Source organism: Pseudomonas protegens CHA0, from assembly GCF_000397205.1.
GTDB classification, from domain to species: Bacteria; Pseudomonadota; Gammaproteobacteria; order Pseudomonadales; family Pseudomonadaceae; genus Aquipseudomonas; species Aquipseudomonas protegens.
This window is the reverse complement of sequence record NC_021237.1, coordinates 1,993,237-2,106,359: the sequence shown is the minus strand read 5'-3', so window position 1 is coordinate 2,106,359 and position 113,123 is coordinate 1,993,237. Positions and strand designations below refer to the sequence as shown.

The window sequence follows — 113,123 nt, the reverse complement described above, 5'->3', positions numbered from 1 at the left end:
TGCAACGCATCAGCCAGGACCACGTCTGGGAGCAACCGGGCATGCAGCATGTGCTCAAGCGTGCCCTGGGCCTGGACCAACATCTGGTGCTGGACTTCCTCGACGGCGAACTGCGCCAGGGCGAAAGCTTCCTGATGCTCAGCGATGGAGTCTGGGCCACCCTGGGCGACAGCGCCATCGCTGCCATTCTGCGTGACCAGACGGACCCGGACAGCGCTGTACAGACCCTGGTCCGCGCCGCCCACCTGGCAGGCAGCCAGGACAACGCCAGCGCGCTGCTGGTGCGAGTCGATGAGCTCGGCGAAAGCAGCCTCGGTGACGCCCTGCTGCAGCTGCAGCAATTGCCCCTGCCGCCGCCGCTGAAACCCGGCCAGCGCTTCGAGGGCTGGCAAGTCGAGGCATTGCTCAGCCACAGCCAGCAGGCCTTGCTGTATCGGGTACACGACGAACAGCAACAAACCTGGCTGCTGAAGACCTTGCCCCCGGCCCTGCACAACGACCAGACGGCCTGCCAGGGACTGCTATGCGAAGAATGGCTGCTGCGCCGCGTTGCCGGGCGTCACTTTCCCCAGGTACACCGCGCAACTTCACGCCAGCACCTGTACTACCTGATGCGCGAATACCCGGGCCGCACCCTGGCACAACTGCTTCGCCAGAACGGCCCCTTGCCCCTGGCCCAGTGGCAGCCCCTGGCCGAGCATCTGCTACGGGCAATCGGTCTGCTGCACCGGCGGCAGATCCTGCACCGGGATATCAAACCGGACAACCTGCTGCTGGGGGACGATGGCGAACTGCGGGTACTGGATTTCGGCCTGGCGTACTGCCCCGGCCTCTCGGCGGACCCGGCACACCTGCTACCCGGCACCCCGAGCTTTATCGCCCCGGAAGCCTTCGACGGTGAACCTCCCGGCCCGCAACAGGACCTCTATGCGGTAGGCGTCAGCCTGTACTACCTGCTGACCGGGCACTACCCCCACGGCGAGATCGAAGCCTTCCAGCGCCCGCGTTTCGGCGCAGCGACGAACCCCGGCCGCTACCGCCCGGACCTGCCGGAATGGTTGGCACAAAACCTGGAGCGCGGGGTGAATGCCGATCCGGCACAGCGCTACGAAACTGCCGAAGAATGGCTGCTGGCGCTGGAACAGGGCGAACGCCGCAGCTTGAGCACCAGATCGCGGCCATTACTGGAACGCGAACCGCTGAAAGTCTGGCGCGGCATCGCCCTGCTCGCCTTGCTGCTCAACCTGATCTTGTTGCTGTCACTGCTGCATCACTGAGGCCATCGGGTGGGTGGCCTTGCCCCTCAAACTCCCGACAAACCTCAGGCCCCTGCGTCCCTAGGAGCCGTTGATCCAAACGCGACCCGATCTGCCACAAAGAGCCGAAACAGGGCATAGCGTCTCAATTCAGTGCAACAGCCGAGATCAGCACGCACAGAACCTTCATCAAAGCTCAATAAAACCAGCACCTCGGCCACTTGGCACAGGCGCTGCATTGCGTCAGGCAACAGACATAAAGCCCGGCCTTCAACGACGAAGGCAGGCTTCCCGAGAGAACGGGATCGGACAAAGGCGTCCTCGTCAGGCCACTGACGGGACGCCTTTTTTGTTTGCGCGCATTTTGTCGAGCCAGGCGTCACTGACCCTGCCTGAGCTCCGGAGAAGCCCATGAAAAGACTCAAACTGGTGATGATCGGCAACGGCATGGCCGGGGTCCGCACCCTGGAAGAACTGCTCAAGCTGAGCGATGAGCTGTACGACATCACGGTCTTCGGCGCCGAACCCCACACCAACTACAACCGCATCCTGCTGTCGCCGGTGCTGGCCGGTGAACAGACGTTCGAGGACATCGTCCTCAACGACCTGGACTGGTACCTGGACCACCACATCAAGCTGCTGCTCAACCGCAAGGTGGTAGAGATCGACCGGATCAGGCGCCGGGTGATCGCCGAGGACGGCAGCGAAGCCGAGTATGACCGTCTGCTGATCGCCACCGGCTCCACGCCCTTTATCCTGCCGATTCCCGGCAAGGACCTGCAGGGGGTGATCGGCTATCGCGACATTGCCGACACCCAGGCGATGATCGACACGGCCAAGACTCACACGCATGCGGTGGTGATCGGCGGCGGCCTGCTGGGGCTGGAGGCCGCCAACGGCCTCAAGCTGCGCGGCATGGATGTGACCGTGGTGCATATCGGCGAATGGCTGCTGGAACGACAACTGGACCAGACCAGCGGCCAGTTGCTGCAAAGCGCCCTGGAAAGCCGCGGCCTGAAGTTCCGCCTGTGCGAACAGACCCAGGCCCTGATCGATGCCGGCAATGGTCGGGTCGGGTCGGTGCAGTTCAAGAATGGCGAGATCATCCCCGCCGATCTGGTGGTGATGGCCGCCGGCATCCGCCCCAACACCGAGCTGGCGGAACGGGCCGGCCTGCCCTGCAACCGCGGGATACTGGTCAACGACACCCTGCAAACCTTTGACCCGCGCATCTACGCCATCGGCGAGTGCGCCAACCACCGCGGTATCGCCTACGGCCTGGTGGCGCCGTTGTTCGAACAGGCCAAGGTCTGCGCCAACCACCTGGCCCAACTGGGCTTCGCCCGCTACCAGGGCTCGGTGACGTCCACCAAGTTGAAGGTCACTGGCATCGATCTGTTTTCCGCCGGGGATTTCATGGGTGGCGACGGTACCGAAACCATCACCCTCGCCGACCCCATTGGCGGGGTCTACAAGAAGCTGGTGATCAAGGACGACGTGCTGGTCGGCGCCTGCCTGTATGGCGACACCGCGGATGGCGGCTGGTACTTCCGGCAGATCCGCGAGCAGCAGGCCATCGGCGAGATCCGCGACCACCTGATGTTCGGTGAGAACGCGTTGGGCGACGTCGGCCATCAGGGCCAGGACAAGGCCATGAGCATGGCCGACACTGCCGAGGTCTGTGGCTGCAATGGGGTGTGCAAGGGCACCATCGTCAAGGCCATTCAGGAACAGGGGCTGTTCAGCGTCGACGAGGTCAAGAAGCACACCAAGGCCGCCAGCTCCTGCGGCTCCTGTGCCGGGCTGGTGGAACAGATCCTGATCAATACCGTGGGCGGCGCGGCGGACGTCAAGCCGAAAAGCGAAAAAGCCATCTGCGCCTGCAGCGACCTGAACCACGGGCAGATCCGCCAGGCGATCCGCGACCAGCACCTGCTGACCATCGCCGGCACCATGAGCTACCTCAACTGGCGCACCCCTAACGGCTGTGCCACTTGCCGTCCGGCGCTGAACTACTACCTGATCTCCACCTGGCCGGGGGAAGCCCGGGACGATCCGCAATCGCGGCTGATCAACGAACGGGCCCACGCCAACATCCAGAAAGACGGGACCTACTCGGTGGTGCCGCGGATGTGGGGCGGCGTGACCAATCCGTCCGAGCTGCGACGCATCGCCGATGTCGCCGACAAGTACCAGGTGCCCATGGTCAAGGTCACCGGCGGCCAGCGCATCGACCTGCTGGGCATCCGCAAGGAAGACTTGCCCGGAGTCTGGAAAGACCTGGACATGCCGTCCGGCCACGCCTACGGCAAATCCATCCGCACCGTGAAGACCTGCGTCGGCAGCGAGTTCTGCCGCTTCGGCACGCAGAACTCCACCCAGCTGGGAATCGAGCTGGAACACGACCTGTTCAACATGTGGTCGCCGCACAAGGTCAAGCTGGCGGTCTCCGGTTGCCCGCGCAACTGCTCGGAAGCCGGGATCAAGGACGTGGGCATCATCGGCGTCGATTCGGGCTGGGAGATGTACATCGGCGGCAACGGCGGGATCAAGACCGAGGTGGCGGAGTTTTTCGTCAAGCTCAAGACCGCCGAAGAAGTGCGCGAATACAACGGCGCCTTCCTCCAGCTGTACCGCGAAGAAGCCTTCTACCTCGAACGCACCGTGCACTACCTGCAACGGGTCGGCATGGAACACGTGAAAAAGGCCGTGCTGGAAGACCCGCAGCGGCGCAAGGCGTTGAACGAGCGCCTGCAGTTTTCCCTGTCCTTCGAGCAGGACCCATGGCAACAGCGCCTGGCCGAGCCGCAGCTGAAAAAAGAGTTCGAGTCGATCCCCGTAAAACAACTGGAGGTGCCGGCATGAACTGGCTGGATATCTGCGCCCTGGAAGAGATCAATACCCTGGGCTCGCGCATCATCAAGGGCCCCAAGGGCGATATCGCGATTTTTCGTACCAGCGATGATCAAGTCTTCGCTCTCGACGATCGCTGCCCGCACAAAGGCGGCCCCCTGTCCCAGGGGTTGATCTACGGCAAGCGCGTGGCCTGCCCGCTGCACAACTGGCAGATCGACCTGGAATCGGGCCAGGCCCAGGCCCCAGACCACGGCTGCGCCCACCAGCATCTGGCCCGAGTGGAAAGCGGCCGGGTGCTGCTGGCCCTGCAGGATGCCGGGTAATGGAGCGCCAGAGCACGGCCTCGACCTGCTGCTACTGCGGGGTCGGCTGCGGGGTACTGATCGAGCATGACGGCCGGCATATTCTCGGGGTCAGTGGCGACCCGACGCACCCGGCCAACTTCGGCAAACTGTGCAGCAAGGGCGCCAGCCTGCACCTGACCGGCGACCACGCGGCCCGCGCGCTGTACCCGGAACTGCGCCTGGGCAAGGCCCTGGCCCGCAACCGCTGCGACTGGGACAGCGCCCTGGAACATGCCGCCGGGGTGTTCGCCCAGGCCATCGCCGGGCACGGCCCGGACAGCGTGGCGTTCTATATTTCCGGGCAACTGCTGACCGAGGACTACTACGCCTTCAACAAACTGGCCCGGGCCCTGGTGGGCACCAACAACATCGACAGCAATTCCCGGCTGTGCATGTCTTCGGCGGTGGTGGGCTACAAGCGCAGCCTGGGGGCCGACGCGCCGCCGTGCAGCTATGAGGATCTGGAGCAAAGCGACTGCGTGATGATCGTCGGTAGCAACATGGCCTACGCCCATCCGGTGTTGTTTCGTCGCCTGGAACAGGCCAAAAGCCAACGCCCACAGATGAAAGTCATAGTGATCGACCCGCGTCGTACCGACACTTGCGACCTGGCTGACCTGCACCTGGCGATCTTGCCCGGCACAGATGTCGCTTTATTTCACGGCATCCTTCACCTGCTGCTGTGGGAGGACTGGATCGACCGGGATTTCATCCAGCAACACACCGAGGGCCTGGTGCAGCTCAAGGCGCTGGTCCGCGACTACACCCCGCCGATGGTGGCCCAGCTGTGCGGCATCAGCCTCGAGCAATTGCAGGAATGCGCCCAGTGGGTGGGCAGTGCGCCAAGTTTTCTGTCCCTGTGGTGCATGGGCCTGAACCAATCCAGCGCCGGCAGCGCGAAAAACAGTGCATTGATCAACCTGCACCTGGCCACCGGGCAAATCGGCCGCCCCGGTGCAGGCCCCTTCTCGCTCACCGGTCAGCCCAATGCCATGGGTGGGCGCGAAACCGGCAGCTTGAGCAACCTGCTGCCTGGACACCGCGAGGCTGCCGACCCGGAACACCGCGCCGAAGTCGCCGCCTACTGGGGCGTGGAGCAACTTCCCGCCAGCCCTGGCTTGAGCGCAATGGAGCTGTTTGAACAGATGCGCAGCGGCCGCATCAAGGCCTTGTGGATCGCCTGCACCAACCCGGCGCAATCCCTGCCGGACCAGAACCGAGTGCACGAGGCGCTGCTGAACTGCCCTTTCGTGGTTCTGCAGGAAGCCTTTGCCACCACCGAAACCGCGGCATTCGCCGACCTGTTGCTGCCAGCCGCCAGTTGGGGCGAAAAACAAGGCTCGGTGACCAACTCCGAGCGCCGGGTTTCCCATGTCCGCCAGGCCGTTGCCGCCCCCGGCGAGGCCCGAGCGGATTGGGCGATCACCGTGGATTTTGCTCAACGCCTGGAGCGATTCCTGCGCCCCGGCCTGCCGAGCCTGTTTGCCTTCGATAGCGCCGCCCGGGTGTTCGATGAGTACAAGGGCCTGACCCGCGGCCGCGACCTGGATCTGAGCGGCCTCAGCCACGAGTTGCTCGACCGCCTCGGCCCACAACAATGGCCCTTCCCTGAAGGCGCGACCCAGGGTACTGAGCGCCTGTATGTACACGGGATCTTTCCCACCGCCAATGGCCGTGCGCGTTTTGTCAGCGACCCTTATGTAGCAGCCAAGGAGCAGCGGGACGCACGCTTCCCCCTGACCCTGATCACCGGCCGCCTGCGCGACCAATGGCACGGCATGAGCCGTACGGGCACTGCGGCGCAGTTGTTCGGCCATGTCAGCGAAGCCTTGCTGAGCCTGCATCCGGACGAACTGCGGCGCCAACGCCTGCGAGATGGAGAACTGGTGAACCTGAAGAGCCGGCGCGGCAGCGTAATCGTGGCAGTGACCGGCGATGACAGCGTGCGCCCCGGGCAAGCCTTCCTGCCCATGCACTTCGGCGATCGCTTCCTCAAGGGCGGGGTCAATGCCGTCACCCAGCCCGCCTTCGACCCCTTGTCCAAACAGCCGGAACTCAAGCACAGCGGCGTGCGCCTGGAACCGGTGCAACTGCCTTGGCAACTGTTCGTGCTGATTGAAGGTGATGTGCAGGCGCATTTCCGGGCCCTACGCCCTCTTTGCCAGGCTCTGGCCTATGTCAGCCTCAGCCTGACCGGTCGCGAGCGCCCGGCACTGGTGATTCGCGCCGCCCATGCGCAAGCACCACAAGCGGCACTGCTTCAGGCCATCGACCGGCAATTGCAGCTCGACACAGGCCCGGTACTGGCCTACGACGACCTCCGCCGGGCCATCGGCAAGCGAGTGCGGATCGAACAGGGGCGAATTATCGCCATCCGCTTGTCCGGGGAAACCCTGGCACAGCATTGGCTGCACGAGCTGTGGCAGCAAGGCCGCGCCGATGAACAACTAAGGCGCTGGCTGCTGGCGCCGATGAGTGCACCGCCAGACGCCAGCGGCCTGGGAGGACAACAGGAGCGCATCTTGTGCAATTGCAGGAACGTCAGCCACAGCGCGGTCTGCGCCGGAATCGCGCAAGGCCTGGATATGGAACAACTGAAACAGCAACTGGGTTGCGGCAGCCAATGTGGCTCCTGCGTGCCGGAGATCAAGCGCCTGCTCGCGGCTTGCGTGCAACCTGTCGTCGCCCTGGAGTGAGGAAACCCTATGAATGCAAAAGTCTGGTTGGTAGGCGCTGGCCCCGGAGACCCGGAGCTGCTGACCCTCAAGGCCGTACGCGCCCTCGGTGAGGCCGATGTGGTGCTGATCGATGACCTGGTGAACCCTGCCGTGCTGGAGCATTGCCCCGGGGCGCGTGTGATTCCGGTGGGCAAGCGCGGCGGTTGTCGCTCGACGCCCCAAGCCTTTATCTACCGCTTGATGCTGCGCTACGCCCGACAGGGCCGCTGCGTAGTGCGCCTCAAAGGCGGCGACCCGTGCATTTTCGGGCGTGGCGGCGAGGAGGCGCAGTGGCTCAAGGCACGGGGCATCGAAGTGGAGCTGGTAAACGGCATAACCGCCGGCCTGGCAGGTGCCACACGCTGTGATATTCCCCTGACCCTACGCGGCGTTGCTCGAGGCGTGACTCTGGTAACTGCTCATACGCAGGACGACAGCCAACTGAACTGGCAGGCGCTGGCACACAGCGGAACGACCCTGGTGATCTACATGGGCGTGGCGAAGCTGGCGGAGATTGCCGAGCAGTTGCTCGGTGGTGCACTGGCGGCGGATACGCCGGTGGCGATGATTGAAAACGCCTCGCTGCCGCAGCAGCGCGAATGCCGCAGCGTACTGGCGAACATGGAACGCGACGCCCAGGTTTTCGCCCTCAAGAGCCCGGCAATCCTGGTTATCGGGGCAGTCGCGGCAACCGCGTCGGTCACGGCCCCTACCTCTGAAACCCAGGTGCAACTGGCCTGACTCTCGCGCCAGGAAGGCAAATCGCAGGCAAAGAAAAACCCGGCCTAGGCCGGGTTTTTCCAAGCTACAAGGCTAATTACTTAGCTTGAGCTTCTACCGAGGCTTCTACGCGACGGTTAACTGCGCGACCAGCTTCAGTTGCGTTGTCGGCAACTGGGCGGGACTCACCGTAACCAACGGATTGAACGCGGTTAGCGCCAACGCCGTACTGGTTAACCAGAACTTGTTTAACGGCGTTTGCACGACGCTCAGACAGCTTCTGGTTGTAAGCGTCAGGACCGACGGAGTCAGTGTGACCTTCAACAACGGTGGTGGTCTGTGGGTACTGCTTCATGAAGTCAGCGAGGTTCTTGATGTCAGCGTAGCTGTTAGGCTTGACGACCGACTTGTCGAAGTCGAACTTCACGTCCAGCTCAACACGAACCACTTCAGCAACTGGAGCTTCTGGAGCTGGCTCTGGAGCTGGAGCTGGTGCTACTGGAGCTGGAGCGACTTTGCCGCCGCTGCCACCGAAGTTCACACCCAGACCGATGGTAGGAGCGTAGTCCCACTTGCCGTTGTCCAGCTTGTAGTCAGCTTCAACGCCAGCACGGGCGAACAGGTTGTCGGTGATGTACCACTTAACACCAGCGCCTGCAGTCAGGAAAGTCGACTGGTCGCGACCGCTGTGGCCGTCGGCCTCAACGTTGGTCATGCTCTTGTGAGCAACACCGCCGGAAACGTATGGACGCAGAGCGTCACCCACGGTACCAAAGTGGTACTGAGCGTTCAGGCCGAAGTTGTCGCCTTTGATTTTCTGGTTACCAGTACCGTCGTTGGAACGGGTGTGGTTGGTCTTGTCGTAGGTGGCGTTCAACGACAGATCGTCGGTCAGGAAGTAGCCGATCGATGCGCCTGGGTTGAAGCCGTCTTCAACGTGATTAACGCTGTCGTTGTACTGTTTTTTGTAAAACAGTTCACCCTCGACCGCGCCTTGGCCTTGCGCCAGAACGCCGAACGAAGTCACGGCAACAATAGAACCAATGGCAATGCCCAAGGTGTTTTTCAGTTTCATCCGTTAAATCCCCATCTGGTGATTGTAAAGCAGTCCCACATACCGGGGGACAACTCGGCGGTAAGTCTATCAGAACTCACCTAGACGTAAGAGATATTTGCGCCGAACTAAGTTTCAGCAATACCTGCAAATTTCTCACGCAATTTATCAAGAGCACGTTTGTAACGCATCTTTGTAGCACTCAACCCCATATGCATGATGTCCGCGATCTCTTGAAATTCCAGCTCTGCGACAAATCGTAGCACCAGAATTTCCCGATCAATCGGGTTCACATGCACCAACCAGCGATCAAGTCCACCCTTTTCCTCAGGTTTCGGCGCCTTCTCTTCAGACGCCTCCTCGAGGGGGTCAAGACTTAAAGCGTCCATCAACCGACGCTTGCGCCGCTCCTTGCGATACTGCGTGATGCATTCGTTGTACGTGATGCTATATAGCCATGTCTTGAACTTCGATTTACCCTCAAAGTTCTTAAGGCCATACAGCACCTTCAACATCACTTCCTGACAGACATCATCCGCATCCCGATCGTTCCCCAGATAACGTGCGCAAACATTAAATAGGGTCCTCTGATAGCGCCGCATCAACTCTTCATAGGCGCGTGTTACGTGAAACAGCTCCGTATGTGAGCGCGCAACCAACTCCTCATCAGAGAGCTCACGGGGGTCATAGCGCGTGGATAGCGATTGGGTTTTATTCAAAACGAGTCGTGCCGACAGTCAGGTCAATGTCCGCCGCAGCCCGATGACGGGCATTTTGCGGCGGCATACATTAGCAGGGTTTGCCGGGTTAGCGGCTACTTACATGCTGCTCCAGCAGGATCCGATTGGAGAGAGAGACTAGCTCACCCTCATCGGTCAGCAATGTAGTTTTAACCGTGCCAATCTCTTCGATCTGGCCTTCGACCTCACCAACACGTACTTGTTGCCCAACCTGATACAACTCACGCACATAGATTCCCGCAAGAATCTGCCCGGCAATTTCCCGGCTTCCTAACCCCATGGCCAGTGCAACAGCCAGACCAACGGTAATCAATACAATGACGATCACATGGTTGAGCAGGTCGGTTTTGACCTCCAACTGACTGATCGCCACGGAAATACTGATGATGATCACCAGCCCCTGGGCAATTCGCCCCAGGCCGCTGGCGTAATCCAGGCCTACGCCTTCTGCGGCGCCGCGCACCAGGCCATTGGCCAGTTGCGCCAGCAAAACCCCCACCAGCAGCACCAGCGCAGCACCGAAAACCTTCGGCAAATACAGCGCAAGCATATCGAGCGTAGCCGAAACTCGCTCAAGGCCAAGGGATTCAGCAGCAGAAACCAGAAAAATCAGCAAAACGAACCAATAGACGATCTTGCCGATCAGGGTCGAGATGGGTACCTGTAAACCCGCACGAGACAGCAACTTGGTCAGACCGGTGCCGCCCATGAGGCGATCCAGGCCCAGCTTGGCCAGCAACTTCGAAAGCAGGGTATCGAGCAGCTTGGCTACCACGAAGCCCAGCAACAGCACCACCAACGCGCCGAACAGGTTCGGAATGAAGTTCGCCACCTTGGTCCACAAGGCGGTCATCGCCGTGACGAGGCTCTGCGTCCAGAGATCCAGTTCCATATTCAATCAGCCTTATCAGCAGTGCGAGCAGAAGATTTACGACGAGAAACCGGCGCAATATGAGCCGATCCGTTATTCAAGGCGATCATCAGCGCCGGCAGCCAGCGGCCCAGAAGGCTGAACAGATCCCCCGCCCCCACCTGACGGTTGGCGGTTTTCAGTACGCGGCCCAGGCAGGCATCGTCATCGCGGCTCGATGGCGAGGCTTTGAGCATGTCACGCAAAGACTGTTCAAACGGATCGTGCATACGCACCTCTGGTGATGTCTGAAAAAGACGCGATCAGATTTATTCGGGTCACATGAAGCATCATCACACCCAGCGCAAACGACGAAACAACCACCATTGCCCCACGGCCACCGCCACCAATAAAAGGCAGGCGATGATGAAACCATAAGGGCTGGCCGAGAACGGAATGCCGCCCACGTTGATCCCCAAAAGGCCGGTGAGAAAACTCATCGGCAGGAAGATCCCGGTAATGATCCCGAAGCGGTACATGGTGCGATTCATGCGCACGCTCAAACGCCGGTCTTCGGCCTCCAGCACAAGCCCCACGCGCTCTCGGGTCAATTCCAGCTCTTCCAGGTAACGGGTCAGACTGTTGTGCAGCTCGTTCCAGTAATCACCATCATCCACGGCGAACCAGGGCAGTTTTATCCGGCTCAACTGGGCGAAGATATCCCGCTGCGGAGCCAGGAAGCGCTTGAGCCCGGCAGCCCGCCGACGGATCTGCAAAATGCTGCCGTGCTCGGGGGTATACCGTTCGTCGGCATCCAGTTTTTCTTCCTCGCCATCGACCACTTCCGAGAGGTCGCTGACCAGATTCTGCACCTTGTGGGTCAGATACTCGGCCATATAAAGGAGGAGTTCGGCAGACGTCTTCGGCCCTCGGCCCTCGGCAAGCTGCACCAGCAACTCATCGGTGGCGCGCAACTGACGCAAGCGCAAGGAAATCACCCGCTGGGCAGAGGCAAAGATCCGCACCGAGACCATGTCTTCCGGCTCGGCCCCCGGGTTCAGGTTGATACCCCGCAGAAACAGCAGCAACTCCGAGTCCGGGAGCGCCAGCAGGCGTGGGCGGGTGTTTTCCTCCAGCAGCAGGTCACAGCTGAACTCACTCAGGCCGCTGGAGCGACGCAACCAGGTCTGGGTCTGCGGATGACTGCGATCCCAATGCAGCCACAGGCTTTCATGGGCCTGCAGTTGCAGGTCGTCGAGCTCAGTCCGGGCAATCGAACGCGCACCGCCTTCACCATCCAGCACCAGGGCATGTACCAGCCCCCATTGCGCGTTTTCTTCCTCGAACATCCGCATCCCTTGTCAGGTCGATTGTTTATTCAGGCATTTTCAGCGGGCTTGGCGAAACGATCACGCCATTGTTGTCGGCGTAGACATACTCGCCAGGGCGGAAAGTCACACCGGCAAAGGTAACCGCCACATTGAGGTCGCCGATGCCGCGCTTGTCAGTCTTCATCGGGTGGCTGGCCAGGGCCTGGACGCCAAGATCGGTCTGGGCGATGACATCCACATCACGGATGCAACCGTAGATCACCAATCCTTCCCAACCGTTTTTTGCGGCTTTCTCGGCCAGCATGTCGCCCAGCAGGGCGCGGCGCAGTGAGCCGCCACCATCCACCACCAACACCTTGCCCTGCCCCTTGAGTTCCACTTGTTCCTTGACCAGCGAGTTGTCCTCGAAGCACTTGATGGTGACGATTTCACCACCAAAGGAATCGCGACCACCGAAATTGCTGAACATCGGCTCTACCACCTGCACCAGGTCCGGGTAGGCGTCGCACAGGTCGGGAGTGAGGTAATGGTTCATCGAGAAACTCCTGTAACAGAAAGAACACGATCGAAGGTGTCGGTGCTGCCTTATATAGATACGCGCCCAGACCGCAGATGTTTAACCTGCAAGGCCTGATGAGCGAACCCGCCTGCCCCGTATTTTCGCAGCCAGGCCAGCGGAACGGAAAGCCGACTCAATAACTGAATGTGACCAGAACAGCGCAATGCGTCATATCTTAGCCGCAAGCGCTATCGAGCGAAATGCCCTTGTCAGAGCCTTCGCCTCAAACCGCAGCCACGGGTTCGGCAACAGAAACCAGCAATGGAGCCTGCTGATCCTTGAGCCAGCACGCGACCAGCGGCCAGACCTCAGTCTGCGCCGGTTTGCTCACCAGCATCTCGACGTGACCGAAATTACCGCTGAATCCCTGCTCGCGTCCCAGGCAGACAAATTGTTTCTGCTCGCTGCCCAACTGCTCGAACAACTTGCGACAGGCCCAGGTCGGATCCTGATGATCCCCTGCGGCACTGACTGCCAGTGCCGGCACCGTAACCTGCGCCAGGCCCGCCCACCAATCCTTATCGGCATCGCCGAAACGACCAAACAATCCATGCCAACGCATGCTCTCCAGAGCCAGCCCGATGGGCTCGTCCTCGGGGCCACGTTTGAGCCGCGAGCCGGACAACTGAGCAAAGCGCTTGATCACCAGGCGCCCACCCCACTCCACCATCGGGATCTTCAAGGGCCAGTAGGTACGGCTGATCTGGGTACCGAAAAACGCCGCCGAAGCCACGCCCGCATCACCCAGGTACTGCCCGCCCAAGGCCGCCGCCAGGGTAGTGCCGCCCAGGGAATGACCGATCCAATGGGGAACCTGCGCACTTTGCTCACGGACGAAGGCGGCAATTGCCGGCAAATCGTACCGAGCGTAGTCGGCGACACGGTTCTTGCGGTAGTCGGCATTGCGGCGCGACAAACCGTGACCGCGCATTTCAGGAATCCACACATCGAAGCCTGCGCGGGCCAGATAGGCCCCCAGCCCGATGCCCTTGGGCGAATACCAGAAACGTCGATTGGAAAAGCTGCCATGCAGCAGGACCACGGGGATCCCCCGGGCTTCAGGCTCATCGGCCAGCCCCAGGCGGGTGACGGCCAACTCCACGGAAGGGTCGGGACTGTTGCCGGGCTTCAAGCGATAGACATCTTCGCTGAGGTCGCCTCGACGCTCGGCACTGATCAAGGCGACCGGAAATAGGTTGCTGCTGCTTTGCATATTCTTCTTGCACAAAAAAGGGCGGCATCCAGAAGAAGCACGCCCTGCTTGAATCTTCAAGAGCCAGCCAGCCTTGCGACCGACCGGCTCTGCACTCACCGATTACGCCGCGCCCTGACCTTCAGCCAGGAAGAACCAGGTTTCCAGTACCGAGTCCGGGTTCAGCGAAACGCTTTCAATGCCCTGCTCCATCAGCCACTTGGCCAGGTCCGGGTGGTCCGAAGGCCCCTGGCCGCAGATGCCGATGTACTTGCCAGCCTTGTTGCAGGCGGCAATGGCATTGGCCAGCAGCTTCTTGACCGCAGGATTACGCTCGTCGAACAGGTGGGCGATGATCCCCGAGTCACGGTCCAGGCCCAGGGTCAGTTGGGTCAGGTCGTTGGAGCCGATGGAGAAACCATCGAAGTACTCCAGGAACTCGTCAGCCAGAATGGCGTTGGACGGCAGTTCGCACATCATGATCACGCGCAGGCCGTTCTCGCCGCGCTTGAGGCCGTTTTCAGCCAGCAGATCAACTACTTGGCTGGCCTCGCCCAAGGTGCGCACGAACGGCACCATGATTTCGACGTTGGTCAGGCCCATCTCGTTGCGCACGCGCTTCAGGGCGCGGCATTCGAGCTCGAAGCAGTCACGGAAGGATTCGCTGATGTAACGCGAAGCACCGCGGAAGCCCAGCATCGGGTTCTCTTCTTCCGGCTCGTAGAGCTTGCCACCGATCAGGTTGGCGTATTCGTTGGACTTGAAGTCCGACAGGCGCACGATGACCTTCTTCGGTGTGAACGCCGCAGCCAGGGTGCTGATGCCTTCAACCAGCTTGTCGACGTAGAAGTCCACAGGATCGTGGTAGCCGGCAATACGCTTGTCGACGCTGTCCTTGATCTCTTGTGGCAGCCCGGCGTAGTTCAGCAGTGCCTTGGGGTGCACGCCGATCATGCGGTTGATGATGAACTCCAGGCGGGCCAGGCCCACGCCGGCGTTCGGCAGCTGGGCGAAGTCGAAGGCACGGTCCGGGTTGCCGACGTTCATCATGATCTTGAACGGCAGCTCCGGCATGGCATCCACCGAGTTCTGCTTGATGTCGAAGCCCAGTTCGCCTTCGAAGATGAAACCGGTGTCGCCTTCAGCGCAGGAAACGGTCACGCCCTGGCCATCTTTCAGCAGCTCGGTGGCGTTGCCGCAACCCACTACTGCCGGAATGCCCAGCTCGCGAGCGATGATTGCTGCGTGGCAGGTCCGGCCGCCGCGGTTGGTGACGATGGCGCTGGCGCGCTTCATCACCGGTTCCCAGTCCGGGTCGGTCATGTCGGAGACCAGCACGTCGCCGGCCTGGACCTTGTCCATCTCGGACACGTCCTTGATGATCCGCACCTTGCCGGCGCCAATGCGCTGGCCGATGGCACGGCCTTCCACCAGCACGGTGCCGGTTTCCTTGAGCAGGTAGCGCTCCATGACATTGGCCTGGGTACGGCTCTTCACGGTTTCCGGACGAGCCTGGACGATGTACAGCTTGCCGTCGTCGCCGTCCTTGGCCCATTCGATGTCCATCGGGCACTGATAGTGCTTCTCGATGATCATCGCCTGCTTGGCCAGCTCGCTGACTTCAGCATCGGTCAGGCAGAAACGCGCGCGATCGGCGGCGTCCACGTCCACGGTTTTCACCGAGCGACCAGCCTTGGCTTCGTCGCCGTAGATCATCTTGATCGCCTTGCTGCCCAGGTTGCGGCGCAGGATAGCCGGACGACCGGCTTCAAGGGTGTTCTTGTGGACGTAGAATTCGTCCGGGTTGACCGCGCCCTGGACCACGGTTTCACCCAGGCCATAGGCGCCGGTGATGAATACCACGTCACGGAAGCCCGATTCGGTGTCGAGGGTGAACATCACGCCGGCGGTGCCGGTTTCCGAACGCACCATGCGCTGCACACCGGCAGACAGGGCCACCAGCTTGTGGTCGAACCCCTGGTGCACGCGGTAGGAAATGGCGCGGTCGTTGAAGAGCGAGGCGAACACTTCCTTGGCAGCGCGAATCACATTGTCCACGCCACGGATATTGAGGAAGGTTTCCTGCTGGCCGGCAAAGGAGGCGTCCGGCAAGTCTTCGGCAGTGGCCGAGGAACGCACGGCCACGGCGATGTCGGGATTGCCCGCCGACAGTGCGGCGAAGGCGGTACGGATCTCGGTGTTGAGGCGCTCGGGGAACTCGGCCTCCATGATCCACTGACGGATCTGCGCGCCAGTCTTGGCCAGGGCGTTGACGTCATCGACATCCAGCGCATCGAGCGCCGCATGAATCTGGTCGTTCAGACCACTCAACTCAAGAAAATCACGATAAGCCTGAGCTGTCGTGGCGAAGCCACCAGGGACCGATACGCCCGCACCTGCGAGGTTGCTGATCATCTCGCCCAGGGATGCGTTCTTGCCCCCCACATGCTCAACATCGTGTTTGCCGAGCTTATCGAGGGAAACTACGTACTCTACCAAGGTGATCTCTCCACTAACTGTGTTGGAAAAGCTCAGAAGCCGGCTGCTCCAGGGAGCGTTTGCCCGCTATATGGCCTGGACCTGGAAAATAAGTGAGAATGCGGGCCATTCCCGGCCGACAAATCGCGCCTATCATATCCAAGAATCGTCACTAGCTTAAGGCCCAAGCCGCAAATGAAACGATCTGCTTTCTTTATCTCCGACGGTACCGGCATCACAGCGGAAACCCTCGGCCAGAGCCTGTTGGCGCAGTTCGAAAACGTTACCTTCAGCAAATTCACGCGGCCGTATATCGACAGCATGGAAAAAGCGCGGGCCATGGTACAACAAATCAATATAGCCGCCGAAAAAGACGGCCATCGCCCGATTATCTTCGACACCATCGTCAATCAGGACATTCGTGAGATCCTCGCGACCTCCAATGGTTTCATGATCGACATCTTCTCGACCTTCCTCGCGCCCCTGGAACAGGAGCTGAGCGAACATTCCTCCTACTCCGTCGGCAAATCCCACTCCATTGGCCACAACTCCAACTACATGGAGCGGATCGAGGCGGTGAACTTCGCCCTGGACAACGACGACGGCGCCCGCACCCACTACTACGACAAGGCCGACCTGATCCTGGTGGGCGTGTCGCGTTGCGGCAAGACCCCGACCTGCCTGTACATGGCCATGCAATTCGGCATCCGCGCGGCCAACTACCCGCTGACCGAGGAAGACATGGAGCGCCTGCAGCTGCCCAATGCCCTGCGCGCCCACAAGCACAAGCTGTTCGGCCTGACCATCGACCCCGACCGCCTCACCGCGATCCGCAACGAGCGCAAGCCCAACAGTCGCTATTCCAGCTACGCCCAGTGCGAATTCGAAGTGCGCGAAGTGGAAAACCTGTTCCGCCGCGAAAACATCCCCCACATCAATTCCACCCATTTCTCGGTGGAAGAGATCTCGGCCAAGATCCTCGTGGAAAAAGGCGTGGAACGGCGCTTCAAGTAACTTCTGCGCGACCGACGGCGAGGCCCGCACTGCCCCTCGCCTACCGCCCTACCAGCGGGACAGCCCGCTCTCCTGCTTCAAGGCCGCGGCCAACGCGGCAAAGCCGTCCTGCAGCCGACGATCATCCGCGGAGGTATTGCAGACACTGGCCCGGACGAATTGCGGCACCGCCGCCTGGCCCACGGCAAAGGCTTCGGCAGTGGCCACCAGGTATCCCTGATGCTTGAGATCCGCCTCGATTTCAGAGGCACGCCACGGCTCCGGAACCCTGATCCAGAAATGCGGGCAACCCTCCGGACTGCGCCACTCCAGCCCCTGCAACACCTCCGTGACCAGCTCCTTGCGCCGGGCGATTTCGGCCATCTGCTGCTGACGCAGGCGCTCGGCAACTCCCGTGTCGATCCAGCCCGCTACCAGCTCCAGCGGCAAAGGCGTGGCCATCCAGCAGGTGGCGCGTACCGCTGCGGCCAAACGTCCCACCAGGGGCGACGGCGCATGCAGGAAACCGACCCGCAGCCCTGACGCCACGGCCTTGCTCAGACTGCTGATCAGCACCGTGCGCTCCGCTGCGAAATGGGCCAGGGGCGCCGGGCGCCGCTCCATCAGCACGGCGTGGGTTTCATCCTCCAGAATCAACAGGTTATGCCGGCGACAGAGCTCCGCCACGGCCTCGCGCCGCGCAGCGGACTGCACCGCAGCCGTGGGGTTTTGCAGGGTCGGGGTGCAATACAGCGCTGAAATGCGGTGCTGCCGGCACGCTTCGTCCAGGGCCTCCGGCAACAGCCCCTGTGCGTCCATCGGCAACCCCAGGAGCTTGATGCCCAACATTCGCGCCGTGCTGATCAGGCCCGGATAGGTCAGGTGTTCAGTGGCCAGCGTATCGCCGGGCTTGAGCAGTGCCAGCAAGGCGACATGCAAGCCGTGCTGGGCGCCGTTGACGCAAATCACCTGCTCGGGATCCGCCTGCAGGCCATCCTGGGTCAGCCAGCGCGCACCCGCGGCGCGATACCGCGCCAGACCGGCCTCGGCGCTGTAACGGGCGATTTGCTGCAGTCCCAAAGGATCTTCTGCCAATGCCCGCAAGCCCTGAGCGATGAAATGGCTTTCCTGGCCGGGAATATGGGTGTTGCGGCTCATGTCGAACAGCGCCTCCGGCTCCTCGGCGACGTTGCGAAAGCCGCTGTCGCGCTGGCGCTGCAAACCGTCCTGGCGCACATAAGTACCATCGCCGACCCGTGCCACCACCTGTCCCAGGCGTTCCAGCTCGGCGTACGCGCGGCTGATGGTGCCAATGGTCACGCCCAGCTTGTCCGCCAGCAGGCGATGGGGCGGCAGTTTGCTACCGGGGGCAAGCGTACCGTCGGCAATGGCCTTTTCCAGGGTCTCGGCCAGTCGCTTGTACTTGGCGCCCACCCCTTCCTGCAATGCGGAACGCATCATTGACACTGTGTCAATACTTACTTTGACAGCCATCATTTTCACCAATAGCGTTGCTCAAGGGCTCAATTACCGCAAATGACTCGCCCAATATAGAGGTCAATTGCTCATCACGAAAGGAATGCCTGCGTGAATACCAGCACCGTCATATCCGACACCCGGGCCCTGCCCCGCCCCTGGCTTGCCACCCTGGTGACCTGCACCCTGTTCCTGATTGTCTGCCTGAGTTGGGGCACCACCTGGCTGGGCATCAAGATTGCGGTGCAAAGCGTGCCGCCACTGACCGCCGCAGGCCTGCGCTTTCTGATTGCCTTTCCGCTGTTCGCCTGTTTTGCCTGGCTGCGCCGCGAGCCGCTGATGTTTCCCAAGGGCAGCCGGGGCTTCCTGGTATTCGTCACCCTGTGCTACTTCAGCCTGCCCTACACCCTGCTCAACTACGGCGAGGTGCACGTTTCCTCCGGCCTGACCGCGCTGCTGTTCAGTTGCATGCCGGTGTTCATCCTGATTTTTTCCGCCCTGCTGCTGCGGGAGAAGATTCACCTGGCGCAACTGCTCGGCATCGCCATCGGCTTTGCCAGCCTGTTCCAGATCATTCGCGGCCAGGGCCTGCTCAGCGACCACAATGAACTCTCGGGAGTACTGGCAATTCTCGGCGCGGCACTGCTGCATGCATTGTGTTACGTGGTCACCAAGAAACACGGCAGCGCCATCAGCGTCATCACCTACAACACCTTGCCGATCGGCATCGCCGGTCTACTGCTGTGCCTGGCGGGGTTGGGGATCGAGCACCCGGACTTTTCCGCCATCAGCCCGCGTTCCTGGGGCGCCCTGCTGTATCTGGGGCTGGCGGCTTCGGTGGGTGGGTTCATTGTCTATTTTTTCCTGCTGAAACGACTGAACCCGGTGATCCTGTCCTTCGTGTTCATCATTTTTCCGGTGTTCGCGGTGATCATCGGCGCCTGGTACGAAGGCCAGAGCCTGTCCCGGGACCTGCTGCTGTATTCCTCGACCTTGCTCGGCGGTTTCGCCATCACCAAACTGCCCCTGGACAAATGGCTGTCCGGAAAGCCCGCCCGACGCTAAAGAGATTTTGTAGGAGCGAGCTTGCTCGCGAAGGCTTTTAGGACACCGCGTCCGCCCAGCGAGCCCACGTCATCATTGACGTTCATCGCGAGCAAGCTCGCCCCTACAAGGGTGGGTTTCAGATCACCAGCAGGTCGACGAACCGGTGCACCGGCGTCGCCTCAAGCCGCGCCTGATCCTTGCACAGCTGGAAAATCTGCGTCGAACGCTGGGCCGTGAAACGCGTGGCCAGGTTGGCCTTGAACTTGTCTTCCAGCAGCGGGATGCCTTCGGCGCGGCGGCGCCGGTGGCCAATGGGGTATTCCACCGCGACCTGCTCGGTGCTGGAGCCGTCCTTGAAGAACACCTGGATCGCATTGGCAATGGAGCGTTTGTCGGCTTCCAGGTATTCACGGGTGTAGCGAGGCTCTTCGACGATGTGCATCTTCTCGCGCAACTGATCGATGATCGGGTGCGCGGCATGGAAATCGTCCTCGTAATGCTCGGCCACCAGGGTGCCGAAGGCCAGGGGCACGGCGGTCATGTATTGCAGGCAGTGGTCGCGGTCGGCGGCATTGGCCAGCGGCCCGACCTTGGAAATGATGCGGATCGCCGACTCATGGGTGGTGATGACGATGCGGTCGATTTCGTGCAGGCGGTTGCGCACCAGAGGATGCAAGGTCACCGCCGCTTCGCAGGCCGTTTGCGCATGGAATTCCGCCGGGAAACTGATCTTGAACAGCACGTTTTCCATCACGTAGCTGGCGTATTTCTGCGTCAGGCTGAACTGCCGCTGGCCCTCGGGCTTGAGCGCCAGGTCCTTGTTGATATGGCTGAACAGCACGTCATAGAAGCCCCACTGCGGCGCCGTCAGGACGCCGGGAATGCCCATCTCGCCACGCAGGGCGATATCCGCCAGGCGCACTCCACGGCTGGAGGCATCCCCCGCCGCCCAGGATTTGCGCGAACCGGCATTGGGTGCATGGCGATAGGTGCGCAGCGCCTGGCCATCGACAAAGGCCTGGGACAGTGCCGCCAGCAACTGCTCGCGATTGGCTCCCATCAGCTTGGCGCACACCGCGGTGGAAGCCACTTTCACCAGCAGCACATGATCGAGGCCGACACGGTTGAAGGAGTTTTCCAGGGCAATCACGCCTTGAATCTCATGGGCCATGATCATGGCCTTGAGCACATCATTCATGGTCAGCGGCGCTTCGCCATTGGCCACGCGCTTTTGTGACAGGTGATCGGCTACCGCGAGAATTCCCCCGAGGTTGTCCGAGGGGTGGCCCCATTCGGCCGCGAGCCAGGTGTCGTTGTAGTCCAGCCAGCGCACGATGCAACCGATGTCCCAGGCCGCCTTCACCGGGTCGAGGCGATAGCTGGTGCCGGGCACCCGGGCACCGAAAGGCACCACTGTGCCTTCGACGATCGGCCCCAGGTGCTTGGTGCATTCGGGAAAACGCAGGGCCAGCAGGCCGCAGCCCAGGGTGTCCATCAGGCAATTGCGTGCGGTATCGAGGGCTTCTCGGGAGTCGATGGAATAATCCAGGACGTAATTGGCAATGTCCTGCAGGACCTGGTCGTAATCGGGACGGTTGTTCAGGTCAACGTTGCTGCTCATGAGCGCTTCACTCCAGTACAGGATGGTAGGTGGTGTCGATTCCTCAGTGACAGGTTCAGGTCAATAACGGCATCGCAGGTCTGCGCCTGCTCAGCGATTCAATCACAACCAGCGGCTGTGGCGAGGGAGCTTGCTCCCGCTGGACAGCAAGCCCCTCCACAGCAAGCGCTTCTCTTCCTAGAAACTGTCGCCGGGCACTCGCACCCAACCTTCCATCAGCACCCGCGCGCTGCGGCTCATGATGGCCTTGACCACCGTCCAGTCACCGCCGCTCCGGGTGGCTTCGGCGCCGACGCGCAAGGTGCCCGAGGGATGACCGAAACGTACCGCGCTGCGCGCGCCACCACCGGCCGCCAGGTTGACCAGGGTCCCGGGAATCGCCGCCGCGGTACCTATGGCCACCGCCGCGGTGCCCATCATCGCGTGGTGCAGCTTGCCCATGGACATGGCCCGCACCAGCAGGTCAACGTCCCCGGCCTTGATCGCCTTGCCGCTGGAGGCCTGGTAGTCCGCAGGCGCGGCGACAAAGGCCACTTTCGGCGTGTGCTGGCGCTGGGCGGCTTCATCCAGGTGTTTGATCAGGCCCATGCGCAGGGCGCCATGGGCGCGGATGGTCTCGAACATCGCCAGGGCCTTGGGGTCGCCATTGATATCGCCCTGCAGCTCGGTACCGCGATAGCCGATGTCTGCCGCGTTGACGAAGATCGTCGGAATCCCGGCATTGATCAGGGTCGCCTTGAAGGTGCCGACACCGGGCACTTCCAGGTCGTCCACCAGGTTGCCGGTGGGGAACATCGAACCGCCCGCGCCCTCTTCCTCGGCCGCAGGGTCAAGGAACTCCAACTGCACTTCGGCCGCCGGGAAAGTCACGCCGTCCAGCTCGAAGTCGCCGGTTTCCTGGACCTCGCCGTTGGTGATCGGCACGTGGGCGATGATGCTCTTGCCGATATTGGCCTGCCAGATGCGCACCACCGCCACGCCGTTCTGCGGAATGCGCGCCGGGTCCACCAGGCCGCTGCTGATGGCGAAGGAGCCCACTGCCGCCGAGAGGTTGCCGCAGTTGCCGCTCCAGTCGACAAAGGCCTTGTCGATGGCCACCTGGCCGAACAGGTAGTCGACGTCGTGGTCGGCCTTGATGCTCCTGGACAGGATCACCGTCTTGCTGGTGCTGGACGTGGCGCCGCCCATGCCGTCGATCTGCTTGTCATAGGGATCGGGGCTGCCGATCACCCGCAACAGCAGGGCGTCACGGGCTGCGCCCGGCAGTTGGGCCGCCTCGGGCAGGTCCTGCAGGTTGAAGAACACGCCCTTGCTGGTGCCGCCACGCATGTAGGTGGCGGGAATCTTGATCTGCGCTACGAATGCCATGAATTTCAGGTCCCGATAATGACCGGGGGCGGCGCCTTGCGGCCCGCCCCCGGTACGTTGCTTAGCTGGCTACTGCCGATTCCAGGAAGTCCTGGGCGAAGCGTTGCAGCACCCCGCCCGCCTCGTAGATCGATACCTCTTCGGCGGTGTCGAGGCGGCAGGTCACCGGCACCTCGAGCCGCTCGCCGTTCTTGCGGTTGATCACCAGGGTCAGTTGCGCCCGAGGCGTGCGCGCGCCGATCACGTCGTAGGTTTCAGTGCCGTCGATACCCAGGGTCTTGCGGTCGGTGCTCGCGAGGAACTCCAGCGGCAGCACGCCCATGCCCACCAGGTTGGTACGGTGGATGCGCTCGAAGCCTTCGGCGACGATGGCTTCCACCCCCGCCAGGCGCACGCCCTTGGCTGCCCAGTCGCGGGACGAGCCCTGGCCGTAGTCGGCACCGGCAACGATGATCAGCGGCTGCTTGCGCTGCATGTAGGTTTCGATGGCTTCCCACATCCGCGTCACTTTGCCTTCCGGCTCGATCCGCGCCAGGGAACCCTGCTTGACCTTGCCGTTTTCCTGGACCATTTCGTTGAACAGTTTCGGGTTGGCGAAGGTCGCGCGCTGAGCGGTCAAGTGGTCACCACGGTGGGTCGCGTAGGAGTTGAAGTCCTCTTCCGGCAGGCCCATTTTCGCCAGGTACTCGCCGGCCGCGCTACCCGCCATGATGGCGTTGGACGGCGACAGGTGGTCGGTGGTGATGTTGTCCGGCAACACCGCCAGCGGGCGCATCCCGGTCAGGCTGCGCTCACCGGCCAGGGCCCCTTCCCAGTACGGCGGACGGCGGATGTAGGTGCTCTGCGGGCGCCACTCATACAGCGGCTCGACTTTCGGGCCGGTGTCTTCGTGGATGGCGAACATCGGGATGTAGACCTTGCGGAACTGCTCCGGCTTGACCGCCGCCTTGACCACCGCATCGATCTCTTCATCGCTCGGCCAGATGTCCTTGAGGCGGATTTCCCGGCCGTTGGCGTCCAGGCCCAGCACGTCCTTTTCGATATCGAAACGGATGGTACCGGCAATGGCGTAGGCCACCACCAGCGGCGGCGAAGCCAGGAACGCCTGCTTGGCGTAAGGGTGGATGCGCCCATCGAAGTTGCGGTTGCCCGACAGCACGGCGGTGGCGTACAGGTCGCGGTCGATGATTTCCTTCTGGATCACCGGGTCGAGGGCACCGGACATGCCGTTGCAGGTGGTGCAGGCAAAAGCCACCACGCCAAAGCCCAGTTGCTCCAGCTCATGGCCCAGGCCGGCCTCTTCCAGGTACATGGCCACGGTTTTCGAACCCGGGGCCAGGGACGACTTGACCCATGGCTTGCGGGTCAGCCCCAGCTTGTTGGCGTTGCGCGCCAGCAGGCCGGCGGCGATCACGTTGCGCGGGTTGCTGGTGTTGGTGCAACTGGTGATCGCGGCGATGATCACCGCGCCGTCCGGCATCTGCCCCGGGGTTTCGGACCACTGCCCGGCGATGCCCTTGGCCGCCAGGTCGCTGGTGGCGACCCGGGCGTGCGGGTTGCTCGGCCCGGCCATGTTGCGCACCACCGACGACAGGTCGAACTGCAGGCCGCGCTCGTAGCGTGCGCTCTTCAGGCTGTCGGCCCAAAGGCCGGTGTGCTTGGCGTAGCTTTCGACCAAACGCACCTGCTCGTCTTCACGGCCGGTGAGCTTGAGGTAGTCGATGGTCTGCTGGTCGATGTAGAACATCGCCGCCGTGGCGCCGTATTCCGGAGCCATGTTGGAGATGGTGGCGCGGTCGCCCAGGGTCAGCGCCGCGGCACCTTCGCCAAAGAATTCCAGCCAGGCCCCCACCACTTTCTGCTTGCGCAGGAACTCGGTCAGCGCCAGCACCATGTCGGTGGCGGTGATGCCCGGTTGCAGCTTGCCGGTGAGCTCGACACCGATGATGTCCGGCAGGCGCATCCACGAGGCGCGGCCGAGCATGACACTCTCGGCTTCCAGGCCGCCCACGCCGATGGCGATCACCCCCAGCGCATCCACGTGGGGGGTGTGGCTGTCGGTGCCGACGCAGGTATCAGGAAAGGCCACACCGTCGAGCACCTGGATCACCGGGGACATTTTCTCCAGGTTGATCTGGTGCATGATGCCGTTGCCGGGCGGGATCACGTCGACGTTCTTGAAGGCCTTCTTGGTCCAGTTGATGAAGTGGAACCGGTCTTCGTTGCGCCGGTCTTCGATGGCGCGGTTCTTGTCGAAGGCGTCCGGGTCGAAACCGCCGCACTCCACCGCCAGGGAGTGGTCGACGATCAACTGGGTCGGCACCACCGGGTTGACCAGCGCCGGGTCACCGCCCTGGTCGGCGATGGCGTCGCGCAGGCCGGCCAGGTCCACCAGTGCGGTCTGGCCAAGAATGTCGTGGCACACCACGCGGGCCGGGAACCAGGGGAAGTCCAGGTCGTCGCGGCGTTCGATCAGTTGGCCGAGGGAAGCGTTGAGGGTTGCCGGATCACAACGGCGCACCAGGTTTTCCGCCAGTACGCGGGAGGTGTAGGGCAGGCTGTCGTAGGCGCCTGGCTTAAGCGCATCGACCGCCGCCCGGGCGTCGAAATAGTCCAGTTGGCTGCCGGGCAGCGTCTTGCGAAATTCACTGTTCATGGTCAGGGCTCGGTCACGGTAGTTTCAAAGGGAGCGCCTGGCACCGTGTTGAATGGGCATCTATCCCCTGTAGGAGCGAGCTTGCTCGCGATGACTGAATCAGGTCCGACATCGCTGTCGGCTGGTCCATCGCTATCGCGAGCAAGCTCGCTCCTGCAGGTGCTGCGGTGCATTCAATCAACAGTACCGGCGCCCTCCCGGTCAGCGGCGCTCGATTGGCACGAACTTGCGCTGTTCAACGCCGATGTACTCGGCGCTTGGACGAATGATGCGGTTGTTGGCACGCTGCTCGAACACGTGGGCGGCCCAGCCGGTCAGGCGCGAGCAGACGAAGATCGGTGTGAACAGCTTGGTCGGGATGCCCATGAAGTGGTACGCCGAGGCGTGGTAGAAATCGGCATTGGGGAAGAGTTTCTTCTGCTCCCACATGGTCTTGTCGATGGCTTCGGACACCGGGAACAGCACCTTGTCACCGACTTCGTCAGCCAGCTTCTGCGACCAGCCCTTGATCACCTCGTTGCGCGGGTCGCTGTCTTTGTAGATCGCATGGCCAAAGCCCATGATCTTGTCCTTGCGCTCAAGCATCCGCAGCAACTCGGCAGTCGCCTCCTCGGGGCTCTGGAAGCGCTCGATCAGCTCCATGGCCGCTTCGTTGGCGCCGCCGTGCAGCGGGCCGCGTAGCGAACCGATGGCCGCGGTGACACAGGAATAGAGGTCCGACAGGGTCGAGGCACAGACCCGGGCGGTGAAGGTGGAGGCATTGAATTCGTGCTCGGCATAGAGGATCAGCGAGACGTTCATCACCTTGACGTGCAAGTCACTGGGCTTCTTGCCATGCAGCAGGTGCAGGAAGTGGCCACCGATGGTCTGCTCGTCGCTCACGCAATTGATGCGCACGCCTTCGTGGCTGAAGCGGTACCAGTAGCACATGATCGCCGGGAAGGCCGCCAGCAGGCGGTCGGTGACGTCGTGCTGTTGGGAGAAGTCCTTCTCCGGCTCGATGTTGCCCAGGAACGAGCAACCGGTACGCATCACATCCATCGGATGGGCCTGGGCCGGTATGCGCTCCAGCACTTCCTTCAGCGCCTGTGGCAGATCGCGCAGCTTGCTCAGCTTGGCGCTGTAGGCGGCCAGTTGTTCCTGGGTCGGCAGGTCGCCGTACAGCAACAGGTAGGCGACTTCCTCGAACTGCGCATCGGCCGCCAGTTCGCGCACGTCATAGCCGCGGTAGGTCAACCCGGCACCGGCCTGGCCCACGGTGGACAGCGCGGTTTGCCCGGCCACCTGGCCGCGCAGACCTGCACCACTCAATACTTTTGCTTCGGCCATTGCTCTCTCCAATCTTGAATTTGTTAGGGACTTGGCAACTTCACGGGTCGGGGCTCCCCCGACAGTGCAGGAGCGAGCTTGCTCGCGATCCGGGCCCGCGCGCCCCAGCGAATCAGGGGCTGCGCGTTATCGCTGACGGCCATCGCGAGCAAGCTCGTTCCCACAGGGATTGATTCAGCCTTTCTTCTGCGCGAACAGCGCATCGAGCTTCTGCTCGAAGCTGTGGTAATCGATGCGCTCGTACAGTTCCATGCGGGTCTGCATGGTGTCGATCACATTTTGCTGGGTACCGTCGCGACGGATCGCGGTGTAGACGTTTTCTGCGGCCTTGTTCATGGCACGGAACGCCGACAGCGGGTACAGCACCAGGGAAACATCCACGGATTTCAACTGTTCGGTGGTGTACAGCGGTGTGGCGCCGAATTCGGTGATGTTGGCCAGGATCGGGGCTTTCACCCGATCGGCGAAGATCTTGTACATCTCGAGCTCGGTGATGGCTTCCGGGAACACCATGTCGGCGCCGGCCTCGATGCACGCCGCGGCGCGTTCCAGGGCCGACTCCAGGCCTTCCACCGCCAGGGCGTCGGTGCGCGCCATGATCACGAAGCTGTCGTCGGTACGAGCATCCACCGCGGCCTTGATGCGGTCGACCATTTCCTGCTGGGAAACGATCTCCTTGTTAGGGCGGTGACCGCAGCGCTTGGCGCCGACCTGGTCTTCGATATGGATCGCCGCGGCGCCGAACTTGATCATCGACTTGACGGTGCGCGCCACGTTGAAGGCCGACGACCCGAAACCGGTGTCCACGTCCACCAGCAGCGGCAGGTCGCAGACGTCGGTGATACGACGCACATCAGTGAGGACGTCGTCCAGACCGGTAATGCCCAGGTCAGGCACGCCGAGGGAGCCGGCAGCGACCCCGCCGCCCGACAGGTAGATGGCCTTGAAACCGGCGCGCTTGGCCAGCAGGGCATGGTTGGCGTTGATCGCGCCGACCACTTGCAACGGCTGTTCGCTGGCGACCGCATCGCGGAAACGCTGGCCTGGAGTGCTCTTGTTGGAACTCATGACTCACCTCGTGGAGTGGCTGTCTGATGGGCGCTGTCCTGGTAGTGACGCGCGATATTGCGTTTCGAGGCGCCGATGTGGCGGCGCATCAACAACTCGGCCAGTTCGCCGTCGCGATCGGCAATGGCATCGAGAATCCGGTGGTGTTCGGCAAAGGCCTGGTGCGGGCGGTTGGGGGTCGCGGAAAACTGGATGCGGTACATGCGCACCAGTTGATACAACTCGCCACAGAGCATCTGCGTGAGGGTGCGGTTGCCGGCGCCCTGGATGATCCGGTAGTGGAAGTCGAAGTCCCCTTCCTGCTGGTAGTAACCGACCCCGGCCTGGAACGCCGCATCGCGTTCGTGGGTATCGAGCACCCGGCGCAGTTCGTCGATTTCCTCGGTGGTCATGCGCTCGGCCGCCAAGCGACAGGCCATGCCTTCCAGGGACTCACGGATTTCGTAGAGTTCGATCAGCTCGGCATGGCTCAGGGACACTACCCGGGCGCCGACATGGGGCACCCGCACCAGCAGGCGCTGACCTTCCAGGCGGTGGATGGCCTCGCGCAGCGGGCCGCGACTGATGCCGTAGGTGCGCGCCAGCTCAGGCTCGGAGATCTTGCTGCCCGGGGCGATCTCACCCTTGACGATGGCCGCCTGGATCCGCCGGAAGACGTTTTCGGACAGGGTTTCAGAATCGTCCTGTGCCTGCATCGGGTGTTCGAGTTGATCCAGCATATTGTCGACACCTTTAAAATCAATGAGGCAAAAATTAGCCAATACACCGAAAACAGTCAAAGGAAAAATAGAGATTGTCGACAATCGTCTAATAACCCTAAGCGCCAGGGCAAGACAAAAGGCCCGCCCCCGGCGCTGGCGCCATAAAACCAGCATGCTAGAATGCCGCCCGCATTGGCCTGTCATCTTTTTATGGCACGCATACGAGGGAGCTTGCGCAGCAATGCCGGTCGCCTTGAACTGAAGAACCCATGCCCATCAGGATCTATGAGACTCAAGGCCCTTCCCCTACTGCTCTGCCTGCTTGCCCTGCCCGGCATCAGCGCCGCCGCCGGCAAGACTGTCTACGGCTTGAATGAATACGCTCGGCTGTCCGGCATCGACCTGGAGGTCGCGGCCAAGCTCGACACCGGGGCCAAGACCGCTTCCCTGAGTGCCCGCGACATCAAGCGCTTCAAGCGCAATGGCGAGTCCTGGGTGCGTTTCTACCTGGCGATCGACGCCGCCCATTCCCATCCCATCGAACGGCCTCTGGCCCGGGTCAGCAAGATCAAGCGCCGTGCCGGCGACTACGACCCCGATGAGGACAAGAACTACACCGCACGGCCGGTCATCGCCCTGGATGTCTGCATGGGCAGCGCCTTGCGCAGCATCGAAGTGAACTTGACCGACCGCAGCGCATTCCAATACCCGCTCCTGATCGGCTCCGAAGCCCTGAAACGCTTCGATGCGCTGGTCGACCCCAGTCTTAAATACGCTGCTGGCAAACCCGCCTGCGCCACCGACGCTCATACCGCAGAGTAATTCCAATGCGCTCTCTTACCCTTCATCTGAAAGTCCTGATCGCCATCCTGGTGGTGCTGGGCATTTCGATCACGGCCTATCAGATCTTCGTGCTCGGCATTCCGGTGACCGAAGACGCTACCGACGATCTGTGGAACATCGATGCCAAGGTCGAGTTCGTCGCCAACGGCAAGGACCCGATCAAGATCCAGATGTTCGTGCCGCCCCTGAGCCGCGATTACGTGAGCCTCAACGAGAGCTTCATTTCCAACAACTACGGGGTGGCGGTGAACCGCGTCGACGGCAACCGCAAGGTCACTTGGTCGGCGCGCCGGGCCAAGGGTAACCAGACCCTGTACTACCGCCTGGTGCTGACCAAGCGCTACAGCGCCGAGAAAGCCAAGGTCAAGGGTCCGACCTTCCGTGACAGCATGGCCGTGGAAGGCCCGGAAAAGATCGCCGCCGACGCCCTGCTGGCGCCGATCCGCCAGCATTCGGCGGACGTCGAGACCTTCATCAGCGAAGCCATCAAGCGGGTCAACAACGCCAATGATGACAACGCCAAGCTGCTGCTGGCCGGCGATCCGTCCAGCACCAACAAGGCGAAGATTGTCGAGCTGCTGCTGTCCATCGCCCACGTGCCGGTGGAAAAGGTCCACACCATCCGCCTGGTGGCCGACCAGCCGCAGACCCCGGAGCTCTGGCTGCGCAGCTTCAACGGCACCGACTGGCTGTACTTCAACCCGGAAACCGGTGAGCAGGGCATGCCCAGCGACCGCCTGCTGTGGTGGACCGGCGACGACAACCTGATCACCGTCGATGGAGGCAAGAAAGCCAACGTCACCTTCAGCCTCAACAACAGCGAAATGAACGCCATTCGCCTGGCCAAGCTGACCGACGAGAACACCGACGCCAACTTCCTCGAATACTCGCTGTACGGCCTGCCGCTGCAGACCCAGCAGACCTTCATGATCATGGTGATGATCCCCATCGGCGTGCTGGTGATCCTGGTGCTGCGCAACCTGATCGGCCTGCAGACCCTTGGCACCTTCACCCCGGTGCTGATCGCCCTGGCCTTCCGCGAGACCCAGTTGGGCTTTGGCATCGTGCTGTTCACGGTGATCACCGCGCTCGGGCTGTCCTTGCGCTCCTACCTCGAACACTTGAAGTTGCAGATGCTGCCGCGACTCTCGGTGGTACTGACCTTCGTCGTGGTGCTGATCGCCGCCATCAGCCTGTTCAGCCACAAGCTGGGCCTGGAACGCGGCCTGTCGGTGGCGCTGTTCCCGATGGTGATCCTGACCATGACCATCGAACGCCTGTCCATCACCTGGGAAGAGCGCGGCGGCGGCCATGCGATGAAAGTCGCCATCGGCACCCTGTTCGCCGCCTCCCTGGCGCACCTGATCATGAGCGTGCCGGAACTCACCTACTTCGTCTTTACCTTCCCGGCGATGCTGCTGATCCTGGTGGGCTTCATGCTGGCGATGGGTCGCTACCGCGGCTACCGCCTGACGGAGCTGGTGCGTTTCAAAGCCTTCGTCAAGGCCGACTCCTGATGTTCGGCCTGTGGAAGACCTGGAAAGCCCTGGAAGCGCGGGGAATCATGGGCATCAACCGGCGTAATGCCGACTACGTGCTCAAGTACAACAAGCGCAGCCTGTACCCCATCGTCGATGACAAGATCATCACCAAGGAACGGGCGATCAAGGCCGGTATCCATGTGCCGGAACTGTACGGGGTGATCTCCACCGAGAAGGAAATCGACAAGCTCGGCGAGATCCTCAAAGGGCGCAACGACTTCGTGATCAAGCCGGCCCAGGGCGCCGGAGGTGACGGGATCATTGTGATCGCCGACCGCTTCGAGGGCCGCTATCGCACGGTGTCCGGCAAGATCATCAGCCACGAAGAGATCGAGCACCATATCTCCAGCATCCTCACCGGCCTGTATTCCCTGGGCGGCCACCGCGACCGGGCGCTGATCGAGTACCGGGTGACCCCGGACCAGATCTTCAAGAGCATCAGCTATGAAGGCGTGCCGGACATCCGCATCATCGTGCTCATGGGCTACCCGGTGATGGCCATGCTGCGCCTGCCGACCCGCCAGTCCGGGGGCAAGGCCAACCTGCACCAGGGTGCCATCGGCGTCGGGGTCGACCTGGCCACCGGCCTGACCCTGCGCGGCACCTGGCTGAACAACATCATCACCAAGCACCCGGACACCACCAACGCGGTGGACGGCGTGCAACTGCCCTACTGGGACGGCTTCATGAAGCTGGCGGCCGGCTGCTACGAACTCTGCGGCCTGGGCTACATCGGCGTGGACATGGTGCTGGACCAGGACAAGGGCCCGCTGATTCTCGAACTCAACGCGCGGCCGGGGCTGAACATCCAGATCGCCAACGACTGCGGCCTGACCCAGCGCACCCACGCCATCGAAGCCCACCTTGAGGAGCTCAAGGCCCAGGGCATCGAGGAAAGCGTCGAGGAGCGGGTACGCTTCGCCCAGGAACTGTTTGGCCATATCCCTGCCGTGGAAGGCTGATAGCGCCTGCCGCAGGGTGCGAACGGAAGGTCCTGCGGACCTTTTCGCAGCCTGCGGCAGCAGCTACAGGTCGGTGAATACGCCACGAACCGGGCAAACACCGACATCCCCTCTAGGAGCAACTCCTGCAGAGGCATACAATCGCCAACCGCGCTCCGATGGCTGATTTGCCCCGCATGTTGACCTGTTCCGTACACCCGCTCCCCTACCGCACCAACCCCGCCGAGTATTTCGCGGCAATCGAGCACGCCCCCGGCGCCGTGCTGCTGGACAGCGGCCGGCCCAGCGCCGAGCGCGGGCGCTATGACCTGCTCAGCGCCTGGCCCCTGGCGCAGTTGACCGTGGCCGCCGCAGAAAGCGGCAGGGGCTTTCTCCAGCGCCTGCGGGACAACCTGGGGCAACTGGGCCCGGCGCAACTACCCGCGCCTTATGAACTGCCCTTCGCCGGCGGCCTGATCGGCTACCTCAGCTATGACTTCGGCCGCCATCTGGAGCGCCTGCCAAGCCAGGCCCGGGATGACCTGCAACTGCCCGACGCACGCTTTGGCCTGTATGCCTGGGCGCTGATCAACGACCACCAGGCAGGCACCAGCCAGCTGGTGTTCCACCCCAGCCTGGATGACACCGAGCGCCAGCGCCTGATTCAACTGTTCAGCCAGCCTCTGCCCGCGTCGCAGCCGGCATTCAAGCTGACCGGCGCCATGCTGGCTGATCTGAGCGCCGAGGACTACCGCCAGGCGTTCCAGCGCATCCAGCACTACATCCAGGCCGGCGACTGCTATCAGGTGAACTTCGCCCAGCGCTTTCGCGGCCAGTACCAGGGTGATCCCTGGGCGGCCTATTGCGCCCTGCGCGCCGCCTGCCCGACCCCCTTCTCGGGTTTCCAGCGGCTGCCGGAAGGCGGTGCGGTGCTGAGCCTGTCGCCGGAGCGCTTCGTCCACGTCAGCCAGGGCCGGGTGGAAACCCGCCCGATCAAAGGCACCCGCCCCCGCGGCCGGGATGCGGCGCAAGACGCGGCCAATGCCGCCGAGCTGCTGGCCAGCCCCAAGGACCGGGCGGAAAACCTGATGATCGTCGACCTGCTGCGCAACGACCTGGGGCGCACCTGCCGCATAGGCTCGGTACGGGTACCGGAGCTGTTCAGCCTGGAAAGCTACCCCAACGTGCACCACCTGGTGAGCAGCGTCACTGGCGAGCTGGCGGACGGCAAGGACGCCCTGGACCTGATCGCCGGCAGCTTTCCCGGTGGCTCGATCACCGGAGCACCGAAGATCCGCTCGATGCAGATCATCGACGAGCTGGAACCCACGCGGCGTGCCCTGTACTGCGGTTCGCTGCTGTACCTGGACGTGCGCGGAGAAATGGACAGTTCGATCGCCATCCGCAGCCTGCTGGCCAAGGACGGGCAGATCTGTTGCTGGGGCGGCGGCGGAATAGTCGCGGATTCCGACTGGCAGGAGGAATACCAGGAGTCCATCACCAAGGTGCGGGTGTTGCTGGAGACATTGCAGGGGCTTTAGGGCCTCTTCGCCGGCAAGCCGGCTCCTACACTCCCACCCGTAGGAGCTGGCTTGCCAGCGAAGGCGTCGGCAGGATTTGTGAAAAATCCAAGGGTCTCTTCGCCGGCGAACCGGTTTACAGGCTCAAGGTGCGGTTGGAAGCCTTGATGAACTCCTGCTTCAGCTCGGCAAAGCTGTGCACCGCCGGGAACTGCGGGAACTCGCGGATCACGTTGTCCGGGGCGTGGAACAGGATGCCGGCATCCGCCTCACCGAGCATCGTCGTGTCGTTGTAGGAATCCCCCGCCGCAATCACCCGGTAGTACAGGCTCTTGAAGGCCAGCACCGACTGGCGCTTGGGGTCTTTCTGGCGCAACTGATAGCCGGTCACCCGGCCGCCGTCATCGGTGATCAGGCGGTGGCAAAGCAGGGTCGGAAAGCCCAGCTGGCGCATCAGGGGCTGGGAAAATTCATAGAAGGTGTCGGAAAGGATCACCACCTGGAAGCGCTCGCGCAGCCAGTTGACGAATTCCACCGCGCCGTCCAGTGGCTTGAGGGTGGCGATCACTTCCTGGATATCCGAAAGCTTCAGGCCGTGTTCGTCGAGAATCCGCAGGCGCTGTTTCATCAGCACGTCGTAGTCGGGAATATCCCGGGTGGTTGCCTTGAGGGATTCAATCCCGGTTTTTTCGGCAAAGGCGATCCAGATTTCCGGGACCAGTACACCTTCCAGATCGAGACAGGCAATTTCCACAAGACACTCCCATTGGTTCTGATTATTTAAATTGAGCGAGCAAAAGGACTGCCGAACTCTAGCGATTCGCCTGCACAGGCGCAACGCAGAGGAGCGCGCCAGGGCGGTGTGGATTTTGTTAAGATCGCCCCCCTATAGAGCGCACAGCGCCACCGACCTGTAGGAAACCGCCCTGATGACCACATCGTTCGACGTCGCTGAACTCGCCGCGACCTATGCCAACAAGTCTGCCCAGGACATTCTCAAACTGGCCTTTGCCCAGTTCGGCGATGACCTGTGGATTTCCTTCAGCGGTGCCGAGGATGTGGTGCTGGTGGACATGGCCTGGAAGCTGAACAAGAACGTCAAGGTGTTCAGCCTGGATACCGGCCGCCTGCACCCGGAAACCTACCGTTTCATCGATCAGGTGCGTGAGCACTACAAGATCCAGATCGAGCTGATCTCGCCAGACCACAGCAAGCTCGAACCCTTCGTCAAGGAAAAGGGCCTGTTCAGCTTCTATAAGGACGGCCATGGCGAGTGCTGCGGTATCCGCAAGATCGAACCGCTGCGGCGCAAGCTGTCCACCGTCAGCGCCTGGGCCACCGGCCAGCGCCGTGATCAGAGCCCGGGTACCCGCAGCCAGGTGGCGGTGCTGGAAGTCGACACAGCCTTCTCCACGCCGGAGCGCACCCTGTACAAGTTCAACCCACTGGCACAAATGAGCAGCGAGGAGATCTGGGGTTACATCCGCATGCTCGAACTGCCCTACAACAGCCTGCATGAACGCGGCTTCATCAGCATCGGCTGCGAGCCCTGCACCCGCCCGGTACTGCCCAACCAGCACGAGCGCGAAGGCCGCTGGTGGTGGGAGGAAGCCACCCAGAAAGAATGCGGCTTGCACGCCGGCAACATCATCAGCAAAGCCTGACCCCCTTCCCTGCGGGCGCGCCTGAAGGACGCCCGCACTGAAAGCCAACCCGCAGCAAAACCTGTACACAAGAATGTCACCGTAGGTGCCATTTTTGTGTGCACTTCAAAGATTCCCCGCCCCAAAAGGTTACAAGCCTTTCCTGCGCCGATATCCATTGGGCGCCAAGCCGTGCCTGGCGAAAAATAAATACCTGTTCAAACGGTCAATTTTTAATCTCGTCTTTTCAGAAGGTTAGGAATAACCCATAACAAAACGAAATCAGCAGCCAATTTCATAGTCGTGAAATTGGCACAGAAGTGGCTTTAGTGGATTTATGTTTTGTATACAAAAAAACCAAAACATACATACACTAACCGTCCGCACGCCTGACCCACGACTCAAGCTGCAGATGCCCCGAACCCAGTGATTCCTCCCCTGTGACGAAGATTGTCGAGCCCCCTCGCTCAAGCACAGTCATCCAGGGCCGGAGTCAGGAGCATGCCGGAATGCGTACCAGCCCTTCCAACAACATCGCACTGGATCTGCCCTCCTCGCCGCATTCGCACAACGTCCAACAACCGGTCGCCGATGCGGCCCCCATCGCGCTCAGCCCACGCCTGCACAACCGCGACCTGGCACCGACCAAGGTCGAAGGCCGGCGCTGGGGTGGCTACAGCATCTTCGCCTTGTGGACTAACGATGTGCACAACATCGCCAACTACTCCTTCGCCATCGGCCTCTACGCCCTGGGCCTGGGCGGCTGGCAGATCCTGCTGTCCCTGGGGATAGGCGCGGCGCTGGTGTATTTCTTCATGAACCTGTCCGGCTACATGGGGCAGAAGACCGGGGTGCCGTTCCCGGTGATCAGCCGCATCAGCTTCGGCATCCATGGCGCGCAGATTCCGGCACTCATCCGGGCGGTGATCGCCATCGCCTGGTTCGGCATCCAGACCTACCTGGCCTCGGTGGTGTTTCGCGTGCTGCTCACGGCCATCCATCCGGGCTTCGCCGATTACGACCACAACTCGATCCTCGGCCTCTCGACCCTGGGCTGGGCCTGCTTCCTGGTGATCTGGCTGGTGCAACTGGCGATCCTCGCCTATGGCATGGAAATGATCCGACGCTACGAAGCCTTCGCCGGGCCGATCATCCTGCTGACCGTGGCCTGCCTGGCCGCCTGGATGTACACCCAGGCCGAGGGGCAGATCGCCTGGTCGATCCGCGAACCTCTGACCGGCGGCGAAATGTGGCGGCAGATCTTCGCCGGCGGCGCCCTGTGGCTGGCAATCTACGGCACCCTGATCCTCAACTTCTGCGACTTCGCCCGCTCCTCGCCGTGCCGCAAGACCATCAAGGTCGGCAACTTCTGGGGCCTGCCGGTGAACATCCTGGTGTTCGCCACCATCACCGTGCTGCTGTGCGGCGCGCAGTTCCAGATCAATGGCCGGGTCATCGAAAGCCCCACGGAGATCATCGCCTCGATCCCCAATACACTGTTCCTGGTCCTGGGCTGCCTGGCCTTTCTGATCGTGACCGTGGCGGTGAACATCATGGCCAACTTCGTCGCCCCGGCCTTCGTCCTCAGCAACCTGGCGCCCAAGTACCTGACCTTCCGCCGCGCCGGGCTGATCAGCGCGGCGCTGGCGGTGCTGATCCTGCCGTGGAACCTGTACAACAGCCCGCTGGTGATCGTGTATTTCCTCTCCGGCCTGGGCGCCCTGCTCGGCCCGCTGTACGGGGTGATCATGGTGGACTACTGGATCCTGCGCAAAGCCCAGGTCAACGTGCCGCAGCTCTATAGCGAAGACCCGCAAGGCGCCTATTTCTACAGCCACGGGGTCAACCTGCGGGCAGTGGCGGCCTTTATTCCCGCGGCGCTGATCGCCATCGTACTGGCCCTGGTGCCGGGTTTTGCCAGCGTCTCGCCATTCTCCTGGCTGATCGGAGCCGGCATCGCCGGGATGCTCTACCTGATCATCGCCAAGCGCCAGCCCGGCTACGCGGACGTCAGCGGCGAAAGCATCGCCGTGGACAACGTCAGCCATTGAACCTGCCCAGCCCGGCGCGCCGGGCCTGAACTGCCCAACCTGCAAGGAACCCTCATGCGAATTCTCGTGGTCAACGTCAACACCACCGACTCCATCACCCAGGCCATCGCCCACCAGGCACAAAGCGTGGCAGCGCCGGGTACCGAGATCATCGGCCTGACTCCCTACTTCGGTGCCGAATCGGTGGAAGGCAACTTCGAAAGCTACCTGGCGGCCATCGCCGTAATGGACCGGGTGCTGGCCTACGACCAGCCCTATGACGCGGTGATCCAGGCCGGCTACGGCGAGCACGGCCGCGAAGGCTTGCAGGAACTGCTGAACGTGCCAGTGGTGGACATCACCGACGCCGCCGCCAGCACTGCCATGTTCCTTGGCCACGCCTACTCGGTGGTCACCACCCTGGACCGCACCGTGCCGCTGATCGAAGACCGGCTCAAGCTCTCCGGCCTTTATGACCGCTGCGCCTCGGTGCGGGCCAGCGGCCTGGCGGTACTGGAGCTGGAGGAGGACCCGCTGCGCGCCGTGGAAGCCATCGTGCGCCAGGCCGAACGGGCGGTGACCGAGGACAAGGCCGAAGTCATCTGCCTGGGCTGCGGGGGCATGGCCGGCCTGGATGAACAGATTCGCTTGCGCACCGGGGTGCCGGTGGTGGACGGAGTAACGGCAGCAGTGACCATTGCCGAGTCCCTGGTGCGTCTGGGGCTATCCACCTCCAAGGTACGCACCTATGCCACACCCCGGCCCAAGCGAGTGCTGGGCTGGCCCTTGCGGGCGGGGCGCTGAGGCCGGCGGTACATAGAGTCGTCGCCAGGCCGGCTCCTACAAGGCGCTGAAGGCCTGAGCCAGGCCTTGCTCGGCGAACTGCTCGATGACGAAGTCGACGAAGGCCCGCGTCTTGCCCGGGAGCATCTTGTGCTCGGCGTAGTAGATCGAGGTAAAGCCATCGTCCACGTACCAGTCCGGCAACACCCGCTGCAAGGCCCCGGAACGCAGGTAATTGACGGCAAACGGCATGCTCACCAAGGCCAGGCCCAGCCCTTGGGCCGCGGCGATGCAGGCGGCCTCGGAATCGCTCATGGTCATGCTGGCCTTGAGCTCCAGCGGGCACATCAGCCCTCCCCGACCGGTCATCTGCCAGGTGCGGATGCGCCCGGTCTGGGGGGAGCGGATAAGAATCCCGCGGCAATGCCGCAGGTCTTCGGGCCCGTTGATCGGTGCCCGCCCCCGCAGGTAATCGGCGCTTGCCACCAGCACCCGGTGAGCCGGCGACAGCCGCCGGGCGACCACTCCCTGGGGCAATTCGAAACCGCCGCCAATGGCCGCATCGAAACCTTGGCCGATCAGGTCCACCTGGCGGTTGTCGAAATGCCAGTCGGGATGAATATCCGGGTAGCGGCGCAAAAAGGCGCCGAGCATCGGCACTATGTACAGCCCGCCGAACACCGTGCCCATGCTGACCTTGAGCGTCCCCGCCGGGCGCCCCTGGGCATCGGCCAGGGTGCTGACCGCGTTCTGGATGGTCTGCAGGCTGTCGGCGACTTCCGCGAGAAACAGGCGGCCGGCCTCGGTCAGGGTCAGGCGTCGGGTGCTGCGCTGGAACAGGCGCACACCAACCCGGGTTTCCAGCTTGGCCACGCTCTTGCCCACCGCCGCCGGGGTCAGGCCGAGCCGTCGCGCCGCCTCGGCAAAGCTGCCGACTTCAGCGCTGCGGACAAAACATTCGATACTGCTAAAGGCTTCCATAGAGGCCACTCTAAACTTCTGGTTTACACAGAGTATAGAAATTACCGGCTACACAGAGGCTAATCAGCGGCAGATACTCGCTCCAAGCACAAGGCACCCGGCCTTGAATCTCTGGAGAAGCACATGAGCACATATGACCTCAGCGGCAAAGTAGCCTTGATCCAGGGCGGTTCCCGCGGCATCGGCGCAGCCATTGTCGAGCGCTTGGCGGCAGAAGGCGCCAGCGTCGCCTTTACCTACGTCAGTTCGGCGAGCAAGGCCCAGGCCCTGCAGGACAGCATCATCGCCAAGGGTGGCAAGGCCCTGGCGATCCACGCCGACAGCGCCGACGCCGAGGCCATCCGCCGAGCAGTGAACGACAGCGTCAAGACCTTTGGCCGCCTCGATATCCTGGTCAACAACGCCGGGGTGCTGGCCATCGCACCCTTGGACGAGTTCAAGCTGGAGGACTTCGACCAGACCCTGGCGATCAACGTGCGCAGCGTATTCATCGCCACCCAGGAAGCCGCACGACACATGGGCGAAGGTGGGCGCATCATCAACATCGGCAGCACCAACGCCGACCGCATGCCCTTCGCCGGTGGCGGCCCCTACGCCATGAGCAAAGCCGCACTGGTGGGCCTGACCAAGGGCCTGGCCCGGGACCTGGGCCCGCGGGGCATCACCATCAACAACGTCCAGCCCGGCCCGGTGGACACCGACATGAACCCGGCGGACAGTGACTTCGCCGCGAGCCTGATGAACCTGATGGCTATCCGTCGCTATGGCCATGCCGAAGAAGTCGCCGGTTTCGTCGCCTACCTGGCCAGCGCCGAAGCGGGCTATATCACCGGCGCCAGCCTGACCATCGACGGTGGCTTCGGCGCCTGATACCCCACAAAAAAACGGGCCGCCGGTGACCGGCGGCCCGTTTTTCAGTGCCTTTAAAACAGCGGTTTGCTACCGCTCAGCCATCAGTCCCAGTGCAGGTGGGGCAAGCCGCAGGCAGCCGGCTGAAAGCCTTTGAGGGAACGGATGATCCCGTGGGCATGGGCAAACTTGCTATCGGCCATGGCCGGATCGGGCACTGCGATCACGCTCATGCCAGCGGCCCTGGCCGCGGTCACGCCAAACGGCGAATCCTCGAACACCAGACACTCGGCCGGGGCCACCCCCAGGCGGCGGGCAGCCGTGAGGAAGATATCCGGCGCCGGCTTGGCCGCCGTCACTTCCGGATCGTCGGCGGTGACGATGGTGTCGAACAGCGCGAACCAGTCGCCATGGCGGGTGGTTTTCTCGCCGAACGACATCTGCGACGAACTGGTGCCCACGGCAATGGGGATCCGGTGTTCCTTCAAGTGCCGCACCAGCTCTTGGGCCCCGGGCATGGCCTGGGCGCGGGGAAAGCGCTCACGCATCAACGGTTCGCGCATCACCAGGAACTCTTCGGCGCTGATGGGCAGGTCCAGGGCCTGGACCACATAGCGCGCCAGGTCGCCGGCTCCCCGGCCGATGATGTTCTGCTTGATGGTCCAATCGTAGGTGCGGCCATAACGCTCGGCGATCAACTGGGTGATCTCGGTGTAGATGCCCTCGGTGTCCAGGAGCAAGCCGTCCATGTCGAAAATGACGGCCTTGATCGGCCCCAAATCATTCAACTGTGCATTCATCGCATCTGATCCGTTAGCAAAAGTACATTCCAGGGAGCGGCTCAGGTACGGCCAGTTCTTCTTGGCAATTCATCAATTAAAGGATTCAGCAGCATAGCGGCGGGCTTGGGTCGGGAGCAACCGAGGGGGCTGGACGGCGGTTGCTGCGGACCTTAGTTGGCTGCACCAGGCGGGCTCTTGTCGCCTTCCGGCGCCTCTTGCAGAGGTACGCGTGCATCGTCCTGCAATGAACCGGGGTCTTCATTCCCGGGGTCGTTGATCACCTCCGGCTCGTCGGAAGCGGGCTGTGCCTGGCCTGGCGTCTCGCGGGGCATGATCGTCTCCTTGAACATCGGGACTCAGAGCCTTGAGTATGGCGAAGCCTGGGGCAAGCCACACAAAAAACCCGGCGCAGGGCCGGGTTTTCTTCAGGCAAGGCAGAATCAGTGACGCTTCTTGTGACCCATGCTGCTACCCAGGGCGCCACCGGCCGCGCCGCCGATACCGGCACCGACGGTCGAGCCGGTGCTACCGCCCAGGCGATTACCGATCAGCGAGCCACCGGCCGAACCCAGGCCACCACCGATGGCCGCCTTGGCCCGGCTGCCTTTGCGCGCCCCGGCCGCACTGCCTGCCGCACCGGCAACACCCGCGCCGATTGCCGCACCGGTACTGCCACCGAGCTTCTGCCCGACCACATTGCCCAACGCGCCGCCAAGCCCGCCACCAATGGCTGCAGTGCCATCGCCGGCCATAGCGCCTTGAGCCAGCAGAAGTCCCACAACCAGGGCAGGTAGAGTTAAACGCATGACTTGAACCTCAAAGAAAGACTGTCGGACTGACAAGAAAGCCCAGTGCCACGCTGGCCAATTCGAGCTATCGCGGCCGCACCCGGGTTGCTCCCAGGTGCCTTGGACAGCTGATTTTAAAAGAGTTTTATCCCCGCGCAAAAAAAAGCCCGCTGGGGAACGGGCTAGGGATGCTGCTTTTAACGGATGGTTCGAGCCTACTCAGGCAGATGTGAAGATTATGTGAAAAGAGCCTGTCAGTGGGAGCAACACCAACAAACCTTGGGCTTCACCTATCCCGAGGCATCTTCAGCTCACCTTACCGAAAATGTTCAGACCGGGCCGCTGGCAGGCAACGCCTTGGAACGTTACCAGTGCAACGCCCCGATCTCCGCCACAGAGGCTCGAACGCAGTTGCACTCAACGAATGCTGCGGATGCTGCCTTTATTGCCTTTGACCGTGACCGAGACTTTCTTGAAGACAAAGTAGTTTTCTTCACTCACTTCATAACGCGGAGCAACGATCAGGTCGGCGCCCGAAGATTTGACTGCCTTGAAAGCCGCAGCGGACTTGACCGCACTGACCGGATCGAGGCCCAGGCCACCCAGCGCACCACCGCCATCGCCACCGTAAGCCACACCGTCGGCAAACTGGCTATCGCCACCGAACTTCAGGAAACCAAACAGAATGTTGACCGACGACTGACCGGAAATCGCTTCGCCCACTGCTACATCCGCCTTCAGGTCAGCCTTGACCTGACTGTCGATTGGCGAAGATGGCTGGCTGATGTTGTAGCTGGTGCAACCTGCGGCGGTGGCAACAAGCGTGGACAATGCGAGGAGTTTGAAAATGGCTTTCACGTTTATTTCCTTATCGCGTTTCATATAAAAGGCATCATCGCTGGATGCGCAGCCCCGTTTGAATCGGGATAAGGAACATATCGCCACTTATAACAAATTGAGATAAGAAAATTCCTAAACACATAGAAAAACATCTTAACAAATAGCCCAAAAAGCTCCCTAGCGAACAATGGGACCTCGCCAATCTTTCCCCTGAAAAACCTCCAGGCAATAAAAAGCCCCGCATAAAGCGGGGCCGCCTGCATCCTACGTTACCTTCTCTTCGGCAACGCCCTGGGGAAAAACATCTTGTTGCTGGCTACAGGCACCGCCGCCTTTCTCTTGCTGACAACTGTGCCAGAAGATTCAACCTCTGCTTCGAATGCGGCCTGACCGCAACGCACTAAGTTGTTGATTGGGAACTCATCCCCGTTGTCTTCAATATAAGCAAGACTCCTCATACCCAGCTCCCTCCAACAACCGACCAGTACCGGCAAGCTCCTGATTGCCTGGAAAATACTGCTCGTCACGGCAGTTCAGACTAGACAGTCATTTGCCGACCCGCCGTTCAAAACAGACAGGCGCCGACGAGTGGCTGCACGCCATGGGCGACGATGGATCGCTCCACCTCCCGACCGCACGTAACAGCTGAAAATGGGCCGGTTGTCATCGGGTTACTACAGCTGGCATTAAAGCTTTGAAGACCAGCCTGGAAGCATGTGCTCAAGCTCTACATTACTTCACCAGCCGCCACCACCTGAAAAAACCCAGATTTTTATATCTTTGTCAATAGTGCCGTTGAGCGACTGTGCGGAAAATAACGCAGTGCTAGGCTTTCCTGGCGTCACACCATGCGCGCGCCCGATCTGTTCAGGCTATTGATAAAGGCAGGTCAGGCTCAGGTACAAGCCGCTTGTCAGATGACTGAAAGGATTCGCACATGAAAAAGTCCATAACTGCTCTGGCCGTATCCGCGACGATCGCTTTCACCGCAACTGTCGCGAACGCTTCCGTACATCCGACCCCGATCAAGGCTCCGCAGACCCTCAATCAGGTGACAGCTTCTACTGATACCCCTTTCGGAACCCAAAAAGCAGCGAGCGAAATCCAGATGGCCAGCCTGGCCAGAAGCTGCTCCGATAGCCGATATTCCTGGTGGGAATACAGCGGTTGGGAAATCGTCGGCTGCCTCATAAGCGGCCAGTGGTAACCCTTCAGGCGTAGCTGGTGCGTGGTTTGCCGAATGAGCGCGCACCAGAGCCTGCTACAGGCTGCCCCGGGGTCAACCCAACACAACTTCCCCCTACCTGCTCGATCGGGACATTTTTCAGACGCCAAAAACCACAAACCCCCGACTTTCTTTAGGAAAGTCAGGGGTTTGTGTTTGTAGAATGTGGCGGTGAAGGAGAGATTCGAACTCTCGATACAGTTTCCTGTATACACACTTTCCAGGCGTGCTCCTTAAGCCACTCGGACACTTCACCGTATCTCTTCAAACCGATTCAGTCTGTCGAGGCGCGCTAATGTAGTCGATCGCTTTTCAGATGGCAAACTTTTTTTTCAGAATTTTCATGCGCTTAAGCTCGATCCCCGGCCAAGGGCAATGCAGCCCCCCATGCAATAAGGCAAACCGGCCATTCTTCAGCCTTGCCCACAACCCTATAGAAGAAACCATGCGTTACCCGCTGTGTGATGCAGGGCCCTTGGCGGCCTCGGGGCTGACTCACCAGTCAGTCATGGCGCTTTACCGCAGCTACCGTGGTGGGTAACTTCTGCAGCACTTCAATACAAGGAATTGCGTCATGAGTGAGTTGATTTCCTACCATCTCGAAGACGGTATCGCGACCCTGACCTTGAGCAATGGCAAGGTCAATGCCATCTCCCCGGACGTGATTGCCGCCTTCAATGCGGCGCTGGATCAGGCTACCGCCGATCGCGCGGTGGTGATCATCACCGGCCAGCCGGGGATTCTCTCTGGCGGCTACGACCTCAAGGTCATGACAGCCGGCCCCAAGGAGGCCGTGGCTCTGGTAACCCTGGGTTCGACCCTGGCCCGCCGCCTGCTTTCCCACCCCTACCCGGTGATCGTCGCTTGCCCAGGGCACGCGGTGGCCAAGGGCGCGTTCCTGCTGCTGTCGGCGGACTATCGCATCGGTGTCGAAGGCCCCTTCAGCATCGGCCTCAATGAAGTGCAGATCGGCATGACCATGCACCACGCGGGTATCGAGCTGGCCCGTGACCGCCTGCGTCGCTCGGCTTTGCATCGCTCGGTAATCAATGGCGAGATGTTCGACCCGCAAAGCGCGGTAGATGCCGGCTTCCTCGATAAGGTGGTAGCGCCCGATGAACTGCAAGGCGCCGCCCTGGCCGCTGCACGCCAGTTGAAGAAGATCAACATGGTGGCGCACAAGAACACCAAGCTGAAGGTGCGCAAGGCACTGCTGGATGCCCTGGACAACGCGATCATCCAGGACCAGGAGCACCTGGGCTGAAACCCTCGGATTTGCTACCTGAACCAGCCCGGCCTTCGCGCCGGGCTTTTTACTGCATGCCTTGCCAACAAGCCGCGACCGCTCTAGATCACCATCGCCAGCCATTGCTGGAAACATGTACTTAAACATCGCCCATCTCCCGGCTGAGAACGGCAATTGCCGAAAACAGTGTACATCCGTACACTGCGCCACCTTTTGTCCCCGGGTGGGCCGTTTAGATGCTGTATCTGCTTCGTATGTCGTTGATGGGCTTGCACTTTATCCTGGCAGGCAGCCTGGGCCTGCTGCTCGGCCTGTGCCGCCCATTCAACCCGGACAACAGCCGACTGTGCGCCCGTCTCTACGCCTGGCCGGCGATGTGCATCCTGCGCTTGCGGGTCAAGGCCGAGGTCGGCCCGCTGATGGACAAACCCCAGGGCTGCGTGATCATCGCCAACCACCAGTCCAACTACGACCTGTTCGTATTCGGCAACGTGGTGCCGCGAAGGACCGTGTGCATCGGCAAGAAGAGCCTGAAATGGGTGCCGCTGTTCGGCCAGCTGTTCTGGCTGGCAGGCAACGTGCTGATCGACCGTGGCAACCCGCACAAGGCCCGGCGCTCGATGCTCACCACCACCCACACCTTGCAGCACGAGGACACCTCGATCTGGGTCTTCCCGGAAGGCACCCGCAACCTCGGGGAAGAGCTGCTGCCCTTCAAGAAAGGTGCATTCCAGATGGCCATCGCCGCAGGCGTGCCCATAGTCCCGGTGTGCGTCAGCAGCTACATCAAGCACATGCGCCTGGATCGCTGGAACAGCGGCAAAATCCTGATCCGCTCGCTGCCCGCCATCCCCACGGCCGGGCTGACCCTGGACGACATGCCCCTGCTGATCGCCCAGTGCCGCGAACAGATGCGCGAATGCATTGCCAGCATGGACCGCCAGCTGCAGGCCGCCTGACCCCGGCGCCACAAAAAGCCCGCCTTGCGCGGGCTTTTATTTGTCCGCGAACTCCCTCGCGGCCAGTGACTCTGATGGAGCATTGCAGGCTAAGCTGCACCTGATCTATCACCGCCCCCTTGATAAGAAGAAGTGAACCGGAACCATGGGTAGAGTTGTTGCTGCCGCCGTCTACAGCGGCGGAAAAAAAGTCACGGATATCAGCCTCGACGAAGGGGCCGCCTGGGCCGCCAAGCCCGGCCACTTCGTCTGGATCGGCCTGGAGGAACCCAACGCCCACGAGCTGGCCAACCTGCAGCGCCAGTTCAACCTGCATGAACTGGCCATCGAGGATGCCCTGGAAAAGCACAGCCGGCCGAAGCTGGAAACCTTCGGCGACGCGCTGTTCATCGTCACCTATTCGCCGGTGCGCGATCAGGGCAAGCTGGAGTTCATCGAAACCCACATCTTTGCCGGCAACGGCTACATCATCACCGCGCGCAACGGCCACTCGGCCTCCTATGGCTACGTGCGCCAGCGCTGCGAGGCGCGCCCGCTGCTGCTGGAGCACGGTGAAGACTTCGTGCTCTATGCCCTGCTGGACTTCGTTACCGAGAACTACCAGCCGGTCAGCGAAGCCATCCACGCGGAAATCGACGAGCTGGAGCGCAACGTCCTCTGCGACTCGCTGAACGAACGGGACATCCAGCACCTGCACGGCCTGCGCCGCGACGTGCTGCGCCTGCGCCGGCATGTAGCGCCCATGGTGGAGATCAGCGAAGAGCTGCAGAAGCTCAGTTTTCCCTTTATCGACAAGAACATGCGGCCGTACTTCCGGGATGTGCAGATTCACGTCACCCGGCAGATGGAAGACCTCTCGACCCTGCGCGATATCGCCAGCCAGACCATCGAGATCGGCGTACTGCTGGAGGCTTCACGGCAAAGCATCGTGCAACGCAAGTTCGCCGCCTGGGCCGCGATCCTGGCGTTTCCGACGGCGGTGGCGGGAATCTACGGGATGAACTTCCAGAACATGCCGGAGCTGAGTTGGCACTACGGCTACTTTGGCGTCCTGGGTTTTATCAGCGTGGGTTGTGTCGGCCTCTGGGCCAGCTTCAAGCGTTCCGGCTGGCTCTGAAGGAGCGACGGCCCTGCGCCTTGCGGCAGGGCCATGGCCGGGTTCAGGCAGCCTCGGGCTTGTGAGCGACGAAACGCATCATCCACTCCGCCACAGTGGTGCCGTGATGGTCGTGCTCAAGGCTGGCCACGCCCTTCTGGTAGATCTGCTCGCCGAGAAACTCCTGGCGCAGGTCCAGTAAGGCGCGGGAATAGTCGTGGATGAACTCGGGGTGGCCCTGGAAACACAGCACCTGATCATTGATATGGTAGGCCGCGAACGGACAGAAATCGCTGGAGGCGATCACCGTGGCGTTCTCCGGCAAGGCGGTAACCTGGTCCTGATGGCTGATCAGCAGCGTCAGCTCCTCCACCACCGGGCTCATCCACGGCGCCTTGGCCGCCAACTTGTAGCTGTGGGTACCGACACCCCAGCCCTGGCTCGCGCGCTCGCTCTTGCCCCCCAGCAGCAATGCCAGCAACTGATGGCCGAAGCAGATGCCCAACAGCTTGTCGCCACGCTCGTAGCGCCCCAGCAGGTAGGTCTTGAGGGTCTGGATCCAGGGATCGGTGCCGAACGAATCGGCCTTGCTGCCTGTCACCAGATAGGCGTCGAATTCCAGGTCATCGCTGGGGTACTCCCCCTGGACCACGTTGTAGACGCTGAATTGGGCAGCGATGGGCTGCTGGGAAAACAGGCGCTGGAACATCTGCCCGTAACCCTGATATTGATCGACCAGTTCGGGACGCAGGATATCGGTTTCAAGAATGCAGATGCGTAGCGACATAAAAAATTCCTGACAAGGCGATGGCAATAATGAACAGTCCAGAGCCTGCCTTGAAATACCACGGCAAGGCAAGCCCCGGATCAGCTCATTGAGCGCCTGTCGGTGTCAGAACAACTGGCCCAGGCGAGCCTTTTCCAGAAGCAGCGTCGGCGGCCGGAAACGCTCGCCATATTGCTCGGCCAGGTACTGCGCACGGGCGACGAAATCCTGCACCCCGTACTGATTGATGAACTGCAGGGCGCCCCCGCTCCAGGCGGCAAAGCCGATGCCGAAGATCGAGCCGATGTTGGCGTCCGCCGTGGAGTGCAACACTCCCTCCTCCACACAACGCACAGTCTCGATGGCCTGGACGAACAGCAGGCGATCCCGCACATCCTGGGGCGAGATCTGCCCGTCGGCCTTGTAGAAGCGCGTGCGCAACTGCGGCCACAAATGCTTCTGGGCACCGGCCGGATAATCGTAGAAACCGCCACCGGCCGCCTTGCCCGGGCGCTTGTATTCGTTGAGCAGCAGGTCGATCACGGCAAATGCCGGATGTTCGATGGCCGGCTTGCCCTCGGCCTGCAGGTCCTTGGCGGTCTGCTGGCGGATATGGCTCATCAGGCTCAGGGAAACCTCGTCGGAAATTGCCAGCGGCCCCACCGGCATCCCGGCCTTGCGCGCTTCGGTCTCGATCATCGGCGCCGCGATGCCCTCGCCGAGCATGGCGATGCCTTCGTTGGTGAAGGTGCCGAACACCCGGGAGGTGAAGAAACCACGGCTGTCATTGACCACGATCGGGGTCTTCTTGATCTGCAAGACAAAGTCGAAGCCGCGGGCCAGGGTTTCATCGCTGGTTTTCGCCCCCTTGATGATTTCCACCAAGGGCATTTTTTCCACCGGGCTGAAGAAATGCAGGCCGATGAACTTGTCCGGGTTCGGCACTGCCGTAGCCAGGCCAGTGATGGGCAGGGTCGAAGTGTTGGAGGCGATCACCGCGTCACCGCCGACCACCTGCTGCGCAGCCCGGGAGACCTTGGCCTTGAGCTCGCGATCCTCGAACACCGCCTCGATGATCAGGTCGCAACCGGCCAGGTCGGCATCCTCGGCGGTGGTGCGGATCCGCGCCAGGGTGGCGTCCCGCTGCTCGCGGCTCAACTGCCCGCGAGCCACCTTTTTCTCCAGCAGCGCCGCCGAGTGGGCCTTGCCCTTCTCGGCCGCCTCGAAGCTGATGTCCTTGAGCACCACCTCGATACCCGCCACCGCACTGACATAGGCAATGCCCGCGCCCATCATGCCGGCGCCAAGCACCCCGAGCTTTTTCGTGACCTGCGGCGGCACGCCCTGTGGCCGTGAGCTGCCGGCATTGATCTGGTTGAGCTGGAACCAGAAGGTGCCGATCATGTTCTTCGCCACCTGGCCTGTGGTCAGCTCGGTGAAGTAACGGGTCTCGATCAGTTGCGCGGTGTCGAAATCCACCTGGGCGCCTTCGACGGCAGCGCAGAGGATCTTTTCCGGCGCGGGGAAGCAACCCTGGGTCTTGATCCGCAGAATCGAGGGGGCGATGGCCAGCATCTGCGCAACCTTGGGGTTCGACGGTGTGCCACCAGGGATCTGGTAGCCGCGCACATCCCAGGGCTGTTGCGCGCCCGGGTTGGCGAGGATCCAGGCCCGAGCCTTGGCCAGCAGGTCGTCGCGGTCCGTCGCCAGGGCATCGATCAGGCCTGCTTGCAACGCCTGCTGCGGGCGCACTTTCTTGCCTTCCAGCAGATAGGGCAGAGCCTTTTCCAGGCCCAGCATGCGCACCATGCGCACTACCCCGCCGCCGCCGGGCAACAGGCCCAGGGTGACTTCCGGCAGGCCGACCTGTACCGATTTATCGTCCAGTGCAACGCGATGATGGCAGGCCAGGCAGATTTCCCAGCCGCCGCCCAGGGCCGCGCCATTGATTGCAGCGACCACCGGCTTGCCCAGGGTTTCCAGGGCTCGCAGCTGGCCCTTGAGGGCCAGCACCATGTCGTAGAAAGCCTTGGCCTCGGGCCTGCCGACCTTGATCAGCTCATTGAGGTCACCGCCGGCGAAGAAGGTCTTTTTCGCCGAGGTGATGATCACCCCGGCAATCGATTCCCGTTCGGCCTGCAAGCGCGCCACGGCACCGGCCATGGCGTCGCGGTACAGGGCATTCATGGTGTTGGCGCTCTGGCCCGGCATATCGATGGTCAGGACGACGATCTGGTCCTGGCCTTTTTCGTAACGGATGGCATCGGTCATGAAAGGGATTCCTTGAAGTCGGGGCTCAGAGGCGTTCAATGATGGTGGCGATACCCATGCCGCCGCCGACACAGAGGGTCGCCAGGCCATAGCGCTGGCGCCGGGTTTCCAACTCATCGAGCAAGGTGCCGAGGATCGCGCAGCCGGTGGCCCCCAGCGGGTGGCCCATGGCGATGGAGCCGCCGTTGACATTGACCTTGGCCGGGTCGATGGCCATGTCCTTGATGAACTTGAGCACCACCGAGGCGAAGGCTTCATTGACTTCGAACAGGTCGATGTCCTCGACCCGCAGCCCGGCCTTGGCCAGGGCCTTGCGGGTGGCCGGCGCCGGGCCGGTGAGCATGATGGTGGGGTCGGTGCTGGTGACCGCCGTGGCCACGATCCGCGCCCGGGGCTTGAGCCCCAGCTCGCGGCCCTTGGCTTCGGAGCCGATCAGCATCAGCGCCGCGCCGTCGACGATGCCCGAGCTGTTGCCGGGGGTGTGCACATGGTCGATCCGCTCCACATGGCTGTAGACCCGTAGCGCCGTGGCATCGAAGCCCATCTGCCCCATCATCTCGAAACTCGGCTTGAGCTTGCCCAGGCCCTCCAGGGTCGAATCGGCGCGAATGAACTCGTCATGGTCCAGCAGCACGATGCCGTTCTGGTCCTGCACCGGCACCAGGGATTTGGCAAAGGCCCCGCCAGCCCGGGCGCGGGCGGCCTTCTGCTGGGAGTGCAGGGCAAAGCGGTCGACGTCCTCCCGGGAGAAGCCTTCCAGGGTCGCGATCAGGTCGGCGCCAATCCCCTGGGGGGTGAAATGGCTGTGCAGGTTGGTCTCCGGGTCCAGCACCCAGGCCCCGCCGTCGCTGCCCATGGGCACCCGCGACATGGACTCGACGCCGCCAACCACCACCAGTTCCTCGAACCCGGAACGCACCTTCATCGCCCCCAGGTTGACCGCTTCCAACCCGGAAGCGCAGAAGCGATTGATCTGCACCCCGGCCACGCTTACGTCCCAATCCGCAGCCTGGACCGCGGTCTTGGCGATATCGGCGCCCTGATCACCGATGGGCGTCACACAGCCCAGGACCACGTCGTCCACCTGGCTGGTGTCCAGCTCGCAGCGCTGCTGCAGGGCCCGCAACAGGCCCGCGGTCAGGTTCACCGGTTTCACGCTGTGCAAGGCGCCATCGGCCTTGCCTTTGCCACGGGGCGTGCGTAACGCATCGAATATCAAAGCTTGGGTCATGACGTCCTCGAACCGCTGTGCAGGGGAAAATGTCGAGCTCCCACCTTAGGCGCGGCAGCGTCGGATTCAATGACCGATGCGCTCAGCCGCCTTGACGCCGACGCTCAGACGAACGGTAGGCAGCTAAGGGCTCTGCCGATGAAGGGTCGCGAGCTGTCTAGCCAGAGGGCGGCCAAGGCACGCCCGGGCCGATATATAGCCTTTTAATAAATCAGAAATATAAATTCATACGAATTGGATCTAAGCCAGAGGATTCAAGGCCCCTAAGGTAGAAACTGTAGGAAGTTCCAGACGGATTCTGCACTGGGGCAAGTAAGAAAAAGGACACATAGCCGGTTCATAGTGACTCGTAATGGAGTTCACCCACCGGCATGCATTGACGCTCAGGAATAACAACAAAAGGCATTCAGCCATGTTCAAGCATTCGAAAGTACGTCAGGCGGGGCTCATTCTTTTCGCAACCACACTGCTGTTGATCTTGCCGAATCTCACCAAAGTGATCGGCTGATCTGTGGCTGCTCAATCAACGAGACGGAAAATTGTCCCCGGTTCCTACCGGGGCACGGACTTGTGTGCCAGTCTTCCTGAGGAACACCAAGGGGAAGACTCATGCGCCATTGGATTGCACTCGCCACACTCCTGAGCGCCTTTCACGCTCACGCCGGAATCATCGACGTCAACCGCGCGGTGGACGAAATCAATGATGGGGCGTTGATCCTCGATCTGCGCAACGAGAGCGACTTTGCCGCCGGCAATGTGCACAACTCGCTGCAGGTCAATCTCGAACTGGAGGACGGCACCGGCATCAGCGCCGAGGGCCTGGCCTACCAGTTGCGCAAAGTGGTGCTGGACCCCAACGCCACCGTGGTGATCTACAGCGACACCAACCAGCACGCCCTTGAAGCCGAAGACACGCTGGTCAAGCACGGCTATTTCGGTATCGTGAACGGCGGCAACTACGAAGAACTCCGGGACGCCCTGTTCGACCATGTGTCGCGACCAGACGACGTGCTTCCCGGCGACGAACCCACTGACGACGACCCGACGGCCATCAATTGAAAGTATTCCTCCTTGGCGCTGCCCTGCTGCTGAGCAGCCCGCTGCACGCCGCGCAACTGCTGATCGACCTGGGCTCCGCCAGCTACACCTGGCAGACCGAAGAACTGCTAAGGCACCCCCAGGCCCAGACCATTACCATCAAGGACGATGTGTCCTACAAGCGCGACATGCAGTACCGTGCCGTGCCCATGGCGAGCCTGCTCAAGGGCCTGAAGGCCGAAGACCATCTTCAAGCCGTGGCCCTGGACGGCTTTGCCGCGGAGCTCAGCGCCGCGCCGCTGCTTGAACGTCAGGGCGCCCAGGCCTGGCTGGCCGTGGAGGACCCGAGCCGGCCCTGGCCTGCGCTGGCTGCCGACAAACCCAGCGCCGGGCCTTTCTATCTGGTGTGGACCGACCCTGCCGCCGGGCATATCAGCCCGGAGCAATGGCCGTTCCAGGTGGCGCGCATCCAGCGCCTGGAGCCAGTGGCGCAGCGCTTCCCGGCCCTGCTTCCGGATCCGCAGTTGGCGGCCACTGATCCAATCAACCAGGGCTTTGCCCTGTTCCAGAAAAACTGCCTGGCCTGCCACCGGCTCAACGGTGCCGGCGATTCACAATTCGGTCCGGACCTGAATATCCCCTACAGCCCCACCGAGTACTTCAGCGGCGATTTCCTCAAGCGCTATATCCGCGATCCGCAAAACATGAGGCGCTGGCCCCAGGCGAAGATGCCCGGGTTCAACAACAACGTGCTGCCGGATCAGGAGCTGGACCTGCTGCTGGGGTATCTCAGGCACATGGCGGGGCGCAAGCAGGTTCCCTGAGCCTTGCGACATCGCCTTTGCCACCTCTGGCGCCTTCGCCGGCAAGCCGGCTCCTAGCGAAAACGCGTGTTACTGCTGGAGCACCCTGGCGTGCATCTGCTCACCGGCGGCGCCCCGGCGCATGCCGCGTACCGGGCAGGCATCCAGGTAGTCCAGGCCCACCGCCAGCTTGAGGTGGCGCTCGGGCCGCGCCAGTTGGTGGGTCACATCGAAGCTGTACCAGGCACCTTCCAGCCAGGCTTCGGCCCAGGCGTGGCCAAGTAATTGCCCGCTGTCCTCGCGGTACAGATAACCGGAAACAAAGCGTGCCGGAACGCCCAGGCTACGGGCACAGGCAAGGAAGGCGTGGGTGTGGTCCTGGCAGACCCCGGCGCGCCTGGCGAAAGCCTGCGCCGCGCTGGTGGTCACGCCCGTTGCCCCAGGCGTGTAGGCCATGAGCTGGTGCAGCCCATGCATCAGGTCGATCAACCCTGTGCGATCACGCCGCCTTGCGCATTGCCGGTCGGCGAACTCGCGCAGCTGCGCATCCACCTCGGTCAGACTGGTGAAACGCAGGAACGGCAAGGGCGACTGGCATTCATGCTCGGCCTCGCGCAGCTCATCGATATCCACTTGGCCACGGGCGCCGATGATCACTGCTTCGTGGGGCTCGTCCAGGGTCAGTACGTGCAGGATGTTGCCGAAGGGGTCCCGTTGCGCACGCACCGGTCGTGGCAGATCCAGCTGCCAGCAGAGCACTTGCTGGCGCTCGCTGTCGTGGGGTGTCAGGCGCAGGTACTGGATGCTGGCGCCTACCGGATCGGCGTAGCGATAGGCGGTTTCATGGCTCACGGACAGTCTCATGCCGCCTCCAGATAAGAGCGGTGAATCGCGTTGCCCAACTGGCGCACCAGGGGGATGAAGTCGGTCAGCCAGGCGTGCAGGCCTTCGTCGAGAATCTGATCGATACCGATGTAGCGCAGGCGTGCATCCATCTGTGCCGCCAGACGCTGGGCCGGGCGCCCGTTGTCGCCGGGCAGGCTGGCGAGGATCTGGTCGATTTCCTCGGTACAGGCCCGCAGCGAGCGCGGCACGTCGGCGCGCAACAACAGCAGCTCGGCCACATGCCGGGCGCCGGGGGCCTCGCGATAGACCTCGGTGTAGGCCTCGAAGGAAGACAAGGCCCGCAGCAACGCACTCCACTGGTAATAGGCATGGGCGGTGCCGTCGCACACCGCATCGGCCTGGTCGCCGGCCATCTCGTAGCGTGCGTCCAGCAGGCGCAGGGTGTTGTCGGCGCGCTCGATGAAGGTTCCCAGGCGGATAAAGCGAAAGGCGTCGTTGCGCATGATGGTGCCGTAGGAGGCGCCACGAAACAGATGGGAGCGCTCCTTGATCCATTCGCAGAAGCGGTTCATGCCATAGGCACTGAGGCCCTGGCTGGCGATCTGGTGGATGTCCAGCCAGGTGGCATTGACGTTTTCCCACATGTCGGCGGTGATCCGCCCGCGCACGGCATGGGCGCAGGCCCGGGCCGATCCCAGGCAACTGTAGATACTGGCGGGGTTGGCCGGGTCCAGGGCGAAGAACTGCAATAGCTGCTCGGCGTGCAAGGCCTGGTGGCGGGCGTGGTAATCCTCCAGGGTGCCGGTGATCAGCAGTGGCATGGCCAGCTCGTGCAGGCCATCGCCGCGCCCGTCCTGGGGCATCAGCGACAGGGAATAGCTGACATCGAGCATCCGCGCCAGGTTTTCCGCGCGCTCCAGGTAGCGTGACATCCAGTACAGGTCCGAAGCGGTTCGACTCAACATGGCAGGCTTCCTTAGTCCTCGACCACCCAAGTGTCCTTGGTCCCGCCGCCCTGTGAGGAATTCACCACCAACGAACCTTCACGCAGGGCCACACGGGTAAGACCACCGGGCACCACACGGGTTTCACCACCAGAAAGGACAAAGGGCCGCAGATCGATATGCCGCGGGGCGATGCCGCTTTCGACAAAGGTCGGGCAGGTGGACAGCGCCAGGGTCGGTTGGGCGATGTACGCCTCGGGCCGGGCCTTGATCCGTACGCGGAACTCCTCGATCTGCGCCGCCGTGGCCGCCGGCCCCACCAGCATGCCGTAGCCGCCGGAACCCTGGGTTTCCTTGACCACCAGTTGCGCCAGGTTGGCCAGCACGTGGGACAGTTCAGCGGGCCGGCGGCACTGCCAGGTCGGCACGTTCTGCAGAATCGGCTCTTCGTCCAGGTAGAAACGGATCATCTCGGTGACATAGGGGTACACCGACTTGTCATCGGCCACCCCGGTGCCGATGGCGTTGGCCAGTACCACAGTGCCCGAGCGGTAGGCTGCCAACAGGCCGGGCACGCCGAGCAAGGAATCGGGGTTGAACGCCAGGGGGTCGAGGAAGGCATCGTCGAGGCGACGGTAGATCACATCCACGGCCTGCGGGCCGGCGGTGGTGCGCATGAACACCCGATCGTCACGCACGAACAGGTCGGCACCTTCCACCAGCTCCACCCCCATCTCCCGCGCCAGGAACGCATGCTCGAAAAATGCGCTGTTGAAGCGCCCCGGGGTCAGTACCACCACCGTCGGATTGTCCAGGGGGCTGGAGCTTTTCAGGGTATCGAGCAACAGGTTCGGGTAATGGTCGATGGGGGCGATGCGCTGGGCGGCGAACAGCTCGGGAAACAGGCGCATCATCATCTTGCGGTCTTCGAGCATGTAGCTGACGCCGCTGGGGGTGCGCAGGTTGTCCTCGAGCACGCAGTAGCGGCCGTCGCCGTCGCGTACCAGATCAACTCCGCAGACATGGGCATAGACATCCCCGTGCAGGTCCAGGCCCTGCATGGCCAGCTGGTACTGCTGATTGGCCAGGACCTGCTCGGCGGGAATGATCCCGGCGCGGATGATTCGTTGCTGGTGGTAGAGATCGGCCAGAAACAGGTTCAGCGCCCGTACCCGCTGGATGCACCCTTGTTCGATAATCCGCCATTCCCGGGCCGGGATGATGCGGGGAATGGTGTCGAAGGGAATCAGCCGCTCGGTGCCCTGCTCATCGCCGTACAGGGTGAAGGTGATGCCGGCACGGTGGAACAGCAGGTCGGCCTCACGACGGCGGCGGGCCAGGAGTTCGTCGGGGGTATTGGCCAGCCAGCGGGCGAACTCGCGGTAATGCTCGCGAACCTGGCCGTCGGCCCCATGCATTTCATCAACAGCGCTGTGGTTCATGCCGTACTCCCTGTCACCTGCACACCCGGGCTTCGCCAGCCCTGTGCCTTCGGCACAAGCGCCCCAAAATCAGTCCGTTGCAGCCCAAGGCCGATGCCCGCATAACCGATGCATGCGGACCGCCCCTGCCCGGGCCATGGCTGGCACCGGTCTTGGCTATCACCAGCATAGTCAGAGTTGATTTCACTGCCCGCTGGCCACTGGGGATAATCGCGTCCATCGAGCAAACACTTCGCCAAGCCTGATGAAGTCGCTGCTGCAACCTTGATGACACCGATGACAACCGGGTCCGGGCTCTCCCGACCGGTTCCCTCTCCTGACCGGTCTTCCCTTTTAGCCACCCTCTCGGGTGGCTTTTTTTTACCTTGTGCGTGCCCCGAAAACACAATTGGCCGGCCCAGGGGCCAGCCAATTGTCTGTCTCGGTATATCTAGCGCAGGCTATACCAGCCGTCCACGGATCTCCTGTTTCACTCCCCAGCCCTCAATGATGCCGCCCAGGGGCTCGACCACCGCCTCGAAGTCCTGTTCAAAATCCCCGATGCCGCCATAGGTGGCGTACATCACCTTGCTCAGTTCCAGGTACCATGCGCCGTCGTCACGCACGCTGACCTGGGCATTCAAGGATTCACCGCGAAAATGTCCTGCCGCCCTGCGTGCCCGCTCCTCATCCGGAAAAATGGCGTAGAACTCGATGGGATGGAATCGTGAAAAGTCGAAACCGCCTTCTTTCATGCGGCGCAGCACACTGCTGCTGATGTCTTCTTGAACGGCTGTGCTCATGAAACGTCCTCCTCAAACCGATGGATAGACTTTCCGTGTTTCCCGAACCACCGGCCAAAGGGACCGGCATCACGACCCGGGGCGGGTCGTCAGGAAACAAGCATGGAGCTGACAAGATCAGAGCCTAGCGAAGAATTCGCTGATCTCGTTTGCAGATTAGCGCCTTGCTCTGGACGTCGCCAGAAATTACTGCGAAGCGCGCTCTACCCTCTCTAGATCGGCGTGATACTGAGAATCTGAATGCTGTTCTGCTCTTTCAGGCTCTTGAGGGTGGGGTCCTCGGTGCGCCCGTCCAGATCGTTCAGGTCCAGTTCGGCACTCACTGGCAACAACTTGGCCCGCACCAGTTGTGCGGCGCGTTCCATCGTCGGTTGCTGGTCGCAGTCGAAATGCTCGACGGACTGGACACCATGATCGTCAACGAAAGTGACTTGCCACTTTTGCATCAGTGCCTCCTCGATAGCCCCATGAGTGGGCTGACAACATCTCGACCCTGAGCAACGGGCAATCGTTCCACCACGCTACCGGAACACGTCAATGACAAGGCCGCCCGAAGGCGGCCCTGGTAATGCAGGCAAAACTCAGCCGATCAAGGCTTTTCGGCGCGAGCCTTGAGTGCCTTCAGGGTGTTGAACGGCGCATCCACCACGAACTTGTTGGCCAGCCAGGACGGCACGCTGCCACCCGGCTCGGTGTGCACCTGGTAAGTCACTTCCACCTGATCGGCGCCTTTGGGTACGAACTTCCAGTAGCCCTCGACCTGGGCCACCCGCACGAAGCCTTTCTCTTCAGGGATGTAAGTGGGCACGCCCTCCAGTTTGCGGGTCAGGCTGCCGTCGGCCGCTTCGCTGGTAGTGATGTGCAATACCGAATCACGGGCAGTGACTGGCCACGGGGTATTGAACTGGGTGTAGGTCCAGCTTTGATCGCCCTCGTGCTTGAGCAGTTTCTGGGTCTTGCACTCGTGGATCCAGGAGCAGGCGCCCGCCACGTCTTCCTGCAGCGCGCGAAGCTTGGCGATGGAGGTCTTCATGGTGGTCACACCACGGTAGGCCTTGTATTTGGAGCCGGCCACTTCACTCAAGGAGACCTTGATGCCGTCTTCATCCTTGGCGGTTTGCCAGTCTTCGGCGTGGGCCGTTGCCGACAACAGCACGGTTAAACCACAGAGCACAGCCATTCGTTGCAGCGAACCCATTGTCTTATTCCTTATTGTTGAAGTTCCGTTCATTGAGAACACTCTATGCCGCGGTCACTTGTTCCCACCAGCCAATCAGGCGGATGGCTTCTTCGCGGCTTTCGCCACACACCTCGGGATCCGCCAGGAACGCCCCACACACCGCCGGCCGCTCCGGCAGGCCGAACAGCCCGCACAGGTGTTCGACAGAAAGATGCAGGCAACGTTCTCCCGCCGGCTTGCCCTGGGGCATTCCGGGAATCGGGGTGCTGATGGAAGGGGCGATGCAGCAGGCGCCACAACCTTCACGGCAGTTCATGAGGAAAAGCTCCTTGCGACAAGCAGAGTGTTGAATGACGCCCGCCAAGAGTAACCGCTAAAACAGCCGTTTAAAATTACTCAAAGAACGGATTTGACGCACAACCGTGCGTGACTGATCAGTCTCCGACAAAGTGTCGAGCCAACCCGTCACAGAAGAGGATGAAGAATTTACTGCTTGAACTCGAAATCCAGGGCCGCGCCTTCGATATCCCGACGTTCCTCGTTGCGCAGCTGCAATTGCATTTCATTGCTGAGCAAGCGGCCGTTGAGCTGGAACGGGCTGCTTTCCTTGGGCTTCTCGCCAAACATCTGCGGCAGCAGCGGCTCGCGCTTGGGTAGCGGCACACTGCCCACCGGCTGCAGGTGCTTGACCATTTCCGGCGGCAGGCTCAAGTCCACCTTGGCGCTGGGCAACGGCGTCTTGATGTCCTGATAGGCCCATTTGGACTTGGGCTTGGCGGGCGCCTTCTTGGCCGCGGGCTTGCTCTTGCTGGCACTGGCCGAAGGCTTGGCCTTGCTGGCCGGAGCCTTCTTGGCAGGGGCCGCCTTAGTGGCGTGGGCCGCCCCCGCAGCCGGCTTGTCCTGGGAGGAAGCCGCCTGGACAGGAGCCATGAAGGCGGTTCCCAACAGACAGACACTTAACCAGAGGGCAGGTAGAAAGGCTTTCATGAAAGACAGGTAGATCGACAAAAGGTCCTCTATGCTCGCTTGTTGCAGGCCCCATGACAAGCACAGGGCCACACTGATTAAAATCCGCCCGCCGCCTCCTGGCACAACTGGCTGGCAAGCATTCCCAAAGTCATCAGGGCCCGCTCGGCCTCGCGATTCCAGGGCGTACCGCAGTTGAGCCGCACACAGTGGTTGAACTGCTCGGTGTTGCTGAAGATCAGCCCCGGGGCGATGCTGATGCCCTGCTGCAAGGCTCGCACATGAAGCTCCTGGGTGTTGACCCGCCCCGGCAGGCTGACCCAGAGAATGAAGCCCCCGTTGGGCCGGGTAATCTGCGTGCCCTCAGGGAAGTACTGCTGCACCGCCAGCTGAAAGGCGCTGAGATTCTTTCGGTATTCCTGGCGGATGTACCGTAAATGCCGGTCATAACCGCCGTTTTCCAGGTAGGCCGCCACCCCCATCTGGGTCACGCTGCACGCTGAATGGGTGCTGAAGGTCTGCAGGCGCTGGATCTCCTGCTGGTACTTGCCGGCAATCATCCAGCCGATGCGCACGCCGGGAGACAGGGTCTTGGAGAAGCTCGAACAGTAGATCACCCGATCCAGGCGGTCATAGGCCTTGAGGGCCTTGGTACGCCCCACCTCGAACATCAACTCGCCATAGATATCATCCTCGACCACCTGGATATCGAAATCCGATGCCAGGCGCAGCAACTGCTTCTGCCGCTCCTCGGGCATGGTGCCGCCCAGGGGATTACTCAGGCGCGTCGTCAGCACCAAGGCCTTGATCGACCATTGGTTGGCCGCCAGTTGCAGGGCTTCCAGGCTCATGCCGGTGGACGGATCACTGGGAATCTCGATGACCTTGAGCCCCAGCAAGTCCGCCAGTTGCAGCAGGCCGTAGTAGGTCGGCGACTCCGCAGCAATCAGGTCCCCGGGCCGGGTCAGCACCCGCAATGACATCTGCAGGGCATCGACGCAGCCGTGGGTGATCACCACTTCCGACGGGTCGACCACCACCCCGGCATCGCGCATGCGAATGGCCACCTGACGCCTCAGTGGCTCGAAGCCCGGGCTGAACATGTAACTGAATGCCCGGGGGCTGTGGAACCGGGTGACCTTGGCCAACTGCTGGTGCAGCGCCCGCACTGGCAGATAGTCAACACTGGGCACTGCGGCCCCCAACGGAAACACACCTTCGCGACGGGACTCCACCAGCACCTGCTGAATGATGCTGCTGCGGGTCACCAGCCCCGGGCGCTCGACCCGGGCGATATCCGGCGTGGGCGCGGTCAGCGCCGGCGTCTGATGCACGTAGTAGCCCGACTGCGGGCGCGCGCGAATCAGCCCCTGGTCTTCGAGGTTGGCGTAGGCCTGGAGTACCGTGGCGTGGCTGACATTGAGCTGCGAGCTCATCTTGCGTACCGACGGTACGCGCTCCCCCGGCTGGTAGACACCACGGCGAATATCCTCAGCCAGTTGCTGAGCGATACGTTGATAGAGCAAGAGATTGGTCATGGCGCAGCACTCGATTTCACGGCGTTTTATTCTTGTGTGAAACAATACCGGCACAGTTTAGAAGTGTACTGGGACAGTTTCTACAATAGTCGAGGACACAGGGCAGTGAAAAGCATAACTGTAGGGTTTTTGTGAACCTCTTGGCAGGCATAAAAAAACCCGACGCGGGCAAGGCGTCGGGTTTTTCCGTGGCACTGGCGCAGCTTCAGCGAGAAGCGCCCAACTGGCCTTTTTCGTCGGAGAACACGATTTCCACCCGACGGTTCTGCGCCCTTCCCCGCTCGGATGCATTGGCCTCCACCGGGTAGTCGTCGCCATAGCCTTCGACCTGGATGCGTTTTTCATCGATGCCCAGGTCCACCAGCACATCCGCCACGGCTTGGGCGCGGTCCTTGGACAGCTGCAGATTGCTCTGGCGCTCGCCGGTGTTGTCGGTGTAACCCTCGATGCGCACCACGCGCTTGGGGTTCAACTGGAGGAACTGCACCACCTTGAGCACAGTGCGGTTCGCCGAGTTCTTCAGCTCCGCTTCGCCGGTATCGAACAGCACATCCCCCAGAGTCATCACCAGACCGCGATCGGTCTGGGTGGTGGCCAGGCTGATGATCTGTTCTTCCAGCCATTTGCCCTGCTGCTGCACGCTGAGCAACTTGGCTTCGCGCAGGGCCAGTTGCAGGCGCTGGCGCTCCAGCTCGAGCTTGGCCGCACGCTCGTTATTGAGTGCCTGTTCGGTATGCTCACGGGCGATTTCGCTGTAGCGCCGACTCAGGTAAGCGTAATGCTCCACATCGCCACCGCTGCCCCAATAGGTAGAGAGGCGATCGGCACGTGCCAGGGACTCCCCGGCACGGATCACGTCCTTGGGCGCGATACGCAGCACGTTGGAGTCTTCCTTGACCTTCTGGAAGTCGTTACTGGCCTGCTGCAGGGCTTCTTCGCTGTGCTGGCCAGCGCAGCCATAGAGACCGGCGCATGCCAGGAGCACTGCACTGCCGATGATCCGGGTAGACAGATTCATTGGGCATCTCCCAGTTGCTTGCGCAGGCGAGTGATGCGGGTATTGAGTGCATTCACCTGTTCCTGGCTCTTGCGGGTCAGGACCTTGGCTTCGGCCAGGCGCGCATCCAGTTCGGCCTGTTCGGCGCGCATCCGCGCTTTCTTGTAGGACTCATCCTGCATGTTGCCCTGCGCCCGGGAGAACTTGTCTTCGGCCAGTTTCAACTCGGGCATGTCCTCGGCAGAAGCCCCCACGGCCTTGGCCTGCTCCAGCGTCTGCGCGGTGAGGCGCATCTGCTCGATGGGCGCCGGATCGGTTGCACAACCCGCCAGGGCGAGAACAGCCATGGCGGCGAAAAGAGGTCGAATAGTCACACAAGATTCCTACTGTTTTGGGCTGCTGACGGGTTGCTGCAACTGGGCCTTCCAGCGCTCCAGATTGCGCTGCAGCAAGGTCTCCGTCAGACCGGACGCGGGCAATTCTGTCATCTTTTTGGCCAACTGTCCGCGCAACCATGGGTCATTGCAGGCGGAGTTATGGGACAGCGCAAGGAACAGCCCCGGTTTGTCGATGGGCTGGGGAAACGCCGCCAGATCCGCCGTCATGCCCAGGGTCTGGGCCATGGCCATGCCTGCGTAGCGAGGCGCCAGCACATAATCCACCTCCCCCAGGAGCAAGGTCTGGAAGACCTGGGTCAGATTCGGCAGGCGCTTGAGTTGCAGATGCTCCTTGGCCATGGCGACAAAGGGCTGAGTCAGTCGGGCCTTTTCCGACATGGCGCCGGGATGGCCTGCCAGGTCTCCCGGCTGGGTGTAGCTGAGGGTCGAATCCTTGCGGGTCCAGACCAGATAGTCGTTCTGCACCAGCGCCGGGTGGATGTAGTCCAGCGATTCCAGCTCATTGAGGGTCAGCGGTGCATCGGCGAGCAGGTCCATGCGCCCGGTGCGTACCTCGTCCAGCGCCTCGGAGCGCTTGCCGGCATACAGCACCTCGACCTTCAGCCCCAGCTCCCCGGCCACCTGCTGCAGCAGGTCGGCGCTGGCACCCATCAGGTGCTTGGGGTCCTGAGGGTCACGCCACAGGTAAGGCGGTGCATCGGGGCTGCCAGTGACCACCAGACGCTCGCACTTGCCCGCCGCCATCGACAACGATGGCAACAACGTCAGGCCCAACAGCACTGGCCAGCCACTCATGCGGCGCAGATCCATGGCGAAACCCTCCCCCGGCAAAAAACACACATAAAAAAACCCGGCCAAAAGGCCGGGCTCTTTATAAGTGAAGACGCCGGATTAGACCAGCTTCTCCAACTCAGGTACGGCTTCGAACAAGTCCGCTACCAGGCCGTAGTCGGCTACCTGGAAGATTGGCGCTTCTTCGTCCTTGTTGATCGCGACGATCACTTTGGAGTCCTTCATGCCCGCCAGGTGCTGGATCGCGCCGGAGATACCGACGGCGATGTACAGCTGTGGCGCAACGATCTTGCCGGTCTGGCCGACCTGCATGTCGTTGGGCACAAAACCTGCGTCCACCGCAGCGCGGGACGCGCCGACAGCAGCGCCCAGCTTGTCGGCCAGGGCATACAGGTGCTTGAAGTTGTCGCCGTTCTGCATGCCGCGGCCGCCGGAAACGACGATCTTGGCTGCGGTCAGTTCAGGGCGATCGGACTTGGCCAGCTCTTCGCCAACGAAGCTCGACTTGCCGGCATCGTGAGCGGCGCCGACGGTTTCGACTGCAGCCGAACCACCTTCAGCGGCAACAGCGTCGAAACCGGTGGCACGTACGGTGATGACTTTTACGGCAGCCGAGGACTGCACGGTAGCGATGGCGTTACCGGCATAGATCGGACGCTTGAAGGTATCAGCGCTTTCTACCGAGATGATTTCGGAGATCTGGTCGACGTCCAGCTGAGCGGCAACCCGCGGCAGGATGTTTTTGCCGTTGGAAGTAGCGGCAGCCAGGATGTGGCTGTAGCCAGCGCCCAGTTCGGCCACCAGCGGCGCAACGTTTTCCGGCAGTTGGTGAGCGTAGGCGGCGTTGTCGGCCACCAGCACTTTGGCCACGCCAGCGATCTTGGCCGCGGCTTCAGCCACGGCGCCAACGCCCTGGCCGGCTACCAATACATGCACGTCACCACCGATTTTGGCGGCGGCGGCAACGGTGTTCAGGGTGGCCGGAGCCAGCGCCTTGTTATCGTGTTCGGCGATTACCAAGATAGTCATGATCAGATTACCTTCGCTTCGTTTTTCAGTTTCTCGACCAGTTCAGCCACCGACTTGACCTTGATGCCCGCGCTGCGTGCAGCCGGCGCTTCGACTTTCAGGGTCTTGTTGGTGGAGGCGGTGGAAACGCCCAAAGCATCAGGAGTCAGCGTTTCAAGCGGCTTCTTCTTGGCTTTCATGATGTTTGGCAGAGACGCGTAGCGCGGCTCGTTCAAACGCAGGTCGGTGGTGACGATGGCTGGCAGGTTCAGCGCAACGGTCTGCAGGCCGCCGTCGATTTCACGGGTGACGTTGACCTTGTCGCCGGACACTTCGACCTTGGAGGCGAAGGTGCCTTGAGCGTAGCCGCTCAGGGCTGCCAGCATCTGGCCGGTCTGGTTATTGTCGCTATCGATGGCCTGTTTGCCGAGGATCACCAGCTGTGGCTGTTCCTTGTCGACCACGGCCTTGAGCAGCTTGGCCACGGCCAGGGAGTTCAACTCTTCAGCGGACTCGACGAGGATCGCGCGATCGGCACCCAGTGCCAGGGCGGTACGCAGTTGCTCTTGAGCAGTAGCAGGACCGATGGAGACGACGACGATTTCAGTCGCTACACCTTTCTCTTTCAGGCGTACGGCTTCTTCCACTGCGATTTCGCAGAAAGGGTTCATCGACATCTTGACGTTGGCGAGGTCGACGCCGGAGTTGTCCGCTTTGACGCGAACCTTGACGTTATAGTCGACCACTCGTTTGACAGCTACAAGAACCTTCATGGATTCCTCGTTACTCTCCGGTGAAAAGAAAGTCGCCTAGGCGAGAACCTGGCGGTTGATGCTCATCGGCACAAGGGCACCTCCAAAAACGCTGGCGCACAAAAAGGTTGACCTTGCTCACGGGGTGATGACCGTTCGTCAGTGGTGACCGACGAGTCATTCATTATCGCGGCGTGTAGACTGCGCACTTTCAAGCTGCGCGCGCGTCACCTTTACTGCCTTTGCCCTGTCTTTAGAGGTGCTCTTGAAACCAACAGTCAGCCTACGGCGAGCGCAAAACCGACCGTATCTTGACCGGAACGCCTTTTCCGGTCAATACGGCAAAATAGCCGTTTATAAGCCGCGCTTCTTTGATTTATCTGGGCTGCGGCAAATTCAAACAAACGTTTGTATTGGACGCTGAGAGTGGTGTAGATATAATGCGCCGCCCAGAGAGAAAGGTCGGCCGTCCTCCCCTTCTCCCCCCCATGCGCGATGGGAGAAAGCGGGGATGCAACGCCAAACCTCCAATTAGAAAAAACCGTTGAGCCTTGAGTAGGAGATAGCCTAGTGGAACGCGAATACATGGAATTCGACGTGGTCATCGTCGGTGCCGGCCCCGCAGGCTTGTCCGCCGCTTGCCGCCTTAAGCAGAAGGCCGCTGAAGCCGGGAAGGAAATCAGCGTCTGCGTGGTTGAAAAAGGCTCCGAAGTCGGTGCTCACATCCTTTCCGGTGCCGTGTTCGAACCACGGGCCCTGAATGAATTGTTCCCGGACTGGAAGGAACTGGGCGCCCCGCTCAACACCCCGGTCACCCGCGACGACATCTATGTCCTGCGCAGCGGCGAAACCTCCACCAAGGTTCCAGACTTCTTTGTGCCCAAGACCATGCACAACGAAGGCAACTACATCATTTCCCTGGGCAATCTGTGCCGCTGGCTGGCCCAGCAGGCCGAGAACCTGGGCGTGGAAATCTACCCGGGCTTTGCCGCCCAGGAAGCCCTGATCGACGAAAACGGCGTAGTCCGCGGGATTCTTACCGGCGACATGGGTGTCGACCGTGAAGGCCAGCCGAAAGAGGGCATGTACACCCCCGGCATGGAACTGCGCGGCAAATACACCCTGTTCGCCGAAGGCTGCCGTGGCCATATCGGCAAGCAACTGATCAAGCAGTTCAACCTGGACAGCGACGCCGACGCCCAGCACTACGGCATCGGCCTCAAGGAAATCTGGGAAATCGACCCGGCCAAGCACCAGCCTGGCCTGGTGGTGCACACCGCCGGCTGGCCGCTGGATATCATGAGCAACGAGAACACTGGCGGCTCCTTCCTCTATCACCTGGAAAACAACCAGGTAGTAGTGGGCCTGATCGTCGACCTGTCCTACGCCAACACTTACCTGTCGCCGTTCGACGAGTTCCAGCGCCTCAAGCATCACCCGGTGCTCAAGCAGTACCTGGAAGGCGGCAAGCGCGTCAGCTACGGCGCTCGCGCCATCTGCAAGGGCGGCCTGAACTCGCTGCCGAAGATGGTGTTCAAGGGTGGCGCGCTGATCGGCTGCGACCTGGGCACCCTGAACTTCGCCAAGATCAAGGGCAGCCACACCGCCATGAAGTCCGGCATGCTGGCCGCCGATGCGGTAGCCGACTCGCTGTTCGCCGGTTCCGAAGGCGCCGACGAACTCAAGAGCTACGTCGATTCGTTCAAGGCCAGCTGGCTGTATGAGGAGCTGTTCGCCAGCCGCAACTTCGGCCCGGCCATGCACAAGTTCGGCCCGATCATCGGCGCGGGCTTCAACTGGATGGACCAGAATATCTTCGGCGGCAAACTGCCGTTCACCCTGCACGACACCAAGCCGGACTACGCCTGCCTGAAGCTGGCCAAGGACTGCGTGAAGATCGACTATCCGAAACCCGACGGCAAACTCAGCTTCGACAAGTTGAGCTCGGTGTTCATCTCCGGCACCAACCATGAAGAAGAACAGCCTTGCCACCTGAAGCTGACCGACCCGAGCATCCCGCTGAGCCGCAACCTGCCGCTGTACGACGAACCTGCCCAGCGTTACTGCCCGGCCGGCGTGTATGAGGTGATCACCCAGGAAGATGGCGAGAAGCGCTTCCAGATCAACGCGCAGAACTGCGTGCACTGCAAGACTTGCGACATCAAGGACCCGGCCCAGAACATTACCTGGGTCACTCCGGAAGGCGCCGGCGGCCCGACTTACCCGAACATGTAAGCCGGTGCGATAAAAGAAGGCCCCCTTTATGGGGGCCTTTTTCATGCCCGGGATTCAGCGACACCGCCACCTGTAGGAGCCGGCTTGCCGGCGAAGAGCCGCCCAAGCCTTGCTCCGGCCCAAGGGCGCATTCGCTGGCAAGCCAGCTCCTACAAGGGGGGAGATGTTTTCAAGCGGCGCGTTCTTCGCCCGGGTTGCGTTCGAAGTAGCGCTTGTACTCGCGGCTGAACTGCGAAGTGCTTTGATACCCCACCCGATGAGCCACCTGGGCCACGCCCAGCCCCTCTCCCAGCAGCAACTGCTGGGCCTTGAGCAGGCGCAGGCGCTTGAGGTACTGCACCGGCGACAGCAGAGTGCTGCGCTTGAAATGCTCGTGGAAGGTCGAGGTGCTCATGTTGGCGCAGCGGGCCAGGGTCTCGACGTTCAACGGCTCGGTGTAGTGCTCGTGCAGGTGATTGAGCGAAGCCGCAACCCGGGCGAACTGCCCCTGCTGCTCCACCAGCGCCCGCAGCGCATCGGCCTGGGGCCCGCGCAAAGCGGCAAAGAGCAACTCGCGCACCCGTGAAGGGCCCATGACCTTGCACTCCAGAGGATCGTGCAGGCAGCGCAACAGGCGTTCCACGCAACCACGCATGGCGTCGTCGAGCACAGCCGAGGTCATCGACTCCAGGGTCTGCGCCGAAGCCGCCCGGCCTTCGGTGACGCCCATGGCCAGCACCAGCTCGCTCAATACCGCCCGGTCGATGGCGATGGAAACCCCCAGCAGCGGCGCATCGGGCAAGGCGAAGGTTTCGCACTCGAAGGGCACCGACAGGGCCTGGATCAGGTAATGCCCGGCACCGTATTCCAGGGTTCGCGTGCCCAGGTAGGCCAGCTTGCTGCCCTGGGCAATGATCATCAGGCTCGGCTCATAGATCTGTGGGCCCCGCGCCACGTCGCAACTGGCCCGCAGCACCTGGACCCCGGGCAAGGCGGTGGCAACGAAACCGTCACGGCTGGCAAGGGGCTGGATCAGCGAGACCAGGGTGGCGTTGGCGTCCAGATGGCGGGTCAGCAGCATGGGGAAAACTTCACGGAAAAAGGGACGAAAACATCATCGCAGGTCTGTACGCCAATGCCGCGTGAAAACCGCCAATGCCGGAGGAATAGGCATGACATGCCGAGGAATCGCCATGGTTGGCCCAGGGCCCGACGCCGAGAATGCCACGCCTCAATTGTCAATGCTTTTGCGAGGTCCACCATGTACACCGCCATCGGTTATGCCGCCCAATCGGCCACCACTCCCCTCGCCCCCATGAGCTTCGAGCGCCGCAGTCCGCGTGCGGACGACGTCGCCATCGAGATCCTCTACTGCGGCGTCTGCCACTCCGATATCCACCAGGCCCGCAACGAATGGGGCATCGCCGTGTACCCGCTGATGCCGGGCCACGAGATCGTCGGCAAGGTCACAGCCGTCGGCGCCAACGTCAGCAAGCACAAGGTCGGCGACCTGGTGGGCGTCGGTTGCATGGTGGATTCCTGCCGCCACTGCGAGGCCTGCGCCGCCGACCTGGAGCAATACTGCCTGCAAGGCCCGACCATGACCTACGCCACCCCGGACCGGGTCGATGGCAGCAACACCATGGGCGGCTACTCCGACAGCATCGTGGTCAGCGAGCACTTTGTGGTGCGCATTCCGGAGAAACTCGACTTGGCCAGCGCTGCGCCAATCCTCTGCGCCGGCATCACCACCTACTCGCCACTCAAGCATTACGGGGTCAAGCCCGGTGACAAGGTGGGGATTCTCGGCATGGGCGGCCTGGGCCACATGGGCATCAAGTTCGCCAAGGCCCTGGGCGCCGAAGTGACCCTGTTCACCCGCTCCGCGAGCAAGGCCGAAGAAGCCCGCCGCCAGGGTGCCGACCATGTGATCGTATCCACCGACGTGGCGCAGATGCAGTCGGTGGCCGGGCACTTCGACTTTCTCCTGGACACCATCCCGGTGCCCCACGACCTCAACCCCTACCTCGACACCCTGCGCTTCGATGGGGTGCATATCCTGGTGGGCCTGATCGAACCGGTGGACCCGGCGCTGCACGCCGGCAAGCTGGTGATGAGCCGCCGGGTGCTGGCCGGCTCGCTGATCGGCGGCATTGCCGAGACCCAGGAAGTGCTGGACTTCTGCGCCGAGCACGGCATCACCTGCGATATCGAAATGCTCGACATCCGCCAGATCAATCAAGCCTACGAGCGCATGATCAAGGGTGATGTGAAGTACCGCTTCGTGATCGACATGGCGACCTTGAAAGGCTGATTCTCGACACCGTCAAAGCATGGCTGGTCGCCGGGGGCGCCGATGGCGTGCGCCTTCGCCGGCACGCCGGCTCCTCCACGAGCAAGCTGGCGTCAGCCGCGAGCAAAGGCGCGCAGCACTTCGCCATCCATGCGGTACTTGACCCATTCCTCCTGAGGCTGGGCGCCCAGGGACTTGTAGAACTGGATCGCCGGCTCGTTCCACTCCAGCACGCTCCATTCGAAGCGCCCGCAATCATTGTCACAGGCGATCTGCGCCAGATGCCGCAGCAGTTGCTTGCCCGCCCCGCCGCCCCGTTGTTCCGGAGTGATGTAAAGGTCCTCCAGGTACAGGCAGTTGCTGCCCAGCCAAGTGGAATAACTGAAGAAGAACACCGCAAAGCCGATCGGCACGCCTTCGCGCAGGCAGATCAGGCCATGGGCCGTGGCCCCCTCGCTGAACAGGCTGCGTTCGATATCGGCGACGCTGGCGATCACTTCATGGCGGGCCCGCTCGTAATCGGCAAGTTCGGTGATGAACGCAAGAATCTGCGGGGCATCGCTGGGCAGTGCAGGACGGATTTCTACGGTCATCGACGGCTCTCTTGTTGGAATCAGGCGGCCATATTAGAACGGCGGCAGAAATACATGCACGACCATTTATGCCAAGCCCCCCGGCCCAGCTCCTTGCGCACGGCACTTACTCCGCTGCCGACTAACCCTGAGGCCTGCAGGAACACAACAAACACCAGGAGGCGCCATGTTAGAAAGCCCGACATGACTTCAAGCATAAAGAGGCACTTTCATGTCGGCGTGCACCCCGCAGCAGTCCCGGGTCTCGGCCCCGTTATTCGGCCTGTTCTGCCTGGGCAGCTACCTGCTGTCGCTGTCCTACGGCTCGACCTTTCTCCTGTCGCTGCTGATCGGCAGCCGTGGCGGCAATGAACACGATGCCGGCACGGTGATTTCCACAGCCATGCTCAGCACCTTTGTTGCGGTGATCGGCTCCGGGCACCTCTCGGACCGCCTCGGCGCCGCGCGCTCGGTGGCAGTGTTCGGCTGCCTACTGGCGGTGGCCAGCCTGGGCTTTGCCCTGACCCCGGGGGTCGGCCCCGGCCTGCTGTTCTTCGGCCTGACCCTGGGCCTGGGCTGGGGGGTGTTCTATACCCTGGGGCCGATCATCGTGGCGATGCTGGTGGAGCCTGCGCAACGGGCCCGCTACTTCGCATTGCTGTCGGGCAGCATGATGACCGGCATCGGCTCCGGCCCCTTGCTGGGGCGCCTGGCCAGTGCCCTGGGCTACCCACTGACCAGCGCCTTTCTGATCGCCGCCGGTGCCAGCCTGCTGGGTGTGCTGATCTTCTGGCGGCTGGGCGGCCGGCTGCGCCAGCAGGCCAACCACCTGGGCACCGCGGCGGCTAGCATCACCTGGGCTGGCACCGCGCAGGTGCTGTCCTCCCGCGCCGTCTGGCCGATTCTCATGGTGGGCCTGGGAGGTTGCGTATTCGGCGGCCTGTCGAGCTTCCAGACCAGCTACGGCCCCTCCCGCGGCGTCGACTACTCGCTGTTCTTCCTCGGCTTCATGAGCGCCGCCATCGCCAGCCGCCTGCTGATCGCCGGGATCGTGGTCAAGCGCGATCCCTATCGTGCTGCCTGCCTCCTCTCGGGGCTGATGCTGGTGTCGATCCTGCTCTTTTTATTTGCTGTCGACAGCAGCGCCAGCTACCTGCTGGCTGCCGTGACCCTGGGGGTGGGCTATGGCCTGACCTACTCGGTGATCAATGGCCTGGCGGCCAACGAAGCACCAGCCGGCTGCACCTCCCAGGCGTTGCTGCTGTTCAGCCTGTCGTACTTCATCGGAGTCTTCGGTTTTCCCTGGCTGGCCGGGCGGATCATCGTCGAAGCCGGCATCCAGGCGCTGCTGTTCACGGTGCTCGGCGTGGCGTTGCTGAACTGGCTGATCAGCCTTGGCCGCCTGGGCTGGCGGCGCCTGGGCCACTGGCGTATGGCAGCCGGTGCATAACACCGTTCGTCGATCATCAGGCACCAACCGGCCCCGGCAGCGGACCAATATCAGGTAACGACTCTAACGAATGGAGGCGACACCATGATCAAGGTCCAACTCTGCGCCCTGGCCCTGGCCGGACTGCTGTCCACTGCTGCCCTGGCCGGCGCCACCGGCCCGACCAACCCGGTTGAAGGCCCGAAATCCCCGGCCACCCAGGGCACGCCGAAGATCAACATCAACCCACCGGCCATGGACGAAGGCTCATTGCCACCGGCGACCGGGACCGACCCGCGCATTCAGGGCAACGACAACGGCCGCCAGGGCGGTGTCGGCACCATGGACTCCAGCACACCCGACAGTGGCAAGACCGGTACCGGCTCGAAAACCACCACCGGCGGCTCAGGTTCTGAAGGCAGCAGCCAGTAACCGCCGGTTCAATCCAGCAGGCCCTGTGCGCCAGGGCCTTGAGGAGAGATGTCATGACTCGAGGAAGCAAAGCCAAATACACCCTGGCCCAGCGCCGCAAGGCCGCGGCCATCGAAGCCAGCTACGAAGAACGCGGGCTCTCGCCGGAGCAGGCCGAAGCACGGGCCTGGGCCACGGTGAACAAGCAGTCCGGCGGCGGTGAACGGGCGGGCGGCTCCGGTCGGGACAAAAGCCCGGCAGACAAGGCCCGGGCCCGCAGCGAGTCGGCCCGACGCGCGGTGGCTACGCGCCACGGGCATGCCCGCAACAGCGCGGCGTCCCTGGGCACCCAGAGCAAGGTCAGCCTGATGCGCGAAGCTCGGGCGAAGAAGATTCCGGGACGCTCGCGCATGCGCAAGCAGGAGCTGATCGAAGCCCTGAGCAAGGCCGGCTGACCGGCGGCCAGTTGCTCGCCGCTGACTCAGCCGCGCGCCAGCAAGGCATCCACTTCGGCACTGCCCGGAGCGGTGGCCGGGCCACGCCGGGTGACGGCAATCGCCGCCGCGGCGTTGGCCCTACGAGCCGCCATCAGCGGCTCAAGGCCCGCTGCGAGCCCGGCGACCAAGACCCCGGCGTGGGCATCACCGGCACCGTTGCTGTCCACCGCCTCCACCTTGAACCCCGGCACCTGCACCGCCTGCCCCTGGCGGCTGACCCAACAGCCGCGGGGGCCATCACGCAGCACCAGCAACGCCGCAGGTGACAACCAGCTTTCGAGCTGCGCCAGCGCCTGGGCAATCTGCGAAGTACCGGTCAATTGCAATGCCTCGGCGCGGTTGCTGCTCCAGATGTCGATCCGCGGCAACAGCGCCGCCATCAAGGGTGAATCTGCCGAACCGGCCAACGGCCCCGGGTCGAACATCAATGGGATCGAACGAGGCAGCGCCAGCAACCAGTCCAACAGGGCCCGTGCCTTGCACTCCTGCAACAGGCTGTAGCCGCTGACATAGAGGTAATCCCCCGCCTCCACCCGGACCCGGGCCAGATCCTCGGCCGACAATTCGCCCTCGGCGCCGATATGGGAAATGAAGGTGCGTTCAGCAGAGGCTTCGGTCAGGGCCACGCACAGACCGGTATCAGCCCCCCTGCCGGGCTCCAGGCTCATCTGTATGCCTTCGCCCTGCATCGCCGCCCGCGCCAGGTCGCCAAAGCGCCCCTGCCCGTGGCGCCCGAGGTAGACCACCGGCAACCCGTTGCGCGCCGCGGCGGCCATCACGTTGAAGCCGCCACCGGCCTCGAAGCCCGCAGATTGCGCGAGCACATCGCCTCCGGAGGCCGGCAGGCGCTCTACCGCCATCACCAGGTCGACTATCACCTGGCCGGTGTGCAGCAACCTAGGCATTGGCGTTCTCGACAAAGGCCGCGCGCCGGTCCCGGGCACCGCCCAGTAGAGCGTAACCGCCGCCGGCCACCAGGAAGGTGACGATCCAGCCCAGGCCGTTATGCCCCAGCCAGGAATCTGCCAGGGGCCCGGTGAACCAGACGTCTTCGGCAGTGGTGCCGATGGTGGTGAAACAGAAGCCCAGCACAATCGCCAGCACCCAGGCGCCAAAGGCTCGCCATTCGATGCCGCCCCGGTACCAGTAGGCGCTGCTCGGGCCGACGTTGAGCAGATCATCGGCGCTGTAGTGATGACGATGGATCAGGTCCACCACGAAGATTCCTACCCAGGCGGTGATCGGCACCGCCAGCAGGGAGATGAAGCTGATGAAAGGGCCATAGAAGCTGTCGGCAATCAGCATGAAATAGATCGAGCCGAGGAAGATCGCCACGATATCCACCAGCACCGCATAGACCCGCTTGACCTTGAGGCCCAGGGTCAGCGCGGTGAGGCCGGCGGAATACACAGAGAGGTTGTTGGACAGCAGCAGGCCGCCAAAGGCCGCGACCAGGTAGGGCACCGCCATCCAGGTCGGCAGCATGTCGCGGATCGCGATGATCGGGTCCACTGCCGAGGCCAGGTGGTCGTTGCCCACCGACAGCAACCCGCCCAGGGTAATCAGCAACACCAGCGGAATGCCGGCGCCAAACGCCGCCGAAGCCACCAGGCGCCCGGCCGTTACCGAACGGTGCTGATAACGCGACATATCGGCCCCGGAACTGGCCCAGCCAATCCCGGTCCCGGCGGCCATGGTGCCGACGCCGATGATCATCGCGCTCATGGGGGCCGGCGCGGCATTGAAGACCGCCGCCCAGTCGATGGTGGCGCAGAGGAAACCGCCCACCAGCACGTTCAGGGCACCAAAGCCGTAGGTGGCCCACTTCTGGATGACCAGCAAGGTGGCGTGGCCCAGGCCGGAGACGCTCAGGGTCATCAGCACGAAGATGCCGATGAACAGCAGGGTCAGCAGCGGCGCATCCTTGGCCGAGGCCGGGGTCTGGAACAGGATCGAGCTCAGGGACAGCAGGACAAAGGCCGCCGTGGTGGTATTGACCGTCTCCCAGCCAACCCGTGAAAGCATCGACACCAGGGTCGGGCCGATATTGCCCCGCGCCCCGAAGATTGCCCGGGACAGGGTCAGGCTCGGCACCCGCCCGCGCCGGCCGGCTACCGAGATCAGACCGACCACGGCGAACGACCCCACCGACCCCAGGATGGCCACCAGCAGCACCTGCCAGATCGACAAACCGCGAAACGCCACCAGAGTCGCCCCCAGGGGCAGGCCGAGAATACTGATGTTGGCCGCGAACCAGACCCAGAACAGCTGCAGCGGGTGCCCGTCGCACTCTGCCTCGGGAACCGGCTCGATACCGCGGGTTTCCAGTTGCCCGGCGCCTGATCCGGCCGTGGATGAACTCATGATAAAACTCCTGTTGCCGTTGTTAGGGGTATTGGGCAATTTCGGAAGTCACAGAACATCCCGGCATTCCTGGCCGTGTCATAGCTTTCCATAGCGATCGGCAACATGGCCGCACACCGCGGCCTGTACCTTAAAGGCGGCTCAACGCAGCGCCAGCAGCTGTTCCACCAGAGGCTGCAGGTCCAGCTCATTGACCTTTCGCACCTGCCCGATCAGTTCGCCAGGCCAGATCTCCATCCCCAGGCAAGCGCCGAGCATGGCACCGAGAATCGCCGCGATAGTGTCGGTGTCGCCCCCAAGGCCGGCGGCCATGCACAGTGCCTCGAAGGCCGGCAATTGCCCCAGGGCCACTTGTCGGGCCAGGGCGAAACTCACCACCACCGATTCCTGGGAAGCCACCGAGGTGCCGATCAGCTCGTAGAGCATCCGCGCAAAGCCTTCCCGATCGCCGTCGACACGCAGGGTGCCGGTCCAGTCCAAGCGAGCACCGATGGTGGCACCCGCTACCCAGTGCCCCTGGGCCTGGGCCTGCCGGGCGACCTGCACACCAAGTGCCAAGGCTTCGGCCAGAGGCTGGCCGTTGATTCCGGCGGACACCACCGCCGCCACCGCCGCCGCGCTGGCAATGCCCAGGCTGGTGTTGTGCGTCACCTGGCAGGCCTCGACCACCGCCTGCAGAAACGTCTCGGGCCGAGCCACATCGGCGGCGATGCCCACCGGCGTGATGCGCATGGCGGCGCCATTGGTGGTGCCATAGCGGCCCGCCTCTTCAACGGACTCCCCGGCGAGGATCATTTCAATGGCGCGTTTGGTGGAAGGCCCCAGCAGATCCTGGGAACCCTTGGCCTGCATCTGCGCCTCCCACTCGATCAGGCTCTGGGCCAGGGCCGCCGGAGCGATCCGGCCCTGCCCCCGGACCAACAGGCGAGCCACCAGGATCGCCTGCTCGGTATCGTCGGTAATGGAGCCCCGGGGCATGTTCGCGGCAATCGGCTGGTCCGGGCCGGCGTCCTCCAGGGTGCGGATGACGCCGAAGCGCTGCTGGATCTGTTCCCGGCTCAAGGATTGGGTCGGCATGCCCAGCGCATCGCCCAGGGCCAGCCCGTAGAAGGCGCCCAGGGCGCGCTGCAATGCATTCACCGCGGCTCTCCGAACTGCAGGTGCATGCGAAAATGCTGCGGGTCAAGCAGGCTTTCGACCTGCTCCATAAAGCGCCCCTGGCGGTCGTAGGTGGTACGCAGGGCCTTGAGGAAGACTTCGCCCGGAGCACGTCCGAGCAATTGGGCATCTTCAGCATTCAAGGGCTCGGCGCCGATCCACTGATCGCCGCGCTCGCCGATATAGCCGTAGGCGGCCAGGGTAATGGTCAGGGAATCATCGATCAGGCCGACCCTAGGCAGGCCTTCCAGCTCGCCGGAAGCCGGGATCAGAGAGCGCTCCAGGGACAGCACCCGGCCATCGGTGCTGCGGCGCCGGCGATCGAGGGCGATGAACTGGTCGGTGCCCAGGCGATGCTTGAGGTCCGGGCGCTGGATCGCTTCCAGGCGCAGCACCTCGGTGTTGACCAGCGCACCGCTGTCGGCCAGGGCCTGGGCCCAGCCATGATGCTGATCCAGGGCAACACCGTCGAAGGTGACGATGGAGCCTACGCCGCTTTGCGTGGCGATGTAGTTGCGCCGCTTGAGCTCGGCCAGGGCCTCGCGCAAGGTGCCACGGCTGACACCGAATTCTTCGGCCAACTGATGCTCGCCCGGCAGTTGAAAGCCGTCCTCCAACAGGCCGCTTTCAATACGCCGGATCAACTCGTCGACCACCCTTGTTTTCTTATCGAATCGGACATGTTTGATCATGTCCGGCTTGATACATGAAAGGCCCGAGCCAGAGCAAGAAATATCTTCTTACAGCCGTCTGAAACGCCCGTCAGGGTTCAAGACCAATGGGAAAGAACACCCCGCAACTCCACACCCCCAGCCAATTCTGGCCGTCGATCTGGCGGGTCTGCGCCAGCTCCACCAGTTGGTAGAAGACGTTGCGATGGATCAGCGCTTCAAGATTGTGTCGAACCAGGATGTAAGGCGCCGGTTCCTGGGTCAGGGGGTCGATCACCACCCGCAGCGGGTGCTCGTCATTGGCGACCACCTGCTCCTCGACGTTGGTAGAAAAGCGCAGCACCTGAGCCTCGCCCTGCCCTTCGACCTCCAGGGTCACGGCGACGAAGGGTGCGTCGTCGACCTTGATGCCGACCTTCTCCACCGGAGTGATGAGGAAATAGTCATCGCCATCGCGGCGAATGATGGTGGAGAACAGCTTGACCATGGGTTTGCGGCCGATCGGCGTACCCAGGTAATACCAGGTGCCGTCGCGGGCGATGCGCATGTCGATATCGCCGCAGAAGTCGGGGTTCCACAGGTGGACCGGCGGCAGGCCTTTTTCAGCCTTGGGAATCTGCGCCAACAGGTCGTTGGCCTTGCCTGGACCACTCATACCGCTCTCCTCCCTCAATCAATCAGTCGCTCAGGCCCAGCAGGCCGCGCGCGTATTGCTGCAACGGCGGACCAAGCAGATCCTGTGGCTTGTTGTCGTGGAACGTCAGTAAACCGCCACGGCTGCGAATCCGCGCGGAATCGATCAGGTACTGGGTACTGGTTTCGATCAACATGATCTGGATGGTACTGGTATCCACCCCTAGGCGGTCCACGGCTTCCTGATCCAGCCACTCGTCAGAGTTACCGATACGGTCATCGGCCTTGGCGAAACGGGCGTAGAGCAGATAGTGCGCCCCCGCTTCCCGGGCTTCGGCCATGGCTTCATTCAGGCCCTCGGGCGCCTTGGCCCGACGCACCATGGGGAAATACTCGACAAAGCCGTTGAAGGCTTCCTCGGCTACCACGTTGGGCCGCGGATAAGCGCCACCCGGCGGTACGAAATGCCCCTGGGCAATGAAAATGAACGAATCCGGCTGAATGCGGAACGAGCTGGTGCGGCGTGTATCACTGTGATCGAGCACCCCCGCATCACTCAGGTGATAGCGCACCCCTTCGCCCATATCACTGACATTCATGCAGCCGCCGAGTGCCAAAAAGGCCAGCAGCAAAACCAGGCTACGCATCCTACCCTCCAAAATCCGGTGACGGAAAACCGGCGAATGGCCACGGGATGCAGCTTCCGCGCCAGCTCCGCCAAGGAAGGGAATTCGTCGGCAAAGCACCTCAGCCGCCAATGATCTTCATCACCGTGGCTCCACCGGAAAAGGCCAGCTCCTGCTTGTCCCCCAAGGCCTTGACCAGCAGCCGCTGCAAGGCCGGCAGAGCCTGATGGCGCGGCTTGTCCAGCAGGTCGCCGACATAGTGACGATTGCTCGAAGAAAGGCAGCCGTGCAGCCAGCCCGTGGAGGACAGCCGCAAACGCGAGCAGGTGCGGCAGAACGGCACGCTTTCGTTGGCGATCACGCCGAAATGACCGTGCCCGGGAATGGCGTAGCGCACCGCGGTAGCATCCACCGGCGCATCGGCCTGAAGGTATTCGTAGCGCTGGCCGATCAGGTCCAGCAACTGTTGCAGGCTGACAAACTGCTGCAGGAAAGCGTTGCCATCATTGGCCAGGTGGCCCATGCGCATCAGCTCGATGAAACGCAGCTCGTAACCCCGTTCCAGGCAGTAATCCAGCAACGGCATCACCTGATCCAGGTTCTGCCCGCGCAACGGCACCATGTTGACCTTGATCTTCAAACCGGCACTGCGGGCTTGCTGCATGCCATCGAGCACCGTGGCCAGGTCGCCGCCACGGGCAATGCTGCGAAAAGCCGTCGCATCCAGGGTATCGAGGGAAACGTTGATCCGGCGGATACCGGCCTCCACCAGCAACGGCAGCTTGCGCGCAAGCAATTGGCCATTGGTGGTCAGGCTGATGTCGTCCAGCCCCATGCGCCCCACCGCGCCCATGAAGGCTTCCAGCTTGGGACTGACCAGGGGTTCGCCACCGGTGATGCGCAAGCGCTCGATGCCCGCCGCTTCCATCAGGTACGCCACGCCGCGAGCCATTGCCTCGGCCGACAACTCGTCCTGGGCAGCCACCAGCCGCTTGCCGTTGGGCACGCAGTAGGTACAGGCGTAGTTGCAGGCAGACGTCAGACTGATCCGCAAGTTGCGAAAGCGCCTGCCTTGACGATCAACGATCATGGATGACTCCGGCGTAGGAAGGGAGAACCGGGCAAAACCTGACCCAAAAATCAGGTTTTGGCAAGTCCCATGCCTGAGTATATTCCTCGGGCACTGCGCCATACAGTTTGTCGATGGCGCAATACAGCGGCTGAATGCCTTAGCTGTTCGAGGTGTCGGGGTCGCGCTTGCGCTTGTTGCCCATGCGCACACCGATATCCATCAGGAACTGGAAGAAGCCTTCCTGATCTTCCAGCACATTGCTCCAGAACGGCGAGTGGTACAGCGCAACCGCACCATGCACCAGCGCCCACGAGGCACAGTAGTGGAAGTACGGCGGCACGTCTTCAAGCTTGCCTTCACTGATGCGACCCTTGATCAGCAGGGTCAGGCGCTCGAAGTTGGACGCGCGGATCTTGTGCAATTCCTCGACCATCTCCGGCACCTGGTTGCCCTTGACCACCTTCTCTTCCAGGCGGTCGAACAACCGATAGCGCTGCGGGTCCCGCATGCGGAATTCGAAGTAGGCCCGGGACAGGGCTTCCTTGTCCTTGTCGACGTCGGCCGAGTGCAGCAGCTCGTTCAGGTCGCGCTCGTAGTCGAGCATCAGGCGCAGGTAGATCTCCGCCTTGGACTTGAAATGCTTATAGATGGTCCCTTTGCCGATACCCACGGCATCCGCAATCATCTCGACGGTGACACTGTCTTCACCTTGTTCGAGGAACAGCTTGAGCGCGGTATCGAGAATTTCTTGCTCGCGGCGACGAAACTCACGGACCTTACGAGGTTCTTTCTGCATAAGAAAAGGTCTGTTCGGGGTCAAAATCGAAGCCGCGTATTATGCCTAACTTGCGCCAAAATGCACGGATCATCCATCGTTGCTGGTGTTTCTGGCGCAAAAGCCGCCCCGTCAGAACCTTCCAGACAGGCGCCAAAAGCCAGGGAAATCCCGTGAATACGGGGCGGGGCCAGGGTTCAAATAGCAAACTTCCACAGGCGCCAAGCTCCGGATCAGACCGCGAAGTCTGGTTTTTCCCGCACCCAGCACCCTGGATTGCCCCACGCCCTGCGTGCGACGCAAAGACCTCGATAAGTCGCAATTCCATCATTGCCCGGCTGATTCGTCGCTCAGCGGGGGGCCAATGCAACTGCCGTCCCACAGCATCAGAGAAGCCCTAGAAGAGCGGAAGAATAATCCGAAAGTATCGATGGCGTTGATAACTGCCAGCCGGGCAGGTACAGCAAACTGCAACAGATTATGTAGGCAACTTTCAGGAAAATTCGGTTATTTTTAGTCTTATCGGCTAAAAATCAGGTGATATTCAGCGATCGCGTCGAAAACTGCGATACAGGCAACCCAAATGAGAACTCAAGCGAAGCGCGCGTATTCCAAATTTGTTTAAAAAACGAGCAGGGGCAACTGGACTGAATGCAATAGTGATCAATACTTCAACTGTCGGCGGGACATCTCCCCCAAGTGAAACGCCGATCAAGGTACCGAAGGACCGCGTGCCTTAGTTTTACTCCTAATGGTCTTAACCCGGATTCACCCCCCAGAACCCGGGTTTTTTTTGCCCGCCATTCAGCGCCAGTACGCCGTGCGACCCAGGCTCAGCCCTTGACCCGCGCCAAGGGGAACAGGCGTTTGAAGTTGGCCGTGGTCTGCTGGGCAAAGGCTTCATAGCTTTCGCCCCGCAGCATCGCCAGGAACTCCGCCACCTCGCGCACGTACTGCGGCAGGTTGGGCTTGCCACGATAGGGGATCGGCGCCAGGTAAGGCGAATCGGTCTCCACCAGCAGGCGGTCGGCCGGCACCTGTCGGGCCACGTCCCGCAGGGCATCGGCATTGCGGAAGGTGACAATCCCCGAGAGGGAAATATAGAAACCCAGGTCCAGGGCCGCCTTGGCCATTTCCCAGTCTTCGGTGAAGCAATGCAGCACACCGGCATTGGGCAATGCCGCCTCGCGCAGCAGTGCCAGGGTGTCGGCGCGGGCGCCGCGGGTGTGCACCACCACCGGCTTGCCGTTCTGCTGGGCGGCCTGCAGGTGCAGGCGGAAGGATTCCTGCTGCAGCTCGGCGGCTTCCGGCTCGTAGTGATAGTCCAGGCCAGTCTCGCCAATGGCCACTACCCGGGGGTGATTCAGTTCATCCAGCAGCCAGTCCAGGGCCGGCGCTGCGCCGGGCTGCACATCCAGCGGATGCACGCCCACCGAGCAGTCGACATCGTCATAACGATCGGCCAGGGCCTTGACGTCCGCCGCGTTGTCGGCGCTGACACCGATGCACAAGAAGTGCCCTACCCCCCGCTGGCGGGCAGCAGCCAGCGCGGCATCCAGGGAGCCGTCATGAGCGGCGAGGTCGAGGCGGTCAAGGTGGCAATGGGAATCTACGAGCATAGGAGGCTACAACTACATCCGATCAATGAAAGGCCCGGGTTATGGCGCCCGGGCGGAAACAACGCTGAGTCTAGGCGCTGCGGGTCAATTCTGGGTAGGCAGGGCCGCCCACTGCACCAGCAAGGCTTCCAGCAACAGCACGCGGTTGAGGTTGGCCTTGCTCAGGACCTTCTGGCGCTGGGCCAGGATCCAGTCCTGGATGTTCAGCACCTTGGCCTGGGCGGACTTCTGCGCCAGGTATTGCAGCACCTTGCGCATGTCTTGCAGGCCCAGTCCCTGCTCATCCTGGGTCAGTTGATAGCGCAGGACCAGGTTCGACCAGTCGCAGAACCAGTCGAACAGCAGCAACAAGGGAATGGCACTCCAGGATTCGGCCAGTTGCGTGGGCGACTGTTGCTGTTTCAGCAGCTTCTTCACCCCTTCCACCACCTGCGCCCGCTGCTCGCGAACACCCTGGGCCTGCAGGCTGACCGCTGCCAGCGGCGAACCGGCAGCCAGGGTCAAGAGCTCCACCCGCTCCTCCTCGGAGCAATCAGGCAGGGCCTGGGCCAGCCACTCAAGGCTCATGGCCTCGCTGGGCAGCGGGCAGGCCTGCTGCACGCAACGGCTCTTGATCGTGGGCAACAACCGGCTGGGCTGGTGGCTTACCAGCAACAGCACAGTGTTGCCGGAAGGCTCCTCGAGACTCTTGAGCAGGGCGTTGGCGGCGTTGATATTCATCGACTCCACCGGCTCGATCAGCACCACCTTGCGCCCCCCCAACTGGGCGGTCTGGACCACGAAGCTCACCAGTTCGCGGACCTGGTCGACCTTGATCGCCTTGTCCGCTTCCTCCGGCTCCAGCACGTAGTTGTCCGGGTGGCTGCCGGCCAGCAGCAACAGGCAGGACTTGCATTGACCACAGGCGTCCAGGCCTTCCGGGCGCTGGCACAGCAAGCGCGCCATCAGCCGCTCGGCCAGGGCCCGCTTGCCGATACCCGCTGGGCCATGCAACAGGTAGGCATGGGCATGCTGAGTACGCCCCGCCAATTGCTGCCAGAGGCTGTCCTGCCAGGGGAAGACTTCAGCCACGGGCGCGCTCCAGCAACTGCGGCAACAAGCTGTCCAGGGACTGCTGGACCTGGGCCAGGGGCTGCGCCGCATCCACCAGCACATAACGCTGCGGCGCCGCTGCGGCGCGGGCCAGGAAGGCTTCGCGAACCCTCTGGAAGAAGGCCTGGCCTTCCTGCTCGAAGCGATCCAGCCGGCCACGAGCACTGGCTCGCGCCAGGCCGACATCCACCGGCAGGTCGAAGACCAGGGTCAGGTCGGGGCGCAACTCGCCCTGGACGAAATCCTCCAGCGCAGCAATGCGCGCAAGGCTCAGGCCGCGGCCCGCGCCCTGGTAGGCGTAAGTGGAGTCGGTGAAGCGGTCGCACAGCACCACCGCACCGCGCTCCAGGGCCGGACGAATCACCGTTGCCAGGTGCTGGGCACGCGCGGCGAACACCAGCAACAGCTCGGTATCGGCATTCATGACCTCTTCCAACGGGGTCAGCAGCACATCGCGAATCCGCTCGGCCAGCGGCGTGCCGCCGGGTTCACGGGTCAACAGCACCTCGATCCCCGCAGCGCGCAGGCGCTCGGCGAGGTACTCGCGATTGGTGCTTTTGCCCGCGCCTTCCGGGCCTTCTAGGGTAATAAACAAGCCAGTCACGGGCAGTCCTTAATCAATGTCATTGCGGGCTTTTCGCCGCGGGCTCGGGCACAGGCTCGGCAGGTGCCGGAGTCGCAGCCGGCTCGGGCGCAGCTTGCGGGGCGCTTGCCGGAGCCGTCTCCGGGCCAGGGGCTGCAGGCGTCTGCGGCGCCGGACCTACCGCTTCGGGGACCGCTGGCGTGGCGGCTGGAGCCGGGCTGGAACGGTAGTCGGCGCGACGCTTGAGCTGAAACTCGCGCACCGCGCTGTTGTGGGCATCCAGGTCATCGGAGAACACATGGCTACCGTCGCCCCGCGCGACAAAATACAGGCTCTTGCCGGGCACCGGGTTGAGGGCGGCGTGGATCGCCTCGCGTCCGACCATGGCGATCGGCGTCGGCGGCAGGCCGGCAATGACGTAGGTGTTATAGGGTGTGGCTTCCTTGAGATGAGCCCGGGTCAACTTGCCGGTGTAACGCTCACCGAGGCCGTAGATCACCGTAGGATCGGTCTGCAGCAGCATGCCAATCTGCATGCGACGCACGAACACGCCTGCGATCTGCCCACGCTCCTGGGGTACGCCGGTTTCCTTCTCCACCAGCGAGGCCATGATCAGCGCCTGATAAGGATCGCTGTAAGGCGCATCGTCGGCACGCTTGCTCCACTCCTTGGCCAGCACATCGTCCAGGCGGTCGTAGGCTTTTTCCAGGAGTTCGGCGTCGGTCATGCCCCGAACGAAACGATAGGTGTCAGGGAAGAAACGCCCTTCAGGGAAAACCCCGGGATGCCCGAGCTTTTCCATCACCTGACTGTCGCTAAGCCCCGTCAGGGTCTGCTGCAATTTTTCGCTCTTGGCCAGGGCGCTGCGTACCTGGCGGAAATTCCAGCCTTCCACCAGGGTCAGGCTGTACTGCACCACCTCACCGCGCTGCCAGAGGCCGATCAGGCCTTCGGCGGTCATGCCTGGGGTCATGCGGTACTCGCCGCTGTGCAGAGGCTGGCCCGCCATATTGAAGCGCCAGTACAGGCGCAGCCAGAAGGCATCATCGAGCACACCCTCGGCTTGCAGACGATTGAAGGTGCCGGTGGGCGTCGAGCCGGCGGGAACATCGAGCAACTGTTCCTGGCTCAGGTTCAGCGGTTGTTCCAGGGCCGAGTGCAGTTTCCAGGCACTCGCACCCAACAGCAGTCCTGCCAGGACCAGTCCGGTTTCCAGCAGGAGCAGTAATTTACGTCTCACGAATCAAGCATCCAGTAGTGCGCGGGTAATGCCCTGCAGTTTACGGGTGAGCGCACCCGCCGACCAGCTCATCCCGGCACAGCCAAGCACTGGCCAGACGCCATAGACACTGTTGCAGACAAAGACTTCATCAGCCTGTTGCAGTTGATCGAGACTGATATCCCCGACTTGCGCGGGGATGCCCAATGACTCGGCCTGAAACAGTATTTCAGCGCGCATCACCCCGGCCACGCCGCAGCGACTCAGGTCAGCCGTCAGCAGCCGCCCCTGGCTGACCAGGAACAGGTTGCTGAACACGCCTTCGATAACTCGCCCAGAGGTATCTCGCATCAAGCCTTCGGCATGCTCGGCATCACGCCACTCGGCACGAGCCAGAACCTGCTCCAGACGATTGAGGTGCTTGAGGCCGGCCAGCAGCGGCTGCTCGGCCAGGCGCGTGGTACAGGGAAACAGACGAATGCCTTGCTCGGCATGGGCCGGGGGATACACCGGCAATGCGGAGCCCTGGAGAATCCGCCGTGCAGCGGTTGCAGGATCGGCGGCATAGCCGCGCTGGCTGTCGCCCCGGGTCAGGATCAGCTTGAGCACACCCTCCCCCAAAGCCGCCGCATAAGCCTGCAGCTCACTGCGGATCAGGGCTTGATCCGCCGTCAGCGCCAGGCGACGGCATCCTTCGGCCAAACGCTGCAGATGCCGCTCCAGCAACTGCGGGCGCCCGGATTTGACGGCAATGGTCTCGAACAGACCATCACCGTAAGCCAGGCCGCGGTCCTTGAGCGACAGTGCGTCAGCCGGCTGACCGTCGACCCAGCTGTGCATCACTCGGAGAACCGGCGGAACACCAGGGAGCCGTTGGTGCCACCAAAACCGAAGGAGTTGGACAGCACTACGTCGATGTCCATGCTGCGCGCGGTGTGCGGCACGAAATCGAGATCGCAGCCTTCATCCGGCTCATCCAGGTTGATGGTGGGCGGCGCGGCCTGGCTGTTGATTGCCAGCACACTGAAGATCGCCTCGATCGCCCCCGCGGCACCCAGCAGGTGACCCGTCATGGACTTGGTGGAACTGACCGCCAGCTTGTAGGCGTGATCGCCGAACACGCTCTTGATCGCTTCGGCCTCGGCCAGGTCGCCGGCCGGGGTCGAAGTGCCATGGGCGTTGATGTACTGCACCTGGTCCACGTTGAGCTTGGCGTCGCGCAGGGCATTGGCGATGCAGCGCGCAGCACCGGCACCATCGGCGGGAGGCGACGTCATGTGATAGGCGTCACCGCTCATGCCGAAGCCGATCAGCTCCGCATAGATGGTGGCCCCACGAGCCTTGGCGTGCTCCAGCTCTTCCAGAACCAGGGCGCCGGCGCCGTCGGACAGGACGAAGCCATCACGCCCCTTGTCCCAGGGACGGCTGGCGCGGGTCGGCTCGTCGTTGCGGGTCGACAGTGCACGGGACGCACCGAAGCCACCCATGCCCAGGCCACAGGCAGCCATTTCAGCACCGCCGGCGATCATCACGTCGGCTTCGCCGTAGGCGATGTTGCGCGCAGCCATGCCAATGCAGTGGGTACCGGTGGTGCACGCAGTGGAAATGGCGTAGTTCGGCCCCTGGGCACCCAAGTGGATGGACAGGAAACCGGAAATCATGTTGATGATCGAACCAGGCACGAAGAACGGAGAAATCCGTCGTGGGCCGGAATCGTGCAGGATGCGGCTGGTTTCCTCGATATTGGTCAAACCGCCAATACCCGAGCCCATGGCCACGCCGATGCGTTCACGGTTGGCATCGGTGACTTCCAGACCGGCGTTGCGTACCGCCTGGAAACCGGCTGCCAGGCCGTATTGAATGAACAGGTCGAGTTTGCGGGCCTCTTTGACCGATAGGTATTCCTCGACATTGAAGCCCTTTACCGAGCCGCCAAAACGGGTGGAATAGGCAGAAAGGTCGGTGTGTTCGATCAGACCGATGCCACTTTGGCCAGCCAGAATGCCCTGCCAGCTGCTTGGCACATCCGTACCCAGTGGCGACAACATACCCATACCGGTGACTACGACGCGTCTACGCGACACAGCACTCTCCTTTTTCTAATGACGACACTTTGTATCAGGCCTAAAGAAAAAACCGCACGCCGTAACGGCAGTGCGGTTTTTCCATGACAGCAAAAGACGACTACAAACGATTAAGCCTGGTGGCTGGTAACGTAGTCGATAGCTGCTTGAACGGTAGTGATCTTTTCAGCTTCTTCGTCAGGGATTTCGGTCTCGAATTCCTCTTCCAGAGCCATCACCAGCTCAACGGTGTCAAGGGAGTCGGCACCCAGGTCTTCAACGAAGGAAGCGGTGTTAACAACTTCTTCTTCTTTAACGCCCAGTTGCTCAGCAACGATTTTCTTGACGCGCTCTTCGATGGTGCTCATACCTTGTTTTCACTCCTAATGGACAAATTCAGGCAGCTGGCCAGTGGGTAAGTGTATAGAAAGGCTTTTCAGCTTTTCAACTGAAAGCTTTGTCCCTCAAACCCTTTGGCCATCTGCCTATAAATTGATTGCAGCTTTATAACGGATTTTAGACAGCTCGTATGACATTTTTTTGAAGCAATCCGTCACATTTGACTCACATATACATCCCGCCGTTGACCGGGATTGTAGCCCCAGTAACGTATGCCGCACCGTCGGATGCCAGAAAAGCGACCACTTGCGCGATCTCTTGAGCCTGGCCCAGACGACCCAGCGGAATTTGCGTCAGCAGTGCTTCACGCTGCGCTTCCGGCAGTTCGCGGGTCATATCGGTGTCGATAAAACCTGGAGCAACCGAGTTCACCGTGATCGACCGCGAACCCACTTCACGGGCCAGGGCACGGCTGAAACCTTCGAGACCGGCCTTGGCGGCCGCGTAGTTTACTTGGCCTGCGTTGCCCATGGCACCCACAACCGAGCCAATACTGATAATTCGACCCCAACGAGCCTTGGTCATGCCACGCAGAACGCCCTTGGACAGGCGATACAGGCTGTTCAGGTTGGTATCGACCACGTCGTACCATTCGTCATCTTTCATGCGCATCATCAGGTTGTCGCGAGTGATGCCGGCGTTGTTCACCAGGATCGCCGGCGCACCGAACTGCTCGGCGATGCTGGCCAGGACTGCAGCCACGGACTCGTCACTGGTAACGTTCAGCTCAAGGCCGGTGCCCTGGATGCCATTTTCCTTGAGGGTGGCAGCAATGCGCTCGGCACCCGAAGCGGACGTGGCGGTACCCACCACGGTGGCGCCCATACGCCCCAGCTCAAGCGCGATGGCCTGGCCGATACCACGGCTGGCGCCGGTCACCAGTGCAACTTTACCTTGCAGACTCATGCAAGCTTCTCCTAGTTCAGGCCAACGCTGCACGGGCGGCAGCGAAAGCATCTGGGGTGTTCAGGTTAGAGGTCGACACGCCTTCGGCGCAGCGCTTGTTGAGGCCGGCCAGGACCTTGCCCGGGCCGCACTCGACCAGCTCGGTGGCGCCATTGGCTGCCAGAGTCTGGATCGACTCGACCCAACGTACCGGCTTGTACAACTGCTCCAGCAGGTCGCGCTTGAGGGTGTCCAGGTCGGCGGCCACAGCGGCACTGACGTTCTGTACCAATGGAATCTGCGGTGCCTGCCAGTTGATCGCAGCGATCGACTCGGCAAAGCGCTCGGCGGCCGGGCGCATCAGCTCACAGTGGGAAGGCACGCTGACCGGCAGCGGCATGGCGCGCTTGGCGCCCCGCGCCTTGCAGCCCTCGATGGCGCGATCCACAGCCGCCTTGGCCCCGGCGATCACCACCTGGCCAGGGGAGTTGTAGTTCACGGCGCTGACCACCTCGCCCTGCGCGGCTTCAGCACAGGCGGCGACCACATCGGCATCTTCCAGGCCGAGAATTGCAGCCATGCCGCCCTGCCCTGCCGGCACGGCTTCCTGCATCAACTGGCCACGACGCTCGACCAGCTTGGCCGCTTCACCCAGGGTCAGGCTGCCAGCGGCGACCAGGGCACTGTATTCACCCAGGCTGTGACCGGCGACGAAAGCCGGGCGCGCACCACCTTCGGCCAGCCATACACGCCACAGGGCGATGGACGCGGTGAGGATGGCCGGCTGGGTCTTGTCGGTTTGATTGAGCAGCTCTGCAGGACCTTCCTGGGTCAGAGCCCAGAGGTCGTAGCCCAGAGCATCGGAGGCTTCTTTGAACGTATCGAGGATCAGTGGGTACTGCGCGCCCAGCTCGGCCAACATGCCGAGGGACTGCGAGCCCTGTCCTGGAAAGACGAATGCGAGGGATGCAGACATGTAACAAGCCCCTAATGATCTTGTCGTCGGAGAATTGACGTCACACCGTGGTGGACGCAAGAAACTGACAGTTGGATGGCCAATTGAACTGAGCGGTCACATTTAAGCACTCCACAGGGAAAACGCCTAAAGCAACAAGTCTTCAAGACGCCCATGCAAGCGGCGCGGCAGGTCTTCCTGGATCTCGATCAACGCCCGCTGAATGGCACTCTGGAAACCTTGAACGCCTGCAGAACCATGGCTCTTCACCACGATCCCCTGCAAGCCGAGGAAACTCGCACCGTTGTGCCGCGCCGGCGCCAGATCCGCCTGCAACCTGCGCATCAGCGGCAAGGCCAGCGCCCCAACAGCCCGGGACAGCAGATTCTGCCTGAACAAGGCTTCTATACGAGCGGCGATCATGGTCGCCAGCCCCTCGCTGGACTTGAGCAGGATGTTGCCGACAAAACCGTCGCACACCACCACGTCCGCCTCGCCCCGATACAACCCATCGCCCTCGACGAAACCGATGTAGTTGAGGCCGCGGGCCTGCTGCAGCAAGCTCGCCGCCAGCTTGACCTGCTGGTTGCCCTTGATGTCCTCGGTGCCGATATTCAGCAAGGCCACCCGCGGCCGCACGATGCCCAGGGTTTCCGCCGCAACCGAGCCCATGATGGCGAACTGCAACAGGTGCTCGGCACTGCAATCGACGTTGGCTCCCAGATCCAGCAATTGGCAATAGCCACGCTGAGTCGGGATGGCAGCCACCATCGCCGGCCGATCGATTCCGGGCAGGGTTTTCAGCACATAACGCGACAGCGCCATCAGCGCACCGGTATTACCGGCACTGACGCAGGCCTGGACCTTCTCATCGCGCAACAGCTCAAGGGCCACCCGCATCGAAGAGTCCGGCTTGCCCCGCAGGGCCTGGGAAGGCTTTTCGTCCATGGTGATCACCTCGCTTGCAGGGGTAATCGTCAGGCGCGCGCGATCCACAGCCGTTTGACCGGAAATCAGTTCTTCAAGAAGGGAGGGTTGACCAACCAGGGTCAGGTGCAGCGAGGGGGTAGCAGACAGACAAGCAATACTCGCCTGAACAATGCTGCGGGGACCGAAGTCCCCGCCCATTGCGTCAATCGCGATGACTTGAGCGGACAAGGATTACTCGTCAGCGCCCTTGTCGATCACTTTACGACCACGGTATACGCCTTCTGGCGATACGTGGTGACGCAGGTGAACTTCACCGGTGGTCTTTTCTACGGACAGGGTGCTAGCCTCGAGAGCATCGTGGGAACGACGCATGTCACGGGCAGAGCGGGATTTTTTGTTCTGCTGAACAGCCATAATTGATTAACTCCTAAACGTTTGGGTCACGCTTTAACTGCGCCAATACACTGAACGGGTTGGACCGCGTTACCTCGTCCTCGCTCGGTTCGGGCTCATCGAGCCCCGCCGGCTGCTGGCATTCTTCCGGATGATGAGCAGGCACGATTGGCAAGGCAAGCAAAAGCTCTTCCTCGACCAACGCCTGCAGATCCAAAGGATCTTCGCCCAGTTCCAGCACGTCATAACCTTTCGGCAACGACTGGGTATTCGCACCCTCCTTCACCACAGCGTAACTGCACTCACTGTGGATCGGCAGGGTGACCAGCTCAAGACAACGCTGGCAAACCATTTTGACTTCGACGTCGATGGAGCTGTGGATAACTACAGCTTTACGCTCGTCACGCTCGAAAACGAATTTAGCCTGCACCGTACCGACATTGTCGGAAAGCGGGTCGCAGAGTCTCTCCAAATCGGCCAGCAGCAGTTCACCTTGAAGGGTGGTGCCACGGTCAGCCAATTTGCGCGGGTCAACGTGAGGTGGAATCGGGTCATTCAACATAGGCGCAGCATTATAGGGATGCACCAGGCCATGTCAAAGGAAATTCAGCCCTGTCCGTCACTTGCAAGCCTCGCTAGAATTCCCGGCCTGCCTCAGGAGACGCACATGCTGCCTTTATTACTCGCCTCAAGCTCGGCCTACCGCCGGGAATTGCTGTCCCGCCTGCGCCTGCCCTTCACCTGCAGCTCTCCTGACATCGACGAAAGCCATCGTCCCGGAGAGTCTGCCACGGCCCTGGTGAAACGCCTGGCCGAGGAAAAGGCCCGCGCCCTGGCAAGCAGCCATCCAGCACACCTGATCATCGGTTCCGACCAGGTCGCGGTGCTCGGCGAGCGCATCATCGGCAAACCCCATACCTTCGAAAAAGCCCGCCAGCAACTGCTGGACGCCAGCGGCGCCAGCGTGACCTTCCTCACCGGCCTGGCCCTGCTCAACAGCCAGACCGGCCACTGCCAAGTCGACTGCGTCCCGTTCACGGTCAACATGCGCCTCCTGGACAGCACCCGCATCGAACGCTACCTGCACGCCGAACAGCCCTATGATTGCGCCGGCAGCTTCAAGGCCGAAGGCCTGGGGGTCAGCCTGTTCCAGAGCACCGCCGGCAGCGACGCCACCAGCCTTATAGGCCTGCCACTGATCCGCCTCGTGGACATGCTGCTGGCCGAGGGCGTAGAGACACCCTGAGCCGCCATAAAAAAGCCGGCACTCAAGCCGGCTTTTTATTGAGCAACACCCGATCAGCGCAAGGTTGGGCCCTGAAAGCCCATCCACATGGCGATCTGCTCTGCCACGCTGGCACCGAGCTTCTTCGAGAAGCGATCAAATGGCGACTCCTGGACGGTAAAGTCCACCACCTCTTTCTCGCCAATCACATCCCGCGCCACCGAACTGGTATTGCCCAGGCCATCGATCAACCCCAATTGCAGCGCCTGCTCGCCCGACCACACCAGGCCGGAGAACAGCTCCGGATGCTCCTTGTCCTTCAGGCGATCGCCACGGCCCTGCTTGACGCTGGCAATGAACTGGCGATGAGTGGTGTCCAGCACGCCCTGCCAGAACTGGGTCTCTTCAGGCTTTTGCGGCTGAAACGGATCCAGGAACGACTTGTGCTCGCCCGAGGTATAGGTGCGACGCTCAACCCCCAGCTTCTCCATGGTACCGACAAAGCCGTAGCCGGCCGCCGTCACACCAATGGAACCCACCAGGCTCGCCTTGTCGGCATAGATCTCGTCAGCAGCGCTGGCGATGTAGTAAGCACCCGACGCCCCGAGATCCGAGATCACCGCGTAGACCTTGGTGTCCTTGTGCAAAGCCCGCAGACGACGAATCTCGTCATAGACGTAGCCGGACTGCACCGGGCTGCCGCCAGGGCTGTTGATACGCAGCACAATGCCCTTGACCTTGGAATCATCGAACGCAGTACGCAGGCTGCCGACAATATTGTCAGCACTGGCCGATTCCTTGTCGGCAATCACCCCCGTGACATCGATCACCGCGGTGTAGCTACCGCCACGAGTGGCATTCTTTTCCATGGTCATCAGCGGCGTGAACAACGCCAGCGCCGCGAACAGGTAAACAAAGGTCAACAGCTTGAAGAAAATGCCCCAGCGCCGCGAGCGACGCTGTTCCTGGACACTGGCCAACAGCGTCTTCTCCAGCAGTTTCCAGCTTTTATCATCACCACCTTCAGCGCCCGCCTTGCTCGGCGCCTTCCATTCGTCGGTCATGCCTGCTACCCCAGCAAAAACTTAATCGGCACCCTGGCTCAGCCAGGCGTGCAATTGAGGAAAACGGTCGATGGACAAGCGCGGCTCGAATGCCTGCAAGGCCTCGATGGACTGAGCACCGTAGCTCACGGCCACCGAATCCATTCCGGCATTGCGCGCCATCAACAGATCAAAGGACGAATCGCCAACCATCAAAGCCTGCCGCGGCCCAACCCCGCAATGAGCAAGGATTTCCTCCAGCATCAATGGATGAGGCTTGCTGGCAGTTTCGTCGGCCGCCCGGGTGATATCGAAATACCCTTCCCAACCATGGGCCTTCAACACTCGATCCAGCCCTCGCCGGGCCTTGCCGGTGGCGACAGCCAGCTGATACCCCTCATCCCGAAAGGCGTCGAGAGACTGCACCACTCCAGCAAACAGAGGCGAAGGCTCTGCCTCGAGAGCAATGTAGTGATCCGCATAATGCTGACGAAAGACTACCAACTGCCCATCATCTATTTCCGGATACAGTGTGCGAATCGCCTCTGGCAACCCCAGACCGATAATGCCCTTGACGGCGTAGTCATCGCGGCGAGGAAAGCCGGAACGATCAGCAGATGCGTGCATCGACTCGACAATCCGACCAATGGAATCGGCCAGAGTGCCGTCCCAGTCGAAGATCAGCAGTTTGTAATCAGGGTGCACTCAGGCGCTCCACGGTCTTGGCCCACATCTCATCCACCGGGGCCTGCAATTTCAGCTCGCCGCCATCGGGCAGCGGCACCGTCAACATATAGGCATGGAGAAACAGGCGCTTGCCGCCCAGCTCACGGATCTCGCGAGTGAAATCGTCATCGCCGTACTTGCTGTCACCGGCAATGCAGTGCCCGGCATGCAGGGTGTGCACACGAATCTGGTGGGTACGCCCGGTCACCGGCTTGGCCTCGACCATGGTGGCGAAATCACCGAAGCGGCGCAGCACCTTGAACACGGTCAAGGCCTCCTTGCCCTCTTCGTTGACCTCCACCATGCGCTCGCCGGAGCGCAGGTTGCTCTTGAGCAGCGGCGCACGCACCTGCTTCACCGCCGTGGCCCAATGGCCACGGACCAGCGCCATGTAGCGCTTGTCCACGCCATCGCCCCGCAGCGCGGCATGCAGATGACGCAGCATGCTGCGTTTTTTCGCGATCATCAGCAGGCCGGAGGTGTCCCGATCGAGGCGATGCACCAGCTCCAGCTCCTTGGCGTCCGGGCGCAACTGACGAAAGGCTTCGATCACCCCGAAATTCAAGCCGCTGCCGCCATGCACGGCAATCCCGGCAGGCTTGTTGATCACAATCAGGGCCTTGTCTTCGAAGACGATCGAGGCTTCCAGGCGCTGCAGCAGCCCTTGAGCCAGCGGCACCGGCTCGTCGCGCTCGGGCACACGCACGGGAGGCACGCGCACCACATCACCCGCTTGCAGCTTGTACTCGGGCTTGATCCGCCCCTTGTTCACTCGCACTTCGCCTTTACGCAAAATGCGGTAAATCAAGGTCTTGGGCACGCCTTTGAGCCGGGCGAGAAGGAAGTTATCAATACGTTGGCCGGCATATTCCGGCGAGACCTCAAGCAATTGAACGCCTGGAGTCGAGGGGGCAGTAGTCGTCATGGCGCGAATGATAACAATTTTTTATGGATTTGAAGCACTTAATGATTGCTGCTATAGTCGCGAACGCCGCCAAAAGCGGCTGGGCAGAGGAACAGCGGCAAACAGCCGGCCCTGACCAACGCAATTCATAAGGACGCAAGGCCGTCCTACGCAGTTTTCACTATCTAACGGAAGAGTTCGGCGTTGTAACAAGCGCAGGTGACATGAGGCCTGAAACCCGTAGAAAGCAGAGTGACTACTCGCCTTTTACGCAGCGATTAACGGCCAGTTCACAAAGTGCAGTCAGCGACAAACGATCCCGAGCGAAAGTTGCGGAAACAACGCCTTTAGCCATGATGCGTGACCTCCCCTTTCGGAGTTCACGGTAAATGCCAACCCGCTGCGGATTCTGCGCGCGGCAGCACCCGAATTATCAGGGATACGTGTAGGGTGGAGATGCACAACCGTCGGACTGTGTAGCATTAGGCTTTATCAAGACGCTTCATCTCGTCCACAGTCGCCGGTTGATTCCTCCTCCTGACAGACTTTTGCTTAAGCGGTGCCTTAGTCACCACAGCAAGCAGGACGCGTAAGTCGCGACTTCGTTCTTAGTTACCCGGACGAACCTCGCTAGACACTCGAGTGGTCAACCACTCCTGACGCACCTGACACCGACCGTGAGAAGTCGTGTGTGCCGAACGCCGTTTCCGGCAGCCCGGAAACCGACGGTACTACATGAAAAGAATGCTGATTAACGCAACTCAACCCGAAGAGTTGCGTGTTGCTCTGGTAGACGGCCAGCGCCTCTACGACCTGGACATCGAGTCCGGAGCCCGCGAGCAGAAAAAGGCCAACATCTATAAAGGCCGCATCACTCGCATCGAACCAAGCCTCGAGGCTGCCTTTGTCGATTTCGGCTCTGAGCGCCACGGCTTCCTGCCCCTCAAAGAAATCTCCCGCGAATACTTCAAGAAAGCCCCCGAAGGCCGCGTCAACATCAAGGACGTCCTGAGCGAAGGCCAGGAAGTCATCGTCCAGGTCGAGAAAGAAGAGCGTGGCAACAAGGGCGCCGCCCTGACCACCTTCATCAGCCTCGCCGGCCGTTACCTGGTACTGATGCCGAACAACCCGCGTGCCGGCGGTATCTCCCGCCGCATCGAAGGCGAAGAGCGCAACGAACTGCGTGAAGCGCTGAACGGCCTGGTGGCACCCGCCGACATGGGCCTGATCGTGCGCACTGCCGGCCTGGGCCGCAGCAGCGAAGAGATGCAGTGGGACCTCGACTACCTGCTGCAACTCTGGACCGCCATCAAGGAAGCGTCCCTGGATCGTTCCGCGCCATTCCTGATCTACCAGGAAAGCAACGTGATCATCCGCGCGATCCGCGACTACCTGCGCCAGGACATCGGCGAAGTGCTGATCGACAGTGTTGAAGCCCAGGACGAAGCCCTGACCTTCATCCGCCAGGTGATGCCGCAGTACGCCAGCAAGATCAAGCTGTACGAAGACAGCGTGCCGCTGTTCAACCGTTTCCAGATCGAAAGCCAGATCGAGACCGCTTTCCAGCGCGTGGTCGAACTGCCTTCCGGCGGCTCCATCGTCATCGATCCGACCGAAGCCCTGGTGTCCATCGACATCAACTCGGCCCGCGCCACCAAAGGCAGCGACATCGAAGAAACCGCCCTGCAGACCAACCTGGAAGCAGCGGAAGAAATCGCTCGCCAACTGCGCCTGCGTGACATCGGCGGCCTGATCGTCATCGACTTCATCGACATGACCCCGGCCAAGAACCAGCGTGCCGTGGAAGAAAAAGTCCGCGAATGCCTGGAAGCCGACCGCGCCCGCGTGCAGATCGGCCGCATCTCGCGCTTCGGCCTGCTGGAAATGTCCCGTCAGCGCCTGCGTCCATCCCTGGGCGAAAGCAGCGGCATCGTCTGCCCGCGCTGCAACGGCACCGGCATCATCCGTGACGTCGAGTCGCTGTCCCTGGCGATCCTGCGCCTGATCGAAGAAGAAGCCCTGAAAGACCGCACCGCCGAAGTGCGCGCCCAAGTGCCGATTCCGGTCGCCGCTTTCCTGCTCAACGAAAAACGCAACTCGATCACCAAGATCGAACTGCGCACCCGTGCCCGCATCGTCATCCTGCCGAACGATCACCTCGAAACGCCACACTTCGAAGTTCAGCGCCTGCGTGATGACAGCCCGGAAGCCAACACCAACCAGTCCAGCTACGAAATCGCAGCGGCCGCCGCCGAAGCCGAAGAAGTCCAGCCAACCGCCGCCACCCGCACCCTGGTTCGCCAGGAAGCGGCAGTGAAGACTGCCCCGGCCCGCGCCAACGCTCCGGTTCCGACCGAAGTCGTCGCTGCCCCTGTAGCTGCACCGGCTCCAGTGGCCGAACCAAGCCTGTTCAAAGGCCTGGTGAAGTCCCTGGTCAGCCTGTTCGCTACCAAGGAAGAGCCAGCCGCACCGGTCGTGGTCGAGAAGCCAGTGACCGAGCGCCCTGCTCGCAGCAACGAAGAACAGCGTCGCAATGGCCGCCAGCAGAGCCGCAACCGTAACGGTCGCCGCGATGAAGAGCGCAAGCCGCGCGAAGAACGTGCTCCGCGTGAAGAACGCGCACCACGGGAAGAGCGTCAGCCACGCGAAGTTCGCGAAGCCCGTGAAGAAGTTCAAGCGGTAGCCCGCGAAGAACGCGCACCCCGTGCACCGCGCGAAGAACGCCAGCCACGCGCCCCGCGTGAAGAGCGCAAGCCACGTGGCGAGCGTGAAGAACGTGTGCGTGAACTGCGCGAGCCTCTGGACGCCGCTCCAGCTGCAGCCGCTGCTACCGCCGCCGTTGTTGCCGAAGAACGTCCGGCGCGCCAGCCTCGCGAAGAGCGCCAGCCACGTGCGCCACGTGAAGAGCGCCAACCACGTGCCGAACAGGCTCAAGCCGCTGCCGCCAGCGAAGAAGAAGCGCTGCCGAACGAAGAGCAACTGCAGGAAGACGGCCAGGACAACGCCGAAGGCGAACGCCCACGTCGTCGCTCCCGCGGCCAGCGTCGTCGCAGCAACCGTCGCGAGCGTCAACGTGATGCCAACGGCAATGTGATCGAAGGCTCGGAAGAAAACGCCGAAGAGCCAAGCAGCGCCGATCTGGCTGCCGGCCTTGCGGTAACTGCCGCGGTTGCCAGCACCGCCATCAGCGCCAACGCTGAAGCCGAAGCTCACCAGCAAGCCGAACGTGCGACTGCCGCTGTAGAAGACAAGGCTCCGGAAGCCCCAGTGGTTGAAGCCACCACGCCGGTAGAAGCCCCAGTGGTTCCTGCAGTGGAAGTGGCTCCAGTGGCTGAAGAGCAGGCTCAGGTTGAAGTGGCTGCCGAACCGGCCGTGGTTGTCGAAGCCCAGCCTGTGGTTGCCGAACAACCGGCAGCAGAACCTGTAGCCCAGGCGCCAGTGGTTGAAGAAAAGGCCATCGAGCCGGTTCAGGAAGCCCCTGCGCCAGCCCCAGTTGCCGAGCCAGCAGTGGTGGTTGAAGAGCCTGTAGCGGCCCAGCAGCCTGCCCAGGTTGAAGAGCCGGCTCCGGTTGCAGCACCGGTGGTGGCCGAAGAGCCTGCACCCGCTGTCGAAGCTGAAGCCGCGCCGGTCAGCACCCTGACCAGCAATGGCCGTGCACCGAACGACCCACGCGAAGTGCGTCGCCGCAAGCGTGAAGCCGAGCGCCTGCAGAAGGAAGCCGAGCTGGCTGCCGCTGCTGCTCCGGCTGAAGCCGTGGTGACCGCCGAGCCGGCTCCGGTAGAAGCGCCGGAGGTGGTCGAGGCCCCCCCTGCGCCAGCCGAAGAGACTGCACCGGCGCCAGTGGCCGAACCTGCAGTGGAAGAAGCGGCCCCTGTGGCCGAGCAAGCACCGCGCGCTGTCGAGCACGCTGTGCATGCCGAGGAAGAACAGCACGAGCCTAAACCTCTCGTCTGATTCCAGCAGCCCATGAAAAAGCCCCGCCCGGGTAACCGGGCGGGGCTTTTTTATACCTGGAGCACCTGACAATCCGGAAACAGCAACGCCTGCGGAACGTCCACATCCCAGGTCACCCCCGGATCCGTCACCGAAACTTCCACCACCCGCCCCGAAGCGAACAGCGGCCGGGCTCCCCGATCACCAGACAGGCCCTGCAACGCTGCGCCATAAGACCGGCCAAAGCCCACCGGATGACCCAACTCATCCCCCAGCCGCGGCACGCTGATGCCCTCCTCGGTCATTGCCTCCATCACCCGACTGGCGGTGGCGGGCAGGATAAAGGGCATGTCCCCCAGCCAGACCATCCAGCCATGGGCATCGGCGCAGGCAGCCACTGCCGCGGCCAGGCTGTGCCCCATGCCCACGGACTCCAGCACCAGTACCTGACAACCGTAGGCACGCGCCAGATCCACCACCTGGGGTCGATCCGCCGTGGTCACCAGCACTCGCCGGGCAACGTCCACCGGCAGGCTCACCAGTACCTGCTCCAGCACCGGCCGCTGCACCCCGTCACGCCCACGGCAGGGCGCCAGCAGCTTGTCCTGCCCGGCCCCGGCCACCTGGCGAAAACGCCTGCCCTGCCCCGCCGCCAGGATGATTGCGCAAGGCCTGCGGCTCACCTCACCATCTCCGCCACTCGCACTGGCAGCTTCTTCTGCAGCGGTTCGACACCATTTTTCAGCGCGACGATTTCGGCCAGCAACGACAAGGCAATCTCCGCCGGCGTATGGCTGCCGATGGGCAATCCGACCGGCCCGTGCAAGCGCTCGATGGCCTGCGCCGAAAGACCCAGCAGCGCCAGATTGTCCCGGCGCTTCTGGCTGTTGGCCCGGGAACCCAGGGCGCCGACGTAAAATGCCCGGGAGTCGAGCGCCGTCAGCAGCGCCATGTCATCCAGGCGCGGATCATGGGTCAGGGCCACCACCGCCGTGCGCTCGTCGGGCTCGATGCTCAGCACCGCATCGTCGGGCATCCCGGCGACAAAACGTCCATCCTGCCCCTCCCAGCCATGCACGAACTCCTGGCGCGGATCGCAGATCAGCACCTCGAAATCCAGCAAGCGGGCCATCTGCGCCACATAGCGCGATAACTGCCCGGCGCCGATCAGCAGCAAGCGCCAGCGTGGTCCGTAGATCGCCCGCAGGGTGACCCCGTCAAACGCCAATTCATCGCCACGGTTCGCAGCTTTGAGCAGCACCTGGCCGGTGCCCAGGTTCAGCTCCCGGGCCACGATCTGGTGGGCTTCGCAGCGCTGGAGCAATTCGGCGACCCAGGCCGGGTCGCCAACCCGCTCTTCGGTGAGGCGCAAGGTGCCGCCGCAGGGCAGGCCGAATCGCGCCGCTTCCTCCAGGGTCACGCCGTAGGTCACCAGTTGCACCGGCGGCCCGTGGCGAGACAGGCGCCCATCGCCCTGGCGGCTGATCAGGTCATCCTCGATACAGCCTCCGGACACCGAGCCGATCACCACCCCGTCGTCGCGCAGGGCCAGCATGGCGCCGGGTGGCCGCGGCGCGCTGCCCCAGGTCTGCACCACGCTGTACAGCAGCACGCCGCGCCCGGCGCGCCGCCATTCCAGGACACTGAGCAGGACATTCAGGTCGACGCTGTCCATCAGGCGCTCGCCTGCTGCCAGCCCTGCAACTGGTAGCGCACCGGCAGGTTGCGTATGCGCTTGCCGGTGGCGGCGAAGATCGCGTTGCAAAGGGCCGGCGCAATCGGCGGCACACCGGGCTCTCCCACCCCGCCCAGGGGCACGTCCCCCGGCGGCGTCACCAGGTGCACCTGCACCTGTTTCGGCGCCAGGGACATGCGCGCCACTTCGTACATATGGAAATTGTCCTGCTGGACCTTGCCCTCCTTGAAGCTGATCTCCCCCAGCACCGCATTGCCCAGGCCCATGACGCAGGCCCCTTCGAATTGCGAGCGGATACGCTCGGGGTTGATCTGCGGGCCGCAATCCACGGCGATATCGGCCTGATGCACGATCAGCGTGCCATCGTCCTTCACTTCCACCTCGATCACCGCCGCCACATAGGTCACGAAGCTGTAGTGCACGGCCAGCCCCAGACCGCGTCCCTTGGGCAGCGAGCGCCCCCAGCCGGCCGCCTTGGCCGCGGTTTCCAGCACCGTGCGCAGGCGCCCGGTATCAATGGGGTAGCGCTCGGGGGATTCGCCGTAGTTCCACTCCTCGCTCAGGGTTCGGGGGTCGATCTGACGATCCGGCCCCAGCAGCTTGAGCTGGTACTGCAGCGGATCCTGGCCGGCCTTGTGGGCCAGTTCGTCGACAAAACTCTGGATCGCGAAGCCATGGGGAATGTTCGACACCGAACGGTACCAGCCGACCCGGGTATGGGCCGCGGCCTCGGGGTTTTCCAGGCGCACGTTGGGAATCGCGTAGGCCATATTGGTAAAGCCCATGCCCAGCTCGAAGGCGCCTTCGTGATTCATCCCCGGGGCGAACAGCGCGGTGATGCTCGGCGCCACGGTGCGGTGCAGCCAGGCCGCCGGCAGGCCGTCCTTGTTCAGCCCGGCCTTGAGGTATTCCGCCGACACGGTATGGAAGTAGGAGTTGTGGATATCGTCCTCGCGGGTCCACTGCACCCGCACCGCCTTGCCGGGAAAGGCCTTGGCCAGGATCGCCGCCTCCAGGATGAAGTCGGGCTTGGACTTGCGCCCGAAGCCGCCGCCCAGCAGCGTGACGTTCACCGTGACCTGCTCGAAGCCGATCCCCAGGCGTTCGGCGATTCGCTCGCGGGTCACCTGTGGCGCCTGGCTCGGTGCCCACGCCTCGCAGCGACCGTCCTGGAATCGCGCCACGGCCACCATCGGCTCCATCGGCGCCTGGGCCAGGTGCGGCAGGTAATAGCTGGCCTCCAGGCTGCTCTCGGCGCCCTTCAGGGCCTCATCCAGGTTGCCGGTACTGCGCACCACCTTGCCCGGTTGCCGCGCCGCCGCCTCCAGTTGCTTGCGGTATTGGATGGAGTCGTAGCCAGCGTTGGCGCCATCCTCCCACTCGATCCTCAAGGCATCGCGGCCCTTGATCGCCGCCCAGGTGTTGCTCGCCACCACAGCCACGCCGCCCAGGGGCTGGAACTCCGAAGGCAAGGGGCGGCTGTCGATGGGCATGACCTTGATCACCCCCGGCACCTTCAAGGCTGCGCTGTCATCCACCGACTTGACCTTGCCGCCATACACCCGGGGCCGCGCCACCGCCGCGAACAGCATGCCGTCGAAATGCACATCGGCGCCGTACACCGCACGGCCGTTGACGATGTCCTGGCCATCAATGGCCCGGGTGGCCTCCTTGCCGATGTAGCGGAACTCCCCGGGCTGCTTCAGGCGCAGGCTATCCCGGGCAGGCACCGCCAGGGCGCCTGCCGCAGCGGCCAGGGCGCCATAGCCCAGCTCACGCCCGGTGGGCTGGTGAACCACCTTGTGCAACTGCGCCCGACACTGCGCCAATGGCACCTGCCACTGCGCAGCGGCGGCCTGTTCCAGCATGGTCCGCGCAGCCGCGCCACAGCGGCGCATGGGCTCGTACCAATGACGCATGCTGCGCGAGCCGTCGGTGTCCTGGTTGCCGAAACGCACCTCGTCACCCGGTGCCTGGCGAACCTTGACCTGCGCCCAGTCGGCGTCCAGCTCATCGGCCACCACCATGCTCAGGCTGGTGCGCACGCCCTGGCCCATCTCCGAGCGATTGCAGATCACCGTGACGCTGCCGTCGCTGGCAATGCTCACGTAGACCTTGGGGTCATCGACCCAGCCGTGGGGCATGCCGTCGGCACCGAATTTCTTGGCCTCGGCAAAGGCTTCCTGCCAGCCCCAGCTCGCAGCCAGCACCAGGGCTCCAGTGGCCCCCACACCTTTGAGAAAGCCCCGGCGGCTGAGGTTGCTCAGGGCAAAATCCTGCGGTAGGCGGTTCATGCCTTGGCCTCCTGCAGATGGCTGGAAGCCTGGCGGATCGCGGTCTTGATCCGGTTGTAAGTACCGCAGCGGCAGATATTGCCGAGCATCGCCTCTTCGATCTGCTCGTCGCTGGGGTTGGGGTGGACCTTGAGCAAGGCAGTGGCCGACATGATCTGCCCGCCCTGGCAGTAACCGCACTGGGCCACCGCCGTATCCAGCCAGGCCTGCTGCACCACCTGCCCTACCGGGTCGGTATGCAGGTTGTCGATGGTGCTGACGTTCTTGCCCTGCACCGAGCCTATCGGCGTGATGCAACTGCGCGCCGGGTCGCCGTCGATATGAATCGTACAGGCGCCGCACAGGCCCATGCCGCAGCCGAACTTGGTACCGTTGTAGCCCGCCACGTCGCGGATAGCCCACAGCAGCGGCATGTCCTCGGTGACGTCCAGTTGATGATCTTGACCGTTGAGCTTCAGGGTAATCATGGGCACGCCCGCATTTTCTGAGTGATGGGGTCGAGTCATCCGCCGTGCAGTACCGCCGCTACGGTGCACGCAGATCGGCTCAGGCTAATCGGGCTCTCTTGTGAAGACAGGCTTCACCGGGCCTTCGGGAACAGCAGAAAGCTGATTCTTAGCCTGCTAAGTTAAGCCGCAATTAACAAAAAAGCCTTGCCCGAACGTCAGCCAGGCAAGGCTTTTTGCTATCCACCGCAAGCCGGCTCTCGCTAATAGAGGTTGGGCTCCATCTCCAGCTCGACACTGAAACGCTCGGCGATATCGCGCTGGATCCGCCGCGCCAGTTCCAGCAACTGCAGGCCGCTGGCGCCGCCATAGTTGACCAGCACCAGCGATTGCAAGCGATGGACCCCGGCATCCGCCTCGCGAAAGCCCTTCCAGCCCGCCTGTTCGATCAGCCAACCGGCCGCCAGCTTCACCTGCCCATCGGCCTGGGGGTAACCCACCAGCCCCGGATGCGACTGCTTGATCTGCGCCGCCAGTGCCGCCGGCACCACCGGGTTCTTGAAGAAGCTGCCGGCATTGCCCAGCACCGCAGGGTCCGGGAGCTTCTCGCTGCGGATGCTGCAGATCGCCCGGCTGACATCGCTGGCCGTCGGCTGTTCGATGCCCTGCTCGCTCAGGCGCTGGCGCACCGGACCGTATTCCAGGTGCAGGTGATCGACACGGTTCAGGGCAAAGCGCACCCGCAGGATCAACCAGCGACCGGCCTGATGCTTGAACAGGCTGTCGCGGTACGCGAACTGACACTGCGCCAGGTCGAATTCCCGCAGCTCGCCGGTCTGCCGATCGAGGGCGGTCAGGCCGGCGAACACATCCTTGATCTCCACCCCATAGGCGCCGATGTTCTGCATCGGTGCGGCGCCGACGGTGCCGGGAATCAGGCTCAGGTTCTCCAGCCCGGACAGGCCCTGCTCCAGGGTCCACTGGACAAAGGGATGCCAGGTTTCCCCGGCCTCGGCCTCGACCACCACCCGCTGCCCGTCATCGCTGAGCAGGCGAATGCCACGAGTGGCCATGCGCAGCACCAGGGCCTGGATATCCGCCGTCAGCAGCAGGTTGCTGCCGCCGCCGATCACCAGCAGCGGCAACTGGTGGGTAGCGCAATAGGCCAGGGCCTCGCGTACCTCGTCGTCGCTATGGGCCTGGGCAAACCACTTCGCCTTGACCTCGACCCCGAAGCTGTTGAACGGCTTGAGGGACACATCGGCCTGAATGTCCAGGGTCATAGCCGCCCCTTCAATTCGACCACTAGCCGGTCGCAGGCATCCTCGATCAGGTCCAGCACCTGCTCGAAACCCTGCTCGCCGTCGTAGTACGGATCCGGCACTTCATCCAGCGCCGCCTCGTAGCGACGCAGGAACAGGTCCAGCTCGGCCTTGCCCCGAGCCGGTTGCAGAGCCTTGAGGTTGCGCAGGTTGCTCTGGTCCATGGCGAAGATCAGGTCATAGGCAGCGAAATCGGCGCTGCCGACCTGCTGCGCCCGTTGCGCCGACAGGTCGTAGCCGCGCCGCAAGGCAGCCTGCTGGCTGCGCTTGTCCGGGGCCTTGCCGATGTGCCAGTCGCTGGTGCCCGCAGAGGCGACTTGCACCTGGTCACCCAGGCCGGCCTCGTGCAACTTGCGGCGCAGCACGCCTTCGGCGGTGGGCGAGCGGCAGATATTGCCCAGGCAGACGAACAGAACCCGCATCAGGCCTCCAGCAGGCGCCGAACGCGCTCAAGGTCTTCGGCGGTATCGACGCCGGTAGGCGGTGCTTCCAGGGCGTCGGCCACGTGGATCCGCACGCCATGCCACAGGGCACGCAGTTGCTCCAGGGATTCGGTGTTTTCCAGCCAGCACGGGCCCCAACTGACGAAGTCGTGAAGAAAGCCGGCGCGGTAGGCATAGATGCCGATGTGACGGCGATAAGGCACGCCTTCGGGCAGTTGCTCACGACTCTGGGCAAAGGCATCCCGGGCCCAGGGCAAGGTGGCGCGACTGAAGGTCAGGGCCAGGCCGTTGAGGTCGCTGACCACCTTGACCACATTGGGGTTGAACAGGGTCTGCACGTCCTCGATCGGCTCGGCCAGGGTGGCCATGCGCGCTTCGGTGTGGGCTGCCAGGTTGGCCGCCACCTGATCGATCACCGACGGCGGGATCAACGGCTCGTCGCCTTGTACGTTGACCACGATCGCATCCGCGGCCAGGCCCAGCTGGGCGGCAACTTCCGCCAGCCGGTCGGTGCCGGAGTTGTGATCTTCCCGGGTCAGCAGCGCCTCGGCGCCAAAGCCCTGGCAGGCCTCGACGATGCGCTGATCATCGGTGGCCACCACGACCCGCTCGGCGCTGCTCTTGCGCGCCTGTTCCCAGACCCACTGGATCATCGGCTTGCCGGCGATCAGTTGCAGCGGCTTGCCTGGCAGGCGAGTGGAGGCGTAGCGCGCCGGAATGACAACGGTAAAGGCGCTGCTCATTTGTCCAGGCGCTCTTCGGTGGTCAGGGTGCGCGCCTCGCTTTCCAGCATCACCGGGATGCCATCGCGAATCGGATAGGCAAGGCCCGCGCCCTTGCTGATCAGCTCGGTCTTGTCGGCGCTGAGTTTGAGGGGGCCTTTGCAGATCGGGCAGGCGAGGATGTCGAGCAGTTTGGTGTCCATGAGGATTCCCTGGATAAAAGCGAATTAAGGCAGCAGACGATCAGGCAGCAGGCGCATCAACTGGGTGTCGAACCAGGCGACGAAGGCCGGCGAAGGCTGGGCATCGACCGCCAGGTACCACCAGTCGTCTGCCGCGAAAGCCCGGCACTTGACCGCATCTTTCTCGGTCATGACCAGCGGCAATGACGGGGTGAAGGTCAAGGCCTGCGCACTGTATTGAGCGTGATCGGCAAATGCATGGGGAACAGGCCGCCAGTGTAGCGTTTCAAGGGTGTTGAAGAAACGCTGGGGATTGCCGATGCCCGCCACCGCATGCAGCGCCTGGCCGGGGGCGAAATGCTCCAGCGCACGGCGCTCGCCACTGCGCAGGTTGACCAGCACCGAGGGCTTGAGATGAAAGGCGAACCCCTCGTCACGGTCATCAACTGCGCCGTTGTAGAGCACCGCGTCGACGCTCTGCAAACGCTCCGCCGGCTCGCGCAGCGGCCCGGCAGGCAGGCAGCGGCGGTTGCCCAGGCCGCGGGCGGCATCGATCAGTACCAGCTCCAGGTCACGGGCCAGGCGGTAGTGCTGCAGGCCGTCGTCGGACAGGATCAGGTCCAGCGGCTCGGCGGCCAACAGGGCCTGTACCGCGCGGCCGCGATCCGGGTCGATCATCAGCGGCACGCCGCAGCGCTGGACGATCAGCAGCGGCTCATCACCGGCCACCGCGGCGCAATCTTCGGCGCTGACGCGCCAGGGCAGTTGCGCCGGCTTGGCACCGTAGCCGCGGCTGACCACCCCGACCCGCAACCCGAGGCGCTGGCAGTGCTCCACCAGCCACAGGATCAACGGCGTCTTGCCGGTGCCGCCGACGGTGATGTTGCCCACCACGATCAGCGGCACAGGTGGTTGATAGATCGCCCCCTCACCGGCAAGAAAGCGCTGGCGCTTGCCCGTCACCACTCGGCGATACAGACATTCCAGGGGGCGCAGCAGTTTCAGCGCGGGGTGGCCGTTGTACCAGGCATTGAGCAGGCGATCGGAAAGTGCCATCAGGGTGCCGGGTCCGCCTCGACGGTGGTCATGCGCAGGTGGCTGAAACCGAGCTTGCCGGCTGCATCCATGGCAGTGATCACCGCTTGATGCTGGGTCTTGCCATCGGCGCTGATGGACAGCGGCAGGTTGGTGTCGCCCGCCGACTCCTTCTGCAGGGCCTCGATCAAGGTCTCCAGGTCATTTTTGGGCAGGACCTGGTTGTTCACCGAAAACACGCCGTCGGCGCTGATGGCGATATCCAGTTGCTTGACCTGCTGGTCTTCGGCCGGCGAGCCGCTGACCGCTTCCGGCAGGTCGACCCGCAGCTCGGTTTCCCGGGTGAAGGTGGTGGTGACAACAAAGAACAGCAGCAGGATGAACACCACGTCGATCAACGACGCCAGGTTGATGTCCACGGTTTCCCGGGGCTTGCGACGGAATTTCACGCTTTGCCCTCGGCCAGATCGACATCGCGGTCGCCCTGGATCACTTCCACCAGCTTGATCGCCTCCTGCTCCATGCCCACCACCAGTTCATCGACCCGGCGTTGCAGGAAGCGGTGGAAGAACACCGAGGGAATGCCCACCATCAGGCCGGCGGCGGTGGTGATCAGGGCTTTGGAAATACCGCCTGCGAGGATGTGCGCGTTGGTGGTCATGCCCGAGCCCATGAACGAACTGAAGATGTCGATCATGCCCAGCACGGTGCCCAGCAGCCCCAGCAGCGGTGCCATGGCGGCAATGGTGCCGAGGGCGTTGAGGTAGCGTTCCAGCTCATGGATGACCCGGGCGGCAGCCTCTTCGATGCATTCCTTCATGATCTCGCGGCCATGCTTGGAGTTGGCCAGGCCCGCCGCCAGAATCTCGCCCAGGGGCGAATCGGCGCGCAGTTCCTTGAGCTTTTCCTTGTTCAGCTGCTTGTCCTTGATCCAGCGCCAGACCTGCCCCAGCAGGTGGGGCGGGGTGACACGGCTGGCCCGCAGGGTCCACAGACGCTCGGCAATGATGCCCACGGCAGCAATGGAACTCAGAATGATCGGCAACATCATCCAGCCGCCGGATTTGACCAATTCCCACACAGTGACAGCCCCCTCGAAAAAGTGCGCCACTCTAACATAGGGGCCGGACGCACCGAAGACCGTGATGTCGCATGCTCACAGGCTTTAATAACCCACGGTTATTTAAGGCATTGCGGGCGGCTCACGCCAGAATCGCCGCTGCTCGCGAAGGCCATGCGCCGCCCCGAAGGCCCCCAGTTGCAGCCTCAGAGCGCCCTGTTCGGCACTGTCATAAATTGCCATGTCCAGGCGCCGATAGCGTGCCAGCACTTGAGGATGGGGGTGGCCGAAGGCATTGCCCCGCCCACGGGAAATCAGCACCGCGTCGGGGGCCAGCCGCTGCAGCAAGGCCATGGATGAAGAGGTACGGCTGCCGTGATGGGGGGCCTGCAGCCAGTGGGTCCGCACCGCCAGCGGGCTGTCGAGCAAGGCTCGCTCGGCACGGGCGTCGATGTCCCCGGTGAGCAGCAAGCGCTCGCCGGCAGCCTCGACCTGGAGCACGCACGAGGCCTGATTGCCGTCGGTCGCCGCCACCCATTGCCACTGGCGAAAGCGCACGCCATTCCACACCCAGCTCAGCCCACTGTCGCAAGGCCTTGCCTGCAGGCCCGCGGGCAAGGCGTCGGGCTGGCCACCGCGGACCTCGCCCACGGGCATTGCGCGCTGCACCGCCTGGGCGCCACCGGCATGGTCGTTGTCGGCATGGCTGAGCAGCATCAGGTCCAGCCGCCGGATGCCGAGCCTGTGCAGGGTCGGCACTACCACTCGCTCTCCCAGGTCGAACTCGGCGACCCGCGCGCCAGCGTCATACAGCAGGGCGTGATCACGGGTACGCAGGATGAATGACAGGCCCTGCCCCACATCCAGCTGCCAGACCTCCACCTCGCCTTCGGGCACGCGCGCCAGGGGTGGCCAGACCGCCAGCAGCAACAGCGGCCAACCCAGAACCCGCATGGGCACGCCCCTGGGCAACAGCAGCAACAGGCAGCCCAGAGCATTCATGCCCCATAGCCACAGAGGGATCTGCGGCGGCACCCAGGCCGGCCACCCACCGGCAATCAATCCGAGCAAGCGGAACAACCCGTCCAGCAATCCACCGGCCAGCCACAACAGGCCCTCACCCACATAAGGCACCGCCAGCAGCAGGCTGCCGAGCAAAGCCGGCGGCAACACCAGAAAGCTGATCCAGGGCACCGCCAGCAAATTGGCCAGCGGCCCGCTGAGGCTGATAGGCAGCCCCAGAGCCAGCAACGGCGGCAGCAAGCCAATGGCGATCAACCATTGGGCCCGGGTCCAGCCCTGCCACCAGCTCCACGCCCCCAGGCGCCCGGCAAAGATCAAGATCAGGATTGCCACTGCGGCAAAGGACAGCCAGAACCCCGCCTGCAAGCTGGCCAGCGGCTCGGCCAGCAACACCGCATTCAACGCCAGCAGCAGGGGCCAGCCGGCCCGCAGATGGCGAAAGCGCATGCGCCAGAGCAGTACCAGGGCGACCATCACACAGGCGCGCTGCACTGGCACATCGAACCCCGCCAGCAGGCCGTAGCCCAGGGCGCCGAGCCAGGCCAGGGCACAGGCCCAGGGCAACCACGGCAAGCGCTCGGGCCAGAGACCATGGCGGGCCAGCCCGGCCACCGAGAAATAGATCACCCCAGCCAGCAGGCTGATGTGCTGCCCGGAAATCACCATCAGGTGGACGGTGCCGGTGTCCTGCAACAGCTGCCAGTCTTGCCGCGTCAGGCCGGAACCGTCGCCCATCACCAGCGCCGCCAGCCCCGCACCGCGTCCCTGAGCCTCGACCTCTAGCAAGCGCTGGCGCAAGCCTTGCCGCCAGGCCTGCGGGGCCGGTGCCAGTAACTGCCCGGCCTTGACCGTGCCGGTGGCGCCGATACGGCGCGCCAGCAGCCAGGCCTGGTAATCGAAGCCCTGGGGATTCAACAAACCCATCGGCTGGCGAAGCTTGACCGCCAGCCGCCAGCGCTCGCCACTCTTGAGCGCCGGGCCCTCATGCCAGGCCAGGCGCATGCGCCGGGGCAGCCGCTCACGGCGGGCCTGGGCATCTTCCAGCTCGAAACGCACCACGCCGCCCGCCTGCTCCGGCAGGCCGCTCACCCGCCCCTCCAGCCAGCGGGTCTGTGACTCCAGGCGCGGCGCCAGGCGATCATCAAGGGCCGACTGCGCGGAGACACAGGCCCAGGTGAAACCGAACAGGAAAAATGCCACCGGATGTGTACGAAACGGCAACAGCATCAAGGCCAGTATCGCCATACACAGCAGCAGCCAGCCTGGGGGCAAGGCCGGCATGAAACCCAGCGCCAGCAGCCCCGCAGCCAGCGCCAGCATTGCGCTACGCATCCGCCCGCCCCTCCTTGGGAGTTCATACTCTTGGCTTAGTCGAGGATGAGCAGCGCGGCTTTATCATTTGTCACAATGTCTGAATTTTCGCCGACTAGAATCCGGTCATAATCGTCGCCTGACCCGACCGAGAAGCCTTATGCCCCGGCGCTTATTCAAACGTTACATGCCAGATCCGACCAGCATCCGGGAACACAAGTCCTTACGCTTTCTCGGCACCCTGCTGCATGACGCCAACCTCTGGCACCTCAATCGACACTCGGTGGCCCGGGCCATGGCCGTGGGCCTGTTCGCCGCCTTTATTCCCATTCCAATGCAGATGTTGCTGGCTGCGGTACTGGCCATCTGGCTGCGCGGCAATATGCCCATCAGTGTCAGCCTGGTCTGGTTGACCAACCCCATCACCATGCCGCCGGTGTTCTTCTGCACCTACCAACTGGGGGCCTGGCTGATGAACGTGCCGCCGCGCACCCTGCCCGACGAGCTGACCTGGGAGTGGATCAGCAGCCAGCTGGCAACCCTGTGGCAACCCTTCCTCCTCGGCTCGGTGGTGGCCGGGCTGGTGCTGGGGGCCACTGCCTATTGCCTGACCATGCTCTATTGGCGCTGGTGGGTCGCGCGCCAATGGTCCAGGCGCAAGCAGCAACGGCAGTGACCAACGAAAACGGCCTCCCGAGGGAGGCCGTTTGCATAACGCACTAAAGGCATTTACTGACGCATGCCGCGCCCGCTCACCAGCAGCCGCGCGCAACCGATATACAGCACCAGGGTGGCCACCAGCATGAAGGTAATGGCGATGCTGATCTTGATATCCGACACCCCGAGGATGCCGAAACGGAAGGCGTTGACCATGTGCAGCACCGGGTTGGCCAGGGACACCGTCTGCCAGAACGGCGGCAGCAGGTTGATCGAGTAGAACACCCCGCCCAGGTAGGTCAGGGGCGTCAGCACGAAGGTCGGGATGATCGAGATATCGTCGAAGTTGCGTGCAAAGACTGCGTTGATGAAGCCCAGCAGCGAGAAGATGGTCGCGGTCAACACTACCACCAGCACCGTGATGCCCAGGTGGTGCACCTGCAGCGTGGTGAAGAACAGCGACAGCAGCGTCACGATGACCCCCACCATCAGCCCCCGCAGCACCCCGCCCAAGGTGTAGCCGATGAGAATGGTATGGGGCGACAACGGCGAGACCATCAACTCCTCGATGGAGCGCTGGAACTTGCTGCCGAAGAAGCTCGATACCACGTTGCCGTAGGAGTTGGTGATCACCGACATCATGATCAGCCCCGGGACGATGTACTCCATGTAGGTGAAACCACCCATGTCGCCGATCTGCCGGCCGATCAGGTTACCGAAGATGACGAAGTACAGGACCATGGTGATGGCCGGGGGCAGCAGGGTCTGCGGCCAGATCCGGGTGAAGCGCCGGACTTCGCGATAGACAATGGTGTTGAGCGCCACCAGGTTGGGTTTGAACTCCGAACTCATACCGCCACCTTCGACAGATTCTTCTCCACCAGGGACACGAACAACTCCTCAAGACGGTTGGTTTTGTTACGCAGGCTCAGCACCTCGATGTTCTGCAGGGCCAGTTGGCCGAACAGCGCGGTGATGCCCACGGCCTTGTCCACCTGGACCTCCAGGGTATGGCTGTCCACCAGCCGGGTCGGATAGCCGGCCAGTTGCGGCGCCACGCTCAGGTCGTTCTTCAGGTCGAGGAGGAAAGTCTCCACATGCAGCTGGCTGAGCAACTGGCGCATGCTGGTGTTCTCGACGATGGTGCCGTGGTCGATGATGCCGATGTTGCGGCACAGCTGCTCAGCCTCTTCCAGGTAGTGGGTGGTGAGGATGATGGTGATGCCTTTCTGGTTGAGCTCGGTGAGAAAGCTCCACATGGAACGGCGCAGCTCGATATCGACCCCGGCGGTAGGTTCGTCAAGGATCAACAGGCGCGGTTCATGCACTAGCGCGCGGGCGATCATCAGGCGCCGCTTCATGCCACCGGACAGGGAACGCGAAGGCACATCGCGCTTGTCCCACAGGCCGAGCTGGGTCAGGTACTGCTCGGCGCGCTGCTTGGCGATCTTCGCCGGAATGCCGTAGTAGCCGGCCTGGGTCACGACGATGTCGAAGGTTTTCTCGAACTGGTTGAAGTTGAATTCCTGCGGCACCACGCCGATGCAACGCTTGAGCGCCGCCGGCTCACGATCCAGGTCGTGGCCGAAGACGCTCACCGTACCGCTGGTCTTGTTCACCAGGGTCGAGAGAATGCCGATGGTGGTGGATTTGCCGGCCCCGTTAGGGCCGAGCAGGGCGAAAAAGTCACCTTCGGCGACATCCAGATCGATACCACTCAGGGCCTGGAAACCGTTGCCGTAGGTTTTGGTTAGCTGCCGGATGGACAGAGCGGAACTCATATCGGATTCATGCACCAAGAAGGGGGAATTTTATAAGTAAGGGCGGCCCGAGCCGATTGCAACGACGCCGGACGCCCGCCATGTTGCGTGCCTGCGTCGTGCAAGTACAGTCACCCGTATCGATAGTGGGTATTAAGTCAACGCGGTCATCACGGCCTGGCGATAGGCCGGGCGCTGTTTCAAGCGCTCATACCAGGCTTGCAGATGGGGCATGGAAGGACGCTCGATGGGCATCTCGAACCAAGCGTAGATGAAACTGCCGAGGGGAATGTCGCCCACGCCGATCTCCTGCCCGGACAGGTAAGGCTGCTCGCCCAGGGCCTGATCGACCCGCGCCAGCAGCTCGGCACACGTGGCCTTGGCGGCGTTGATCTGCGCCCAGTCCTGCTGCTCGGCCGGGGTGCGCAACACACCCCAGAACAGATGCCGGAAGGGTTCAGCGAAGGTCGAGGTGGTCCAGTCCATCCACTTCTCGGCGCTGGCCCGCAGTTGCACGTCGGCCGGGTACCAGTGGCTATCGGCGGCGTAGCGCGCAGCCAGGTAGCGCACGATGGTATTGGACTCCCAGAGCACGAAGTCGCCGTCTTCAATCAGTGGAATCCGGCCATTGGGGTTCAGCGCCCGGTACGCCGGGGTGTCCACCACCCCAAAGGCGCCGCCGGCGTCCAGGGACTCATAGGCGAGCCCCAGTTCCTGCGCGCACCAGAGTGCCTTCCTGACATTCGACGAGTTCTTGCGACCCCAGATCTTCAGCATGACCATCCCTCAGTAATGAATGCCGGGGCAGTCTACGCCTGATCAGCCGCGACTCAAATCGCCGCGCAGGTCTGCCAGCACTTGCGGCTGCTGCGCGTCGAACAGGTGCGGGTAGCATTTTTCCAGGTGGCCGAAAAACAGCTCCTGCGGCACGTCGGCAAACTGCCCGTGGTCCACCAGGTACTCCATCGACTGTTCGCCCTGGCGATTGAAAGGCTGGAAAACGCTGTCCTCCAGGCCGTCGAAATCCAGCGGCGCCACATCGAACATTTCACACAATTGCCGGTTGAACGCCGGCGTAGCCTTGACCCAACGCCCCTGCAGATAGAACTCGGTGTAGCCGTGCATGGCGAACACATCGCTGCGCAGCAGCTCCAGCAGCCTGGGTGTGGACAGGTGATTGCGCACATCGGCCAGGCCGATGCGCGCCGGTATCCCGCAATGCCGGGCACAACCGGCGAGCAAGGTGGCCTTGGGCACGCAATAGCTCTCGCCGGTGGCCAGGGCATGGCTGCCGCGCAAGGTCTGGGGATCACGGCTGAAACTGTAGAAGTTGTAGCGTACGGCCTCGCGCACCGCGTAATAGAGGCTGACGGCTTGCTGTCGGGGATCGCGGCTGGCACCGCGATGAGTTTCGGCGAACTCCACCACCGCCGGGTGGTCACTATCGATGAAGCGGCTGGGACGCAGGTACTCGTGCATGGGCATGACCTCCGAGAGGAAGCCTGAGTCTATCGAGGCGTCCGCCCCAGTGATAACGACGTATCGGCCAAAGATCATGGCCCCCACGATCAACCGGGCCTGGCCCGCAAGATACAGACTTTCATTGCACCCGCACTGCCCTGCTCACCCGCGCTGTCGAAGGCCGACTACGCTCTGAGGGTGATTTCACCCCTGGTTTCACGGAGGATTGAATATGCTGTTGTTGTGGATACTGGTTCTGGTGCTCGCAGTGGCCTACCTGGCCCATCGCCGTACCGCCCCCCTGCCCGCCCTGGGCGTGGTCGCCATCTACCTCTTGGCCATGGGCGCCTTTAGCCGTGCCCCCGGCTGGCTGCTGCTGATTTTCTGGGTGCTGCTGGCAGCGGTCGCCGCCCCTCTGCTGCTGCCCGATCTGCGGCGCAAGTATTTCAGTGCGCCGCTGTTCAGCTGGTTCCAGAAGGTTCTGCCGCCGATGTCCCAAACCGAGCGCGATGCCATCGATGCCGGCACCGTCTGGTGGGACGGCGAGCTGTTCAGTGGCCGCCCCGACTGGAATACCTTGCTGGCCTACCCCAAGGCCCAGTTGACCGAAGAAGAGCAGGCGTTCATCGACGGCCCGACCGAGGAGCTGTGCGCCATGGTCAGCGACTGGCAGATCGGCCAGCACATGGACCTGCCGGCCGAAGCCTGGGCCCACATCAAGGAGCACGGTTTCTTTGCCCTGATCATTCCCAAGGAGTTCGGCGGCAAGGGCTTCTCGGCCTACGCCCACTCCCAGGTGGCCATGAAGCTGGCCACCCGCAGCGGCGACCTGGCCTCCACCGTGATGGTG

General features: G+C 62.6%; 109 protein-coding genes and 1 tRNA gene (2 of these 110 only partly in view). 30 read left to right on the top strand and 80 right to left on the bottom strand.

Annotated features, from left to right (window positions below; genetic code table 11):
* The 5 genes from PFLCHA0_RS09565 to cobA all read left to right on the top strand — a co-directional run.
* Positions 1-1,277 carry the 3' portion of a bifunctional protein-serine/threonine kinase/phosphatase gene (locus PFLCHA0_RS09565; protein ID WP_015634755.1) on the top strand. It extends 394 nt beyond the left edge of the window, so only the last 1,277 of its 1,671 coding nucleotides appear in the window; the start codon falls outside the window, past its left edge; the stop codon is at positions 1,275-1,277.
* 390 nt (positions 1,278-1,667) lie between these two features.
* Positions 1,668-4,121 (top strand): nitrite reductase large subunit NirB, encoded by a 2,454-nt coding sequence (nirB, locus tag PFLCHA0_RS09560; protein ID WP_015634754.1) that lies wholly within the window; start codon positions 1,668-1,670, stop codon positions 4,119-4,121.
* Positions 4,118-4,435 carry a nitrite reductase small subunit NirD gene (gene nirD, locus PFLCHA0_RS09555; protein ID WP_015634753.1) on the top strand — a complete coding sequence of 106 codons (318 nt, stop codon included), beginning with the start codon at positions 4,118-4,120 and terminating at the stop codon, positions 4,433-4,435. Before nirB ends, nirD begins: the two co-directional genes overlap by 4 nt.
* Entirely contained in the window at positions 4,435-7,152 is a 2,718-nt protein-coding gene (locus PFLCHA0_RS09550; protein WP_015634752.1) for a nitrate reductase, read from the top strand. Before nirD ends, PFLCHA0_RS09550 begins: the two co-directional genes overlap by 1 nt.
* 9 nt (positions 7,153-7,161) lie before the next feature.
* Positions 7,162-7,914: a uroporphyrinogen-III C-methyltransferase gene (cobA, locus tag PFLCHA0_RS09545; protein ID WP_015634751.1), complete on the top strand. Its 753-nt coding sequence runs from the start codon at positions 7,162-7,164 to the stop codon at positions 7,912-7,914.
* A 76-nt stretch (positions 7,915-7,990) separates the two neighbouring features.
* Here cobA and PFLCHA0_RS09540 read toward each other — a convergent pair whose 3' ends face one another.
* The 8 genes from PFLCHA0_RS09540 to ppsA form a co-directional block, all read right to left on the bottom strand.
* Positions 7,991-8,968, bottom strand: a complete 978-nt coding sequence (locus PFLCHA0_RS09540; protein ID WP_011060196.1) for an OmpA family protein — start codon at positions 8,966-8,968, stop codon at positions 7,991-7,993.
* Between the two features lie 107 nt (positions 8,969-9,075).
* Positions 9,076-9,666 (bottom strand): RNA polymerase sigma factor SigX, encoded by a 591-nt coding sequence (sigX, locus tag PFLCHA0_RS09535; protein WP_011060195.1) that lies wholly within the window; start codon positions 9,664-9,666, stop codon positions 9,076-9,078.
* Positions 9,667-9,754: 88 nt separating this feature from the next.
* Positions 9,755-10,579, bottom strand: coding sequence for a mechanosensitive ion channel family protein (locus tag PFLCHA0_RS09530; RefSeq protein WP_008048604.1), 825 nt, complete (start codon positions 10,577-10,579; stop codon positions 9,755-9,757).
* Positions 10,580-10,581: 2 nt separating this feature from the next.
* Entirely contained in the window at positions 10,582-10,827 is a 246-nt protein-coding gene (locus PFLCHA0_RS31090) for a hypothetical protein (RefSeq protein WP_011060193.1), read from the bottom strand.
* Between the two features lie 63 nt (positions 10,828-10,890).
* On the bottom strand, positions 10,891-11,886 hold the full coding sequence (locus PFLCHA0_RS09520; protein WP_015634750.1) for a zinc transporter ZntB: 996 nt from the start codon (positions 11,884-11,886) through the stop codon (positions 10,891-10,893).
* A gap of 25 nt (positions 11,887-11,911) precedes the next feature.
* Entirely contained in the window at positions 11,912-12,403 is a 492-nt protein-coding gene (gene rraA, locus PFLCHA0_RS09515; protein WP_011060191.1) for a ribonuclease E activity regulator RraA, read from the bottom strand.
* 247 nt (positions 12,404-12,650) lie between these two features.
* Positions 12,651-13,640 carry an alpha/beta fold hydrolase gene (locus tag PFLCHA0_RS09510; protein ID WP_015634749.1) on the bottom strand — a complete coding sequence of 330 codons (990 nt, stop codon included), beginning with the start codon at positions 13,638-13,640 and terminating at the stop codon, positions 12,651-12,653.
* Positions 13,641-13,742: 102 nt separating this feature from the next.
* Positions 13,743-16,118 carry a phosphoenolpyruvate synthase gene (ppsA, locus tag PFLCHA0_RS09505; protein WP_041116859.1) on the bottom strand — a complete coding sequence of 792 codons (2,376 nt, stop codon included), beginning with the start codon at positions 16,116-16,118 and terminating at the stop codon, positions 13,743-13,745.
* Positions 16,119-16,292: 174 nt separating this feature from the next.
* Between ppsA and ppsR the strand changes: the two genes are divergently transcribed.
* On the top strand, positions 16,293-17,111 hold the full coding sequence (gene ppsR, locus PFLCHA0_RS09500; protein WP_011060188.1) for a posphoenolpyruvate synthetase regulatory kinase/phosphorylase PpsR: 819 nt from the start codon (positions 16,293-16,295) through the stop codon (positions 17,109-17,111).
* A 48-nt stretch (positions 17,112-17,159) separates the two neighbouring features.
* On the opposite strand, the gene PFLCHA0_RS09495 is transcribed toward ppsR, so the two are convergent.
* Positions 17,160-18,584: an aminotransferase-like domain-containing protein gene (locus PFLCHA0_RS09495; RefSeq protein WP_015634746.1), complete on the bottom strand. Its 1,425-nt coding sequence runs from the start codon at positions 18,582-18,584 to the stop codon at positions 17,160-17,162.
* A 93-nt stretch (positions 18,585-18,677) separates the two neighbouring features.
* Between PFLCHA0_RS09495 and PFLCHA0_RS09490 the strand changes: the two genes are divergently transcribed.
* Positions 18,678-19,631: a DMT family transporter gene (locus tag PFLCHA0_RS09490; protein ID WP_015634745.1), complete on the top strand. Its 954-nt coding sequence runs from the start codon at positions 18,678-18,680 to the stop codon at positions 19,629-19,631.
* Positions 19,632-19,749: 118 nt separating this feature from the next.
* Here PFLCHA0_RS09490 and prpD read toward each other — a convergent pair whose 3' ends face one another.
* From prpD to PFLCHA0_RS09460, 6 genes are all read right to left on the bottom strand, one after another.
* Complete coding sequence (gene prpD, locus PFLCHA0_RS09485; protein WP_015634744.1) at positions 19,750-21,234, bottom strand: 2-methylcitrate dehydratase; 1,485 nt, start codon at positions 21,232-21,234, stop codon at positions 19,750-19,752.
* A gap of 177 nt (positions 21,235-21,411) precedes the next feature.
* Positions 21,412-22,602: a 2-methylaconitate cis-trans isomerase PrpF gene (prpF, locus tag PFLCHA0_RS09480; RefSeq protein ID WP_015634743.1), complete on the bottom strand. Its 1,191-nt coding sequence runs from the start codon at positions 22,600-22,602 to the stop codon at positions 21,412-21,414.
* A 61-nt stretch (positions 22,603-22,663) separates the two neighbouring features.
* Complete coding sequence (gene acnD / locus PFLCHA0_RS09475; protein WP_015634742.1) at positions 22,664-25,258, bottom strand: Fe/S-dependent 2-methylisocitrate dehydratase AcnD; 2,595 nt, start codon at positions 25,256-25,258, stop codon at positions 22,664-22,666.
* Positions 25,259-25,459: 201 nt separating this feature from the next.
* Entirely contained in the window at positions 25,460-26,587 is a 1,128-nt protein-coding gene (gene prpC, locus PFLCHA0_RS09470; protein WP_011060182.1) for a bifunctional 2-methylcitrate synthase/citrate synthase, read from the bottom strand.
* A gap of 174 nt (positions 26,588-26,761) precedes the next feature.
* Positions 26,762-27,655 (bottom strand): methylisocitrate lyase, encoded by an 894-nt coding sequence (prpB, locus tag PFLCHA0_RS09465; RefSeq protein WP_011060181.1) that lies wholly within the window; start codon positions 27,653-27,655, stop codon positions 26,762-26,764.
* Positions 27,652-28,374, bottom strand: a complete 723-nt coding sequence (locus tag PFLCHA0_RS09460; RefSeq protein WP_011060180.1) for a GntR family transcriptional regulator — start codon at positions 28,372-28,374, stop codon at positions 27,652-27,654. The genes prpB and PFLCHA0_RS09460 overlap by 4 nt, the downstream gene beginning before the upstream one ends.
* Positions 28,375-28,641: 267 nt before the next feature.
* On the opposite strand from PFLCHA0_RS09460, the gene rloA reads away from it, so the two are divergent.
* From rloA to pabB, 4 genes are all read left to right on the top strand, one after another.
* Complete coding sequence (gene rloA, locus PFLCHA0_RS09455; RefSeq protein WP_011060179.1) at positions 28,642-29,178, top strand: retropepsin-like aspartic peptidase RloA; 537 nt, start codon at positions 28,642-28,644, stop codon at positions 29,176-29,178.
* A 5-nt stretch (positions 29,179-29,183) separates the two neighbouring features.
* The gene (gene rloB, locus PFLCHA0_RS09450) at positions 29,184-30,716 is read left to right on the top strand and encodes an osmotic stress tolerance membrane protein RloB (RefSeq protein WP_011060178.1); all 1,533 of its coding nucleotides are present in this window, start codon (positions 29,184-29,186) and stop codon (positions 30,714-30,716) included.
* On the top strand, positions 30,716-31,702 hold the full coding sequence (locus tag PFLCHA0_RS09445) for an alpha-L-glutamate ligase-like protein (protein ID WP_015634740.1): 987 nt from the start codon (positions 30,716-30,718) through the stop codon (positions 31,700-31,702). The genes rloB and PFLCHA0_RS09445 overlap by 1 nt, the downstream gene beginning before the upstream one ends.
* A 176-nt stretch (positions 31,703-31,878) precedes the next feature.
* Positions 31,879-33,222: an aminodeoxychorismate synthase component I gene (gene pabB, locus PFLCHA0_RS09440; RefSeq protein WP_011060176.1), complete on the top strand. Its 1,344-nt coding sequence runs from the start codon at positions 31,879-31,881 to the stop codon at positions 33,220-33,222.
* Between the two features lie 115 nt (positions 33,223-33,337).
* Here the strand turns inward: pabB and thrH are convergent, their stop codons facing one another.
* The gene (gene thrH / locus PFLCHA0_RS09435; RefSeq protein ID WP_015634738.1) at positions 33,338-33,955 is read right to left on the bottom strand and encodes a bifunctional phosphoserine phosphatase/homoserine phosphotransferase ThrH; all 618 of its coding nucleotides are present in this window, start codon (positions 33,953-33,955) and stop codon (positions 33,338-33,340) included.
* Positions 33,956-34,130: 175 nt separating this feature from the next.
* On the opposite strand from thrH, the gene PFLCHA0_RS09430 reads away from it, so the two are divergent.
* From PFLCHA0_RS09430 to PFLCHA0_RS09420, 3 genes are all read left to right on the top strand, one after another.
* Positions 34,131-34,865 (top strand): phosphoadenylyl-sulfate reductase, encoded by a 735-nt coding sequence (locus PFLCHA0_RS09430; protein WP_015634737.1) that lies wholly within the window; start codon positions 34,131-34,133, stop codon positions 34,863-34,865.
* Between the two features lie 488 nt (positions 34,866-35,353).
* Positions 35,354-36,895 (top strand): NCS1 family nucleobase:cation symporter-1, encoded by a 1,542-nt coding sequence (locus PFLCHA0_RS09425; RefSeq protein WP_015634736.1) that lies wholly within the window; start codon positions 35,354-35,356, stop codon positions 36,893-36,895.
* Positions 36,896-36,949: 54 nt separating this feature from the next.
* The gene (locus PFLCHA0_RS09420; protein ID WP_015634735.1) at positions 36,950-37,678 is read left to right on the top strand and encodes an aspartate/glutamate racemase family protein; all 729 of its coding nucleotides are present in this window, start codon (positions 36,950-36,952) and stop codon (positions 37,676-37,678) included.
* A 36-nt stretch (positions 37,679-37,714) separates the two neighbouring features.
* Here PFLCHA0_RS09420 and PFLCHA0_RS09415 read toward each other — a convergent pair whose 3' ends face one another.
* On the bottom strand, positions 37,715-38,638 hold the full coding sequence (locus PFLCHA0_RS09415) for a LysR family transcriptional regulator (RefSeq protein WP_011060171.1): 924 nt from the start codon (positions 38,636-38,638) through the stop codon (positions 37,715-37,717).
* A gap of 123 nt (positions 38,639-38,761) precedes the next feature.
* On the opposite strand from PFLCHA0_RS09415, the gene PFLCHA0_RS09410 reads away from it, so the two are divergent.
* The gene (locus PFLCHA0_RS09410; protein WP_015634734.1) at positions 38,762-39,508 is read left to right on the top strand and encodes a 3-oxoacyl-ACP reductase family protein; all 747 of its coding nucleotides are present in this window, start codon (positions 38,762-38,764) and stop codon (positions 39,506-39,508) included.
* Between the two features lie 83 nt (positions 39,509-39,591).
* Here the strand turns inward: PFLCHA0_RS09410 and PFLCHA0_RS09405 are convergent, their stop codons facing one another.
* The 4 genes from PFLCHA0_RS09405 to PFLCHA0_RS09390 all read right to left on the bottom strand — a co-directional run bounded on the left by PFLCHA0_RS09405 (position 39,592) and on the right by PFLCHA0_RS09390 (position 41,939).
* On the bottom strand, positions 39,592-40,287 hold the full coding sequence (locus PFLCHA0_RS09405; protein ID WP_011060169.1) for an HAD-IA family hydrolase: 696 nt from the start codon (positions 40,285-40,287) through the stop codon (positions 39,592-39,594).
* 152 nt (positions 40,288-40,439) lie between these two features.
* The gene (locus tag PFLCHA0_RS09400; RefSeq protein ID WP_172621742.1) at positions 40,440-40,601 is read right to left on the bottom strand and encodes a hypothetical protein; all 162 of its coding nucleotides are present in this window, start codon (positions 40,599-40,601) and stop codon (positions 40,440-40,442) included.
* A gap of 108 nt (positions 40,602-40,709) precedes the next feature.
* Positions 40,710-41,075, bottom strand: coding sequence for a glycine zipper domain-containing protein (locus PFLCHA0_RS09395; protein WP_015634733.1), 366 nt, complete (start codon positions 41,073-41,075; stop codon positions 40,710-40,712).
* Between the two features lie 399 nt (positions 41,076-41,474).
* On the bottom strand, positions 41,475-41,939 hold the full coding sequence (locus PFLCHA0_RS09390; RefSeq protein WP_015634732.1) for a hypothetical protein: 465 nt from the start codon (positions 41,937-41,939) through the stop codon (positions 41,475-41,477).
* An 895-nt stretch (positions 41,940-42,834) separates the two neighbouring features.
* On the opposite strand from PFLCHA0_RS09390, the gene PFLCHA0_RS09375 reads away from it, so the two are divergent.
* Complete coding sequence (locus PFLCHA0_RS09375; RefSeq protein WP_041752037.1) at positions 42,835-43,104, top strand: hypothetical protein; 270 nt, start codon at positions 42,835-42,837, stop codon at positions 43,102-43,104.
* Between the two features lie 184 nt (positions 43,105-43,288).
* Here PFLCHA0_RS09375 and PFLCHA0_RS09370 read toward each other — a convergent pair.
* A tRNA-Ser gene (locus PFLCHA0_RS09370) sits at positions 43,289-43,378 on the bottom strand.
* Between the two features lie 318 nt (positions 43,379-43,696).
* On the opposite strand from PFLCHA0_RS09370, the gene PFLCHA0_RS09365 reads away from it, so the two are divergent.
* From PFLCHA0_RS09365 to PFLCHA0_RS09355, 3 genes are all read left to right on the top strand, one after another.
* On the top strand, positions 43,697-44,386 hold the full coding sequence (locus PFLCHA0_RS09365; protein ID WP_011060161.1) for a crotonase/enoyl-CoA hydratase family protein: 690 nt from the start codon (positions 43,697-43,699) through the stop codon (positions 44,384-44,386).
* Between the two features lie 218 nt (positions 44,387-44,604).
* The gene (locus PFLCHA0_RS09360; RefSeq protein ID WP_015634731.1) at positions 44,605-45,327 is read left to right on the top strand and encodes a lysophospholipid acyltransferase family protein; all 723 of its coding nucleotides are present in this window, start codon (positions 44,605-44,607) and stop codon (positions 45,325-45,327) included.
* Positions 45,328-45,472: 145 nt separating this feature from the next.
* Complete coding sequence (locus PFLCHA0_RS09355; protein ID WP_011060159.1) at positions 45,473-46,444, top strand: magnesium and cobalt transport protein CorA; 972 nt, start codon at positions 45,473-45,475, stop codon at positions 46,442-46,444.
* 43 nt (positions 46,445-46,487) lie between these two features.
* Here the strand turns inward: PFLCHA0_RS09355 and PFLCHA0_RS09350 are convergent, their stop codons facing one another.
* The 3 genes from PFLCHA0_RS09350 to PFLCHA0_RS09340 all read right to left on the bottom strand — a co-directional run bounded on the left by PFLCHA0_RS09350 (position 46,488) and on the right by PFLCHA0_RS09340 (position 50,691).
* Complete coding sequence (locus tag PFLCHA0_RS09350; RefSeq protein WP_015634730.1) at positions 46,488-47,210, bottom strand: amidotransferase; 723 nt, start codon at positions 47,208-47,210, stop codon at positions 46,488-46,490.
* 105 nt (positions 47,211-47,315) lie between these two features.
* Positions 47,316-49,460 (bottom strand): 3-hydroxyacyl-CoA dehydrogenase NAD-binding domain-containing protein, encoded by a 2,145-nt coding sequence (locus tag PFLCHA0_RS09345; protein ID WP_015634729.1) that lies wholly within the window; start codon positions 49,458-49,460, stop codon positions 47,316-47,318.
* Between the two features lie 25 nt (positions 49,461-49,485).
* Positions 49,486-50,691: an acetyl-CoA C-acetyltransferase gene (locus PFLCHA0_RS09340; RefSeq protein ID WP_015634728.1), complete on the bottom strand. Its 1,206-nt coding sequence runs from the start codon at positions 50,689-50,691 to the stop codon at positions 49,486-49,488.
* A gap of 609 nt (positions 50,692-51,300) precedes the next feature.
* Between PFLCHA0_RS09340 and PFLCHA0_RS09335 the strand changes: the two genes are divergently transcribed.
* Both PFLCHA0_RS09335 and PFLCHA0_RS09330 read left to right on the top strand, forming a co-directional pair.
* Positions 51,301-51,750 (top strand): rhodanese-like domain-containing protein, encoded by a 450-nt coding sequence (locus tag PFLCHA0_RS09335; RefSeq protein WP_011060155.1) that lies wholly within the window; start codon positions 51,301-51,303, stop codon positions 51,748-51,750.
* Entirely contained in the window at positions 51,747-52,553 is an 807-nt protein-coding gene (locus PFLCHA0_RS09330; RefSeq protein ID WP_015634726.1) for a c-type cytochrome, read from the top strand. The genes PFLCHA0_RS09335 and PFLCHA0_RS09330 overlap by 4 nt, the downstream gene beginning before the upstream one ends.
* A gap of 69 nt (positions 52,554-52,622) precedes the next feature.
* On the opposite strand, the gene PFLCHA0_RS09325 is transcribed toward PFLCHA0_RS09330, so the two are convergent.
* The 14 genes from PFLCHA0_RS09325 to PFLCHA0_RS09260 form a co-directional block, all read right to left on the bottom strand.
* A complete protein-coding gene (locus PFLCHA0_RS09325) occupies positions 52,623-53,396 on the bottom strand; it encodes a transglutaminase family protein (RefSeq protein WP_015634725.1) in 774 nt (257 codons plus the stop codon).
* Positions 53,393-54,343 (bottom strand): alpha-E domain-containing protein, encoded by a 951-nt coding sequence (locus PFLCHA0_RS09320; RefSeq protein WP_011060152.1) that lies wholly within the window; start codon positions 54,341-54,343, stop codon positions 53,393-53,395. Before PFLCHA0_RS09320 ends, PFLCHA0_RS09325 begins: the two co-directional genes overlap by 4 nt.
* An 11-nt stretch (positions 54,344-54,354) precedes the next feature.
* Positions 54,355-55,764, bottom strand: coding sequence for a circularly permuted type 2 ATP-grasp protein (locus PFLCHA0_RS09315; protein WP_011060151.1), 1,410 nt, complete (start codon positions 55,762-55,764; stop codon positions 54,355-54,357).
* Positions 55,765-56,204: 440 nt separating this feature from the next.
* Positions 56,205-56,546: a ribonuclease E inhibitor RraB gene (locus PFLCHA0_RS09310; RefSeq protein ID WP_011060150.1), complete on the bottom strand. Its 342-nt coding sequence runs from the start codon at positions 56,544-56,546 to the stop codon at positions 56,205-56,207.
* Between the two features lie 212 nt (positions 56,547-56,758).
* The gene (locus PFLCHA0_RS09305; RefSeq protein WP_015634724.1) at positions 56,759-56,992 is read right to left on the bottom strand and encodes a hypothetical protein; all 234 of its coding nucleotides are present in this window, start codon (positions 56,990-56,992) and stop codon (positions 56,759-56,761) included.
* Positions 56,993-57,135: 143 nt separating this feature from the next.
* Positions 57,136-57,744, bottom strand: a complete 609-nt coding sequence (locus PFLCHA0_RS09300; protein ID WP_011060148.1) for an START domain-containing protein — start codon at positions 57,742-57,744, stop codon at positions 57,136-57,138.
* 43 nt (positions 57,745-57,787) lie between these two features.
* Positions 57,788-58,042 (bottom strand): YkgJ family cysteine cluster protein, encoded by a 255-nt coding sequence (locus PFLCHA0_RS09295; RefSeq protein ID WP_011060147.1) that lies wholly within the window; start codon positions 58,040-58,042, stop codon positions 57,788-57,790.
* 170 nt (positions 58,043-58,212) lie between these two features.
* Positions 58,213-58,713: a hypothetical protein gene (locus PFLCHA0_RS09290; protein WP_041752731.1), complete on the bottom strand. Its 501-nt coding sequence runs from the start codon at positions 58,711-58,713 to the stop codon at positions 58,213-58,215.
* A 77-nt stretch (positions 58,714-58,790) separates the two neighbouring features.
* A complete protein-coding gene (locus PFLCHA0_RS09285) occupies positions 58,791-60,230 on the bottom strand; it encodes an aminotransferase-like domain-containing protein (protein ID WP_011060145.1) in 1,440 nt (479 codons plus the stop codon).
* Positions 60,231-60,435: 205 nt separating this feature from the next.
* A complete protein-coding gene (locus PFLCHA0_RS09280) occupies positions 60,436-61,248 on the bottom strand; it encodes an OmpA family protein (RefSeq protein WP_011060144.1) in 813 nt (270 codons plus the stop codon).
* Positions 61,245-61,601 (bottom strand): DUF4398 domain-containing protein, encoded by a 357-nt coding sequence (locus tag PFLCHA0_RS09275; protein ID WP_011060143.1) that lies wholly within the window; start codon positions 61,599-61,601, stop codon positions 61,245-61,247. Before PFLCHA0_RS09275 ends, PFLCHA0_RS09280 begins: the two co-directional genes overlap by 4 nt.
* Positions 61,602-61,610: 9 nt before the next feature.
* Complete coding sequence (locus tag PFLCHA0_RS09270) at positions 61,611-62,435, bottom strand: substrate-binding periplasmic protein (RefSeq protein ID WP_015634721.1); 825 nt, start codon at positions 62,433-62,435, stop codon at positions 61,611-61,613.
* Between the two features lie 81 nt (positions 62,436-62,516).
* Entirely contained in the window at positions 62,517-63,446 is a 930-nt protein-coding gene (locus PFLCHA0_RS09265; protein WP_011060141.1) for an electron transfer flavoprotein subunit alpha/FixB family protein, read from the bottom strand.
* 2 nt (positions 63,447-63,448) lie between these two features.
* Positions 63,449-64,198 carry an electron transfer flavoprotein subunit beta/FixA family protein gene (locus PFLCHA0_RS09260; protein ID WP_015634720.1) on the bottom strand — a complete coding sequence of 250 codons (750 nt, stop codon included), beginning with the start codon at positions 64,196-64,198 and terminating at the stop codon, positions 63,449-63,451.
* A gap of 549 nt (positions 64,199-64,747) precedes the next feature.
* Between PFLCHA0_RS09260 and PFLCHA0_RS09255 the strand changes: the two genes are divergently transcribed.
* Positions 64,748-66,412: an electron transfer flavoprotein-ubiquinone oxidoreductase gene (locus tag PFLCHA0_RS09255; RefSeq protein ID WP_011060139.1), complete on the top strand. Its 1,665-nt coding sequence runs from the start codon at positions 64,748-64,750 to the stop codon at positions 66,410-66,412.
* Between the two features lie 169 nt (positions 66,413-66,581).
* Here PFLCHA0_RS09255 and PFLCHA0_RS09250 read toward each other — a convergent pair whose 3' ends face one another.
* Positions 66,582-67,472, bottom strand: coding sequence for an AraC family transcriptional regulator (locus tag PFLCHA0_RS09250; RefSeq protein WP_011060138.1), 891 nt, complete (start codon positions 67,470-67,472; stop codon positions 66,582-66,584).
* Between the two features lie 180 nt (positions 67,473-67,652).
* Here PFLCHA0_RS09250 and PFLCHA0_RS09245 point away from each other — a divergent pair, with 180 nt between their 5' ends.
* Positions 67,653-68,705, top strand: coding sequence for an NAD(P)-dependent alcohol dehydrogenase (locus PFLCHA0_RS09245; RefSeq protein ID WP_041752034.1), 1,053 nt, complete (start codon positions 67,653-67,655; stop codon positions 68,703-68,705).
* A 92-nt stretch (positions 68,706-68,797) separates the two neighbouring features.
* Here the strand turns inward: PFLCHA0_RS09245 and PFLCHA0_RS09240 are convergent, their stop codons facing one another.
* Positions 68,798-69,277: a GNAT family N-acetyltransferase gene (locus PFLCHA0_RS09240; RefSeq protein WP_011060136.1), complete on the bottom strand. Its 480-nt coding sequence runs from the start codon at positions 69,275-69,277 to the stop codon at positions 68,798-68,800.
* Between the two features lie 211 nt (positions 69,278-69,488).
* Between PFLCHA0_RS09240 and PFLCHA0_RS09235 the strand changes: the two genes are divergently transcribed.
* The 3 genes from PFLCHA0_RS09235 (at position 69,489) to PFLCHA0_RS09225 (ending at position 71,551) form a co-directional block, all read left to right on the top strand.
* The gene (locus PFLCHA0_RS09235) at positions 69,489-70,706 is read left to right on the top strand and encodes an MFS transporter (protein WP_015634718.1); all 1,218 of its coding nucleotides are present in this window, start codon (positions 69,489-69,491) and stop codon (positions 70,704-70,706) included.
* An 84-nt stretch (positions 70,707-70,790) separates the two neighbouring features.
* Complete coding sequence (locus PFLCHA0_RS09230; RefSeq protein WP_011060134.1) at positions 70,791-71,117, top strand: hypothetical protein; 327 nt, start codon at positions 70,791-70,793, stop codon at positions 71,115-71,117.
* Between the two features lie 53 nt (positions 71,118-71,170).
* Positions 71,171-71,551, top strand: a complete 381-nt coding sequence (locus PFLCHA0_RS09225; RefSeq protein WP_015634717.1) for a Rho termination factor N-terminal domain-containing protein — start codon at positions 71,171-71,173, stop codon at positions 71,549-71,551.
* Between the two features lie 26 nt (positions 71,552-71,577).
* Here PFLCHA0_RS09225 and PFLCHA0_RS09220 read toward each other — a convergent pair whose 3' ends face one another.
* From PFLCHA0_RS09220 to PFLCHA0_RS09130, 20 genes are all read right to left on the bottom strand, one after another.
* Positions 71,578-72,498, bottom strand: coding sequence for a PfkB family carbohydrate kinase (locus tag PFLCHA0_RS09220; RefSeq protein ID WP_015634716.1), 921 nt, complete (start codon positions 72,496-72,498; stop codon positions 71,578-71,580).
* Positions 72,491-73,957 carry a purine-cytosine permease family protein gene (locus tag PFLCHA0_RS09215; RefSeq protein ID WP_015634715.1) on the bottom strand — a complete coding sequence of 489 codons (1,467 nt, stop codon included), beginning with the start codon at positions 73,955-73,957 and terminating at the stop codon, positions 72,491-72,493. The genes PFLCHA0_RS09220 and PFLCHA0_RS09215 overlap by 8 nt, the downstream gene beginning before the upstream one ends.
* 141 nt (positions 73,958-74,098) lie before the next feature.
* Complete coding sequence (locus PFLCHA0_RS09210) at positions 74,099-75,097, bottom strand: ADP-ribosylglycohydrolase family protein (RefSeq protein WP_015634714.1); 999 nt, start codon at positions 75,095-75,097, stop codon at positions 74,099-74,101.
* A complete protein-coding gene (locus PFLCHA0_RS09205; protein WP_011060129.1) occupies positions 75,094-75,807 on the bottom strand; it encodes a GntR family transcriptional regulator in 714 nt (237 codons plus the stop codon). The genes PFLCHA0_RS09210 and PFLCHA0_RS09205 overlap by 4 nt, the downstream gene beginning before the upstream one ends.
* 70 nt (positions 75,808-75,877) lie before the next feature.
* On the bottom strand, positions 75,878-76,441 hold the full coding sequence (locus PFLCHA0_RS09200; protein ID WP_011060128.1) for a DUF1285 domain-containing protein: 564 nt from the start codon (positions 76,439-76,441) through the stop codon (positions 75,878-75,880).
* A 22-nt stretch (positions 76,442-76,463) separates the two neighbouring features.
* On the bottom strand, positions 76,464-77,066 hold the full coding sequence (locus PFLCHA0_RS09195) for a DUF4823 domain-containing protein (protein ID WP_011060127.1): 603 nt from the start codon (positions 77,064-77,066) through the stop codon (positions 76,464-76,466).
* A gap of 100 nt (positions 77,067-77,166) precedes the next feature.
* Positions 77,167-78,135 carry a GTP 3',8-cyclase MoaA gene (locus tag PFLCHA0_RS09190; RefSeq protein WP_011060126.1) on the bottom strand — a complete coding sequence of 323 codons (969 nt, stop codon included), beginning with the start codon at positions 78,133-78,135 and terminating at the stop codon, positions 77,167-77,169.
* A gap of 139 nt (positions 78,136-78,274) precedes the next feature.
* Complete coding sequence (locus PFLCHA0_RS09185) at positions 78,275-78,913, bottom strand: TetR/AcrR family transcriptional regulator (protein WP_011060125.1); 639 nt, start codon at positions 78,911-78,913, stop codon at positions 78,275-78,277.
* A gap of 812 nt (positions 78,914-79,725) precedes the next feature.
* Positions 79,726-80,511, bottom strand: coding sequence for a TatD family hydrolase (locus PFLCHA0_RS09180; RefSeq protein ID WP_015634713.1), 786 nt, complete (start codon positions 80,509-80,511; stop codon positions 79,726-79,728).
* Between the two features lie 84 nt (positions 80,512-80,595).
* Positions 80,596-81,582 carry a DNA polymerase III subunit delta' gene (locus PFLCHA0_RS09175; RefSeq protein WP_011060123.1) on the bottom strand — a complete coding sequence of 329 codons (987 nt, stop codon included), beginning with the start codon at positions 81,580-81,582 and terminating at the stop codon, positions 80,596-80,598.
* Positions 81,575-82,207, bottom strand: coding sequence for a dTMP kinase (gene tmk / locus PFLCHA0_RS09170; RefSeq protein ID WP_041116797.1), 633 nt, complete (start codon positions 82,205-82,207; stop codon positions 81,575-81,577). The genes PFLCHA0_RS09175 and tmk overlap by 8 nt, the downstream gene beginning before the upstream one ends.
* Before the next feature lie 19 nt (positions 82,208-82,226).
* Positions 82,227-83,426 carry an endolytic transglycosylase MltG gene (gene mltG, locus PFLCHA0_RS09165; RefSeq protein ID WP_015634711.1) on the bottom strand — a complete coding sequence of 400 codons (1,200 nt, stop codon included), beginning with the start codon at positions 83,424-83,426 and terminating at the stop codon, positions 82,227-82,229.
* A gap of 3 nt (positions 83,427-83,429) precedes the next feature.
* Complete coding sequence (gene pabC / locus PFLCHA0_RS09160) at positions 83,430-84,245, bottom strand: aminodeoxychorismate lyase (RefSeq protein ID WP_015634710.1); 816 nt, start codon at positions 84,243-84,245, stop codon at positions 83,430-83,432.
* Complete coding sequence (gene fabF / locus PFLCHA0_RS09155) at positions 84,245-85,489, bottom strand: beta-ketoacyl-ACP synthase II (protein WP_011060119.1); 1,245 nt, start codon at positions 85,487-85,489, stop codon at positions 84,245-84,247. Before fabF ends, pabC begins: the two co-directional genes overlap by 1 nt.
* A 110-nt stretch (positions 85,490-85,599) precedes the next feature.
* Complete coding sequence (gene acpP / locus PFLCHA0_RS09150; RefSeq protein ID WP_003175607.1) at positions 85,600-85,836, bottom strand: acyl carrier protein; 237 nt, start codon at positions 85,834-85,836, stop codon at positions 85,600-85,602.
* Positions 85,837-86,032: 196 nt separating this feature from the next.
* Complete coding sequence (gene fabG / locus PFLCHA0_RS09145; RefSeq protein ID WP_015634709.1) at positions 86,033-86,773, bottom strand: 3-oxoacyl-ACP reductase FabG; 741 nt, start codon at positions 86,771-86,773, stop codon at positions 86,033-86,035.
* 16 nt (positions 86,774-86,789) lie between these two features.
* On the bottom strand, positions 86,790-87,728 hold the full coding sequence (gene fabD, locus PFLCHA0_RS09140) for an ACP S-malonyltransferase (protein ID WP_015634708.1): 939 nt from the start codon (positions 87,726-87,728) through the stop codon (positions 86,790-86,792).
* A 126-nt stretch (positions 87,729-87,854) separates the two neighbouring features.
* Positions 87,855-88,865 (bottom strand): phosphate acyltransferase PlsX, encoded by a 1,011-nt coding sequence (plsX, locus tag PFLCHA0_RS09135; protein ID WP_072451636.1) that lies wholly within the window; start codon positions 88,863-88,865, stop codon positions 87,855-87,857.
* A 3-nt stretch (positions 88,866-88,868) separates the two neighbouring features.
* A complete protein-coding gene (gene rpmF / locus PFLCHA0_RS31085) occupies positions 88,869-89,051 on the bottom strand; it encodes a 50S ribosomal protein L32 (protein ID WP_003179396.1) in 183 nt (60 codons plus the stop codon).
* A gap of 13 nt (positions 89,052-89,064) precedes the next feature.
* The gene (locus PFLCHA0_RS09130; RefSeq protein WP_011060115.1) at positions 89,065-89,592 is read right to left on the bottom strand and encodes a YceD family protein; all 528 of its coding nucleotides are present in this window, start codon (positions 89,590-89,592) and stop codon (positions 89,065-89,067) included.
* Positions 89,593-89,697: 105 nt separating this feature from the next.
* Between PFLCHA0_RS09130 and PFLCHA0_RS09125 the strand changes: the two genes are divergently transcribed.
* Positions 89,698-90,276: a Maf family protein gene (locus tag PFLCHA0_RS09125; RefSeq protein WP_015634706.1), complete on the top strand. Its 579-nt coding sequence runs from the start codon at positions 89,698-89,700 to the stop codon at positions 90,274-90,276.
* A 53-nt stretch (positions 90,277-90,329) separates the two neighbouring features.
* On the opposite strand, the gene sppA is transcribed toward PFLCHA0_RS09125, so the two are convergent.
* From sppA to rluC, 3 genes are read right to left on the bottom strand one after another with little or no spacing between them, the layout of a single operon-like run.
* The gene (sppA, locus tag PFLCHA0_RS09120) at positions 90,330-91,319 is read right to left on the bottom strand and encodes a signal peptide peptidase SppA (RefSeq protein WP_015634705.1); all 990 of its coding nucleotides are present in this window, start codon (positions 91,317-91,319) and stop codon (positions 90,330-90,332) included.
* Between the two features lie 21 nt (positions 91,320-91,340).
* Positions 91,341-92,003: an HAD-IA family hydrolase gene (locus PFLCHA0_RS09115; RefSeq protein WP_015634704.1), complete on the bottom strand. Its 663-nt coding sequence runs from the start codon at positions 92,001-92,003 to the stop codon at positions 91,341-91,343.
* Complete coding sequence (rluC, locus tag PFLCHA0_RS09110) at positions 91,993-92,949, bottom strand: 23S rRNA pseudouridine(955/2504/2580) synthase RluC (RefSeq protein ID WP_011060111.1); 957 nt, start codon at positions 92,947-92,949, stop codon at positions 91,993-91,995. Before rluC ends, PFLCHA0_RS09115 begins: the two co-directional genes overlap by 11 nt.
* 714 nt (positions 92,950-93,663) lie before the next feature.
* Between rluC and rne the strand changes: the two genes are divergently transcribed.
* On the top strand, positions 93,664-96,882 hold the full coding sequence (rne, locus tag PFLCHA0_RS09105) for a ribonuclease E (protein WP_015634703.1): 3,219 nt from the start codon (positions 93,664-93,666) through the stop codon (positions 96,880-96,882).
* Positions 96,883-96,932: 50 nt separating this feature from the next.
* Here the strand turns inward: rne and PFLCHA0_RS09100 are convergent, their stop codons facing one another.
* The 12 genes from PFLCHA0_RS09100 to PFLCHA0_RS09045 form a co-directional block, all read right to left on the bottom strand.
* Positions 96,933-97,544: a nucleotidyltransferase family protein gene (locus PFLCHA0_RS09100; protein WP_015634702.1), complete on the bottom strand. Its 612-nt coding sequence runs from the start codon at positions 97,542-97,544 to the stop codon at positions 96,933-96,935.
* Complete coding sequence (locus PFLCHA0_RS09095) at positions 97,541-98,536, bottom strand: XdhC family protein (RefSeq protein ID WP_015634701.1); 996 nt, start codon at positions 98,534-98,536, stop codon at positions 97,541-97,543. The genes PFLCHA0_RS09100 and PFLCHA0_RS09095 overlap by 4 nt, the downstream gene beginning before the upstream one ends.
* Positions 98,536-100,851 carry a xanthine dehydrogenase family protein molybdopterin-binding subunit gene (locus PFLCHA0_RS09090; protein ID WP_015634700.1) on the bottom strand — a complete coding sequence of 772 codons (2,316 nt, stop codon included), beginning with the start codon at positions 100,849-100,851 and terminating at the stop codon, positions 98,536-98,538. The genes PFLCHA0_RS09095 and PFLCHA0_RS09090 overlap by 1 nt, the downstream gene beginning before the upstream one ends.
* A complete protein-coding gene (locus tag PFLCHA0_RS09085; RefSeq protein ID WP_011060107.1) occupies positions 100,848-101,318 on the bottom strand; it encodes a (2Fe-2S)-binding protein in 471 nt (156 codons plus the stop codon). The genes PFLCHA0_RS09090 and PFLCHA0_RS09085 overlap by 4 nt, the downstream gene beginning before the upstream one ends.
* Before the next feature lie 242 nt (positions 101,319-101,560).
* Positions 101,561-102,580 carry a UDP-N-acetylmuramate dehydrogenase gene (gene murB, locus PFLCHA0_RS09080; protein ID WP_011060106.1) on the bottom strand — a complete coding sequence of 340 codons (1,020 nt, stop codon included), beginning with the start codon at positions 102,578-102,580 and terminating at the stop codon, positions 101,561-101,563.
* On the bottom strand, positions 102,577-103,041 hold the full coding sequence (locus tag PFLCHA0_RS09075) for a low molecular weight protein-tyrosine-phosphatase (protein ID WP_015634698.1): 465 nt from the start codon (positions 103,039-103,041) through the stop codon (positions 102,577-102,579). Before PFLCHA0_RS09075 ends, murB begins: the two co-directional genes overlap by 4 nt.
* A complete protein-coding gene (gene kdsB, locus PFLCHA0_RS09070) occupies positions 103,041-103,805 on the bottom strand; it encodes a 3-deoxy-manno-octulosonate cytidylyltransferase (protein ID WP_011060104.1) in 765 nt (254 codons plus the stop codon). Before kdsB ends, PFLCHA0_RS09075 begins: the two co-directional genes overlap by 1 nt.
* Positions 103,802-103,987, bottom strand: coding sequence for a Trm112 family protein (locus tag PFLCHA0_RS09065; RefSeq protein ID WP_011060103.1), 186 nt, complete (start codon positions 103,985-103,987; stop codon positions 103,802-103,804). Before PFLCHA0_RS09065 ends, kdsB begins: the two co-directional genes overlap by 4 nt.
* Before the next feature lie 24 nt (positions 103,988-104,011).
* On the bottom strand, positions 104,012-105,022 hold the full coding sequence (gene lpxK, locus PFLCHA0_RS09060; protein WP_015634697.1) for a tetraacyldisaccharide 4'-kinase: 1,011 nt from the start codon (positions 105,020-105,022) through the stop codon (positions 104,012-104,014).
* Positions 105,022-105,450, bottom strand: a complete 429-nt coding sequence (locus tag PFLCHA0_RS09055) for an ExbD/TolR family protein (protein WP_011060101.1) — start codon at positions 105,448-105,450, stop codon at positions 105,022-105,024. The genes lpxK and PFLCHA0_RS09055 overlap by 1 nt, the downstream gene beginning before the upstream one ends.
* On the bottom strand, positions 105,447-106,082 hold the full coding sequence (locus PFLCHA0_RS09050; RefSeq protein ID WP_011060100.1) for a MotA/TolQ/ExbB proton channel family protein: 636 nt from the start codon (positions 106,080-106,082) through the stop codon (positions 105,447-105,449). Before PFLCHA0_RS09050 ends, PFLCHA0_RS09055 begins: the two co-directional genes overlap by 4 nt.
* 102 nt (positions 106,083-106,184) lie before the next feature.
* Entirely contained in the window at positions 106,185-108,416 is a 2,232-nt protein-coding gene (locus PFLCHA0_RS09045; protein ID WP_015634696.1) for a DNA internalization-related competence protein ComEC/Rec2, read from the bottom strand.
* Positions 108,417-108,555: 139 nt separating this feature from the next.
* Between PFLCHA0_RS09045 and PFLCHA0_RS09040 the strand changes: the two genes are divergently transcribed.
* Positions 108,556-109,071, top strand: coding sequence for a DUF2062 domain-containing protein (locus tag PFLCHA0_RS09040; protein WP_015634695.1), 516 nt, complete (start codon positions 108,556-108,558; stop codon positions 109,069-109,071).
* 53 nt (positions 109,072-109,124) lie between these two features.
* Here PFLCHA0_RS09040 and PFLCHA0_RS09035 read toward each other — a convergent pair whose 3' ends face one another.
* The 4 genes from PFLCHA0_RS09035 to PFLCHA0_RS09020 all read right to left on the bottom strand — a co-directional run bounded on the left by PFLCHA0_RS09035 (position 109,125) and on the right by PFLCHA0_RS09020 (position 112,291).
* Entirely contained in the window at positions 109,125-109,904 is a 780-nt protein-coding gene (locus PFLCHA0_RS09035; protein ID WP_011060097.1) for an ABC transporter permease, read from the bottom strand.
* Positions 109,901-110,833 (bottom strand): ABC transporter ATP-binding protein, encoded by a 933-nt coding sequence (locus tag PFLCHA0_RS09030; protein WP_011060096.1) that lies wholly within the window; start codon positions 110,831-110,833, stop codon positions 109,901-109,903. The genes PFLCHA0_RS09035 and PFLCHA0_RS09030 overlap by 4 nt, the downstream gene beginning before the upstream one ends.
* Before the next feature lie 132 nt (positions 110,834-110,965).
* Complete coding sequence (locus PFLCHA0_RS09025; protein ID WP_011060095.1) at positions 110,966-111,589, bottom strand: glutathione S-transferase family protein; 624 nt, start codon at positions 111,587-111,589, stop codon at positions 110,966-110,968.
* A gap of 42 nt (positions 111,590-111,631) precedes the next feature.
* A complete protein-coding gene (locus PFLCHA0_RS09020) occupies positions 111,632-112,291 on the bottom strand; it encodes a transglutaminase-like domain-containing protein (protein ID WP_011060094.1) in 660 nt (219 codons plus the stop codon).
* A 214-nt stretch (positions 112,292-112,505) separates the two neighbouring features.
* Between PFLCHA0_RS09020 and PFLCHA0_RS09015 the strand changes: the two genes are divergently transcribed.
* Positions 112,506-113,123: the 5' portion of an acyl-CoA dehydrogenase gene (locus tag PFLCHA0_RS09015; protein ID WP_015634693.1), read on the top strand. It continues 1,830 nt past the right edge of the window; 618 of the gene's 2,448 nt are visible here — the first part of the coding sequence; the start codon lies at positions 112,506-112,508; its stop codon lies beyond the right edge, outside the window.

Coding starts and splice junctions, on each gene's coding strand:
- PFLCHA0_RS09215 (WP_015634715.1), bottom strand. CDS start 73,957: ATGAGTTCATCCACGGCCGGATCAGGCGCCGGGCAACTGGAAACCCGC.
- PFLCHA0_RS09235 (WP_015634718.1), top strand. CDS start 69,489: ATGTCGGCGTGCACCCCGCAGCAGTCCCGGGTCTCGGCCCCGTTATTC.
- rne (WP_015634703.1), top strand. CDS start 93,664: ATGAAAAGAATGCTGATTAACGCAACTCAACCCGAAGAGTTGCGTGTT.
- PFLCHA0_RS09265 (WP_011060141.1), bottom strand. CDS start 63,446: ATGACTATCTTGGTAATCGCCGAACACGATAACAAGGCGCTGGCTCCG.
- PFLCHA0_RS09180 (WP_015634713.1), bottom strand. CDS start 80,511: ATGCTCGTAGATTCCCATTGCCACCTTGACCGCCTCGACCTCGCCGCT.
- cobA (WP_015634751.1), top strand. CDS start 7,162: ATGAATGCAAAAGTCTGGTTGGTAGGCGCTGGCCCCGGAGACCCGGAG.
- PFLCHA0_RS09025 (WP_011060095.1), bottom strand. CDS start 111,589: ATGCTGAAGATCTGGGGTCGCAAGAACTCGTCGAATGTCAGGAAGGCA.
- pabB (WP_011060176.1), top strand. CDS start 31,879: ATGTTGACCTGTTCCGTACACCCGCTCCCCTACCGCACCAACCCCGCC.
- PFLCHA0_RS09305 (WP_015634724.1), bottom strand. CDS start 56,992: ATGCAAAAGTGGCAAGTCACTTTCGTTGACGATCATGGTGTCCAGTCC.
- PFLCHA0_RS09200 (WP_011060128.1), bottom strand. CDS start 76,441: ATGAGTGGTCCAGGCAAGGCCAACGACCTGTTGGCGCAGATTCCCAAG.
- PFLCHA0_RS09430 (WP_015634737.1), top strand. CDS start 34,131: ATGACCACATCGTTCGACGTCGCTGAACTCGCCGCGACCTATGCCAAC.
- PFLCHA0_RS09405 (WP_011060169.1), bottom strand. CDS start 40,287: ATGAATGCACAGTTGAATGATTTGGGGCCGATCAAGGCCGTCATTTTC.
- PFLCHA0_RS09185 (WP_011060125.1), bottom strand. CDS start 78,913: ATGCAGAAAGAACCTCGTAAGGTCCGTGAGTTTCGTCGCCGCGAGCAA.
- PFLCHA0_RS09085 (WP_011060107.1), bottom strand. CDS start 101,318: ATGATTACCCTGAAGCTCAACGGTCAAGATCATCAACTGGACGTCACC.
- PFLCHA0_RS09020 (WP_011060094.1), bottom strand. CDS start 112,291: ATGCACGAGTACCTGCGTCCCAGCCGCTTCATCGATAGTGACCACCCG.
- PFLCHA0_RS09065 (WP_011060103.1), bottom strand. CDS start 103,987: ATGGACACCAAACTGCTCGACATCCTCGCCTGCCCGATCTGCAAAGGC.
- PFLCHA0_RS09400 (WP_172621742.1), bottom strand. CDS start 40,601: ATGCCCCGCGAGACGCCAGGCCAGGCACAGCCCGCTTCCGACGAGCCG.
- prpD (WP_015634744.1), bottom strand. CDS start 21,234: ATGAGCAGCAACGTTGACCTGAACAACCGTCCCGATTACGACCAGGTC.
- PFLCHA0_RS09225 (WP_015634717.1), top strand. CDS start 71,171: ATGACTCGAGGAAGCAAAGCCAAATACACCCTGGCCCAGCGCCGCAAG.
- PFLCHA0_RS09045 (WP_015634696.1), bottom strand. CDS start 108,416: ATGCGTAGCGCAATGCTGGCGCTGGCTGCGGGGCTGCTGGCGCTGGGT.
- pabC (WP_015634710.1), bottom strand. CDS start 84,245: ATGCACAGCTGGGTCGACGGTCAGCCGGCTGACGCACTGTCGCTCAAG.
- rluC (WP_011060111.1), bottom strand. CDS start 92,949: ATGACGACTACTGCCCCCTCGACTCCAGGCGTTCAATTGCTTGAGGTC.
- fabG (WP_015634709.1), bottom strand. CDS start 86,773: ATGAGTCTGCAAGGTAAAGTTGCACTGGTGACCGGCGCCAGCCGTGGT.
- PFLCHA0_RS09420 (WP_015634735.1), top strand. CDS start 36,950: ATGCGAATTCTCGTGGTCAACGTCAACACCACCGACTCCATCACCCAG.
- prpB (WP_011060181.1), bottom strand. CDS start 27,655: ATGAGTTCCAACAAGAGCACTCCAGGCCAGCGTTTCCGCGATGCGGTC.
- prpF (WP_015634743.1), bottom strand. CDS start 22,602: ATGGCATTCGTAGCGCAGATCAAGATTCCCGCCACCTACATGCGTGGC.
- PFLCHA0_RS09540 (WP_011060196.1), bottom strand. CDS start 8,968: ATGAAACTGAAAAACACCTTGGGCATTGCCATTGGTTCTATTGTTGCC.
- PFLCHA0_RS09335 (WP_011060155.1), top strand. CDS start 51,301: ATGCGCCATTGGATTGCACTCGCCACACTCCTGAGCGCCTTTCACGCT.
- rloB (WP_011060178.1), top strand. CDS start 29,184: ATGCGCTCTCTTACCCTTCATCTGAAAGTCCTGATCGCCATCCTGGTG.
- PFLCHA0_RS09300 (WP_011060148.1), bottom strand. CDS start 57,744: ATGGGTTCGCTGCAACGAATGGCTGTGCTCTGTGGTTTAACCGTGCTG.
- PFLCHA0_RS09250 (WP_011060138.1), bottom strand. CDS start 67,472: ATGCTGCTGACCCGCCATCTGGACGCCAACGCCACCCTGGTCTCGCTG.
- PFLCHA0_RS09350 (WP_015634730.1), bottom strand. CDS start 47,210: ATGTCGCTACGCATCTGCATTCTTGAAACCGATATCCTGCGTCCCGAA.
- PFLCHA0_RS09375 (WP_041752037.1), top strand. CDS start 42,835: ATGAAAAAGTCCATAACTGCTCTGGCCGTATCCGCGACGATCGCTTTC.
- rloA (WP_011060179.1), top strand. CDS start 28,642: ATGAGACTCAAGGCCCTTCCCCTACTGCTCTGCCTGCTTGCCCTGCCC.
- PFLCHA0_RS09340 (WP_015634728.1), bottom strand. CDS start 50,691: ATGACCCAAGCTTTGATATTCGATGCGTTACGCACGCCCCGTGGCAAA.
- PFLCHA0_RS09230 (WP_011060134.1), top strand. CDS start 70,791: ATGATCAAGGTCCAACTCTGCGCCCTGGCCCTGGCCGGACTGCTGTCC.
- nirB (WP_015634754.1), top strand. CDS start 1,668: ATGAAAAGACTCAAACTGGTGATGATCGGCAACGGCATGGCCGGGGTC.
- PFLCHA0_RS09345 (WP_015634729.1), bottom strand. CDS start 49,460: ATGACCGATGCCATCCGTTACGAAAAAGGCCAGGACCAGATCGTCGTC.
- prpC (WP_011060182.1), bottom strand. CDS start 26,587: ATGGCCGAAGCAAAAGTATTGAGTGGTGCAGGTCTGCGCGGCCAGGTG.
- PFLCHA0_RS09395 (WP_015634733.1), bottom strand. CDS start 41,075: ATGCGTTTAACTCTACCTGCCCTGGTTGTGGGACTTCTGCTGGCTCAA.
- lpxK (WP_015634697.1), bottom strand. CDS start 105,022: ATGGCACTTTCCGATCGCCTGCTCAATGCCTGGTACAACGGCCACCCC.
- PFLCHA0_RS09550 (WP_015634752.1), top strand. CDS start 4,435: ATGGAGCGCCAGAGCACGGCCTCGACCTGCTGCTACTGCGGGGTCGGC.
- PFLCHA0_RS09095 (WP_015634701.1), bottom strand. CDS start 98,536: ATGGACAGCGTCGACCTGAATGTCCTGCTCAGTGTCCTGGAATGGCGG.
- PFLCHA0_RS09495 (WP_015634746.1), bottom strand. CDS start 18,584: ATGGCTGTCAAAGTAAGTATTGACACAGTGTCAATGATGCGTTCCGCA.
- PFLCHA0_RS09365 (WP_011060161.1), top strand. CDS start 43,697: ATGAGTGAGTTGATTTCCTACCATCTCGAAGACGGTATCGCGACCCTG.
- PFLCHA0_RS09195 (WP_011060127.1), bottom strand. CDS start 77,066: ATGCGTAGCCTGGTTTTGCTGCTGGCCTTTTTGGCACTCGGCGGCTGC.
- kdsB (WP_011060104.1), bottom strand. CDS start 103,805: ATGAGCAGCGCCTTTACCGTTGTCATTCCGGCGCGCTACGCCTCCACT.
- PFLCHA0_RS09410 (WP_015634734.1), top strand. CDS start 38,762: ATGAGCACATATGACCTCAGCGGCAAAGTAGCCTTGATCCAGGGCGGT.
- acpP (WP_003175607.1), bottom strand. CDS start 85,836: ATGAGCACCATCGAAGAGCGCGTCAAGAAAATCGTTGCTGAGCAACTG.
- PFLCHA0_RS09295 (WP_011060147.1), bottom strand. CDS start 58,042: ATGAACTGCCGTGAAGGTTGTGGCGCCTGCTGCATCGCCCCTTCCATC.
- PFLCHA0_RS09075 (WP_015634698.1), bottom strand. CDS start 103,041: ATGCGGGTTCTGTTCGTCTGCCTGGGCAATATCTGCCGCTCGCCCACC.
- rpmF (WP_003179396.1), bottom strand. CDS start 89,051: ATGGCTGTTCAGCAGAACAAAAAATCCCGCTCTGCCCGTGACATGCGT.
- PFLCHA0_RS09445 (WP_015634740.1), top strand. CDS start 30,716: ATGTTCGGCCTGTGGAAGACCTGGAAAGCCCTGGAAGCGCGGGGAATC.
- rraA (WP_011060191.1), bottom strand. CDS start 12,403: ATGAACCATTACCTCACTCCCGACCTGTGCGACGCCTACCCGGACCTG.
- acnD (WP_015634742.1), bottom strand. CDS start 25,258: ATGAACAGTGAATTTCGCAAGACGCTGCCCGGCAGCCAACTGGACTAT.
- PFLCHA0_RS09205 (WP_011060129.1), bottom strand. CDS start 75,807: ATGATCAAACATGTCCGATTCGATAAGAAAACAAGGGTGGTCGACGAG.
- PFLCHA0_RS09460 (WP_011060180.1), bottom strand. CDS start 28,374: ATGCTGGATCAACTCGAACACCCGATGCAGGCACAGGACGATTCTGAA.
- PFLCHA0_RS09415 (WP_011060171.1), bottom strand. CDS start 38,638: ATGGAAGCCTTTAGCAGTATCGAATGTTTTGTCCGCAGCGCTGAAGTC.
- PFLCHA0_RS09220 (WP_015634716.1), bottom strand. CDS start 72,498: ATGCCTAGGTTGCTGCACACCGGCCAGGTGATAGTCGACCTGGTGATG.
- sppA (WP_015634705.1), bottom strand. CDS start 91,319: ATGACCGACGAATGGAAGGCGCCGAGCAAGGCGGGCGCTGAAGGTGGT.
- PFLCHA0_RS09510 (WP_015634749.1), bottom strand. CDS start 13,640: ATGCAAAGCAGCAGCAACCTATTTCCGGTCGCCTTGATCAGTGCCGAG.
- nirD (WP_015634753.1), top strand. CDS start 4,118: ATGAACTGGCTGGATATCTGCGCCCTGGAAGAGATCAATACCCTGGGC.
- PFLCHA0_RS31090 (WP_011060193.1), bottom strand. CDS start 10,827: ATGCACGATCCGTTTGAACAGTCTTTGCGTGACATGCTCAAAGCCTCG.
- PFLCHA0_RS09090 (WP_015634700.1), bottom strand. CDS start 100,851: ATGAACCGCCTACCGCAGGATTTTGCCCTGAGCAACCTCAGCCGCCGG.
- PFLCHA0_RS09390 (WP_015634732.1), bottom strand. CDS start 41,939: ATGAAACGCGATAAGGAAATAAACGTGAAAGCCATTTTCAAACTCCTC.
- PFLCHA0_RS09320 (WP_011060152.1), bottom strand. CDS start 54,343: ATGTTGAGTCGAACCGCTTCGGACCTGTACTGGATGTCACGCTACCTG.
- PFLCHA0_RS09245 (WP_041752034.1), top strand. CDS start 67,653: ATGTACACCGCCATCGGTTATGCCGCCCAATCGGCCACCACTCCCCTC.
- PFLCHA0_RS09270 (WP_015634721.1), bottom strand. CDS start 62,435: ATGGATCTGCGCCGCATGAGTGGCTGGCCAGTGCTGTTGGGCCTGACG.
- PFLCHA0_RS09040 (WP_015634695.1), top strand. CDS start 108,556: ATGCCCCGGCGCTTATTCAAACGTTACATGCCAGATCCGACCAGCATC.
- PFLCHA0_RS09190 (WP_011060126.1), bottom strand. CDS start 78,135: ATGATCGTTGATCGTCAAGGCAGGCGCTTTCGCAACTTGCGGATCAGT.
- PFLCHA0_RS09310 (WP_011060150.1), bottom strand. CDS start 56,546: ATGAGCACAGCCGTTCAAGAAGACATCAGCAGCAGTGTGCTGCGCCGC.
- PFLCHA0_RS09425 (WP_015634736.1), top strand. CDS start 35,354: ATGCGTACCAGCCCTTCCAACAACATCGCACTGGATCTGCCCTCCTCG.
- PFLCHA0_RS09125 (WP_015634706.1), top strand. CDS start 89,698: ATGCTGCCTTTATTACTCGCCTCAAGCTCGGCCTACCGCCGGGAATTG.
- murB (WP_011060106.1), bottom strand. CDS start 102,580: ATGACCCTGGACATTCAGGCCGATGTGTCCCTCAAGCCGTTCAACAGC.
- PFLCHA0_RS09360 (WP_015634731.1), top strand. CDS start 44,605: ATGCTGTATCTGCTTCGTATGTCGTTGATGGGCTTGCACTTTATCCTG.
- PFLCHA0_RS09030 (WP_011060096.1), bottom strand. CDS start 110,833: ATGAGTTCCGCTCTGTCCATCCGGCAGCTAACCAAAACCTACGGCAAC.
- PFLCHA0_RS09280 (WP_011060144.1), bottom strand. CDS start 61,248: ATGAATCTGTCTACCCGGATCATCGGCAGTGCAGTGCTCCTGGCATGC.
- PFLCHA0_RS09315 (WP_011060151.1), bottom strand. CDS start 55,764: ATGAACCACAGCGCTGTTGATGAAATGCATGGGGCCGACGGCCAGGTT.
- PFLCHA0_RS09240 (WP_011060136.1), bottom strand. CDS start 69,277: ATGACCGTAGAAATCCGTCCTGCACTGCCCAGCGATGCCCCGCAGATT.
- PFLCHA0_RS09285 (WP_011060145.1), bottom strand. CDS start 60,230: ATGACCAATCTCTTGCTCTATCAACGTATCGCTCAGCAACTGGCTGAG.
- PFLCHA0_RS09290 (WP_041752731.1), bottom strand. CDS start 58,713: ATGAAAGCCTTTCTACCTGCCCTCTGGTTAAGTGTCTGTCTGTTGGGA.
- PFLCHA0_RS09260 (WP_015634720.1), bottom strand. CDS start 64,198: ATGAAGGTTCTTGTAGCTGTCAAACGAGTGGTCGACTATAACGTCAAG.
- PFLCHA0_RS09520 (WP_015634750.1), bottom strand. CDS start 11,886: ATGTTCGAGGAAGAAAACGCGCAATGGGGGCTGGTACATGCCCTGGTG.
- PFLCHA0_RS09035 (WP_011060097.1), bottom strand. CDS start 109,904: ATGAGTTCGGAGTTCAAACCCAACCTGGTGGCGCTCAACACCATTGTC.
- PFLCHA0_RS09355 (WP_011060159.1), top strand. CDS start 45,473: ATGGGTAGAGTTGTTGCTGCCGCCGTCTACAGCGGCGGAAAAAAAGTC.
- PFLCHA0_RS09325 (WP_015634725.1), bottom strand. CDS start 53,396: ATGAGACTGTCCGTGAGCCATGAAACCGCCTATCGCTACGCCGATCCG.
- fabD (WP_015634708.1), bottom strand. CDS start 87,728: ATGTCTGCATCCCTCGCATTCGTCTTTCCAGGACAGGGCTCGCAGTCC.
- ppsR (WP_011060188.1), top strand. CDS start 16,293: ATGAAACGATCTGCTTTCTTTATCTCCGACGGTACCGGCATCACAGCG.
- PFLCHA0_RS09530 (WP_008048604.1), bottom strand. CDS start 10,579: ATGGAACTGGATCTCTGGACGCAGAGCCTCGTCACGGCGATGACCGCC.
- PFLCHA0_RS09130 (WP_011060115.1), bottom strand. CDS start 89,592: ATGTTGAATGACCCGATTCCACCTCACGTTGACCCGCGCAAATTGGCT.